This window comes from Streptomyces sp. NPDC002911, assembly GCF_053591835.1.
Genome location: NZ_JBSFUO010000006.1, coordinates 111,944 through 226,383, shown reverse-complemented (window position 1 = coordinate 226,383; position 114,440 = coordinate 111,944). Strand labels below are relative to the sequence as shown.

The window sequence follows — 114,440 nt, the reverse complement described above, 5'->3', positions numbered from 1 at the left end:
ACCTGCTGATGATGACGACCACAGCCCGACAGTCCCACGCGGCACTGACATCGCACCGGGGCGCAGGCCGGACGCTGATCAGCAGGGACGCCGTCGAGCACCGCACCACCCGTGTCTCGATCTGCCCGACGCAGCCTGACGCAGAAGCAGCTACGGCAATCAGGAGGGGGCAACTGCGTAGAGGTGGCGGACGGCTTCCCCGGAGTCGTCCCCGTCCGTGACAGCAACGCCGTCCTCGGCCCGACGCCAATCTTCCCCGCCGATGCCTGGACCCCGTTCACAGGCAAGTTGAAGCGAGACCGCCCCATTCGCCCCGGCACGTGAGCGGCGGTATCCGCACGCGTTGCCTGCGAGAGGCCTGGTGCACCCTGCGGCCCGAGCTGACGCCGAACTGCCCGGCCTCCGACCCGGCAAAGGGCCGGAGGCCGGGCAGTTCGGCGTACAGGGTGCGGGCCGGGGTCAGCTCTTGGCCGCGGCCGCCTCCGGCGAGACGGCCGCGTCGGCGGTCTCGCCCGGGGCAGCGGCAGAACGGCGGGCGGCAGGGATGAAGGCCGCGATCACCACGGCGACCAGGGCGACACCGCAGCCGAACATCAGGCCCGTACGGAAGCCGGCCTCGGAGGTGAAGGTGAAGCCGGCCGTCTCCGTGGTCATCTGGGCGAGGATCGCGCCGGTCACGGCGGCGCCGATCGATGTGCCGAGCGCGCGCATGAGGGTGTTGAACCCGTTGGCGGCGGCCGTCTCGGACACCGGGACCGAGCTCATGATCAGGGCAGGCATCGCACCGTAGGCGAGGCCTACGCCGCCGCTGCTGACCATGAGGAACAGCATCAGCCCCCAGGCGGAGCCCATCAGGAGAATCCCCAGTCCGTAGGCCGCGGCGATGACCAGCACACCGCAGATCAACGTGAACTTCGGGCCACGGGAGTCGGTGAGCTTTCCGCCGAGCGGGGAGACGATCATCATCGTGAGGCCGCCGGGAGCCATCCACAGGCCCGCGGCGAGCATCGACTGGCCCAGGCCGTAGCCGGTGGCCTCGGGGAACTGCAGCAACTGCGGCGCGATCAGCATGCCGGCGTACATGCCGAAGCCGACGAAGAGCGACGCGAGGTTGGTGATGAGCACGCGGGGACGGGCCGTGGTGCGCAGATCGACCAGCGGGTCCTTGGTCCGCAGTTCCCAGAACCCCCAGGCGAGGAGTACCACGACGGCGGCTACGAACAGGCCGACCGTCGTCGTCGAGGTCCAGCCCCAATCGGCGCCCTTGGAGACGGCGAGGAGCAGGCAGACCAGGCCGACGGCCAGGCCGAGGGCGCCGGGCACGTCGAATCGCTGCCCCCGGGCGCCGGCCGGGATGTCCGGGATCAGGAACCAGATCAAGGCGAAGACGATGAGGGCCAGCACGGCGGAGCCCCAGAACAGCACCCGCCAGTTCGCGTACTGGGCGACCGCCGAAGCGATCGGCAGACCGAGGGCACCGCCGATGCCGAGGGAGGCGCTGACCAGGGCGATGGAGGAGCTCATCTTCTCCTTCGGCACCACGTCACGCAGCAGAGCGATGCCGAGCGGCACCATGCCCATGCCCATCCCCTGCAGACCACGTCCGACGATCATGGGCACGACGGAGGACGCGAGCGCACACACCACCGACCCGGCGACCAGCGGCACCGCGCACACGAGCAGCATCCGGCGCTTGCCCAGCAGGTCGCCCAGCCGTCCGGAGACCGGCACGCACACCGCCGAGACCAGCAGGGTGACGGTGATCACCCAGGCGGCGTTGGAGGGCGTGGTGTCGAGGAGCTGCGGCAGCTCCGCGATGAGTGGAGTGACCAAGGTCTGCATGACCGACGCCACGGTGCCGGCGAAGGCGAGCGTGGCGATCACACCGCCTGATCTGACGGCCGGTTTGGGGGTGTCCATGAGGATGGAACTCCTGGGGTCGCTGCTGTCTCATCTGCCGAATGGCGTAGTGCATCGCACATGCCCAATGTGCCATACACGCCATGTGTCCGGTGCACACACTGGTAGGCGTGGACCGCCGTTCAGCCGACGCACGAGCGGACCGGTGCGGCAGCAGGAGGCCACAGACACGGCCGGACGGACGCCGGGGAGTGCGAGCAGATGCCGTTCGGGCGTCATGACCTCGCGTACCACCGGAGCGGACGTCACCAGTACACCCTCCCGGATCGAAGCGCCTGCCTCCTGCTGTGTCGCATCCGCGCCCAGGGGCCGATGTCCAACGGCGAGCACAGCGACGCCTCCACCCTCGACCGACCGTCAGACCGCCGCGGCGACACACGCCGGGCCGGCCGAGCGCATCGCCGACCCCGAGCATGGCCCGCATTCCCCGCACCGACAAGGGCGCCGGGCCTCTCGACGAAGAGCGCGAACGCGTCGTCGGCGCCCTGGAGCGGGTCATGAGCAAGTGCGGACGAGGCCATCCGCCTTCGCCGCCGGCCTCCGGCGCCGCGACAGAGGCATCGAGCCCCTCTCCGAGCGCCCCTGACCACGATCCGACCCCGGCCGGTCCGCCGCGGCGCGTACCTCAGTCCCCCGCCGGGCCCGCGACCGCACGCCCCGTCAGGGCCGCCAGCGAATGGCGTACGTGTGCCATGTGCGCCTGGACCTCCTCGCGGCTCTCCTCGTGCTCCCGCAGGACGCGCTCCGTCTCCCGCGCCACGCGCTCCTCCGCCATCCTGGCACCCGACAGCAGCTCCGCCGCCCGCGCCTCCGCGTCCTCCTGACCGTGCCGGGCCACTTCCTCCGTCTCCGCGAGCTCACGCTTCGCCACGGCGAGCAACTCCTCGCCCCGGGACATCAGTTCGGTCTCACGCTCCGCAGCCGCAGCCTCCGCGCCGGCGATCTCCGCATCCGCCGCCTTGCCCCGCTCGGCATGCTCCTGCTCCTGATGCGCCAGCACACCCGCCGTACGGCGACGCGTCTCGTCCATCTCCGCCTCCGCGGCCCCACGCACCTCGCCGGCCTCCTGGCGCGCCCCCTCCACCAGCGCCCCGGCGGCCTCCTGCGCCGTGGCCAGCGCCTTCTCCGCGTGCGCATCCGCCGCCGCCCGCACAGCCCCGGCCTGTTCACGCGCCGCCTCACGGGCTTCCCGGCCCGCCGCGTCGGCCACGTCCCACAGCGCCTGCGCCTCCTCCAGCGCCGCCCCCCGCGCCGCCTCCGCCTCGGCCTCCGCCAGAGCCAGAATCTGCCGCGCCCGCTCCCCCAGCGACTGATACGTCTGCGGCGCGAGCGAGGCCACCACCTCACCCAGCCGCGCCGACTCGCCCGCCAGCTCCTCGGCCAGCTCCGTCAGCCGGGACAGCCGCTCCTGTGCCCCGTCCCGCTCCGCCGACAGCGAGGCAACCACGCGGTCCACCTGCTCAGGACGGTAGCCACGCCCCCGTACACCGACAAAACCGTACGCGGACACCGGTCCACCACTCATCCCTGAAGCCCTCTTTCCCGCTCTCCGACTCCCCGACCAGAAGCAATACGCCAAGGATGCGGTAATTGGCCCGGAAGTCGGAATCGATCAGCTTCAATCAAGACCGAAGCAACACGCATCACAGAAACGCACACAAAAGGCGCCCGCCCCTCCACGGGACAAGCGCCTCTCGTACACAACAGATCAAACCCGATCGGACGGGATCACAGCAGCCCGTCCCACATCTGCTCCAGCAGAACCGACCACCAGCCCTCCGGCGACGCCAGCGCCGCCGGATCGACGGCCACCAACTGCGCCTGGAAATCGACCGTCCAACGGCCCGCCTGCTCCGGATTCAATCCGAACCGCAACCGCCACATCCGGCCCAGCAACGCCATGGACCGCACGAACTCGGGCAACCCCGTGTTCACGAACTGCGGCGGCACCGGCTGACCACCCGGACCGGCCTCCACCGGAACAGCAACGATGTTCGCCGTCCCGTACTGCACACAGATCGCGCGGCCGAAGTCCGAACCCATCACCAGATACGAACCCGCGTCCGACGCCGGCTGCACCTGACGCTGCGCCGCCAGCTCCGCCAGCGTCGGCACCACCGGATGCCCCGGCTGCGCCCAGAAGAACGGGCCGAAATCAGCGGGCAGACCCGCCCACACCAACGTCCGCGCCACCACCTCCGGCACACCCTGACGCGACACCGCCCGCTGATCGAAGCGCAGCACACCAGGACCGAACGCCCCGTGCAACTCCTCCGCCAGTGCCTCCGGAGGCACAGTCATGGCAGGCGGCATCTGCGGCAACGGCGCCCGCACGGGAGCCGGCCGCGCCGGACCGTCGGCGACCTGATGCAGCTCACCCTGATGTGTCAGCAGATGCTGCATGCCCTGCTGCCGGCTCGCGTGATCCGTACCGTACGGCGCCACACTCGTGATGCGGACCTGCGGCCAGGTCTCCCGGATCATCCGCGCGCAGTAACCACCCGGAAGCTCACACGACTCCAGCTCCGTATGCAGCTCTATGACCTGCTGCGGCGGCACGTTCATCGCCCGCAGCTCATGCAGCATCTGCCACTCCGGATGCGGAGTACCCGGCGCCGAACGCCGGATCAACTGCTGCTCGCTGCCGTCGGCCGCCCGGAAACGCAGCACCGCCTGGTACCCCGGACCGACCGTCGGCTGCCCAGCCGGCTGCTGCGGATAGCCGTACGCCCCGGGGGGCGGCGGAGTGTGCGGGCCCTGCCCATGCGTTCCGGGCGGGCCAGGAGGACCCGGAGGACCCGGCGGCTGCGGCGCAGCCGGGCCGACCCGCCCCGGCCCCGCCAGCATCGTCGCGGCATGGTGCACCCCGCCGCCCGGAGGCGGCGTCGCCCCCGGAGGAGGCCCGGGCGGGCCGGGAACACCGGGCGGCGGTGTGGAACCAGGAGGAGGCGGCGCACCCTGAGCACCCGGAGCACCCGGAGGGCCAGGAGGAGCAGGAGGGCCGGGCGGGCCCGGAGGACGCGGCGCGTTCGGGCCGCCGATGCTCGCGTCGGCGAACATCGTTGCGGCCTGATGCATCCCGCCACCCGGAGGCGGCGTGGAACCAGGAGGCCCGGGAGGAGCAGGCGGACCGGGAGGAGCAGGCGGCTGTGGCGCGCCCGGAGGCGGCGTCGCACCGGGAGCCGGCGCCGGTGTCCCCGGAGGGCCGAGCTGCGAGACGAGTTGCGTCGGAACGTAGCCGCCCGCGGGCGCACCCGGTGCACCCGGCCCCGAAGGCGGTGGAGTCGCCCCCGGCCGTACCCCCGGCGTACCAGGCGCCCCGGGCGGCGGCGGAGGCGTCGGACCCGCCCCCCGGGCACCCCGCGGCGGTACGACGGCCTTGCTCGTCGCCGCGTCCGCGATGTCTCCCGCTCCGGGCCCCGGAGCGGGAGCCATCGGAGCAGCGGGAGCGTGACGTGCGGCAGCAGGAGCCGGGGCAGGAGGCCCCGGAGGCGGCGCCTGCGGGTCCAGACCGGGAACGACAGCGGTCGGCGGCAGCTGACTGCCGCCCGACATCAGCGCCGTAGGCGCCTCCGCCGAAACCACCGGCGGCGGAGTCCCGTCATCGTCCGACCCCGAAAGCGGTGGCGCGAACACCGTCGCCGGCAGCGGCACCCCGCCCCCGTCACCACTCGCACTCGTGTCCGTACCCGCCCAAGGAGTCCCGCCGGCCGGCACCCCGTCGTCGACCGTCGGCTCGTGATCCCGCTGCCCACCGGCAGCCGGCCACCCCGCCCCCGAATCGGCAGGAGCCGGCCCAGAAACGGAAGGAGGAGAGGACGGAGCAGGAGGGGGCCCGGGAACGGTGGACGACGGCATCGAAGCCGAAGACGACGCCTCCGCACGCCCGTCCGGAATGCCCAGCTTGTCCGCCGCCTCCTGCAACCACTCCGGCGGAGTCAGCAGGAACGACGTCTGATTCAGATCAATGCGCCGCGGCGGCTCCGGGGCAGCCCGCACCTCCGCGGACGCCCCGTAATCCTCCTCGTACCGCCGTATCACCTCACCCACCGGCAGCCCCGGCCACAACGTGGCCTCACCGCTGTCCCGGGCGATCACCAACCGCTGACGGCCCCCGTCCGAGACGGGGCCCTCCGCACGGTCCTCGGCCCACACCACGAAACCCAGCTCGAACTCACGAACCCGGACCTCACGGTGCTGATACGCGGGCACGTCACCGTTGACCCACTCATCCGCCCGCTCCTGCGCCTGCGCGAACGTCACCACCGCGCTCACCCCTCCACCGGGACGGCCCGCGCGAAGCCACCGTCCACCATCAGGTTCGCCACCGTCTCCAGCTCCGGCGGATTACCCGCCAGCCGCTGCAGGAAAGCATCGAAATCCTCACCGCACGGCAGCAGAAGCCGGTCAACCCGCTCCTGCACGCTCCAGCCGTCCTGATCCCGCGCGTCGTCGTACGCGCAGAACCAGACCGACCCCACGCCGCCGCCCCGCACCTTCACCGCGAGAATCCCGCCCTGGACGAAACCCACGCCCAGGTAATCCTTCGTGAAGTGATCACGCAGACACTTGTTGACGTACACGAGGTCGTTCATGGCGGCTTCGTCGCGCACCGTGAAGAACGGCTGGTCCACCAGCAGACCCAGCTCCGCGTCCAACGCCGCACCCACCGGAGCCGACCCACCGGCCGCCTTGAGGAACGACCGGTACGCACCCGGAAGCCGGTACCCCAGATCTTCCTCCACACCCAGGATCTGCTGCTCACCCACCGCCACAGAACCCTTCGGCAGCCGGAAATGAGCAGGCCGCGTCTCCTGCAGCGGCCGCGTACCCCGACGGTTCTGATCCACCGAAGCAGTCGCCAGACCGCCGTGATGACGCAACAACGCCTTCACCTCGACCGGCACCAGCTCCATCCGCCGGCCACCCGCCACGTGATGCCACGTCCAGCCGTGCGGAGTCGCCACCGCGGGAATCGTGTCCCACAGCTCGTGCCCACTCGCCGCCAACGCCGCGTTCGCCGACACGTAATCCGTCAGCCGCAACTCGTCGACACCGAAACCCGGAGGAGGGTCCGCGATCTCCGCGGACGCACGCGCGTACGGCGAAAGCACCGGAAAGCCGTCCCCGTCCACGCGCACACCCCTGGGGTGGCGGGACGCCCGGACAGGATCCGGGAATTGCACGACCTGCCCGGCATAGGCCGCGTTCGGTGGCGCGGCTTGCTGCCCGAGCCGACCTGTCGTCATGGCGGTTGCCCCCTGCTGCGTCCGGTGTTCCGCACAGCCTATGCCGTGACGCAACAACGCCCCCCGCCCCGCACCCCACTCACCGAACGTCACCAACGCGTGACGGACACGCGACAAGCGAGCGACCGAGCCGCGACACGCAGACACGTTTCATCCACCCAGCTTCCCCACCACCCTGCATATTTGGCAGGCTGTCCCCCGCAACTCGGGGGATTGCAGGGGATTGCAGGGAGGGACACCAGCACCATGCACACAGCACAAACAGTCACATCCGGAGACCCGCGACTCAGTTGGAGCGCCACCGAGCCAAACCGCCCGCCCCAGCTCCACCACCGCCGCGACGGCATCCTGCCCGCCGTGGCCGCAGCCCTGTCCGTACGCGGGGAAACACTCACCTGCACCGCGGGCAAAGGCGACCAGCCACCCGTCCTCCACCCCCTCGTGCAGGACTTCCTCGACACCCTCACCAGCAACCAGCGCGAACGCTTCACCGGACGCTGCCCCGAAGCCATACTCCTGTCACGCCAGCTCACCGCTGCCGACGAGAGCCGCTCCAAACGCGCCCAGCGCAAACCCCTCACCAACGGTGAAGCCCGCCGTGCGCTTAAACACGCCCGCCTCACCGCCCGCCGCATCCGCGAGGACGGCGACCCCCTCCACGGCAGCTACGCACCCCCCTGCCGCTCCTGCACGGAGATGCTCGCCCACTTCGGCGTACGCCCCGTCGACCTCACCAGCGGTGCGGCGACCACCGCCCAGAAGGGCTGAGCACACCCCTCATGCGCGACGTACCCGGCCAGCAGAGCCGCACCTCCACCACCCGCTTCCCCGTCGCCGTGGACGCCGCACTCCGCGACGCCGGATGGCGACCTGGACGCTGGGACATCCGCCAGGCCGAGGAATGGGCCGACGCCCTCCGCTCCCACACCTCCCCTGGCGGGCACCAGCACGCCGTCTTCCCCGCAGCCGTCGAAGCCTGGGCCGAATTCGGCGGACTCCACCTCCGCCCCTCCGCACCCGGCCGGCAGATCGCCACCGCCACCGTGCACATCGACCCGCTCAGCGGACTCCACCTGGCACGCACACTCGGCGACCTCGGACGCGCCCTCGAATCCGAAGTCGCCCCCCTCGGCGAAGAAGGCGACAGCCAAGCGGTCCTCGCCATCGACAGCCAAGGACGCGTCTACTCCATCGACCACACCGGCGACTGGTACCTGGGCTCCGACATCGACCGCGCCCTCGAAACCCTCATGACCGGCATCCAGCCCGCCCGCCTCACCACCGGCTGATCCCCCTCACACCGCTCCACCGTCCGGCAGGACCGCCGACACCCGGAAACCCCCCACATCCGTCGGCCCTGTCACGAACACACCCCCCAGCCCCTGCACCCGCTCCCGCATCCCCACCAGACCGTTACCACCACTCGGCAGCCCCGCGTCCGCCGTCACACCGTCCGTCGGACCGTTCTCCACCTGCATGGCCACCTCCGCCCCCCGATGCGCCAACCGCACCCACGTCTTCGCACCCGCCGCATGCTTGTGCACGTTCGTCAACGCCTCCTGCACCACCCGGTACGCCGTCTGCTCCACCTCCGGCGCATAGGTGCGCAGTTCCCCCTCCACCGACAGCTCCACCGTCATCCCCGCCTCACGGGACTGCGCCACCAACGCCTCCACCTCACACAACCGCGGCCCGTCCTCGGCCACGGCCGCAGCAGCCGCAGCCGCCGCCCGCCCCACCGAGGCCAACGGCACCTGCCCCGCCCGCGGAGCCACCAGAGCGTCCCCACTCCGCAGCACCCCGAGCATCTCCCGCAGCTCCGTCAACGCCTGCCGGCCCATGTCCCCCACCAGCGCCGCGTTACGCACCGCCTTCGCCGGATCCTTCGGAGCCACCGCCTGCAACGCCGCCGCGTGCACCACCATCAGACTCACCCGGTGCGCGACCACGTCATGCATCTCCCGGGCGATCCGGCCCCGCTCCTCCGTACGCGCCCATTCGGCCCGCTCCTCCGCCCGGTCCGCCAGCAGCGACAACTCCCGCTCCAGCGAATCCGCACGCTCCCGCAGGCTCTCCATCAGCCTGCGCCTGGCCCCGATGTAGAGGCCGAAGAACACCGAGGGCGCCGTCAGCCCCAGCGACATGAAGAGCGACACCACCGGGACGTACCAGAACGGCCCGAATTCGGCGTGCTCACTCATGCTCTGCCGCAGCCGCACGTACGACACGATGAACGTGCCCACGAGCGTCATCCCCGTCAGCACGACCGTGATCCTGCGCGGCACCTCGGAAGCCGCCAGGGTGTACAGCCCGACGATCCCCATCAGGAAACCCATCTCGGCCGGGGTCGTCGCTATGGAGACCAGCACCACGGCGATCGGCCACCGCCTGCGCAGGACCAGCACCGAACCCGCCAGCAACCCGAAGAGCACCCCGAGCGGCACCGGCAGCCCGTTGTCCCCGGCGAACGCCACCCCCTCCAGCGCACACTCCAGCGCCGAAACCAGCGCCAGCCCCACGTCCAGGGCGACACCCCGCCGCCGCTCCCACCACCAGTAGCCGCGGGTGGTCGGTCCCGCCGCTTCCCGGTCTGCCCCCATTGCGGTCATGGCGTCCAGCCTACGGGCGGACGCATCTCTTTTTCGGGAGACTCCATCAGCACAGAAAGCGACTGGTCGTACCGCAAACATACGTAGATCACACAATCCGGTGAACCGAGCCCTCTTGCGACCCGGACGTCCGCATCAGCGACAGCGATCCCGACTCTCGAGAAGCACAGCCCCATCACCGCGCGAAAGAACACGAACGAGGCATATCGCGGCCGCCTGTCGACCTGCGTCAGCAAGAGCGCCGAGCTCCGCCGTCGCGCGGAAGGCGCTCGGTACGGCATAGTGTTGGGTGCCAATCGAGCGGAATGAAGTAATGTCCGCTTTATTCCCCCATGGTGTAATTGGCAGCACAGTAGCTTTTGGTGCTATTTGTCCGGGTTCAAGTCCTGGTGGGGGAGCTGTACGCGCGGGCCCCGACCTCACGGTCGGGGCCCGCGCTCGTTTCGGGCATAAACGCCCCCGGTATCCTGCGGATGTCCACCACCCGAAGCCGAAGGGCACATCCGTGAGCGCCAACAGCCCGGCAGCCGTCGTCGTCCTCGCAGCGGGTGAGGGCACCCGCATGAAGTCGAAGACCCCCAAGGTCCTGCACGAGATCTCCGGCCGCTCGCTCGTCGGACATGTCGTCGCCGCCTCCCGCGAGCTCGACCCCGAGCACCTCGTCGTCGTGGTCGGCCACGCCGGCGAGCAGGTCACCGCACACCTCTCCGCCGGGGGCACCCCCGTACGGACGGCCTACCAGGCCGAGCAGAACGGCACCGGCCACGCGGTCCGGACGGGCCTGGAGGAGCTCGGCGGCACCGTCGACGGCACCGTGATCGTCGTCTGCGGGGACACCCCGCTGCTCTCCGGCGAGACCCTCTCCGCCCTCGCCACGACCCACGCCGCCGACGCGAACGCCGTCACCGTGCTGACCGCCGAGGTCCCGGACTCGACCGGCTACGGCCGGATCGTCCGAGACGCGGCCACCGGAGCGGTCACCGGGATCGTCGAGCACAAGGACGCCACCGTCGCGCAGCGCGCCATCCGCGAGATCAACTCCGGGGTCTTCGCGTTCGACGGCCGACTGCTCGGCGACGCGCTCGGCAAGGTGCGTACGGACAACAGCCAGGGCGAGGAGTACCTCACCGATGTGCTGTCGATCCTGCGCGAGGCCGGGCACCGGGTGGGCGCCTCGGTAGCCGGCGACCACCGGGAGATCCTGGGTATCAACAACCGGCTCCAGCTGGCCGAGGCCCGCCGCCTGTTCAACGAGCGGCTCCTCCGGCGAGCGATGCTGGCGGGCGTGACGGTCGTGGACCCGGCGTCGACGCTGATCGACGCGACGGTGACGTACGAGCGTGACGCGGTCGTGCACCCGGGAACCCAGCTGCTGGGCTCGACGCACCTCGCGGAAGACGCCGAGGTGGGTCCGAACTCGCGGTTGAAGGACACGGTCGTGCACGCGGGCGCCCGGGTGGACAACACGGTTTCGGACAGCGCCGTGGTGGGCCCCGGCGCGTCCGTGGGGCCCTTCGCGTATCTCCGGCCGGGGACCAGGCTGGGCGCGAAGTCCAAGGCGGGTACGTACGTCGAGATGAAGAACGCGACGATCGGCGAGGGCACGAAGGTGCCGCACCTGAGTTACGTCGGGGACGCGACGATCGGTGACCACACCAACATCGGTGCGGCGAGCGTGTTCGTGAACTACGACGGGGTGGCCAAGCACCACACGACGATCGGGTCGCACTGCCGGACCGGGTCGGACAATATGTTTGTGGCGCCTGTCACGGTCGGGGACGGCGTTTACACCGCTGCCGGTTCGGTCATCACCAAGGACGTACCTGCCGGTTCACTGGCCGTGGCCCGGGGCCAGCAGCGGAATATCGAGGGCTGGGTGGCTCGGAAGCGTCCTGGCAGCGCGGCTGCGCAGGCGGCTCAGGCCGCTGTGCAGGAGCCCGACGGCGAAAGCTGACCGGAAACAGGCGCGCCGGACTCGGCGTACCGTGATAGATGCTCACCCATTTCGGCTGGCTCGTCGCACATCGGGACACATGCGCGCGGTGCCAGATACACGTCTGAGGAGACTGTGCTGTGACCGGGATCAAGACGACCGGCGAGAAGAAGCTGATGCTCTTCTCCGGCCGCGCCCACCCCGAGCTGGCCGAGGAGGTCGCACATCAACTGGGTGTCGGTCTCGTGCCGACGAAGGCCTTCGATTTCGCCAACGGGGAGATCTACGTACGTTTCCAGGAGTCCGCTCGCGGCGCCGACTGCTTCCTGATCCAGAGCCACACGGCTCCGATCAACAAGTGGATCATGGAGCAGCTGATCATGCTGGACGCGCTGAAGCGCGCGTCGGCGCGGTCGATCACGGTGATCGTGCCGTTCTACGGGTATGCCCGTCAGGACAAGAAGCACCGTGGTCGTGAGCCGATCTCCGCGCGTATGGTCGCAGACCTGATGAAGACGGCGGGCGCGGACCGCATCCTCACCGTCGATCTGCACACCGACCAGATCCAGGGCTTCTTCGACGGCCCGGTGGACCACCTGTTCGCGCTGCCGATCCTGGCCGACTACGTCGGTGCGAAGGTCGACCGCTCGAAGCTGACGATCGTCTCTCCGGACGCCGGCCGGGTGCGCGTCGCCGACCGCTGGTGCGACCGTCTGGACGCCCCGCTGGCGATCGTTCACAAGCGCCGCGACAAGGACGTCCCGAACCAGGTCAGTGTCCACGAGGTCGTGGGCAACGTCGAGGGCCGGGTCTGCGTCCTGGTCGACGACATGATCGACACGGGTGGCACCATCTGCGCGGCCGCGGACGCCCTCTTCGCGCACGGTGCCGAAGACGTCATAGTGACGGCGACCCACGGTGTCCTCTCGGGCCCCGCCGCGGACCGTCTGAAGAACTCCAAGGTCAGCGAGTTCGTCTTCACGGACACCCTGCCGACACCGGGTGAGCTGGAGATCGACAAGATCACGGTTCTCTCGATCGCCCCGACCATCGCACGCGCCGTGCGGGAGGTCTTCGAGGACGGTTCGGTGACGAGTCTCTTCGAGGAGCAGGGCGACTGACCGCCTGCGGACCGCCTGCGGGTGATCCACTTTGGGTGCGGCCTCCCCGCCGGGTAGACTGGACAAGTTGCTCGGCGAGGGAGGCCGTTCTCGTGCGCAGGCACGGGGCCGGTGGTCCGTTATCGACGCGCTCTTCGTAGCAGGCCTGTCGTGGGCCGGGTGACCATCGGTTTTTCGTCACCTTACGAGGAGTGCAGCATGGCTGAGATCAAGCTCGACGCAACGGTCCGTACGGAGTTCGGCAAGGGCGCTGCCCGTCGTACCCGCCGTGCCAACCTGGTTCCCGGGGTCGTCTACGGCCACGGTGCTGAGCCGGTGCACATCAACCTGCCGGGCCACGACCTGCTTCTCGCCCTGCGTACCGCCAACGTCCTGATCGGCCTCGAGATCGACGGCAAGGACGCCCTGGTGATCCCGAAGGCCGTGCAGCGCAACGCGATCAAGGGCAACATCGAGCACGTCGACCTCCTCACCGTGAAGCGCGGCGAGAAGGTCGAGGTCGAGATCGCGGTGCACGTCGAGGGCGAGCTGGCCCCGGGCGGCAACCTCCTCGAGTACGTGCAGAACACCCTGCTCGTCGAGGCCGAGGCCACCCACATCCCGGAGTCCGTCACGGTCTCGATCGCGGGTCTGGACGCCGGTGACTCGATCCTGGCCAAGGACGTCCCGCTGCCCTCCGGCTCCGTGCTCGCCGGTGACGAGGACGCCGTCGTGCTCCAGGTCGTCTCCGCGCAGGTCGAGGAGGCCCCCGCCGAGGAGGCTTCCGCCGAGGCCTGATCCTCGCCCCACCTGCTTCACTGACGGGGTGGCGGTTCCCTTCCGGGGAATCCGCCACCCCGTTTCCCTGTCACCACTGGTTCGTACGCGAGGAGACCGAGCGCAGATGTCCGACGTCACCGACCCCTGGCTGATCGTGGGCCTCGGCAATCCCGGCCCTGATCACGCGGCGAACCGGCACAACGTCGGGTTCATGGTCGCCGACCTCCTGGCAGAGCGGATCGGAGGGAAGTTCAAGCGGGCGCAGAAGGCGCAGGCACAGGTGCTGGAGGGGCGGATCGGCCCGCCCGGACCTGGGAGCCGGCGGGTGGTGCTGGCGAAGCCGATGTCGTACATGAATCTGTCCGGTGGGCCCGTCACGGCCTTGCGTGACTTCTACAAGGTGCCCCTGGATCACATCGTGGCGGTGCATGACGAGCTGGACATCGATTTCGGCATGCTGCGGCTGAAGTCAGGCGGTGGCGACAACGGGCACAACGGGTTGAAGTCGATGACGAAGGCGATGGGTCCGGACTATCACCGGGTGCGGTTCGGGATCGGCCGGCCGCCGGGGCGGATGCAGGTCGCGGACTTCGTGCTGAAGGATTTCTCGGGTACGGAGCGCAAGGAGCTTGCGTACCTGGTCGACCGGGCGGCGGATTCGGTGGAGTCGCTGCTGGCGGACGGGCTGGAGCGGGCCCAGTCCTCGTACAACTCCTGACATTCCTGCTGCTTTCTGGGCCATTTCCGGCCACAGGTTGACCGAGGGCAGGACTCTGCCCAAGGATCGGCCCCCATGAAACGGAGTTCGTCCCACCGGCTGCTGGCCCATGGCCGTATGTTCGCCGCGGGCTGTGTCGTCCTGTTGCTGCTGGTCGCGGGCGTGTGGTCGTCGTGGAACAGCGCGCATCACATCGTTCTTGCCAAGGGCCGTGAGCACGGGACGATGGCGGTGACGACGTGCGGTGAGGACGTGTGCACGGGGTCGTTCGCGGCCGACGCGGAGTCGCGGGACCGGTCCGCCGTGACGATCCAGCGGTCCGTGGCGGTGAAGAAGGGGGCCCGTTTCCCCGTCGTGTTGAAGCCCGGCACCGGTGAGGTCGTACGTACCGGAACGCCGGGCTTCCTGCATGCCTGGGTGCCGTTGGGTGGTGCGCTGGTGCTGGCCGCGCTGCTGATCGGCGGCGGCATGCGGCTGACCCGGACGGCGTGGGGTGCGGGGATCGCGGGTGCGGTCCTGCTGACGGCGACGTTCGTCGCCCTCTGACGGGACCGCACCCGGTCACTCCGGTACGGGTCAGCCGGTGTTACGGAGTCCGGCGGCGACGCCGTTGACGGTCAGCAGCAGGGCGCGGGCGAGCAGCGGGTCGGCTTCCTCGCCGCGCTCGGCCGCCTGACGCTGGCGGGAGAGCAGGGACACCTGGAGGTAGGAGATCGGGTCCAGGTAGGCGTCACGGATGGCGAAGGTCTGCTGCAGCACCGGGTTGGTGCCGAGGAGTTCCTTGCCGCCGGTGACCTTGAGGACTTCCTGCACGGTGAGCGCGTGCTCGGCCTGGATGACGTCGAAGACGTGCTTGAGCTCGTCGGGGACGAGAGTGTCGACGTAGTGCCGGGCGATGCGCAGGTCGGTCTTGGCGAGGGTCATCTCGACGTTGGAGAGGAAGTTCTGGAAGAAGTGCCACTGTCCGTGCATTTCTTCCAGCACGGTGTCGAGACCGGCTTCGCGCAGTGCCTTGAGGCCGGAGCCGACGCCGAACCAGCCGGGGACGATCTGGCGTGACTGGGTCCAGCCGAAGACCCACGGGATGGCGCGCAGGCCGTCGAGCGAGACGCCCGAGCCGGGGCGGCGGGAGGGCCGCGAGCCCAGGTGCAGGTCGGCGAGCTGGTCCACCGGGGTGGAGGCGAGGAAGTACGTCGGCAGGTCGGGGTCCTCGACCAGCTTGCGGTAGGCCGCGTGGGCGGCGTCCGAGACGGTGTCCATGGCCGCGTCCCAGCGGGCCAGTGCCTCGTCGGACTGTCGGGGTGCCGTGTGCAGGGCGGAGGCCTGGAGGGTGGCCGCGACGGTCAGCTCCAGGTTCTCCCGTGCCAGCGCCGGGATGAGGTACTTGTCGGAGATGACCTCCCCCTGCTCGGTCACCTTGATCTCGCCTTCGAGCGTTCCCCACGGCTGGGCGAGGATCGCGTCGTGGGAGGGGCCGCCGCCTCGGCCGACGGTGCCGCCGCGGCCGTGGAAGAGGCGCAGGCGCACACCGTAGCGGTGGGCCACGTCCCGGAGCCGGCGCTGGGCTCGGTGGATCTCCCACTGGGAGGTGGTGATGCCGCCGAACTTGGAGGAGTCGGAGTATCCGAGCATGACCTCCTGGACGTCGCCGCGGAGTGAGACGAGGCGGCGGTAGGAGGGGTCGGCGAGCATTTCGTCGAGGATGACGTCGGCCGCGCGGAGCTCGTCGGTGGTCTCGAGGAGCGGGACGATGCCGATCTTGGCCCAGCCGCCGTGGAGGTCGACGAGTCCGGCTTCGCGGGCGAGGACGGCTGCGGCGAAGACGTCGTCGGCGCCCTGGCACATCGAGATGATGTAGGACTCGATGACTTCGGGGCCGAAACGTTCGAAGGCCTGCTTGATGGTGTGGAAGACACCGAGGGTCTTCTCGCCGGCGGCGTCGAGAGGGGCCGGGGTGGGGGCGAGGGGACGGCGGGAGCGGAGTTCCTTGGCGAGGAGCTTCTGCCGGTAGTCGCGGGGCATGTCGGCGTAGCGCCAGGACTCCTCGCCGAGGCGGTCGAAGAGCTGGCCGAGGGCGTGGTGGTGGGCGTCGGCGTGTTCGCGGACGTCCATGGTGGCGAGCTGGAGGCCGAACGCGGAGAGCGTGCGGATGGTGCGGTCCATACGGCCGTCGGCGAAGAGTCCGCCGCGGTGCTCGCGCAGGGAGGCCTGGATCAGGGCCAGGTCGGCGATGAGCTCGGCGGTGCCGAGGTAGTCGCAGCCGGGGCGGTGAGGGGTGCCGGTGGCGAGGCGCTCGCGGGTGTTGACGAGCTTCTGGCGGATGCAGGTGGCCTTGAGCCGGTAGGGCTCTTCGGCGTTCAGCCGCTTGTAGCGGGGGCTGATCTCCGGCAGTCGCTCCAGGTCGGTCTGGAGGGAGGTGAGGAGCTCGTCGGTGGCTCCGGTGTAGCGGATGGAGTTGGAGAGGAGTCCGCGCAGGTAGTCGACGAGTTCGAGGGCGTCGGTGATGCCGTGCTCGTGCTGGAGGATGAGCACGTCCCAGGTGACGGCGGGCGTCACGTTGGGGTTGCCGTCGCGGTCTCCGCCGATCCAGGTGCCGAAAGTGAGGGGCCGGGTGCCGGCGGGGAGTTCGACGCCGACGCGTTCCAGTTCGGCGGCGAGGTCCTCGAGGACGTCGCCGACGGCGTTGGCGTGGAGTTCGTCGAGGTAGTAGATGGCGTTGCGGGCTTCGTCGGCGGGCTCGGGGCGCACGACGCGGAGCTCGTCGGTCTGCCAGATGAGGTCGATGTTCTCGGCGAGCCGGAGGTCGTGGCGCCGGCGGTCGGCCTCGATGACGGGGGTTTCGAGCAGCTCGGCGATGCGGCGGAGCTTGTTGAGCACGGAGCGCCGTGCGGCTTCCGTGGGGTGCGCGGTGAAGACGGGCCGTACGTTGAGGTTCTTGACCGTCTCGCGCAGGTGTTCGGGGTCGGCGTCCTTGAGGCGGTCGGCGGTGCGGGCGAGGAGCCCGCCTTCGGCGGCCCGGCGGTCGCGCATCTCGTGGGCGCGGTGGACCTGCTCGGTGACGTTGGCGAGGTGGAAGTAGGTGGAGAAGGCGCGCACGAGCTGTGCGGCGGTCTCCAGGTCCGTGTCGCCGAGGAGCTCGGCCGCTGCCTCGCCGTCGGTGCGGGTCAGGGCGCGGACTCGTTCGACGAGGTCGAGGAGGTCCTGGCCTTCCTGGCGTACGAGGGTCTCGCCCAGCAGGTCGCCGAGGCGGCGGATGTCGGCCCGCAGTTCGGTGTTGGCGGCAGGGGTCTGGTCGGCACTGCTCACAGTGTGCGGCTCCTTGCAGTGGTTGAGCACGTCTGTCAGGGGGGCCGGGGCGCTCGCGGTGCTGACGGGTCACCCCGGATGTGCAGAGTGCGGACCGCGCTGTCCGACGCTCCCAGGATAGGTGTCCGGGGGTTCGGCGTGCTCGTTGCCCTGCGGGGTGGTCCGGATCCGGGGTAGGCGGGGGGTACGGGCCCCGTCGCGGCGGGGCTGCGGCGGCGGCGCGCGCGTGCCGCGGCCTTCTTCGCTGTCATACTTACGTTGCCGTAGGTTACGGAAGCGTAGCCCGCTCATACCGTCATATTTCCTCACCTCACAGGGGACTCCCCAATGCCCACAAGCCCCGATGTGATCGACGACGGCCTGCCGCCGACGGCAGGCGACCCCGCAACCCCCTCCGCCACGCTCGGCGGCGACAAGAAACGTTCGGTCGAACAGGTCGCGCTGCTGCTGTTCATCGTGGTGCCGTTCGCGGCCCTGGTCGCGGCTGTGCCGCTGGCCTGGGGCCGTGGTGTCAGCTGGCTCGACCTGGGCCTGCTGGTCGCCATGTACTACTGGGGCTGCCACGGCGTGACGATCGGATTCCACCGCTACTTCACGCACGGCTCGTTCAAGGCGAAGCGTCCGCTCCGTGTCGCCCTGGCCGTCGCCGGCTCCATGGCGGTGGAGGGTCCGCTGGTGCGCTGGGTGGCCGACCACCGCAAGCACCACCGGTTCTCCGACGCCGAGGGCGACCCTCATTCGCCGTGGCGGTTCGGTGACGACCTTCCGGCGCTGCTGAAGGGCCTGTGGTGGGCCCACATCGGCTGGATGTTCAACGAGGAGCAGACGCCGCAGCAGAAGTACGCCCCGGACCTGGTCAGAGACCCGGCGATGCGAGCGATCTCGCGTCACTTCCTCAGCTTCACGATCCTCTCGCTGGCGATTCCGCCGCTGGTCGGCGGCCTGGTCACCCTGTCGTGGTGGGGTGCGTTCACCGCCTTCTTCTGGGGTTCGCTGGTCCGTGTCGCACTGCTGCACCACGTGACGTGGTCGATCAACTCGATCTGTCACGCGGTCGGCAAGCGGCCCTTCAAGTCCCGCGACAGGTCCGGGAACGTGTGGTGGCTGGCGGTGCTCTCGTGCGGCGAGTCCTGGCACAACCTGCACCATGCGGACCCGACGAGTGCGCGGCACGGAGTGATGAGGGGGCAGATCGATTCCAGCGCCCGGCTGATCCGCTGGTTCGAGAAGCTGGGCTGGGCCCACGACGTGCGGTGGCCCGATGCCACGCGTATCGCCTCCCGGCGCAAGCCTCCGGCCGCCGACCCTGCATGATTGACGACGTGGCGACCGACGGAAGCACCAGCGGCGAGAAGAGCACGCCTGCCCCCACGCGACGGGCTCGGCGGGTCCGGATGACGGGCAAGGAGCGCCGCGAGCAACTCCTGGACATCGGCCGCGCCCTGTTCGCCGACAAGGGCTTCGAGGGCACCTCGGTGGAGGAGATCGCGGCGCGCGCCGGGGTCTCCAAGCCGGTGGTGTACGAGCACTTCGGCGGCAAGGAGGGTCTGTACGCCGTGGTGGTCGACCGTGAGATGCGCCAGTTGCTGGACCTGGTGACGGGGGCGCTCACGGCGGGTCATCCGCGTGAGCTGCTGGAACAGGCGGCGTTCGCGCTGCTCGACTACATCGAGACGTATACGGACGGTTTCCGGATCCTGGTCCGTGACTCCCCGGTCGCCCAGTCCACGGGCACCTTCGCGTCGCTGATCAGCGACATCGCGACGCAGGTCGAGGACATCCTGGGCCTGGAGTTCAAGGCCCGGGGCTTCGACCCGAAGCTGGCCCCGCTGTACGCGCAGGCCCTGGTCGGGATGGTGGCGCTGACCGGCCAGTGGTGGCTGGACGTGCGAAAGCCGAAGAAGGCCGAGGTCGCGGCCCATCTGGTGAATCTGGCGTGGCACGGGCTGGAGAACCTGGAGTCGAAGCCGCGGCTGATAGGCCACCGGAAGAGCTGATCCCTGCCGCGGTGCGCGCGTGATCACTCGTTGTGATGACGGAGCCGCGAACCGGACCTTACTGTGGTGGGGCAGGACCAGAATCCCGTCCATGGGAGGAACCATGACCGCCGAGCCGATCACCGGGCACAGCAGCGGCTGGCCGGCGCCCCCGCAGGACGGATACACCGTAGACGACCTGTTCACGCTGCCCGATCTCCCGCCGCACACGGAATTGCTCGACGGGAGCCTGGTCTTGGTGGGTCCGCAGCGAGATTTCCACAGCACGATCATCGACCTTCTGACGGCCGGGCTCCGCCGCAGCGCGCCGCCCGAGCTGAAGGCACGCCGTGAAATGACCGTGGTCCTCGACCGGCGCAACGCCCCCGAGCCGGATGTCTGCGTCGTCCGGGCGGAAGCGGTCACCGGGCGGGAGCTCACCCGTTTCGAGGCGGCGGACATGGTTCTCGCCGTCGAGGTGGTCTCACCCGACTCCGAGGCCCGGGACCGCGAGACCAAGCCACACAAGTACGCCATCGCAGGAATCGAGCACTTCTGGCTGGTCGAGATGACCGGCACCGACCGGCACCCGGTGGTGCGGGTCTACGAGCTGGATCCGGTGACGAAGGCGTACGCGCTGACGGGCATCCATCACGACCGGCTCAAGACGGGTGTGCCGTTCCCCGTCGACCTCGACATCTCGGCGGAAGCCCTCGACGCGCTGTGACGCCCCGCCGGGACGTTCACCCCGCGGTCATGGTGACGGCGAAGATCCTGCGGAACGGGAAGACCGTGCCGTGCGGGCCGGCCGGGTAGGCGGTGCGCAGCAGGTCCCGGTATTCGGTGAGGAAGGCCTCCTGGGCCTCCGGGTCCTCGGCGAGGGCGTCGAGGAGGGGGGCGGAGGCCGGTGCCCTTGACCCAGTCGAGGACGGGGTCCTCGCCCTGGAGCAGGTGCAGGTAGGTGCTCTCCCATACGTCGACGGTGCGACCGGGCGCGGTGAGGTGTTCCAGGTAGTCGGCGGGCGTGTGCACGGCGTCGCCGTGGCGCAGGAGGCCGCCGAGGCGGTCGTGCCAGCGGGAGGATCCGGCGAGTTCACGCATGAGGGTGTGGCTGGGGGCGTCGAAGTTGCCGGGGACCTGGAAGGCGAGGGTGCCGCCGGGGGCGAGGGCGCCCAGCCACTGGGGGAAACGGGCGGTGTGGCCGGGGACCCATTGGAGCAGGGCATTGGAGACGATGAGGTCGTACGTCTCGGTGGGTGCCCAGGTGGTGGCGTCGGCTTCGGTGAAGTCGAGGAGAGGTCCGGCGTGGGCGCGGGCGCGTTCGAGCATCCGGGGGGAGCTGTCGTAGCCGGTGATGCGGGCGCCGGGCCAGCGGGCCGCGAGGAGGGTGGTGGCGTTGCCCGCGCCGCAGCCGAGGTCGGCGATCCGGGGTGCGGGTTCGTGCGGCAGGGGTCCGGTCCGGGCCAGGAGGTCGTGGAAGGGGCGGGTGCGGTGGTCCGCGTGGCGGAGGTATTGCCGAGGATCCCAGGTGGGTGCTGTCATGCGGTCAGGATCACCAGCAGGTCTCTCGATGTCAAGACACTTGAATTCAAGAGACTTCATGTCGAGGGACCCTCTACACTGATCGACATGGAGGACGAGGTCGACCGACTGGTCGCTGCATGGCGCCGCGAGCGCCCCGACCTCGACGTGGAACCACTCGAGGTCCTGAGCCGCGTCTCCCGCCTGGCCAGGCATCTGGACCGGGCCCGCAGAATCGCCTTCGCGGAGCACGAGCTGGAGCCCTGGGAATTCGACGTCCTGACGTCCCTGCGCCGCGCCGGTTCCCCGTACCAGCTCTCCCCCGGCCAGCTCCTCACCCAGACCCTGGTCACCTCGGGCACGATGACGAACCGCATCGACCGGCTGACCAAGAAGAACCTGGTGGAGCGGCTGCCCGACCCGAGCGACCGCCGTGGTGTCCTGGTCCGGCTGACCGACCTGGGCCGCGACAAGGCCGACCAGTCGCTGGCCGGGCTGCTCGACCAGGAGCGGGCCATCCTGGGCGAGCTCTCCCGTCAGCAGCGGTCCGAACTCGCCGGGCTGCTACGCCAGCTGACCGCCCCGTTCGACAACGTCCCCGGTTAGCTCGACCGGTCCCACCCCTGCCCGCCGGGCCAGCGCCACGGCCGCCAGGGTCGAGTGCACACCCAGCTTCCCCAGCACGTTCTGCATATGGGTACGCACCGTGTGCGGGGACAGGAAGAGCCGCTCCGCGACCGCCTTGCGGCCCAGGCCCGCCACCATGCAGCGCAACACCTCGCGCTCGCGCGGCGTCAGCGACTCGACGAGCTGCTCGCTCTCGGTGCGGTGCTTGCGGGCCGCGGTCAGCTCCCGCAGGACCCCGGTCAGCAGGGCGGCCGGCAGATGCGTCTCGTCACGCAGCACGCCCCGTATGACCGTCAGCAGCCTCTGCAGTGAACAGTCCTTGGCGACCCAGCCCGACGCCCCGGCCTGCAGGGCCGTCGCGGCCCGGCGCGGGTCGTCCATCTCGGCGAGTACCACCGTGCGCATGTGCGGATGCCCCGCACGCACCCCGGCCACCAGCGAGATGCCGTCCACCGGAGCGCTGTCGGATGCGCCGTCCGGTGCGCCGCGCGGCGCGGGAACGGTCCGGCCGCCGCCCGGGGCGAGAACGCCCAGTTCGGCGTCGACCAGCATCACGTCGTAGCGGCGCCCCTCGGCGTTCGCGCGCTCCAGACACCGCAGCGCGGCGGGGCCACTGCCCGCAGCGGACACGTCGACGTCCGGTTCGGCGGCGAGAGCCGCCGCCAGGGACTCGGCAAAGATGCGGTGGTCGTCGACCACCAGAACCCGGATACGAGCCACAGACACCCCCATGCTGTGTGAGCTCCTGGGGCGCCCGTTCATGGCCGGCCCCGGCGGGGACGGGCCACGGCGGACGCGACGCCCGGAGCTCCGGTGAACCGCCAGCGCACGGCCGCCGCCGTGTGCCGGCCGCCACCCGCTCCGGGCGTCGTATCCGACTGTCTCGTCCCCTGAAACGGCACCGGCCCCCACCGGTGCTGAGCATCAGCGTACGGCGGGCGGTGTGCGCCGGAAGGCTATTCGCAGAACTGACCACCCGAGGTGTTTAGGGTGTTGTACATGTTCCGTCTTGAGACCGAAGTGGACAAGGAACGTCGTATTCTGCTGGGCCGTCGGCTGCACGACGAGAACTGGGACGGATCACCGGAGCTGCGCGCCCTGCACTTGACCTCCGCCGAACACGAAGTCCCGCTGGAGGTCTGGCTCCTGGACGACAGCGGAGAGCTGGCGGGCGGGCTGAGCGGGCGGACCTGGGCCTACTGGCTCCACGTGGACCTGCTCTGGGTGGACACCCCCCACCGCGGCCTCGGCCTCGGCGCGCGGCTGCTCGCCGAGGCCGAACGTCTCGCCCACGACGACCGGGCCTGTACCCGCTCCCGGCTCGAGACCTGGGATTTCCAGGCCCCGGACTTCTACCGGAAGCAGGGGTACGAGGTGGTCGGCGAGGTAGCGGACTACCCGCCCGGCGTCGCGGAGTTCATCCTGGTCAAGCGGCTGGAGCGACCCGCCGGGCCCCCGCCGAAGGAACCGCGGGGAAGATTCCAGGGGTGGCGTGACCGGCGGAGGTGAAGGCTTCCGAAACGGCCTTGGCGACGGTGTCCGCCATCGCTTCCTCCACCAGCACGATCGCCGAGCCGCCGAAGCCGCCTCCCGTCATCCTGGCCCCGAGCGCCCCGGCGGTGTTCGCCGTGGAGACCACGAGGTCCAGCTCCGGGCACGAGACCCGCAGGTCGTCGCGGAGCGAGAGGTGCCCCTGGTTGAGGACCGGGCCCGCCGCGCGCACCTCACCCGCGTCGAGCAGCGAAATGATCTGCTCCACCCGGTGGTTGTCACTCACCACATGGCGGACGTAGCGCACGACCGACTCGTCCTCGCCCGCCGCCGCGAGGGTCTCCAGTGCGGCGCCCAGGCCCTCGTACGGAAGGTCGCGGAGGTTGGGGACACCGAGTGCCCGGGCGCCCGCCTCGCAGCCGGCCCGGCGCTCCGCGTACGCGCCGTCGCCCAGGGAGTGCTTGACCCGGGTGTCGACGACGAGCAGCTGCAGCCCGTGCGCGGGCAGGTCGAAGGGGACCTGGCGCTGGCTGAGGTCGCGGGTGTCGAGGTACAGCGCGTGGCCCTCGGCGCAGCAGGCGGAGGCCATCTGGTCCATGACGCCGCAGGGCACGCCGACGAACAGGTTCTCGGCCCGCTGGCCGAGCACGGCGATCTCCGGTGCGCTCAGGCCCAGTGCGAAGAGGTCGTTCAGGGCGAGCGCGGTGACGACTTCGAGGGCGGCGGACGAGGAGAGTCCGGCGCCCACCGGCACGGTGGAGGTGAGCTGGATGTCCGCCCCGGTGACCGGGTGACCGGCCTCGCGGAGCGCCCAGACGACACCGGCCGGGTAGGCGGCCCAGCCGTGGCCGGAGTGCGGGACCAGCTCGTCGACGCGCAGGGAGACCACGCCGCCCGGTACGTCGGTGGAATGCAGGCGCAGCTGTCCGTCGGTGCGGCGGGCGACGGCCGCGCGGGCTTGGTGCGGGAGGGCCAGCGGCATGACGAAGCCGTCGTTGAAGTCGGTGTACTCACCGATCAGGTTCACTCGTCCGGGTGCTGCCCAGATCCCCTCGGGGGCGGTCCCGTAGAGCTCGGTGAAGGAGACGGTCAGGTCGGTGTTGTCGGTCATGGTGCCGTGGGGTCCTCTCGGCGGGCGAACGTCCACGCGTCGGCGACGATGGCGGCCAGGTCGGCGCGGGACGGCTGCCAGCCGAGCCTCTCCCTGGCGGTGGCGGCGGAGGCGACGAGGACGGCCGGGTCGCCGCCGCGCCGGGGTGCGGCGGTCTCGGGGACCGGGTGGCCGGTGACCTGGCGGACGGTCTCGATGACTTCGCGTACGGAGAAGCCGTTGCCGTTGCCGAGGTTGCAGATGAGGTGTTCGCCCGCGGTGGCCGCTTCGAGGGCCAGCAGGTGGGCCTCGGCGAGGTCGGCGACGTGGATGTAGTCGCGTACGCAGGTGCCGTCCGGGGTCGGGTAGTCGTCGCCGTACACGGAGATCGACTCCCGCCGGCCGAGCGCGACCTGGAGGACCAGCGGGATGAGGTGCGACTCGGGGCTGTGGCGCTCGCCGCAGCTGCCGTAGGCGCCGGCGACGTTGAAGTAGCGCAGGGAGACGGCGGCCAGGCCGTGGGCGGTCGCCTCGCCGCTGATCATGTGGTCGACGGCGAGCTTGGAGGCGCCGTACGGGCTGGTGGGCGCGGTGGGGTCGGTCTCCGTGATGGGGCTGGAGACCGGCTCCCCGTAGGTCGCCGCGGTGGAGGAGAAGACGAGGGTGCGCACCCCCGCCTCACGCATGGCGGCGAGGAGGGCGGTGGTGCCGCCGACGTTGTTGACCCAGTACTTCTCGGGGTCGACGACGGACTCGCCCACCTGGGAGTATGCGGCGAAGTGCAGCACTCCGTCGTAGGAGGGGTCCAGCCACTTGGCGGCGTCCTGAATGCGGCCCTCGATGAACTCGGCGCCCGCGGGGACGCCCTCGCGGAAGCCCGTCGACAGGTCGTCGAGGACGGTCACGGTGTGGCCGGCCTCCAGCAGGTGTGCGGCGACGACACCGCCCACGTATCCCGCGCCGCCCGTCACCAGGTACTTCTTGCCGGTGTTGCTCACTCGCTCGCTACCTCTCGCAGTCGCTGGGCCGCGGCCTCCGGCGGCACGTCGTTGATGAACACGCCCATGCCGGACTCGGAGCCCGCGAGGAACTTCAGCTTGCCAGTGGTCCGCCTGATGGTGAAAAGCTCGAGGTGCAGCCCGAACTCCTCACGGCCGGGGACCCTGAACGGGGCCTGGTGCCAGGCCGAGATGTACGGGGTCGGCGGCTCGCCGGGGCCGAAGATCCGGTCGAATCGCCTCAAGAGTTCCAGATAGATCTGTGGGAACTCCGTGCGGGCTCCCTCGTCGAGCTCCCGCAGGTCGGGAACGCGGCGGCGCGGGTGGAGGTGGACCTCGTAGGGCCAGTGCGCGGCGTACGGCACGAAGGCGACCCAGTGCTCGCCCTCCAGGACGACACGGTCGCCGTCGGCGAGCTCGCGGGCGACGACGTCGTCGAAGAGGTTGCGGCCGGTCTCGGCGCGGTGGGTCTGCGCCGAGCGCATCATCAGCTCGGTGCGAGGCGTGACGAAGGGGTAGCCGTAGATCTGCCCGTGGGGGTGGCCGAGGGTGACGCCGATCTCGGCGCCCCGGTTCTCGAAGCAGAACACCTGGGTGACCTGCGGGAGCTCGGCGAGGTCGGCCGTGCGGTCGGTCCATGCCTCCAGGACCAGGGCGGCCTGGTCGTCGGTGAGGCCGGCGAAGGACACGTCGTGGTCGGAGGTGAAACAGACGACCTCGCAGCGGCCGGAGTCACCGGCGAGGGAGGGGAAACGGTTCTCGAAGACGGCGACGTCGTAGGTGGCGTCGGGGATCTCGCTGAGCCGTCCCTCGCGCGAGGGGCAGAGCGGGCATTCGTCAGCCGGCGGGTGGTACGTACGCCCCTGCCGGTGCGAGGCGATGGCCACCGAGTCGCCGAGCAGCGGGTCGTGGCGGATCTCCGAGTCCCCCTCGGACGCGGAGACGGCATCCAGCGGCCGCAGGTCGACGGCGCCGCGGACGGTGTCGTCCGCGGCGTCGTAGTAGATCAGCTCGCGGCCGTCGGCGAGGGTCGTAACCGTCTTCTTCACCAGGCTCCTCCATGTAACGCCCTCTAAACAGAACCGAACATAACTAATCACAAGTCAACATCATCGTCAATGCCGATGCCCCCGGGATGCTGCGCAAGGGGGCGGCCGGACCTGAACATGTCCACACGCACGATCACGAGCGAACAAAGAACGAACAGGAGACGATCTTCGGCGGGAGGTGCACCGGCGGATGCACGTGGTCGTTCTCGCCGTCGAACTCCCGGCATGTCGTACCGACACCACGTGCGCGTGGAGGGCTAAGGGACCGCCATGGCCAGTACGTGTGTCACGACATTCGGCAGTCGCCGGGTTGACGGTCGGACGGGGCGCCGGACAGGCCGGAGAGCTGACCGGTACGCCGTAGCCGACCGGCATCCCGTGAGGGCCGGACCGTCACGCGAGGCCGTCCGGCCCCTGCGGCGTTCCCGAAGCCGCCCGGTCGAGCAGTCCCGTACGGGCCGCGAGTGCGGCTGCCTCCAGCCGGGAACCGACGCCGAGCTTCATCAGCACCCGCTGCACATGCGTGCGCGCGGTGCTCGGCGCGATCGCCATACCGGCCGCGATCAGCCGGGTGTCCTCACCCTCGGCGACCCGCACCAGCACCTCGACCTCGCGCGGGGTCAGCATCCGCAGCAGCCGCTGCCCCTCGTCGTCCGGCTGGACCGCCGGATGCAGCATCTCGGCGAAGGCGCCTCGCAGCAGCTGCGGGGCGACCGCGGCCTCTCCCGCACGGGCCTTGATCATGGCGCGCTCGACGCCCTCGATGCGTTCGTCGTGGCGGACGTAACCGGCCGCGCCGGCGGCGAAGGCCGCGGCGATCCCGCGCGGGCTCGGCACCGGGCCGAGCACCACCACGGCGACCTGCGGGCGCTCCCGTCCGATCCGTATGATCGGGTCGAACGCCCCGGGTGCGGCGGGCGCCGCCGTGCCGAACAGGCAGACCTCCGGCGTCCTGCTGACGACCAGTTCTGCGGCCCCGGACGTCGGCGCGGCTGCCGCGAGCACCCTGTGCCCCCGCAGTTTGAGCGCCGAGGCGAGTGCCTCGGCGAGCAGGCGGTGGTCATCGACCACCATGAGCCGCACGCCCATCGAGATAGCCCCCATGTGTGCAGCGCCGTACCGCTGCGTAACCCTGAACAGGCCCCCCGGCCCCTCTGACCCGGCAAGTTACACGCTTGTTCGACGCGGCGCGCCCCCTACTGGTCAGAAGCCCCCCAGAATGCCGAATTCTGAGTCATTCGGGGCTACTTGCCCGTCGGAAAACGATCGACCCTGCCGGTCTGATGATCAACCGGCAGGGCCGTCGCTGCCGGCCCAGGAATGGGCCGGGCGGGTCAGACGGTGTTGAAGGACACCGCGAGATACTGCTTGTCGTCCAGCGAACTGGACTTTCTGGGCTCACTGACCATCTTCTCGGAGATGAACAGCCGCCCCTTCTCGTAGATGAACTCGGAGTATGCGGCGGAGAAGCTGGTCTCCGCGTCACGGACCGCCTCGTCGTCCGGGTTGACCATCAGCACGGTCTCCTCGAAGGAGGAGCCGTTGACGGAGACGATCTGGCCACCCTTGTCGTACGGCGGCTGCTTGTACGCGATGACGTTGGAGCCGTCCATGCGCAGCGGGGTGAGCGTGTAGCGGTCACCCGCCTCCGCCTTGCCTCCGACGAGCTTGCCGGTGGTGAGGTCGAAGGCGACGATCTCGTTGGTGTCGCCGTACTCGCCGCCGCCCTCGTGCTCCTCCGTCGGCACATAGAGCCTGTTGTTGCCGACGGCCAGGGAGCTGCACTGCTCGACCTCGGTGGAGCCGCATTCCCCGGCGTACTTGTCCGCGTCGGCCGAGATCCGGACGATGAGCTTGCCGGTGGCCGCGTCGATGGAGAAGAAGTCCGAGATGCTGCTGCCGTCGCCGGCGGTGTCGCCGACGTCGGCCGCGACGACGAGCGGCTTGGTGGAGACGATGGCCGCGTACTCGACGCCGGCCGGCATGGTGTACGAGGAGAGCGGTGCGCCGGTGGCCGGGTTCAGCGCCTGGACGGTCAGCTGCGGATCGTCGTAGCTGCCGCACTTGCGGACCACCGCGAGGGCGTCGCCGCCGCCGTAGCCCACGTCGTAGCAACGGTTGGCGTCGGCCTTCGGCTTCCAGAGCTCGGCGCCGTCCGCGAGGTTGAAGGCGGCGCCGCCGCCGGTTCCGCCCGCGGCGACCGTCGTGCCGCTGAGCGTGACCTCGCCGAACCTGACGGGCTCGTCACCGCTGGCGGCGGAGGTGACGGACTTGCTCCACATGAGCTTGCCGGTGGCCAGGTCGAGCGCGCCGATCTGGGTGCAGGAGGGGTACTTGTCCGCAGCGCTCGGCTTGCCTTCAGCGAAGGCGATGGCCGTCTTGTAGTCCTTGCTCATGTGCCGGGACGCGGCGCAGAGCTGACCGTTCAGCGGGATCGACCAGAGCTTGGTGCCCTTGGCCAGGTCGTAGCCGACGATCTCGTACACGCCGGTCTTCACGTACGCCTTGTCCGTGACCCAGGAGCCTTCGACGGCCGTGGTGTCGGTGACCTTCGGGTGCGGGAGCTGGAAGCCGACCTTGGACTTGGTGTCGGCCGGAGCCTTCTCGGCGCCGCCGCCCAGGCCCGCGTCTTCGCCGCCCTTACCGTCGCCGCCGCTGGTTCCGGCCGAGGACGCCTCGTCCTGCTTGCCGTCGTCGTCACTGCCGCTGGACGCGTAGAAGACTCCGCCGCCGATGATCAGCACCACGGCGACGGCCGCGGCGACGATGATCTGCATCTGGGTGGTGAACTTCTTGCCGCCGCCCGGCTGGGGGCCGGGGTACTGCGGCTGCATGGGTGCGGTCGGGTAGCCGTACCCCTGCTGCGGAGCCATGCCGGGCGGCGGCGCCTGCGGGAAACCGTAGCCGGGCTGAGCGGGCGGCTGCTGCCCGGACGGCGGCGCCTGCGGAAAGCCGTAGCCGGGCTGAGCGGGCGGCTGCTGCCCGGGCGGCGGCGCCTGCGGGAAACCGTAGCCGGGCTGAGCGGGCGGCTGCTGCCCGGGCGGCGGCGCCTGCGGAAAGCCGTAGCCGGGCTGAGCGGGCGGCTGCTGCCCGGGCGGCGGCGCCTGCGGAAAGCCGTAGCCGCCGGCGGGCGGGGTGGTCGGCGCGGCCGGCGGCTGCTTGCCGAACGGATCGGCGGGCGGCGGGGTGGGCGGGCCGAATCCGCCGGGAGGCGGGTCCTGCGGGGCGCCGAATCCGCCCTGGGGCGGTTCGTTGGGCGGCTGGGTCATGGCGTACGTACCTCTACGGGGTCTGAGAAGAAGGGGCGGCGGTTACCGTCGTCTGCCGTCACTTACCGAAGGCCATCATGGTCGTCTGCTCTTTTTCCGCCTCGTCGTTGGTCGCGCTGACGCGGTTGCTGACGACGAAGGAACGGCCGCCCGCGTAGGCGATCGTGGACGAGAAGAAGTTCTCGATCCCGGTCGTCGAGTCCGGGTGCTGCAGCACCACCTTCGGCGCGCCTCCGGTGGGCGCGATCGTCGCGATCGCCCCGCCCTTGTCGTACGAGGGCTCCAGGTAGACCAGGACGTTGCCGCCTTCCATGCGCAGCGGCTTCATGGTGCGCTCGGCGGGGGCCGCGGCCTTCCACTTGGACTTGCCGGTGTTCAGGTCGAACGCGATGACCTTGTTGGTGCGGGCGGAGCCGCTGGTGTCGTCCTCGGTCATCATGTAGAAAGTGTCGGCGTCGGCGGCGAGGCCCTCGCAGCCTTCCAGCTGCCCGCCGAAGATCACGAAGCCGCCTCCGCAGTCGACGGCGGGGTTGTCCCCCTTGTCACTGACCAGCTGGGAGCGGAGCGTTCCGTTCTCCTTGAGCGCGAGGATGCCCCACTTCTTCTCCTCCGGCTGGGTCAGCGAGACGACGAGAGGGCTCACCGAGTAGACCTTGTCGACCTCCCAGCCGAGCTTGGGCTGGTACGTCCACTTGGCCTTCCCGGTGGTCGGGTCCATCTCCTGGATCTGGTGCTGCGGGGCGTCCCCGTAGTCGGTGGGGCAACGGGTCGCCGCGATCAGCTTGGGGCCGCCGGCGAAGGCGAACGGCTTGCAGTCGGCCGACGGGGTGCCGAACAGCTCCTTGCCGTCGCTGACCCGGTAGGCGTTGGAGTTGCTCGTGCGGCCGACAGCCACGGTGTCACCGCTGATAGCGAGACCGATGTCGGACAGCAGGTCGAAGTTGCCGCTCTTCTTGATCTCCTTCTTCCAGCCGGCCTTGCCGGTGTTGAGGTCGATCATCTGCAGCTCGGAGCATGTGGCCTTGTCCGTGGTGCCGTTCTTCACACCGATGACGATCTTGCCGTCGGCCGTGGCCGTTCCGGGTGCCGCGCACATGTCGACGGGCAGCGGAAGGGTCCACTTCGGCTTGCCGTCGGTCACCGAGTAGCCGACGACCGAGCGGTACATGCCCTTGACGAGCGTGTCCCCGACGATCCACGGGCCGTAGACGTCCGCGCCGTTGCGCGGCAGGTCGATGTCGTTCGTCGTCAGCCAGAGGACCTTCGCCTCGCCGTCCTTGCGCCCGGCGTTCAGGTCGTCGTCGGCCTCGCGTCCGTCGCCCTTGCCGTCACCCTGGTCGACGGTGGGCGAGGCGCTCGGATCGGCAGCGCCGTCACTGGACTTGGCGACGGGCTTCTTCTCGTCGTCGCCACTGCTCGTGGCGAGGAAGATGCCGCCGCCGACGACGAGGAGCACAGCGAGCGCCGCACCGATGATGACCGCGGGCTTGCCCTTGAAGGGGCCGCCGCCGGAGCCGCCGGGCGCGGGCGCGCCGGGGTACTGCTGCTGCGGGTAGCCGTAGCCGGGCTGCTGGCCGTACGGGCCGGGCTGCTGGCCGTACGGCCCGGCGGGAGCGCCGTACGGGCCGGGCTGTTGGCCGTACCCCCCAGCGGGGGCGCCGTACGGGCCGGGCTGCTGGGCGTACGGCCCGGGGGCCGCCTGGCCGGGGGCCTGGGGATAGCCGTAGCCGGGCTGCGCCCCGGGGGCCTGCGGGTAGCCGTAACCCGGCTGCGCGGGGGGAGGCGTCTGCGGCGCTCCCGGGGCCGGCGTCTGCGGGGGCACGGGCGGCATCTGCGGTGGAGCCGCAGGTGGCGACTGCGGCTGGGGTGACTGCGGCTGGGGTGACTGAGGAGTGCCCTGCGGCTCCTGCGGAGCCCCGAAGCCCCCCTGCGGCGGTTGCTGGCTGGGCGGCTGAGTCATCAGCACGTCCCCCTTCGTGCGGTCCGGTGCCCGGTCCGGTCTCCCCCGCGATTCCGCTGGGCTCAGAGGATCAGGTGCGAGAAATCTCTGAATTCCCCCCGGAAAGGAGCGAATCGGGCATGGGTTCCGCGGCGTTACGACAGTCGAGCGGGGCTTCTTTGTACCACCCGCCCACCTGGGGCACCGGTTCGGTCCAACCCCTGTTCCCAAGGGAGAACCGGGCCGTGATGCCGTCGTTACGCGCCCGGCGTTCCCCTGCGGGGCCCCCTCCCCCCGACGCTCCGTCAACTCCGTTCCACAGGCGCGGCCTTCACGTTCTGCGCCGCCGGGGCGGGCCACTTCACCGAGGCGCGCGCCCGCTCACTCTCCGAAGGCCATCATGGTCTTCATGTCCGCCTCGGCGTCGTCGTCCTCGGCGGTACCGACCAGCGGCAGGGTGAGGAGGGAACGGCCGTCCGCGTAGTCGACCTCGGCCGCGGTCATGCCGGCCTCGATCGCGGCCGTCGACGCCGGATGGGTCAGCACCGTCCGCGGGGCCCCTCCGGTGGGCGCGAGCGTGGCGATCTCGCCTCCCCGCGTCTCGGTGGCCGCCACGTACAGCAGCAGCTTCCCGTCCTCCATGCGCAGCGGCTCCATCCGGCGTCCCAGCGGGGCGTCGGCCGTCCACTTCTGCTCGCCGGTGTTCAGGTCGAAGGCGACGATCCGGTTGTCGACGTCGAATTCGACGTGCTTCCGCTTGGTCGACACATAGAAGGTGTCCTCGTCCGCCGCGACCCCTTCGCAGTCGTCCCGGTTGCGGGTCACCACCAGATAGCCCCCGCACCTCACCTCGTAGTCGGCGAACCCGAGATCGACGTCCCGGGTGCCCAGTTCGATGTGTGACCGGAGGGTGCCGTTGTCCCGCAGGGCGAGGAGCCGCCACTCGTCGCCCTTCAGCACCGACACGACGAACGGACTGACGGAGTGGACCTGGTCGACGAACCAGTCCTTCTCGATCGTGTACGCCCACTTCTTCCTCCCGGACGCGGGGTCGAACTCCTGGACCTGGTTGCCGTCCTCGCAGTTCGCGACCGCCATCATCCGGGCACCGCTGAGGAACGCGTAGGACCGGCACTCCCGCGGCTGCGTGGCGAACAGCTCCTGCCCGTCACTCACCCGGTAGGTGTGGACGTGGCCGGGGCGCGCGTACGTCACCGTGCCGCCGTTCGCCGCCATGACGACCCGCTTCTCGACCTCGGCGACGGGGACCTTCGGGAAGGTCTTCCTCCAGCCGGTCTCGCCCGTCCGCAGGTCGATCATCTGCAGAACGGTGCAGTCCGTGCCGTTGTCGGACTCCTTCGCCTCGACGGCTACCACGATCCTGCCGTCGTCGGTCGGACGGGTGGGGGCCGCGCAGATGTCGTCCGGCAGCTTCACGCTCCACAGCTGCTTGCCGTCGGCCGCCGAGTAGCCCGACACGGTGCGGTACATGCCCTTGGCGACGACGTCTCCGGCCTCCCAGGGCCCGTAGACGCCCATGGCCTTTCCGGGGAGGTCGGTGCCCAGGCTCTGTAGCCACCGGACCTTCGCCTCACCCGGTTCACGCCGGGCGTCGAGCTGCGCCGCGAGTTCCGCGTCGCTCAGCTTGTCGCCGTTGCCGTCGCCCTGTTCCGCCGCGGGCGAGGCGCCCGACGCGTCGCCGGCGACCGGCTTCTTCCCGTCGTCGCCGCTGAGGGCGAACCAGGCGCCGCCACCGGCGATCAGGGCAAGGGCGAGCGCGGCGCGGACCACCATGCCGGTCCTGCCGTTGAAGCGGCCACCGCCACCGGGCCCGGCCGGCCCGCCCGGTGCCTGAGCCGTCACCGTCGACGGCTGGGGCGGAAAGCCGAAACCGCCCTGCGCCGACTGCCCGTACGGCCCGGGCTGCTGCCCGTACGGCCCCGGCTGCTGTCCGTACGGCCCCGGCTGCGCGGCGTACGGCCCCGGTACCGGGACCGGCCCCGGGGTTCCCGGCGGCGGGTCGTACGGTGCCCCGAAGCCTTCCTGCGGTTGCGGGCCGGAAGGCTGAGTCATCGACGGTGTCCCCTCGTACGGTTATAGCTCCGCAGGGTCACGTCAACCCGAGCGGCGCCTACTTTCTACCACCCGCCCGGGCACCGCCTACGGTCCGGACCTGGCCGCCCCTCAGGCCTGCTCAGGCCTCCTCGGCCAGCTCCAGCCAGCGCATCTCCAGCACATCCCGTTCCGCGACCAGTTCACGCAGCTCGGCGTCGAGCTCGGCGACCTTCTCGAAGTCGGTGGCGTTGTCGGCGATCTGCGCGTGCAGCGTCGTCTCCCTGGTCGACATCTTGTCGAGCTGCCGTTCCACCTTCTGGAGCTCCTTCTTCGCGGCACGCGCGGCCTGCGGCGAGACGGCCTCGGCCGGTGCTGCCTTGGGCGCCGAGGACCCCGCGGCGGAGGCGGGCGTGGCCGTCTCCTCCATGCGCTGCCTGCGCTCGATGTACTCGTCGATGCCACGCGGCAGCATCCGCAGCGCCTGATCGCCGAGGAGCGCCATCACCCGGTCCGTGGTCCGCTCGACGAAGAACCGGTCGTGGGAGATCACGATCATCGAGCCGGGCCAGCCGTCGAGGAGGTCCTCCAGCTGGGTCAGGGTCTCGATGTCCAGGTCGTTGGTGGGCTCGTCGAGGAAGAGGACGTTCGGCTCGTCCATCAGCAGACGCAGGATCTGCAGCCGCCGGCGCTCACCGCCGGACAGGTCACCGACGGGCGTCCACTGCTTCTCCTTGGCGAAGCCGAACTGCTCGCAGAGCTGACCGGCGGTCATCTCGCGTCCCTTGCCGAGGTCGACCCGGTCGCGCACCTGCTGGACGGCTTCGAGCACGCGCAGGCCGGGGTTGAGCTCCGCGACCTCCTGCGAGAGATAGGCGAGCTTCACCGTCCTGCCGACGACGATCTTCCCGGCGGCGGGCTGTACGTCGCCCTGGCTGCGGCACGCCTCGGTGAGCGCCCGCAGCAGCGAGGTCTTACCCGCGCCGTTGACGCCGACCAGGCCGATGCGGTCACCGGGGCCGAGCTGCCAGGTGAGGTGGGTGAGCAGGGTCTTGGGTCCGGCCTGGACGGTCACGTCCTCCAGGTCGAAGACGGTCTTGCCGAGCCGGGCGTTGGCGAACTTCATCAGCTCGCTGGTGTCGCGCGGGGGCGGCACATCGGCGATCAGCTCGTTGGCCGCCTCGATGCGGTAGCGGGGCTTGGACGTACGCGCGGGAGCGCCGCGCCGCAGCCATGCCAGCTCCTTGCGCATCAGGTTCTGCCGCTTGGACTCCTCGGTCGCGGCGATCCGCTCCCGCTCGGCCCGCGCGAAGACGTAGTCGCTGTAGCCGCCTTCGTACTCGTGGACGGCGCCCCGCTGGACGTCCCACATGCGGGTGCAGACCTGGTCCAGGAACCACCGGTCGTGGGTGACGCAGACGAGCGCGGAGCGCCTGGTCCGCAGATGTCCGGCCAGCCAGGAGATGCCCTCGACGTCGAGGTGGTTGGTGGGCTCGTCGAGCACGATCAGGTCCTGCTCGGCGATGAGCAGCTTCGCCAGCGCGATCCGGCGCCGCTCGCCGCCGGAGAGCGGGGCGATGACGGTGTCCAGGCCGTGCTCGAAACCGGGGAGGGCGAGGCCGCCGAAGAGCCCGGTCAGCACATCACGGATCTTGGCGCTGCCGGCCCACTCGTGGTCCTCGAGATCGCCGATCACCTCGTGCCGGATGGTGGCCGTCGGGTCCAGCGAGTCGTGCTGGGTGAGGACGCCGAGGCGCAGCCCACCGTTGTGGGTGACCCGGCCGGTGTCCGCCTCCTCCAGCTTGGCGAGCATCCGGATGAGCGTCGTCTTGCCGTCGCCGTTGCGGCCGACGACGCCGATCCGGTCGCCCTCGGACACCCCGAGGGATACACCGTCGAGCAGGGCACGGGTGCCGTACACCTTGCTGACCTGCTCGACATTGACCAGATTGACGGCCATTTCACTCCTGCCTCGGGGATCCCTGCGTCGGGGACCGCTCGACGTCCCAGAGTAGTCGCCGCGCGGGGTGCGATAGCGTGCGGCGATCGATCATGGGGAGTAACCCCAGGTCGGAGCGGTTCGGAACATCTCTGGGGTGGGGACTTCATGATGCGCTACGGGATACGGACTCTGTTTCCGGCGGTCCTGGCGGCGGCGGTGCTGTCCGGCTGTGCGTCGCCGTCCGACGGCGGTACGGACACGGATGCGGGCCCGGGCAAGAACGGGGACAGCGCCCCCGCGGCGGCAGCGGCGAGCGCGTCGCCGCAGAAGGGCGCCACGCTCGGCGGGAAGGGCTCCGCCTGCGAGCTGCCGGTGACCTTCGAGCTGACGGCGGACTGGAAGCCGCAGGCCGTGGACGTGGATCCCGGTTCCGAGCTCGCGGCAGCGGGGCAGCAGGGCTCAGCCACGATGGTCTGCGAGATCGATGCCAAGCCGGCCGGGAACATCGGCTACCTCCGGGTCTGGCGGGGCAAGGGTTCCGGCACGGCCCCGCGTGCGGCTCTGGAGGACTTCGTGAACGGCGACCCGAACGCGTCCAAGGCCTCGTACAAGGAGACCGAGGCGGGGCCGGTGGCAGCCGCGGAGGTCACCTACACGGTGGACGTCGAACTGCTGGACGAGCAGAAGACGGAGCGGGCCTTCGCCGTCGCCACCCCGGACGGCCCGGTCGTGGTGCACCTGGGCGGGCCGGACTCCGGCGAGCACAAGGCGATGCTCCCGGCGTACGAGCTGGCGAAGAAGAGCCTGAAGCTGCGCTGACGGGCATGATGTCCACAGCTACCGGTCGCGCCGGATCAGCGCGGAACACGGACTCGCCCACCGCGTGATCGAAGACCCGCCCTTGCCGCACCCCGGCAATGCAGGTACGTATCGCCTCGTGCCGGTGGTACCGGCCGTCAGACGACGACGGTGGCGCCCGCCGCCGGTGACGCCGCCACCCGCGCGCTGCGGCAGGTGCCGGACGCCAGCAGGGCGTCCGCCACCTGCCGCGCCGACTCCTCGTCCGCGACCAGGAACGCGGTGGTCGGCCCTGACCCCGAGACCAGTGCGGCCAGGGCGCCCGCAGCGGTGCCCGCCGCGAGGGTGCCGGCCAGCGAGGGACGCAGGGAGAGGGCGGCGGCCTGGAGGTCGTTGCCGAGGGCGCCCGCGAGCGCGGTGGTGTCGCCCTTGCGCAGGGCCGTCAGGAGTGTGGGGGAGGCGGTCGGCCCGGGCACCCGCGTGCCGGCGGTGAGCCGGTCGAACTCGCCGTACACCGCGGGGGTGGAGAGCCCGCCGTCGGCGACGGCGAAGACCCAGTGGAAGGTGCCGCCGACCTCGACGGGGGTCAGCTGCTCACCGCGGCCGACCCCGAGGGCGGCCCCGCCGATCAGGCTGAACGGCACGTCGCTGCCCAGCTCGGCGCAGATCTGCAGGAGTTCCTCCTGGCTCGCGCCGGTGGCCCACAGGGCGTCGCAGGCCAGCAGGGCGGCGGCGCCGTCGGCACTGCCGCCCGCCATGCCGCCGGCGACGGGGATGTCCTTGGCGATGTGTATGTGCACATCCGGGGCGAGGCCGTGCCGGGCCGCCAGGGCGATCGCTGCGCGGGCCGCCAGGTTGGTGGCGTCCAGCGGGACCTGTCCGGCGTCCGGGCCGGAGCAGGTGACGCGCAGGGCGGCGGCGGGGGTGACGGTGACCTCGTCGTACAGGCCGACGGCGAGGAAGACGTTGGCCAGGTCGTGGAAGCCGTCGGGGCGGGGGGCGCCCACCGCGAGCTGCACGTTGACTTTGGCGGGTACGCGGACGGTGACGCTGCGGGTCATGCGGAGGGCTCCGGCTTGTTCTCGGCGATGGCGGCGAACTCCTCGACGGTGAGCGCCTCGCCCCGGGCCTGCGGTGAGATCCCCGCGGCGGTCAGGGCGGCTTCGGCGGCGGGCGCCGAGCCGGCCCAGCCCGCCAGGGCGGCACGCAGCGTCTTGCGGCGCTGGGCGAACGCGGCGTCCACGACGGCGAAGACCTCGGTCCTGCTCGCGGTGGTCCGGATCGGTTCCGTCCGCCGGACCAGGGACACCAGCCCCGAGTCGACGTTGGGCGCGGGCCAGAACACGGTGCGGCCGATCGACCCGGCACGCTTGACGTCGGCGTACCAGTTGGCCTTGACCGAGGGCACGCCGTAGACCTTGTTGCCGGGCCGGGCGGCCAGCCGGTCAGCGACTTCGGCCTGCACCATCACGAGCGTCCGCTCGATGGTGGGGAAGCGCTCCAGCATGGTGAGCAGGACCGGCACAGCGACGTTGTACGGCAGGTTGGCGACGAGCGCGGTCGGCGCCGGGCCGGGCAGCTCGGTGACCAGCATCGCGTCGGAGTGGACCAGGGCGAAGCGGTCGGCGCGCCCCGGCAGCCGGGCGGCAACCGTGGCCGGCAGGGCGCCCGCGAGCACGTCGTCGATCTCCACGGCGACGACCCAATCGGCCGCCTCCAGCAGGGCCAGGGTCAGCGAGCCCAGGCCGGGCCCGACCTCGACCACCACGTCATCGGGCCGTACCTCGGCGGTCCGCACGATCCGGCGGACCGTGTTGGCGTCGATGACGAAGTTCTGACCGCGCTGCTTGGTGGGGCGTACGCCCAGCGCTGCGGCCAGCTCGCGGATGTCTGCGGGGCCCAGGAGGGCGTCGGGCTCTGTGATGCTCACCCGTTAAGCCTACGGCCGCCACGGGGCCCGGGGAGCTCCGCCCGGCACAGGCCCGAAGCCGCGTGCCTCCCGGAGGACGACGACCTCGTCGCCGTCCTCCAGCGCGGTGGCGGGACCGGGGACGACGATGTCGCGGGTGCCGACCGTGACGCCCTCGGCCTCGAGGAGCTCCCCGACGTCGTCCGCGAAGGTGTACAGGGTGCGCGACGCCCCGTCGACGCTGACGCGGACGGCCTTGTCCTGGGCGAGGAACCCGCCGGTGCCGCCGGCCAGAACGGCGAGGATCAGGGCCCGGTGGACGAGCTGACGCAGGGCCTCCGGGCCGCTCCGCAGCCGCCGCCGGGCCGCCCGGTGTCCGGCGGTCTCCGTCCGCGCGGCCGCCTGGCGGGGCACCAGCGGGGTGTCCAGGACGGTCGGGTCATGGACGGGCGGGCGGCCCGGCCACAGTCCGGCGACGATCGTCCGTTGCTCGTGGAGGGAGCGCTGCGGCGGTACCGGGGCGGCGGGGACCCGCGCCGGGGCCTGCCTCGTATGCCGACTGCCGCGCGCTGCACGGTGACTGCCCTGCGAATGGCCCACGTCGCTCCAGAGACTCCGGCTGCCGACCCCGATGCGCGGGCACGATAGCCGAGGTCTCGTCACCGTACAAAGCTGTGCGACTACCCAGAGTGCCGACCGGGCTCCCTCGCGGCCCTCAGAAGTCGAACGCCCGCGCGGTGTTGTCGTAGAGGGCGGCGGCCAGGCTGTCCTCGTCGGTGCCCCGCACCTCGGCCATGGCACGGAGCGTGACCGGAATCAGGTAGGGCGCGTTGGGCCGTCCGCGGTAGGGGGCGGGGGTGAGGAAGGGGGCGTCCGTCTCTACGAGCACGAGCTCGGCGGGGGCGACGGCCAGCGCGTCGCGCAGCGGCTGCGCGTTCTTGAAGGTGACGTTGCCCGCGAAGGACATGAAGTACCCGGCCGCCGCGCAGATCCGGGCCATGTCGGCGTCCCCGGAGTAGCAGTGGAAGACGGTCCGCTCCGGCGCACCGGCGTCGGCGAGGATGCGCAGCACGTCCGCGTGCGCCTCACGGTCATGGATGACCAGGGCCTTGCCGTGTCGCTTGGCGATCTCGATGTGCGCCCGGAAGGACTCCTCCTGGGCAGCCATGCCCTCAGGGCCCGTACGGAAGTAGTCGAGGCCGGTCTCGCCGACCGCGCGTACGTGGCCGAGGGCGGCCAGCGCGTCGATCTCGGCGAGCGCCTCGTCGAGCGCCGCCTTCCCGCCCGGCTCCCGCGCCTCCTGGCGTGACCAGCTGTCCGGGTCCCCGTGCACGATGCGCGGCGCCTCGTTGGGATGCAGGGCGACGGATGCGTGCACGGACGCGTGCGCGGCGGCGGTCTCGGCGGCCCGGTGCGAGCCCTTCACGTCGCAGCCCACCTGGACGACGACGGTCACATTGACGGCCGCGGCCCGGGCGAGGCCCTCCTCGACGGTTCCGTCCTGCATGTCCAGGTGGGTGTGCGAATCGGCGACCGGAACTCTGAGGGGTTCGGGCAGTGGCGGGGCGTCGGTACGGCTCATGCCGACGACTCTACGAGGCCCTGAGCCCTAGCTCAGCGCCGGTGGAAAGGATGCAGCAGATCCGACAGCTGCCAGTGCCGTGGCCCGGGGCCGGGCGTCGGGACGGCGGTGGCCACGGCCATGTCCCCACGGGCCTCGTCCACGCCCGTCACATCCGGTCGTACGGCCTCCTGGGGCCGGAGCAGCTGCTGGACGGTGGAGACCCGGCCGGCGCGCATGATCCGGACCACGTGGCCGCCGCAGTTCGTGCACGTCGGGGTGGACAGCGGCGAGGGCACGCGCCTCCCGTCCGCCTTGTACACCACGAACGCGTTGCCCGAGCCGTCGACGTGGTGCTCTATCGCGTAGGCCTGTTCCCAGCCGTGCCCACACCTCATACAGGCGAAGGCGTACGCCTCGTGCACGGTGGTTGCTGCGCTCTCACTCATGCCTGCTCCTCTTGTCCGTGGACAAGCACTCCGGACAAGCACTCCGGATGGTGCGTTCCACCCTCAAGTGGACGCCTTCACCGGCGGCAAAGCACCAGGCCTGCCGAGTGTTGGGACGCTTTTGGCCGTTCCATGGCTTAGGAAGCCCGGCACGCGACCCGGGCTTTACCTTCAGGTTAGTCCTTTGCCCTGTTCCTGGCCGGTCCGAGCCGCGTTCTTTGCCGCGACCACCGCATCGAACACCTCGCGCTTGGGCAGCCCCGCCTCGGTGGCGACCGCCGCGATGGCCTCCTTGCGCCGCTCCCCCGCCTCTTCGCGCACCTGCACCCTGCGTACCAGCTCCGCAGCGTCCAGGCCTTCGTTCCCGGAGGCCGTGGCGCCCTCGACCACGACGGTGATCTCGCCCCGCACGCCTTCGGCCGCCCAGACCGCCAGCTCGCCCAGCGGGCCGCGCTTCACTTCCTCGTACGTCTTGGTCAGTTCCCGGCACACGGCGGCCCTGCGGTCCGCTCCGAAGACCTCGGCCATCGCGGCCAGGGTGTCGTCCAGCCGGTGCGGGGCCTCGAAGAAGACCATCGTGCGGCGCTCGCCCGCGACCTCGCGGAGCTTCCCGAGCCGCTCCCCCGCCTTGCGCGGCAGGAAGCCCTCGAAGCAGAAGCGGTCCACGGGCAGGGCGGACAGCGCGAGCGCGGTCAGCACGGCCGAGGGGCCCGGTACGGCGGTCACCTTGATGCCCTGCTCCACGGCCGCGGCGACAAGACGGTAGCCGGGGTCGGAGACGGACGGCATCCCGGCATCGGTGACGAGCAGGACGCGCGCCCCGCCGGCCAGCGCCTCGACGAGTTCGGGCGTCCGCGCAGACTCGTTGCCCTCGAAATAGGACACGACACGCCCCGTCGTGTGGATGCCCAGCGCCTGGGTGAGCCGGCGCAGCCGGCGGGTGTCCTCGGCGGCCACGACATCGGCCGTCTCCAGCTCGGCGGCGAGCCGTGGCGGGGCGTCCGCCACGTCGCCGATGGGGGTCCCTGCGAGTACGAGCGTTCCAGTCGTTCCAGTCACATCGCCATCCTCCCAGCACGGGCGGCACCACTCGCACAGATGCGTTCCCTACGATGGCGCGGTGACGAGTACTGCGCCCGAAGCCCAGCAGGGCCACGACGCCGGGGATCACACCGGCGACCAGCCGCCTTCCTGGCAACAGCGGCTGCGCCGCTTCGGCCATTCCCCACGGCCGGAAACCGGGCTGCGCGAGCGCCTGGAACCCCCGTACACCCGCCCCGGACGCCAGTTCTGGGACGTGCTCGCCGTGCCGCCGACCCTGGCGAACCACCTGGTTCGCTGGTCGGCGTGGGGCGGGCCGCTCCTGGTCGCCCTGGTGGCCGGGGTGCTGCGGTTCTGGAACCTGGGCAGCCCGAAGGCGGTGATATTCGACGAGACGTACTACGCCAAGGACGCCTGGGCCCTGATCAACCAGGGCTACGAGGGTTCCTGGCCCAAGGACGTCGACAAGCTGATCCTCAACGACCCGTCCTCGGTGGACATCCCGGTCGAGCCCGGCTACGTCGTGCATCCGCCGGTCGGCAAGTGGATCATCGGCGTCGGCGAGCAGATCTTCGGCTTCACCCCTTTCGGCTGGCGCTTCATGGTGGCGCTGCTCGGCACGATCTCGGTCCTGATGCTGTGCCGGATCGGCCGCCGGCTGTTCCGCTCCACGTTCCTGGGCTGCCTCGCGGGCACGTTGCTGGCCGTGGACGGGCTGCACTTCGTGATGAGCCGCACCGCACTGCTCGACCTGGTGCTGATGTTCTTCGTGCTCGCGGCCTTCGGCTGCTTCCTCATCGACCGTGACTGGTCCCGCCGCAAGCTGGCCGCGGCGCTCCCGGTCGACGAGGAGGGGCTCCTGCGCCCGGACGCCCGCATCGCCGAAACCCTCCGCACCGGGTGGCGCCCGTGGCGGATCGCGGCCGGTCTGCTGCTCGGCCTGGCCTTCGCGACGAAGTGGAACGGGCTCTACATCCTGGCCGCGTTCGGTGTGATGGCGGTGCTCTGGGACGTCGGCGCGAGGCGCACGGCGGGCGCGGTGCAGCCGTACCGTGCGGTGGTCCTCAAGGACCTGCTGCCCGCGTTCGTCTCCACGGTGCCGGTCGCGATCGGCACCTACGTCGTCTCGTGGACCGGCTGGATCGTCACGGACAAGGGCTACTACCGCGACTGGGCGGCCACCGAGGGCAAGGGCGGCAACTGGACCTGGCTCCCGGACTGGCTGCGCAGCCTGTGGCACTACGAGAACCAGGTCTACGACTTCCACGTCGGCCTGACCTCCGGCCACACCTACGAGTCCAACCCGTGGAGCTGGATCGTGCTGGGCCGCCCCGTCTCGTACTTCTACGAGGAGAAGACGGGATGCCTCGAATCCGGGACCGGCAAGTGCGCCCGTGAGGTCCTGGCGCTCGGCACCCCGCTGCTCTGGTGGGCTGCGTGCGGGGCGCTGCTGTACGTGCTGTGGCGCTGGGCCTTCCGCCGCGACTGGCGGGCGGGTGCGATCGCGTGCGGGGTGGCGGCGGGCTGGGTGCCCTGGTTCTTCTACCAGGAGCGGACGATCTTCCTCTTCTACGCGGTCGTGTTCGTTCCCTTCCTGTGCCTGGCGGTCACGATGATGATCGGCGCCCTGCTGGGCCCGGCGGCCGGCACGGGCACCAAGCACCGCCTCGGTATGGACACCGCGGACCCCATGGGCGAGCGCAGACGCACGCTGGGCGCGATCGCGGCGGGTGTCCTGGTGCTGCTGATCGTCTGGAACTTCATCTACTTCTGGCCGATCTACACGGGCACGTCCATCCCGGACGACTCCTGGCGCGACCGGATGTGGCTGGACACCTGGGTGTAGCGACGTACGACTACGTCGTGGGGCCCCCGGTGTTCCGGATCATCTGCTGGAGCACCTTCAGGACGGTGACGTAGTCGGCGTCCTCGACGTCCTGGTGGATGCGGGCGCGGATTGCCGGGGTGTGCTGCTGGAGGCCGACACGGGCCTCTTCTCCCGCCTCGGTGATCCACAGCCGCCCCTCGTCGTCGCGGGTGAGCCAGCCGCGCTCCAGCAGGGCCTCCGACTCGGTCTTCAGGTCGTCCTCGGGCCTGAGGTAGGAGCTCATCGCCCGCCGCAGTTCGGGGACGGTCATCCCGTCGCCGTCGGGCGAGAGGTCGTCCTTCGACAGGTTGCGCAGCAGCCAGAGCTGAGGCTGGGTGAAGCCCAGTTCGGCCTGCCGGGCACGGGTGAACGCGATGAGGGCCTCGTAGGCCACTCCGGTCCAGTAGGCGGCCGGCTGCGCGGCGAGTTCGGCGTCGGAAAGGTGTGTCGTCATGTGCGGTGCTCCCTACGGACGTTGGCCGGTACGAGCAACGTAGGACCTCAAGTCGAGTTGAGATCAAGCCGAGAGCGGACGCATGGCGGGAAGCGCCCTCTCACCGTGCATCGCGGTCCGGTAACAACCGCCTCAGGGTTCACCGGTGTCCCGTAAGGTGCCAGAGGAAAACTCTCTTGAACGCGTTCAAGGGAACTCCTGGGGAGGGGGACTGCACAGATGCGCAGTGGAGCGAAGGTCGCCGTGATCGGCGGAGTGTTCGTGCTCGTGGCCGGAGGACTCGGTTACGGCGCCTACGAAGTGCTGCTCGACGGGGACGAGGCCGGGGCCACCGAGACCGCCTCGGCGTCCGACGAGGTGAAGACCGGACCGCCTGGCGAAGAGGAGATCCAGGAGACCGCCAAGGCATTCCTCGCGGCGTGGGCGTCCGGCGACGCGTCGGCAGCCGCCCTGCTCACGAACAACGAGACCGTCGCCGAGCCCCTGCTGACCGGTTACGCGGACGAGGCCCACGTCACGAAGGCGGTGATCACGCCGGGTACCGCCGTCGGCGCGAAGGTGCCGTACACGGTGAAGGCGACGGTGTCCTACGAGGGGAAGACCAAGCCCTGGTCGTATTCCTCCGAGCTGACCGTGGTGCGCGGCCTGACGACCGGCAAGGCCCTTGTCGACTGGCAGCCCACGGTGATCCACCCGCAGCTGACCGAGGGAACGGCGCTGAAGACCGGCGAATCCTCGGCGGCGGCGATCGAGGCCGTCGACCACAACGGCAAGGTGCTCGACAAGGAGACCTACCCGTCGCTCGGGCCGATCCTGGACAGCCTGCGCGAGAAGTACGGCGACAGCACCGGCGGCTCCCCGGGCATCGAGACCTGGATCGAGCCCGCGGACGAGCAGCTTCCGGACACCACGCTGCTGACGCTCGCCAAGGGCAAGCCCGGCAAGCTGCAGACCACGCTCGACGCGGATGCCCAGGCGGCGGCCGAGACGGCGGTCAAGCAGTTCAGTGGTGCGTCGGTGGTCGCCGTGCAGCCGTCCACGGGTTCCATCCGCGCCGTCGCCAACAACCCGGCGACCGGCTTCAACGCGGCGATGCAGGGCGTACAGGCGCCCGGCTCCACACTGAAGATCATGACCGCCGCGATGCTCCTGGAGAAGGGCCTGGTCACGGCGAACGGCCCGGCGGAGTGCCCCAAGGAAGTCCTCTACCAAGGGCGCACGTTCCACAACCTGGACCACTTCGAGCTTCCCGGCTCCAGCAGCTTCACCACCAGCTTCGCCCGCTCCTGCAACACGGCCTTCATCAAGAAGATCGACGAGGTGGACGACGACGCCGCGCTCGCCAAGGAGGCCCGCGACGTCTTCGGGATCGGCCTCGACTGGAAGACCGGCATCACCTCCGTCGACGGCAAGGTGCCCGAGGAGGCCGGCGGCGAGGCTGCGGCCCAGTACATAGGCCAGGGCACCGTCCAGATGAACGCGCTGAACATCGCGTCCATCACGGCGACCGCCCGCACCGGAACGTTCCGTCAGCCGGTCATCGTCCCGCAGTCCCTGGACGACCGGCAGCTCGCCACCGCCTCGCGCTCGCTGTCGCAGAACGTCACCCGGCAGCTGAACGACATGATGCGGGCCACCGCCTCCTGGGGCACCGGCAAGGCGGCCATGACCTCGGTCGGCGGAGACAAGGGCGCCAAGACGGGCTCGGCCGAGGTCGACGGACAGGCCACGTCCAACAGCTGGTTCACCGGCTTCAGCGACGACCTCGCGGCGGCGGCGGTCGTCCAGTCCGGCGGCCACGGCGGCGACGCGGCGGGCCCGGTGGTGGCGGCGGTGCTGCGCGCGGGTTCGTAGGGGATCGCGGCGTCGGAGGCGGATCACGCCTCCGACACCCTGAAAACGCTGTGGTCCACACCCGACCGTTCAGTAGCGTGCGGGGTATGAGCACTCGCGACACCACCTCCGCCACGACCTCGTCCGACGCCCATCCCCGGTTCGCCGAGGCCCTCCGCGAACTGGGCCTCGACGTCGGCGTAACCCGGTTCCCCGACGCCGTCCGCACGGCGGTCGAGGCCGCCGCGGCGGTCGGGTGCGAACTCAGCCAGATCGTCAAGTCCCTGATCTTCGAGGCGGACGGCGTGCCGGTCCTGGTCCTGATGGACGGTTCGTCCCGGGTGGACGTGGAGCGCGTGCGGGCCGAACTCGGCGCCGACAAGGTCAAGCGTGCGGGAGCCGACGTGGTCCGGGAGACCACCGGATACGCGATCGGCGGCGTACCGCCCTTCGGACACCGTACGAGGACCCGGGTGCTGGCGGACCGGAGGCTGCTCGGCCACACAGTGGTCTGGGCGGCAGCGGGCACCCCGCACACGGTCTTCCCGCTCGACCCGGAGAGCCTGATCTCGCACGCCGGCGGGTCCGTGGTGGACGTACGTGAGCGGACCGCTTGACCCCCGCTGGTGCGCTCCGGTCGCCGCGCTCCGCGAGTCCTCCGCCACCGCCCGCGACCAGTTGGGCCCGGGCACCTATCCGTGGTCGACGGACGGGCTGGACACGCCGTCCGTGCTCGTCTCGCGCGTGACGATTCCCTCGGCGGCCGTCCAGTCCACCATCCGCTCGGCGAGCGGCCCGGCCGAGCCGGCGAGCGGTGGCCGCCCCGACGCCCTGGCCCGCGCCGGTGAGGAGCGTGGCCCACCCGTGGAGGCGAGGAGGAGTCATAGCGCCGAACGTACTGCCCGGACCAGGGCCTGGGCACGGGGATCGGCGGTGACTCCCTTCTGCAGACCGTTCGTCACATAGCCGAGTGCGATGCCCGATTCGGGGTCGGCGAAGCCCAGCGAACCCCCGCGGCCGGGGTGCCCGAACGACCCGGCGCCGAGGAGCGGCGCGGACGGACCGTGCAGCATGTAGCCGAGGCCGAAACGGGTGCTGACGACCAGCACCCGGTCCGGGCCCGCGGACTCCTCGGTGCGGGCCAGGGTGAGGGTGGCGGGCGCGAACAGGCGATGGCCGTCGACCTCGCCGATCATCGCGGCGTAGCAGCGGGCCAGCCCACGCGCGGTGGCGACGCCGTTGGACGCGGGGAGTTCCGCCGCGCGGTAGGCCGGGGCGTTCTCGTCGGGGAAGGGGTCGATCGCCCCGAAGGCGCGGCGGGTGAGGGAGGCCGGGTCGTTGTAGGCATCGATGACGGAGCGCTTGGGGCGCATGCGCAGGGCGCCGCTGTTCTCCGCCGCCGGGGGTTCGACGGGGCCGATCCGTCCGATCCGGTGCGCCTCGTCGTCCGGCAGCCCGAACCAGAAGTCCAGGCCGAGCGGCCGGGCGATCTCCTCGGCGATCCAGCGGCCGATGGTCCGCCCGGTGACCCTGCGCACCAGTTCGCCGACGAGCCAGCTGTAGGTCTGAGCGTGGTACCCGTGGTCGGTTCCTGGGTCCCACTGGGGCCGTTGGGCGGCGACGGCCTGCGGCCCCGACACCCCGTCGGCGGCCTCCTCGGGCGTCAGCGTCGCGTCGAGGGCGGCCAGCCCGGCGCGATGGGCGAGGAGGTGGCGTACGAGGACGCGTTCCTTGCCGTTCGCCTTGAACTCCGGCCAGTACGTGCCGACGGGGGCGTCCAGGTCCACCTGCCCGCGCTGGTGCAGCAGCAGCGGTACGGCGGCGGCGATGCCCTTTCCGGCCGAGCGGACGGTCTGCACGGTGTCCACGGCCCAGGGTTCGGTGCCGTCGACATCGCGCGTACCGGCCCACAGGTCCACGACCTTCCGGCCGTGGTGGTAGAGGGCCACGGCCGCTCCCCGCTCCCCGCGCTGTTCGAAGTTACGGACGAAAGCGTCCCGTACCGCCTCGAATCCCGGTGTCACCGTGCCCCGTACATCCACGCCTGCTCCCGCGCTCCCGCTCATCCCCCCATGGTGCATCGCGCGGCAGGGGGAACGGGTGCCGGGTCACCTTCTGTTCACGCACGCGGTACGGACACGGAACGCGGGTCGAAGCCGAAGGGCAGCTCCAGCCGGTGCCTGCGCATGAGCACGCCGTCGCACAGCAGGTCCTGTGTACGGTCGTCGGCGGCGATCACCCCGTCGCTGAGGATGACGGCTCGCGGGCACAGTTCGAGGGCGTACGGCAGGTCGTGGGTGACCATCAGCACCGTGACGTCCAGGGAGCGCAGGATGTCGGCGAGTTCACGGCGGGAGGCGGGGTCCAGGTTGGAGGAGGGCTCGTCCAGGACGAGGATCTCCGGCTCCATGGCGAGGACGGTGGCGACGGCGACCCGGCGGCGCTGACCGAAGGAGAGATGGTGCGGGGGCCGCGCCGCGTACTCCTCCATACCGACCCGCTTGAGCGCGTCCATGACCCGCTCCTCCAGCTCGGGGCCGCGCATTCCGGCCGCCGCAGGACCGAAGGCGACGTCCTCGCGGACGGTCGGCATGAAGAGCTGGTCGTCGGGGTCCTGGAAGACGATGCCGACCCGGCGGCGGATCTCGGCGAGGTGGCGTTTCTCGACGGGCAGCCCGGCGACCCGGACGCTGCCCGCCCCCGCGTCGAGGATGCCGTTGAGGTGGAGGACGAGAGTGGTCTTGCCCGCGCCGTTGGGGCCGAGGAGCGCCACGCGTTCGCCCCGGGCGACGGTCAGGTCGACGCCGAAGAGGGCTTGGTGGCCGTCGGGGTAGGCGTAAGCGAGGCCGCTGACCTCGAGAGACGGCGCGGGGGCGGTGGGCAGGCTCATACGGTCCATCCCAGCAGACAGACGACGAGGGCGAGCACGGGGAGTACCGCGGCGTGCGCCCACTGGGTGCGGGAGGCGGTCACGTCGTCGATCACCGGCAGGGTGCCGGTGTAGCCGCGGCTGACCATCGCGAGGTGGACACGTTCGCCGCGTTCGTAGGACCGGATGAAGAGGGCCCCGGCCGTCTTGGCGAGGGCGCCCCAGTGCCGTACGCCGCCGGCCTCGAACCCGCGGGAGCGGCGGGCGATCGACATCCGGCGCAGCTCGTCGGTGATGACATCGCCGTAGCGGATCATGAAGGACGCGATCTGGACGAGCATCGGGGGCAGTCTGAGCCGCTGGAGCCCGAGCAGCAGGGAGCGCAGCTCGGTGGTCGTCGCCAGGATCACCGAGGCGGCGACGCCGAGGGTGCCTTTCGCGAGTACGTTCCAGGCGCCCCAGAGGCCGGGGACGCTGACGGAGATGCCGAGCAGCTCGGTCTGTTCGCCGGGCACGACGAAGGGCATGAGCAGCGCGAACGCGACGAACGGCACCTCGATGGCCAGCCGCTTCAGCAGGAACCCCGCGGAGATCCCGGCCACCGCGGCGACGGCGGCGAGCAGCACCGCGTACAGCGCGAAGGCCCAGACGGCCTCGCGCGGGGTGGAGACGACGACCACGACGAAGCAGAGGACGGCGGCGAGCTTGCAGTGCGGGGGCAGGGCGTGGACGGGGGAGCGCCCGTGCCGGTAGAGCTTGTGGGCGTGGCCGGCGCCCATCAGACGGACCCGGTGGTGCGGGGAGCGGGTTCCTCCGGCGTACGGCGTCGGCGTACGGCCCAGAACACTCCGCTGCCGACGGCGACGGTGACGCCGACGCCGATCACTCCGGCGAGGCCTCCGGAGACACGGGCGTTGCCGATGTCCTTGACGCCGTAGTCGGCGAGGGGGGAGTCGGCCGCACCGTGTTCCCGGACCTTCTCGTCGATGCCCTTGTCGGCGGCGACCTTCTCCAGGCCGTCGGGGCTCGCGGAGGCGTAGAAGGAGACGACGCCCGCGAGGACGAGCGTGGCGGCCAGGCCTGCGGCCCAGACCTTGCGCGTGGAGCGGGCGGCGGGGGCGGGCGAAGCGGCCGGTGCGGCCGGTGCGTCGATGAGTTCGCCGTCGACCCGGAGCTTGAGCGGGGCGGCGAGTGACCGGGCGCCGTGCACCAGGTCGGGACGCACCGCGATCACGGCGCCGACGGTCAGCGCGGTGATGGCCGCCTCCCCGATGCCGATCAGGACATGGACGCCGGCCATCGCCGTGAGGACCTTGCCGATGGGTACGTCGGTGGTGCCGCCGATCGCGTAGATCAGGGTGAACGCGACGGCGGCGGCCGGTACGGAGACCAGGGCGGCCACGAAGGCCGCGACGGTCGCCGAGCGGCGGGTGCGGGGCAGCACACGGGTCAGCCCTCGGAAGATCGCGTAGGCGACGACGGTGGTGACGATCCCCATCACGGTGATGTTCACGCCGAGCGCGGTGAGACCGCCGTCGGCGAAGAGGATGCCCTGCATCAGCAGGACGACCGCTATGCAGAGCAGCCCTGTGTACGGACCGACCAGGATCGCCGCCAGCGCCCCGCCCAGGAGGTGGCCGCTGGTGCCCGCCGCGACCGGGAAGTTGAGCATCTGCACGGCGAAGATGAACGCGGCGACGAGCCCGGCAAGCGGGGCCGTCCGCTCTCCCCCGAGTTCACGCCGGGCACCGCGGAGACCGACGGCGACCGCACCGGCGGCGACGACACCTGCGACGGCGGAAACAGGTGCGTCGATGAAACCGTCGGGTACATGCATGGATGGCTCCGCTTCGGGCGTTGCTGTTGGCGGGGTCGGGAAACGCTCCACTATAGGGCCCTGTTGCACATAGTTCGCAAGAGCGCAGAGATGCCAACCAACCCATGCCCCGAAATGCCTAAATGGGAGCATATGGGACATTGGGGGGAGAGATTTCACACAGGAGGAGCCGGCCATGTCCCTCGCGATCCAAGAACACGCCCGCGCCCGGCTCATCACCGACGGCCCCGACCCCCGTCCGGTCCCCGTCGAACTGCGCTACGACCCGGAGAAGCCGCAGACCGTCCGTGTCCGGCTCCCCGGAGGTGCCGAGTGGGCCTTCGGCCTCGACCTCCTGGAGCGCGGACTGCGCTCCCCCGCCACCCGCGGCAACATATCGATATGGCCGTGCGGCCGGGCCCAGCTGGTCCTGGAACTGCACGCGACGGACGGAGTCGCCGTGTTCCAGTTCGACAACGCACCCCTCATCCGTTTCCTGTCGCGGATTCTCGCGAGGACGGCGAAGCGCCCGCCGGCAACCACCGCCACCGCCACCGCCACCGCCACCGCCGGCAGCACCTGAACGGAGCAGAGAGCCCTCGTGCCGCGTGCCCGAGGGCTCTGTCGCCCCGGCCCCGGTCCCCACAGGTGACGGCCGTCATGATCACCGCGGCTGCCGTGACCACCCGGGCCCCGTGCCGGAATCCGGTGACGATCGCCTGGGCTTGCGCCTCCCCGTGTACGTACGCCTCAGGCATCCGGCTGACCAGGAAGACCTCGTGGTCCTTCGCGAGACCGAAGGCCGCGACGACCGGGAGCAGGGAGACCGGCCAGCACCTCCGCAACGGCGCACCCTTGAGTCCCCTGCTGAGCGAAACGAGACAGTTTCGTTTGTGTCCTGCACCACAAGTTGCCGCGGGCCCTTCACACGGAAAGCATTGGAGGGTGAGTGACGACGTCGCGTATCTCCGTTTCCCGCACCTCCACAAGGACTTGCTCTGCTTCGCGGCGGAGGACGACCTCTGGGTCTCCCCTCTCGCCCCGGCGGGGCAGCGGCCCGGCCGGGCGTGGCGGCTGACTGTCGACCGGACCAGGGTCGGTCATCCGCGCTTCTCGCCCGACGGCAGCCGTATCGCCTACACGACCTGGCGCACGCTCGATCCAGAGATCCACCTCGCCCCCGTCGACGGCGGCCCCGCCCGCAGACTCACCTACTGGGGCTCCACCGACGCCCGGGTCTGCGGCTGGAGTCCCGACCCCGGGGACGCGTCCCAGATCCTCGCCGTCTCCTCGCACAACCAGCCGTTCTCGTACTTCTCCTGGGCGTACAGCGTCCCCACCGACGGCAGCCCCGGCGGCAAGCTCCCCTGGGGGCCCGTCTCCGACATCGCCGTCGCCGACATCGACGGTGAACGCCGCACCCTGCTGCTCACCGGAAAGCCACCGCACGAGCCGGCCGCATGGAAGCGGTACCGGGGCGGGGCCACCGGCCGGCTGTGGCTGCACGGAGAGCGACTGCTGCCGGACATCGGCGGGCATCTGGACGCACCGATGTTCGTGGGGCGCCGGATCGCCTTCCTCTCCGACCACGAGGGCGTCGGCAATCTGTACTCCTGCCTGATGGACGGCACCGATCTCCGCCGGCACACGGACCACGACGCCTTCTACGCCCGGCACGCCTCCAGCGACGGCCGCAGAGTGGTCTACCAGTGCGGCGGCGATCTGTGGCTGGTCGAGGATCTGGAGCTGCCGGACGCGACGCCCCGGAAGCTGGAGGTGCGGCTCGGGGGGCCCCGGACGGGCCGGCGTACGTACCAGGTACCGGCGTCCAGCCATGTCGACTCGCTGGCCGTCGACGAGACGGGCCGCGCGAGCGCCGTCTCCGTGCGCGGCAGCCTGTACTGGCTCACCCACCGTGACGGCCCCGCCCGTACGATCGCCGGCACCCCGGGGGTGCGGGTCCGGCTGCCGGTGATGCTCGGCAGCAGCGGCCAGGTCGCCTATGTCACCGACGCGGAGGGCGACGACGCGATCGAGATCGCCTCCCTCCCCCGGGCCAGCGGCGACCGCCCGCCCCGCCGGCTGGCCGCCGGGCAGCTGGGCAGGGTCCACGAGATCGTCTCCGACCCGGAGGGCGAGCGGCTGGCCATCGCGTCGAACGACGGCCGTCTGCTGCTCCTGGACGCGGCGGAGGAACAGGAGCCCCTGGGCCTGGACGGGGACTCCCCGGAGGCGGCAGGGGCGGAATCCGCCGTCCCGCCGGAGCCCTCCGGGGCGGCCGAGGCCGTCGCCCCGCCGAGGACCGTCGCCCCGCTGGGTGTCCTCGCCGGGCCGGATACCGACGACGGCGGCGTCCACGAGCTCATCCGCTCCGTGAACGGCCCGGTCGGCGATATGGCGTTCTCCCCGGACGGCCACTGGCTGACCTGGTCCCACCCCGGCGTCGGCCGGGCGCTGCGGCAGATCAAGCTGGCCCGGATCACCGGCCCCGACGCCCCGGTGATAGTCGATGTCACCAACGGCCGTTTCGAGGACGAGAACCCCGTCTTCACGGGCGACGGCCGCTATCTCGCCTTCCTCTCCTGGCGCGGGTTCGACCCCGTGTACGACGTCCACACCGGCGACCTCTCCTTCCCCCTGGGCTGCCGCCCGTATCTGGTCCCCCTCACCTCGGCCACTCCCTCCCCCTTCGCCCTGCTCCCGGACGGCAGGCCCGCGGCGGGCGGCCTGGACCCGGTGGACATCCCCGAAGGCACGGTCGAGGGGCCGACGGTCATGGTGGAGTTCGAGGGTCTGGAGAACAGGGTGACCCCGTTCCCGGTCTCCGCGTCGAAGTACTCGGCGCTCCATCCGGTCAGCGGCGGCGGCCTCGTCTGGCTGCGCTGGCCGATCTCCGGCGCGCTGGGCGAGACGTTCGCCAACCCGGCGGACATGTCGGGCCGGCCCACACTGGAGCACTTCAACATCACCAAGGCCCGCAGGACCGAACTGGTCGGCCACCTCGACTGGTTCGCGGTGAGCGGGGACGCGACCCGGCTGGTCGTCATGGACGACGGCGAACTGCGCGCCGTACCGTCCAACGAGCCCGGCGACAACGACACGACGGTCTTCCTCGACCTGCGCCGCATCCTGCACGACGTCGACCCGGCGGCCGAATGGCGCCAGGCGTACGGGGAGGCGGGGCGCATCATCCGGTCCTACTTCTGGGAACCGGACATGTGCGGGATCGACTGGAACGGCGTACTGGAGCAGTACCGCCCGCTGGTCGAACGGATCGCTTCCCCGGACGAGTTCGCCGATCTGCTGCGCGAGGTGCTCGGTGAGCTGGGCACCTCCCACGCGTACGTCTCGCCCGCCCGCCGCAACGAGGGCCCTCCGCACTACCAGCGTGCGATCGGGATGCTGGGCGCCAACCTCGTGTGCCGGGACGGCGACTGGATGGTGCGGCGCATCCTGCCGGGCGACTCCTCCGACTCCAAGGCCCGTTCGCCGCTCGCCGGTACGGGGATCCGGGAGGGGGCCGTCCTCACTCATGTCGACGGCCGGCCAGTCGACCCGGTCGCGGGGCCGTACCCGCTGCTGACGGCGGCGGGCGGCACCACGGTGGAGCTCACGTTCCGCCCGGCCGTGGGCGAGTGCGGGGCCCGGTCCCGGCGTATCGCCATCGCCCCCCTGATCGACGAACGGCCACTGCGCTACCAGGACTGGGTGGCCAAACGCCGGGAAGTCGTACGGGAGTTGAGTCATGGCAAGTGCGGATATCTGCACATCCCCGACATGGGGGGATCCGGATGGGCCCAGTTCAACCGGGACCTGCGGCTCGAGGTGTCGCGCCCGGCACTGATCGTGGACGTACGGGGCAACGCGGGCGGCCACATCAGCGAGCTGGTCGTCGAGAAGCTCACCCGCACGATCCTCGGCTGGGACCTGACCCGCAACGCCCAGGCGGTCAGTTACGCGTCCAACGCACCCCGGGGGCCGGTCGTCGCCCTCGCCGACGAGGCGACGTCCTCCGACGGGGACATGATCACGGCGGCGTTCAGGCTGCTGAAGCTGGGGCCGGTGGTGGGCCAGCGCACCTGGGGGGGCGTGGTCGGCATGACCGGGCGGCACCGGCTCGGTGACGGCACGGTGATCACGGTGCCGATGAACGCGGCCTGGTTCGACACGTACGGCTGGTCCGTCGAGAACCACGGGGTCGAACCCGACCTGGAGGCGCTGCGCACCCCGCTGGACTGGGCGGAGGGCCGCCACGCGGTGCTGGACGACGCGGTGAGGGTGGCCCTGGACCTCCTGGCCGCCCACCCGGCGACCACACCCCCCACATACGAAACGGCCCCGAACCTACGGCGGCCCCCACTCCCCCCGAGGTAAACGGCCCTGACCACATCGAACCCGTCCGCCACATGAATCCCGGTCCAGCCGGATCAAGCCTCTCCGGCGATCGAGGAGCGGGATCCGGGGCGGAGCCCCGAAGACCCGCACCGCGCACACGCACCCCGCACTTCGCACCCGCACAAGAAGGGGCGTACCCGGAACCCGGGGACGCCCCTTCCGACCGCAGACGCTCAGCCGCACCGCACGTCAGCGCTCGAAGCGCTCACGCGCCTCGTCCGTCACGCCCGGCGCGCGGTCCCGCGCGCCGGGCCGACGGTCCGACGCCTGGTCCGGGTCGCGGTCCGGACGGCCGGCGGAACGCTCACGCGCCTCGTCCCGCTTGCCGCCCGCCTTCTTCTGCTCGGCCTGATCGGCAAGCTCCTGCGCCTTGTCCTTGAACTGGTCTGCGATGCCCATGCCGTTCACTCCAATGTGGGTGCGTGGGGGGTGGCCCCGGTGGGACCTCGCTCAGACTTACACACCCGGACATTCGCCGCATTTCGATCATCCGCGCGGGGCTCGCGCCTCTCTGTCCGCCTGCCCGCCGGCCCCCACGAGCCCCTTGCTGACACCGTCCAGCCGCGACCCGAAGCGCTTCATCTCGCGCTGCCCGACGGCCCCTATGACCGCCGGGAGATACCCCCGGATCGACTGCATCCCACGCAGCCACCGCTGGGCGTACACATGGGGGGAACGCCGTTCGATCCCGGCCACGATCCGGTCGACCGCCGGGCCCAGCGGGTACGTGCGGTTCGCCGGCCACGGCAGCCGCTGCCGCAACTCCCGCATGACGTCGTCCTGGTCGGCCCCGCGCACCATGTCCGTATCGGTCCAGGACAGATAGCCGACCCCGACCTTCACGCCGCGGTGGCTGACCTCTCCGCGCAGGCAGTGCGCGAACGCCTCCACGCCCGACTTGGACGCGCAGTAGGCGCTCATCATCGGCGCCGGTGTGATCGCCGCCAGCGACGCTATCTGAAGGAAGTAGCCTCGGCTCTCCATCAGCACCGGCAGGAACGCCCGCGCCGTCACCGCGCCGCCTATCAGGTTCACTTCGATGACCCGCCGCCACGCCTCCGGGTCGGAGTCCACGAGCGGGCCACCGGTGGCGACGCCTGCGTTCGCGACGACGACGTCGATCTTGCCGAAGCGTGCCTTGACCTCCTCGGCGACCCGGCCCATCGCCTCGTGGTCGGTGACGTCCGCGTACCAGTGGTCGCTCTCCGAGTGCAGACGCTCCGAGACCTTCTTCAGCTCGTCCGGCTCCAGGCCGACCAGCGCCACCGTGGCACCCCGCGCCGACAGCTTGCGCGCCAGCAGCTCGCCCACCCCGCGCGCCGCGCCCGTGACGACGACGACCTGTCCTGCCAGACTCCGCCTGCCGCTCATGCGACCTCCTCCTCCCGCACGGCGTCCACCGCGCTGCCCGCACCTTCCACAGTGACGTACGAGGCCACCAGCTCGCGCAGCTTCGCCGTGACCGCCTCGGGTGCCTCGACCGGCGTCATGTGGCCCATGCCCGCCAGCTCGGTGAGCCCGAGGCTCTGCGGCAGCGCCGCCTCGATGGCCCGCGCGTGCACGGGCGGCGTCAGCCGGTCCTCCGCGCCCGCGATCACCGCGGCCGGCAGACGCAGCTCCCGCAGACGTGCCTCGAGGTCGAGCTCCGCGAGTACGTGCCCCCAGGCGACGCGCGCCCCGCGAGGACACGCGTGCACGATCCTGGCACAGGCGTCGACCCTGTCCGGGGCCGAGCCACGGCCCATCGTCGCGTATTTGAGGATTTTCTTGGAAATGGCCGTGACCGGCCCGAGTGGCGCGCGCGCCCCGAGGACCGCCGCCGTCATCCGGGTGCGGAGGGCTCCTGCCCGAAGCGGCAGCACCAGCGACTCGGCCGTCAGTCGCGAGCTGCCGGTGCTGCACAGCAGCACGGCCGCCCCGTGCTCCCGCAGAGCGTCGCGGCCTGCCGCCGCCATCAGCGTCATCCCGCCCATGGAGTGTCCGCCGAGCACGGCCTTCTGCCCCGGCGCGAGCGTGGCCTTCAGCACCGCCTCCAGGTCGTCGGCCAGTGCCCGGGTGCTGTATCCGCCGGGGCCGGCCTCGGGTGAACGGCCGTGACCCCGCTGGTCGTAGACGACGACCCGGTGGTCCACCGCGAGGTCACGCACCTGGGCGTCCCAGAAGCGGGTGTTGCAGGTCCATCCGTGCGCCAGGACCACCGCGGGGGCGTCCTCGGGGCCGTGCAGTTCGACGTGGACGCGCGCGCCGTCGGCGGAGACGACGCTCAGTTCGCGTACGGGCACCGGCGGGGTGTGGGCCGTCTGCGTCGGTCGGCTCATCGTGCGGCCTCCTCGGTCACGGCCTGCGCCGCGGAGTGGGTGACGGGGGGACGGATGACGTCGTACTCGCCCAGGTCGACCGAGCGGGTGGCCCGCCGGAACTCAGCCGTCGTGCCCGGCCAGACCGTGGTGTTGCGCCCGTTGGCGTCGAGGTACCAGCTGGTGCAGCCGCCGGTGTTCCAGACGGTCCGCTGCATGCGGTCCTGGACCCGCCGGTTCCAGTCGCCGACGGCGGCGGGCCTCGCGTCGAGTGCGGCGCGCCCGCCCAGGACGTCCAGCTGGCGCATGAAGTCGGCCATGTAGTTCAGCTGGGACTCGATCATCAGGATCATGGAGGAGTTACCGAGCCCCGTGTTGGGGCCGATGATCGTCATCCAGTTGGGGAATCCGGCCGCCGTCGCACCCCGCAGCGCCTGCGTCTCGTCCTTCCAGGACTCGGCGAGGGTGATGCCGTCCGCGCCGACGACCCGGGTGGCGATCGGCATGTCCGTCACGTGGAAGCCGGTGCCGAGGATGATCACGTCGGCCTCGGTCTCCGTACCGTCCGCCCCGACCAGGGTGGACCCCCGAACCTCGGACAGCCCGGAGGCGACCACGTCCACATTCGGCTGCGCGAGCGCCGGGTAATAGGCGTTGGAGAGCAGGATGCGCTTGCAGCCGATGCGGTACGAGGGAGTCAGCTTGGCCCGCAGCGCCGGGTCCTTGATCGCCCGCGCCATGTTCGACTTGGCTATGGACTCCACGAGCCCGAGCTGGTTGGGGTGCTTGGTGAAAGCGCCCACCTGCAACTCCCGGATGCTCCACAGGAGTCCGCGCCGCGCGGTGGCCGTGAACGGCAGCCTGCGGTGCAGCCACTTCTCGGCCCCGCTGATGGCGCGGTCCATGCGGGGCATCACCCACGGCGGGGTGCGCTGGAAGAGGGTGAGACGGCCGGCCCTGGGCTGGATCTCCGGGACGACCTGGATCGCGGAGGCGCCGGTGCCGATCACCGCGACGCGCTTGCCGTTCAGGTCGTAGCCGTGGTCCCACCGGGCGGAGTGGAAGACCTTGCCGGGGAATTCGGCGAGCCCCGGGATGTCCGGCAGCTTGGGGTCGGACAGCGGTCCGGTGGCGGAGACGACCGCGTCGGCGGTGAGAGTGGCGCCGTTCGCCGTCTCGATCACCCAGTGCAGCTCGTCGTTGTCCCAGCGCATGACCGAGACTTCGTGGTTCAGCCTGATGTGCGGGCGCAGACCGAAGGTGTCGGCGACGTGCTCCAGGTAGGCGCGGATGTGCTGCTGTCCCGAGAAGGTGCGCGGCCAGTCGGGGTTGGGCGCGAAAGAGAACGAGTACAGGTGGGACGGTACGTCGCAGGCGCAGCCCGGGTAGCTGTTGTCCCGCCAGGTTCCGCCGACGGCGCCGGCCCGTTCGAGGACCAGGAAGTCGGTGATGCCTTCGCGGCGGAGCCGGACAGCGGCCCCGAGGCCCCCGAATCCGGATCCGATCACCGCCACTCGTACGTGCTCGTGCTGGGCCATGCTGCCGCCTCCCCGCGGTACGTGCCACGACTCTGCCAGCAATCACTGGCATTGTTGGGAGAGTAGAGCAGCTCCGTACCGATGGGTAGGGGGCGGAGCAAGGAAAGTTACCGGCGGTACAACATAGGGTGCGGGTGTGGCTGACGGACGCGAGCACCGTGAATACCGCATGGAGGAGCTGGCCGTGGAGGCCGGTATCACCGTGCGCACCCTGCGCTTCTACCGGGAGCGCGGCCTGATCCAGCCACCCCGCCGCGAGGGCCGCATCGCCTGGTACGACGACCACCACCTGGCCCGGCTGCGCACCATCACCGGCCTGCTGGAGCGGGGCCACACCCTCAACGGCATCGCCGACCTCGCCAGCACCTTCGACAGCGGCCGCGATGTCGCCGAGGTGCTGGGCCTGGGCGAACCGACCGCGGAGACCCCGGTCCGGCTCACCCCGGAGCAGCTCGCCGACTACTTCCAGGACCAGGCCACGGCGGAGAACCTCGCCGCGGCCATGGAGCTGGGCTATCTCGGCGTCGACGGCGACGAGATCGTCCACATCAGCCGCCGCCTGCTGGAGGCGTCGTCCGAGCTGGTGCGGGCCGGGGTCCCGCTCGATGCCGTACTCGCCTCGGGCCGCCAGGTCCGCGAGCATGCCGACGCCCTCGCCGACCTCTTCGTACGCGTCCTGCGCACCCACACCGCGCGCACCGAGCCGGAGCAACTGCGCTCGCTCGCCCAGGCGGTGGTGGACGCCGAGCTCTCCATGGCCCTGGGCCGGCGGTTGCGCGAGGACGACTAGAGCCCTCCGTCCGGAACGGGCCCGCAGCCTCACCCCTGGGGCCCGGCCGCCTGCTCCGCCGCCACGATGCGCTCGACCGCCGCCGTCACCAGCTGTTCCCGCTCCACGTCCGTGAAGACGTCCGGCAGGGTGAGCTGCTCGACGATCAGCCAGTTCAGAGCCAGGATGAGCAACTTGACGGCCATGGCGTCACCTGGGAGGCCGGAGGCCTCGTGGTAGGCGACGTTGGCGTCGACGTCGCTTCGACACCGTCGTCATGGGCCTCGGTGCCTATCGGCCTGGCTTCGACCACGGGTTCCCCAGCCCGTACGCACACCTGCGCCAGTACGTGGTCTCCAGCACGCTCGAGCCCGACGTCGATCCGGCCGTCACCGTCGTCCCGGGTGGCCCACTCGCACTCGTCCGCGAACTCAAGCGAGAGGAGGACACCGGCCTGGACGTATGACTCTGCGGCGGCGGCAAGCTACGGGCAGCAGGTCAGTGGCGCCCAGTTCGCCACCGCTCTCGAGATCCGCAACCGGATCGCCCGAAGCCTGGCGCGCTACTTCGACACTCACGACCTACCGCTCACCCCGACCGCGCCGGAGCTTTCCTCGCCCTTGGGCACTCATGCGGAGGGTGTGGAGGCACTGGACGGCCTTGGCTGGCTTCGCCGCCTCTTTGACCTCTCGCCTTTCAGCGCGGCGTTCAATGTGGCGGGCACGCCCGCCATGTCCGTACCTGTGACTGCCGAGGCGGAGACGGGGCTCCCGATCGGTACGCGGTCGCCCCGGCACCTCACCGAGCGAGATCCAGCTCCGACCACGGCACGACGAAGACCCGCCCTCCGCGAACTTCCGCGGAGCGGCACTAGCGTTCGTAGGTGACCGTCACCGGCGCGTGGTCGCTCCACCGCTCACCGTGCGTGGCGGCGCGCTCCACCCATGCCTTCACGGCACGGCCGGCGAGGCCGGGGGTCGCCACCTGATAGTCGATGCGCCAGCCGGCGTCGTTGTCGAAGGCCCGGCCGCGGTAGGACCACCAGGAGTACGGCCCCTCCTCGTCCGGGTGCAGAGCGCGGACCACGTCCACGTACGCCGCCTCGTCGAACACCCGGGTCAGCCACTCCCGCTCCTCGGGGAGGAAGCCGGAGTTCTTCTTGTTGGACTTCCAGTTCTTGAGGTCCGCCTCACGGTGGGCGATGTTCCAGTCACCGCACACGACCACCTCGCGCCCCTCCGCCGCCGCCCGCTCCTTCAGCCCCCGGAGATACGGGAGGAAGGCCGCCATGAAGCGCTCCTTCTCCTCCTGCCTCTCCGTACCGACCTCACCGGAGGGCAGGTACAGACTGGCGACCGTCACACCCGGGAGGTCCACCTCGGCGTAGCGGCCGGCGGTGTCGAATTCCTCGCCCCCCGGTACGCCGAACCCGCCGAACCCGATCTGGACGCGCTCCGGCGCGTGCCGCGTGTAGACGGCGACCCCCGCCCGCCCCTTGGCCGCGGCCGGGGCGTACACGACGTGCCAGCCCTCGGGCTCACGCACCTCTTCGGGGAGCTGCTGCGCTTCGGCGCGGACTTCCTGGAGGCAGATCACATCGGCCTCGGTCCGACCCAGCCACTCGACGAAGCCCTTCTTCGCGGCGGCACGGAGCCCGTTCACGTTCACGGTGGTAACAGTCAGCATCCCGGTACAGTACCTACGAACACGTTGCGCATACATGTACCATAACTCGCATGAATATCCAGCCCCGGCCTTTCGACCACCCTGACGCCGTGAAACTCAACGACCTGGTGCAGCTCGAATACGCCGAGCGCTACGGCGACGAGGGTGACGTCACACCGCTCGACGCCACCATGTTCGATCCGCCTCGCGGGCTGTACCTGCTCGCCTACGACGAGCAGGACCGCCCCCTGGCCACCGGCGGCTGGCGAAGCCAGGACCGGAACGCCGAGGGCTACTCCGACGGCGACGCCGAGATCAAGCGGATGTTCGTGATCGCCGAAGGCCGCGGCCGTGGCCTCGCACGCCGCATCCTCGCCGCCCTGGAGGCCGACGCCCGTGCGGCCGGACGCACCCGCATGGTCCTGGAGACGGGCGACAAGCAGCCCGAGGCGATCGCGCTGTACACGTCGAACGGCTACAGGCCCTGCGCGAAGTTCGGCCACTACCGCATGTACGACAGCAGCATCTGCATGGCCAAGCCGCTGGAGCTGCCCTCTCGTTAGACGGCACTCCAAGAGGCCCCGGCCGACGGACTCGTATCCTGCAGCGGCCTTACGGAGCTCGGCCGACACCGCCACGCTTTCGGGCGCCGAGATACTTCGACAGGTTACCGACACGAATTCGCCAGCGCTCCGGCCGGGGAGACGAGTTCCGGAATGGCAAGGCCCACACCTCGGCCGAACCTCCCCCATTGCACGGCGACTGGGCTGTGGACACGAGCCGCGCGCGGGGTCCGGACACGCTGGGCGACGGCTGCGGCGGGCGCGACGACGGGTACCCTGCCCCTGATCCTCTTCACATGCTGATCGGCCCGGCGGTGCTGCCGGCGATCGGCGGGCTCGGGGGCCTGCTGGACCGGCCCCGGGCAGGGCGGCTGTCGGTGGCGGCCGTCGGGCTGCCCCTGCTGGCAGTTCCGCAGATCGGCCTGATCGGACTCTCCCTGTTCAAGCCGCTGTACGTGGACCGGTACATACTCTTCGGCCTGCTCGGTCCGGCGCTACTGATCGGTGTGGTCATCGGCACGGCGGTGCGAGGGGTCGCCCAGCGGTTACCGAAAGCGTCGACGTGGGTCCTCCCCGCGGCGGTCGCCGTCGCGACGGTCGCGCTGTTGCCGCAGTCGCTGGTTAAGAGGTCCCAGGCGAGCCGGGTGGACGACGTCCTCGCGGCTGCCGCACAGATACGGCAGCTGAAGCAGGACGGAGACGGGGTGCTGTTCATACCCCCGCCACGACGGGACACCAAGCTGGTATCCCCCGACGCCTTCACCGGCCTGCTGGACATCGCCCTGGCGGAGACGCCCGAGGAGTCCGGGACGCTGAAGGGCGTGGAGGCGAGCTCCGCACGGGTCCGGACGGCGATGCTCGCCCAGCGACGGATCGTCCTGGTCACGGACGCGACGCGAGTGGCGAGGCCGACAAGGGGAGAGCGGGACCGGACGAAGATCGAGGTGCTGAACGAGTACTTCACTCCGGTCTCCGACGCACAGGTCCGCGGCCGGCGAGTGACGGTGTACGAGCAGCTCGTGCCTGCTCCGTGACCCGCGCCGGCACGGGGTGGCTGCGGACTCTCGGCCGTTCTCAGGGGACCCGCGCCACCCCGACGTAGAACCCGCTCCGCTCGTACACCGGTGCGAACTCGTCCCGGTACCACTCCGGCGCCGTGACCAGCCCCGGCTCCACGAGCTCCAGCCCCTCGAAGAAGGGCTCGACCTCCTCACGCGTACGCATGCGCAGCGCGATGGCGCCCTCCCTGTACGCGGATTCCGTCTCCTGTTTGAGCTCCGGGTGCTGATCGGCGGTTCCGTGCGACAACACCAGGTAGCTCCCCGAAGGCAGCGCCCCGACCAGCGTGCGGGTGATGCCGTACGGATCCTGATCGTCCGGCAGGAAGTGCATCAGGGCGATGAGGGACAGCGCGACGGGCCTCCCGAAGTCCAGCGACCGCGCCGCCTGTTCGAGGATCGCCTCGGGCTCCCGCACATCCGCGTGGATGTATTCGGTCGCGCCCTCGGGACGGCTCACCAGCAGCGCTTCCGCATGCCGCAACACGACGGGGTCGTTGTCGGCATAGACGATCCTGGCCCGCGGGGTGACGTCCTGGACGATCTGATGGAGGTTCGGCGCAGTGGGGATACCGGTACCGATGTCCAGGAACTGATCGACCCCCTGCCCGGCGAGCCAGGCGGAGGCCCGGTGCATGAACGCCCGGTTCCGCGCCGCATTGGCCCGCGCCTCGGCGGGCAGCTTCTCCGCGACCTCCTGATCGACCGGGTAGTTGTCCTTCCCTCCGAGCAGCCAGTCGTAGACCCGTGCCGGGTGCGGCTTGCTGGTGTCGATGCGGGAACTGGGTATACCGGCTGTCACAGTGCGCCCTCCATACGGAACCACTAACAGGCAACCCCGCACCTGACCTGAGCGGCCGTCAACAGCGGTCACCAAAAGGGCGGGTGAGCGAGGACGTCCCAGGTTACCGGGTGGTCACACCGGCGGAGAGGCCCCGCCCGCGCGGAGGCGGCTCCGGGGCCCGCCGGTCACTCCTGTACGCCCGCCGGCTCCACGGCCCTGCGGCGCAGGGAGAGGCCGGCCGCCACGACCGACGAGATCACGGCGAGCACCGCGCAGGCACCCACGGTCCACCGAGCGCCGCCCACGGGACCTCGACAACTGCCGGGCCGTGCTTCACCACCCTTTCCGGGTGGCCCTTCAGCTCCAGCAGGTTCAGGCCGCCAGCCACAGCGATCAGCAGATCACACTCGTCGACCCGCCCTGAAGCACCGGGAACTCTGGCAGCGCAGCGGATCCGCTGTCCCCCTGTCGGTGCACCCCGCGCAGGTTTTCTCAGGCTGCCCGGCCCCGCGCCCTCGACCGCACCCTAGTGGGTATGAACCACCAGGTCCGGTCCGCTCGCAGCGCTGGTCCCGCTGCCTCGGCGGTCAGCCGACCGGCGACCTTCGGCACCCCGGCCGCCACCACAACCGCGCGCTTTCCACCGACGTGAAGACGGCGCCGACCCATCCCCGTAGGCACTGCCGTCGCACCGACATGCAGCTACTTCGACGCTGCCAAATCGCCGCGGGCATGCGCAAGAAGCGCCGCCAGGCCATGACCACACAAGATCGAAGGCAGTCGCACTTCGCTACTCCAGGACACCAAAGAGCCCCTACCGACTTTCCCCGGTAGGGGCTCTGAGCTGCGGTGGGGTGTTCACGAGTGGGTCTGACCAGTAGCGGAGAAGCAGCCTGAAGATCACTTCCCAGATCGTCAGAGATCGTTTCCCAGCCAACAGCCTCGCTGAGAAAGCTGTCGACCTCCATTAGCTGGTGACGTCATCGGTGTCCCGGTCCTCGACGCGATCTGATTCTCCCAGGGCGGGGGCTGCTACCTGTGTCCGCCCGCGGCTACCAAGGAGGCAGCCGACCGCGGCGGTGGCCGCTGCGGCCCCGGCAACGAGTAGCAGGACGCGGTAGTCCACGAGCACAAGCAGACCCGCTCCGGCAGCCAGGGCAACGGCGTTGGGGGCGTAGAGGAGGGTGTTGGCGGTGGCCGCCACTCTGCCCAGGAGAGTGTCCGGGGACTCGCGCTGGACGGCCGTCAGAGCTGCGATCAGCACGCAGGGCGGCCCCGCGCCGATCATCGCGCTGGCAAGCAGGACAACTGGCACCGAGGGGATGACGCGCAGGGCGACGCCCAGCGCGAAAAGCATGATGCCGGCTGCGGCGAAGACTCGTTCGGGCATCCGCCGAAGCAGAGCACCGGCGAACAGCCCGATGGCTACCGAGCCGATGCCCTGCACGGCGTAGAGGACCCCGGCGAAGGCGGGCGGACGGTGAAGACCAGCATCGACCACCGCATAGACCGACGCTCCGTTCAGCCCGGCCACGCCCATAGTTGCGGCCCCGGCCAGCACCAGCCGCCACAGAACCGGGTGGTGTCGCAGATAGCGGATTCCCTCGGCGGCCTGGGCGCTCCATCGTTGGGCTTGAGCCGGGCGGGGCGCGGGTTCTGACACGCGTATGAGGGCGAAAGCTATCGCGGCAAGCACGAAGGTGACCGCGTCCAGCAGGGCCACTGCTGTGCCGCCGAACTGGACGAATAGAAGCGCGCCCAGAAGCGGGGCGACGAGTTTCATGCCCTCGTTCGCCGTCATCCGAAGGCCGTTGAAGTCGCCGCGTAGTGTTTCCGGTACAGCGGTCGTTACCAGTGCGGCCTCCGCCGCATCCAGCAGTACCGAGCTGGTGCCGTACACGATCAGTACAGCAAACAGAATCCAGATCTGGTCGCTGGAACGTACGGCGAGAAGCGGCAGCAGTACCGCGGCCATGCCGAGATTGGTCCAGATCAGCAATGGACGCCGGCGCGCCCGGTCAGCCAGTGTGCCGATCAGCGGGCCGAACAGAATGGGCGCCCATACGCAGAAGGTCGTCAGGGCAGCCAGACTGTCCGACCCGGTGAGCGACTTGGTCCACACACCGGCTGCCAGGGCCATAGCAGAGCTACCGAAGCCCGAGACCACCACACCGCTCAGGTAGAACACCACATTGCGGTCGCGTAAGACCCGCCCTCCGCCCCAGCCCATCCCCTTGCCCCTTCCACCGCCACGAAGACCCAGGCGCACCCCCACCCGGCGTACGGAAAGCATTCTGCCCGCAAGCACCAGGGCGGAGGCAGGTCGTGCCCGTGGCGGAGCCTTTGACCGAGCATGAGGCCGGCTGTGGTGGGCGGGAGTTGTCTATCTGCGGTTCGCTGCGGGCTCAAGGCGATCGCGGGCGGTCGATTGGGGGCATCTGCGGTCACCTTCTGCGATCTTGCTATGGCCGCCCCTACGTTTGGCTGGGGCTCGGAGTGCCATCGAGCTCGGGGATCGGCAAGCGAAGGCGGGGCCGGGATGACGCCACTGTTCGAGCGTCTGGATCAGGAAGAGACGGTTGTTCGTGGCGAGTTGGCCGCGCTGCGCGAGAAGGTCGCGGTGGCCGAGGAGCGGCTGGCTCACCTGACGATCACGCGCGAGACGCTGCTGTCCCTGGGCGGCGAGGACTGCGTCAACCAGGATGACGCCACGCAGCAGGCTCCGGAGAGGCGCGCAGTCGAGCCGATGCCGAATGACCTTGCCCCTGATCCCCAACCTGCCGATGCGGAAGTACCTGCCGGTGGGCCGGCCTCGGTCGGCCCGTTGGAGTGGGAAGTGGCGCGAGAGCGGATGTTGGTGCTGCTGGCGGGAGCGGGTCGGGCGATGAAGGTGCAGGACATCGCTGCGGCGATCGGCGAGGACGTCTCGGCCATGTCGAAGGGGCGGCGGGTGGAGACGACCAGGTCCCGGCTGAAGCGTCTGGCGAAGGAGGGCCGCGTGGCTGAAGGTCCAACTGCCTGGTTCACGATCTCTCCTGTCGACGCCGGTAAACCGCGGCAGGAGGATCCTCGGGAGTGAACCGGGGCCGCGAGCGCGCGGCAGGAGAGGTTGGCACCGCCGAGGGATTACCCGTCGACTCGGCGGTGCCGGGTGCGTGAGCGCCGTCTGACAGGTGGCTCCCGCGTTTTCGAGGGTAGTTGAGGCAGTCTCCTCTCGATGCGCGGAGCCACGAACTTCGTCATGCCCGGTCGCTGTTAGGCGTCTTTGGGCGTGGATCGAGGCTCAATGCGTTCTCTTTCGATCGATGTTGGTGCTGGCCGGCCACAGGGTGGTGCCGGTGAAGTGGGCGAGGCGGGCAACGGTGGCCACGTCCGGCCAGGACCGTCCCGCAACGAGGTCGGCAATGGCCTGCCTGTTCACTCCAGAGCCGACGGCGGTCGCGCGCAGGCTCAGGCCCTGGTCGTTCAGGACCAGGGCGAGAGTGCGTGCGATGAGGCGGACCGCTTCGGCGGCCACGTCGGCGCTCGGCTGCTCGGGCCAGGCTTTCGGATCGTCGGTCAGCTCCCGGGGGGAGCGTGCGCGGGCGCGTCCGCCGACCATGCGCGCACCATCCTGTCCGTTGAAGTTGATCAGCTGTGGAATGGCTGCTTGTCCAGCCGGTATGTATGGACCGTGGTCCTTGATCCCGCTACGTCCGTGAAGATCACTCGCTATCGGCCCAGGAAGGCTCCACCTGCCTGGGCCGAGGTCGCTCCGCTGGTGCGGTCGGTCGTTGCCGCAGCTGTGACGGCCGTTCCCTATGACGTGGAGCGGGTGCTGCATGTGGTCGGCAGGCTAGCGTTGTGGGCCGAGGCGGCAGGCCTCGAACGATCCGCGGACGCATGGTTGCGCAATGAGGTGATCGACGCGTTCGTGCTCTCGCGGGTGGGGGAGATCGAGGGATCGTCGGTACGGACGTACCGGACGTGGCTTCTGCGCGTCCGTGATGCCCTCGCCTGGAGTGAGCGCGGGGAAGCGCCCCCGGCACGGATGCACGCGGACGCAAGCCCGCATCAGCCTTACTGCGCGGCCGAGTTGGCGGGGCTGCGGCACTGGGCCACTCGTCTGCCCCGTCAGCAGAGGACCGACGCGCTCGCGTTGCTGGGGCTGGGTGCCGGTCTGGGGCTGATGCCGAAGGAGGTGGCGGCCAGCCGAGGTCTCGATCTGTGCCGTCCGAGCCGGGGCGGACCGCTGCTGCACCGGGGCGTCGAGCGGCTGGTCCCGCTGGTGGCCAGGGCTGCCTGGGACACGGTTCTGGGGGAGCTGGCAGAAACGGCGGGCGGCGGCTACCTGTTCCGGCCGAAGCGGACCGTCGAGTACGCGAAGAACCTGATCGGCTCCTGGTCCCTGATCCACCGGCCTCCGCAGGAGCTGCCCACAGTGTCGGTCGGCCGGCTGCGGGCGACGTGGATCGTTGAGCTGATGCGCGCGCATATCGATCACCAGCTGATCGCCCAGGCGGCCGGGCTCTCTTCCGCCGCGTCTCTGGCCCGCTGGCAGCACCTGGTCCCACCCGTGGACGAGCTGACTGCGGCCAGGCTCTTGCGAGGCCCGGAGGCGAGGTGACTAAACCCCGGGCCTGGCGAAGCCCGGAGAAGATCAAGCAGTGCCGGCCTCGACCGGTCACCGACGCGCCCATGGAGATCCCTGACTCCAAGGTCGGACAACTCGATGCGCTCCTGCGCGAGTGCGGAGTCCTCCATCTGATCAACACCGAGCTGGGAAATCGGCCAGGCCCGAAAGGGCTCCCGGTGCGGACCGTGCTGGTGGGATTGTTGCTGTCCCTGCACTATCACCAGAGCGCCAGCCTCGCGGTTGTCTCCCGGGTGCTCCTCGATGAGCTTCGGGCCCCTGCGCGCTCCTGGCTCGGCGTTCCGGAGGGCAGTCGTGTCGATGACCACGCCAGGATCGCGTTCTCCCGTCGTATCTACCGTTCCTTCGACCGGCTGACCACAGTCCTCGACCCTCATCGCTGCGACCGGCGCAGCCGCCTGCCGGCCGAAGAGGCGAGAACTGTCGCTGCCGCCTGGGAAGATGCGGACGTCGAGCGCACGCGTCGGCGGGAGCTGTTGCAGGAGATCAGTGACCGTCTGGTGCTGGTCACCGTCCGCGCCGCCCACCGCCGGGGCCTGCTCAAGGGCTGGCGGGGCGATATCGGCGCCGACACCACTCCGGTTCCTGCCTGGCACCAGCCGCCCCGCGAACGGCGGGGCCTCGCATCCGTCGAGCTCACCGCCGGCTGGCACTACTGCGGGGGCGCTGAGGAAGGAATCTTCGGACACTCCGCCAGTCTTCTGGTCGCTGCCAGCCGACGACATCGCGCTGGTCACCCGCAGGCCGGTGAGCGCGTCAGCCGCCACCCGCAACTGGCGCTCGGCCTTGTCCTGGACACCCCGGGCAAGCGCGTCGGCCCGAATGCGGTCCACTCCCTGGCCCAGCTTGCCCCGTTCGGCTTCCCGACAGGGCTGCTGGCCGCCGACCGGGCCTACACCGACCAGATCACCGAGCATTTCGCCCAGCCGGTCCGCACCCTGGGCTACCAACTGGTTCTCGACTACAAACAGCAACACCGAGGCATCCAGGGCACCCACCAAGGCGCCCTTCTCGTTGACGGATCCCTCGCCTGCCCCGCCATGCCGCACGCACTGGCCCACGCGACCACGGGGCTCAACGACAAGGCCGTACGCGACCTCGATGACGGCACCGAGCTCAGCGAGCGGATCGCGAGCCGGGAACCGTACTACCTCAAGCTCAAAGAGACCGCCGACGAGCGGGGCGCGATCAGGCTCCAGTGCCCGGCCAGCGGACCCTCGCCCGCCGTGGTGTGTCCCCGCTTCAACCAAGTCCACCGCGTCCCAGCACCACGGCCGGCCGTGGTCGACCTCACCGACAAGCGGGCCACCGCCGCACACACTGCGGCCAAACCCACCGTCCCGATCCCTCAAGGTGAACGGCTGCGGCTCCTGCCCCAGGACGAGCTGCCGCGGATCTGCCAGAAGCCCACGATCACCGTCCGCCCCGGCGCCCTCGGCAAGCTCGACAAATTCCGCCAGGACCGGCACTACCTCCATCCCACCTGGCAGGACGCCTACCGGCCCGAGCGAGCGAACATCGAAGGACTCAACGGAAGGGCCAAGAGCCACGGCATCGACATCTCCGACCCCACGAAGCGACTCGCCCACGGACGGGTCGCGCAGACCATCCTGCTCGCGCTGATGATCTGCAGCATCAACCTGCACATCCTCTTCAGCTGGGACCAGACCACCCGAACACAAACGACCGGCACCTCCCACGGAGTCACCGCGTTCGCTGGATCGGCATCCACGCCCCCCGCCGCGGCCGGGCTGCCGCCGCCCACAGGGCCGGAGTTCCGCGAGACCATCTGAGACCCCAGCACCACACGCCGGGATCACGCACGCCCGCGTACAGCCTAGAAACGCCTCACGCACCCGAACCACCCCGAAAGATCAGGTCGACGACCGCCAGGCACCCGCCTCCGGCACCGATCGCGTTCGGATAGCTCCTCGAACAGACCCCGGAAACGCCAAGATCCCGCCCGATCAATCAGATCGGACGGGATCTTGTGAACTCTTCCTGAGCTAACTCAAGAACAGTCGGCGGTGGACCTGTGGGGATTTGAACCCCAGACCCCCTCGATGCGAACGAGGTGCGCTACCAGACTGCGCCACAGGCCCTTGCAACGAGTGAAACTCTAGCACCCTCGTCGGGGTGCTCGGAAATCCGTATCCCGGCAGGTCACCGAGTCGGGTTCGCCGGCAGTCTCACTCGTTGGCCGCGCGCGGCCGGTCCTCGTCGTCGTACTGGTCGAAGAGGGGCGTCCGGCCTCGGTCACGGGTGCGGCGGGGCGCGTTGCCGCGGCGGCGGGGGGCCGGGTCGGCAGCGGGCGCGGCGGACTCCGCGACATCGTGGGTGCCCGTGCGGGTGGGCTCGGCCGGGCTGGAGCGGGCCGCGCTCCAGGTCTCCGGGTCGCCGACCTCCACCCTGCCCGTAGCGCGCGGGGCGACGGGGGCGGTGACGTAGGTCGGCAGGGGGACCGGGACCGGCTCCCAGCTGTCGCCCTGGGCCGGCCCGCGCTCACGCTGCTGGTCGACCCACTCCGCGTGGTCCGTCTGCTCGACGAGAGCGCGTCTGCCCGCTTCCTGCGGCGAGACCGTGGGTGCGGGCGCGGGCACCCCTCCGGGCTCCTCGTCGGGCTCGGCCGGGGCCGAGGGCGCGGGCTGGTGCCTGCGGGGGCGGTTCTCGCGCAGCCGCTGCGCGGCCACCTCGGCACGGCGCCGGTCCATGGTGAAGACGAAGCGACGGCGCTCCTGGGTGCGCAGATGCACGATGTACGTGCTCAGCAGCACGGCCGGCACGGCCGGTGCCCACAGGAACCGCAGTCCGCCCACTGCCGCGACGACCGCGCCGAGCGTGAACGCCACGAACAGGAGCGTGGTGGTACGCCGTCGGCGCGCCAAGACCTGCAAGCGCCGTCGGCGCTCGCGCTCCGACTCCGCACCGGACGGCCGTCGGCTCTCCCGCCGGGCGGGCACCGGGCGGGCTGCCCGCTCCTGCGGACGCTCCTGGTCCGGACGGGCGGTCACGGGGTCGGTCAACCGCGCTTCCGTATGTGCCGGAGGCGCGGAAAAGGCCCGGACGTCGACGGACCTCAATCGGTCCGTGACGGCATCCGGGTCGACGTCGCCAGGCGCCTGCTCGGCATCCCGCTCCCGCAGCTCCTTGGCGTAACGGCGCTCCATGGCCGCCCGTCCGGACAGCAGCCGGATGGCGGTGCTGAAGCGTTCCGTCGGACGGGCTTCGTTGAGCTCGTCCTGCCTGCGGAGCCACATCGGCACCAAGTAGGCGGCCCAGGCCCCGACGATGACTGCGTAGATGAGGCCGCTGCTGCTCACGCTCACACCGTAGAGGGGTTTGCACGGCAGCATCCGCCAATTGGCCCGGTGTGTCGCACGATCAGGCTGATATCGCGGACTTTTTTGCGCTCGTTCGGGCCGGCAGCGGCCGAAAGTGAGGCTGATTACATTCAGAGAGCGATCAAATTCGAACACTTATTTTATTTATCCGGGAGGCCGCGGCGATCCCGACGTACCCGGCCGCATCCTGTGCCAACGCCGCAGCAGCCCGTCGGGCACCTCCTCCGCGGTGAGGGCGAAGATCAGATGGTCCCGCCACGCACCGTCGATGTGGAGATAACGTGGACGAAGTCCTTCCGCGCGGAATCCGAGTTTCTCCACGACCCTTCGGCTGGGGCCGTTCTCGGGGCGAATGCACACCTCGATCCGGTGCAGTCCGACCGTACGGAAACAGTGGTCGACGGCGAGCGCCACCGCGGTCGGCATGACGCCACGGCCCGCCACGCTCCGGTCGACCCAGTAACCGACGTGGCCCGAGCACATCGAGCCCCAGGTGATGCCCGCCACCGTCAACTGGCCGACGAGCCGGCCCTCGTACTCGATGGCGAACGGCAGCATCCGGCCGGCGTTCGCCTCGGCCCGCAGATGGCGGATCATCTGACGGTAGGTGGGGCGCTGGGCCACCGGGCCGCCGGGGGCAGGCGGCGGGACAGTCGCCTCCCAGGGGCGCAGCCAGTCACGGTTACGCCGGTTGACCTCGCGCCACATGCTCTGGTCGCGCAGCTTTATCGGGCGGAGGGTGACGGCGCCGTCGGTGAGGATCACCGGCCAGGTCCGGACGTTCAGCTCGGGCTCCCCGGTCGGGGGTGGTCTCCGCCGCGCAGTTGGTCGACGGCGTGCACCAGAAGCCCGCTCAGGACCGTGAGTCCGTCGCGTACGCCACCGGTCGAGCCGGGCAGGTTCACGATGAGGGTGCGGTCCGCGATGCCCGCGAGGCCACGGGAGAGCGCGGCGGTGGGGACCTTGTCCCGGCCCTCGGCCCGGATCGCCTCGGCGATGCCCGGGATCTCCCGGTCCAGGACGCGGCGGGTGGCCTCGGGGGTGCGGTCGGTGGGTGAGATGCCCGTACCGCCGGTGGTGACGATCACGTCGTAGCCGGCGGCCGCTCCGGCCCGCAGGGCAGCCTCCACCGGATCGCCGTCGGGCACGACCTGCGGGCCCTCGACGGTGAATCCGAGACCGGCGAGGGCCTCCGCGATGACGGGGCCGCCCTTGTCGGCGTACACACCGGCGGAAGCACGGTTGGACGCGGTCACGACGAGCGCGCGGTATCCGCCGTTGGCGGGGGAGCTGCCGGGCGCGGTCATGCGTCCGCCCCCTCCGGTGCGGGGCGCCGGTAGTCGCCGGACGTGCCGCCGGATTTCGCCTCGACGCGCACGTCCGTGATCACGGCGCTCTTGTCGACCGCCTTGATCATGTCGATCACCGTGAGGGCGGCGACCGACACGGCGGTCAGGGCCTCCATCTCGACTCCCGTACGGTCCGTGGTCTTCACGGTGGCCGTGATCTCCACCGCGTCGTCGGCGACGCTCAGGTCGACCTTCACACCGGAGACGGCGAGCGGGTGGCAGAGCGGAATCAGGTCCGGGGTGCGCTTGGCCCCCATGATCCCGGCGATGCGCGCGGTGGCCAGGGCGTCGCCCTTGGGGACACCCTCGCCCCTGAGGAGTTCGACGACACGCGGTGATACGAGGACCCGGCCGCTCGCCCGGGCGACACGTGCCGTGACGTCCTTCTCGGACACGTCGACCATGCGGGCGGCACCCGCCTCGTCGATGTGCGTCAGCCTGTGTTGCGTACTCAACTCACTCCGCCTAGCGGTAGGGCGCCGGATGCCCGCCCGCCCCGCGCCGAGGCGCGGACCGAGGGGCCCGGGGGTTCCCCCGGTAAGGCACAGCGCCAGATACCGTACCGCCACAGCGCCCGAGTCAGCGGAGGAGGATCACCTCGGCCTCCGCGCCGGGCTCGGCGCAGGTGACGTCCTCGGGCAGCACGATCAGCGCGTCCGCCTGGGCGAGGGCCGCGATCAGATGCGATCCGGGCCCCCCGACGGGAGTCACGGTGCCCGCCTCGGCGTCGTAGGTCCCGCGCAGGAACTGGCGTTTTCCGGACGGCGAGGCGAGCGCCTCCTCGGTGCTGAGCGTGGCCCGCACCTTCGGACGGTGGACGTCCTGAAGACCCATCAGTGTCAGGATCGCCGGCCGGACGAACAGCTCGAAGGAGACGTACGAGGAGACCGGATTGCCGGGCAGCGCCATCAGCGGCGTGTGATCGGGGCCGATCGAACCGAAGCCCTGCGGCTTGCCCGGCTGCATGGCGAGCTTACGGAAGTCGACGCCGCCGCCCTCGGCGCCGACGGACTCGTCGCCCACGGAGGACAGGGCCTCCTTGACCACGTCGTACGCACCGACGCTCACGCCACCCGTGGTGACGACGATGTCGGCGCGGATCAGCTGGTCCTCGATCGTGGTCCGCAGCGTCTCGGCGTCGTCGGCGACCGCGGGGACGCGATAGGCGATGGCCCCGGCGTCCCGGGCGGCGGCCGTCAGAGCGAAGCTGTTCGAGTCGTAGATCCGGCCGCCTGTCAGCTCCTCGCCCGGCTGCGCCAGCTCGCTGCCGGTCGACAGGACCACCACGCGCGGACGGGGCCGCACCCGCACCGTCGAACGGCCGATCGCGGCGAGCAGGCCGATCTGCGGCGGCCCGACGACCGCACCCGCGCGCAGCGCCATGTCACCGGGCTGCACATCGCTGCCCCTGGCCCGGACATGGGCGCGCGGCTTGACCGGACGGTGGATGCGAACCTCGCCGCTCGCCCCCTCCGGGGCGTCGCTGTGGGCCCGCATAGCGGCAGCGGGTCCGCCGCCCGTGCCGCCGTCGGTCCACTCGACCGGAACGACCGCCTCGGCGCCCGCGGGCAGCGGAGCACCGGTCATGATGCGGGCGGCCTCGCCCGGGCCGACGGACCGGCCGTCGGCCAGGCCTCCGTCGCCCGCGGCGACGTCGCCGACGACGGTGAGGACTGCGGGGAACTCCTCGCTGGCGCCCTCGACATCCGAGATCCGGACGGCGTATCCGTCCATCGAGCTGTTGTCGAAGGGCGGCAGGGCGACCTCCACCACGACGTCCTCGACCAGGACACAGCCCTGGGCGTCGAGCAGTTGCAGCTCGATGGGTTCGAGCGGCTGCACCGCGGCGAGGATGTCGTCCAGGTGTTCGTCCACCGACCAGATCGTGCTGCTCAAGCTGTTACAACTCCTCGGTGACGTAACTGCGCAGCCAGGCCCGGAAGTCCGGGCCCAGGTCTTCACGTTCGCACGCGAGCCTGACAATGGCACGCAGATAGTCGCCGCGGTCGCCGGTGTCATAGCGGCGTCCCTTGAAGACGACCCCGTGCACCGGGCCGCCGATCGTCTCGTCCTCGGCCAGTAGCTGGAGGGCGTCGGTGAGCTGGATCTCGCCACCGCGGCCGGGCGCGGTCCTGCGCAGTATGCCGAAGATGGCGGGATCCAGGACATAGCGGCCGATGACGGCGAGATTGCTGGGCGCCTCGCTCGGCTCGGGCTTCTCGACGAGCCCGGTGACCCGGACGACGTCACTGTCTGCGGTCACCTCGGTGGCCGCGCAGCCGTACATGTGGATCTGCGCGGGATCGACCTCCATCAACGCGACGACGCTGCCGCCCTCGCGCTCCTGGATCTCGACCATCCGGGCGAGAAGGAGGTCGCGCGGGTCGATGAGGTCGTCGCCGAGAAGGACGGCGAACGGCTGGTCGCCGACGTGCGGCGCGGCACAGAGGACGGCGTGGCCGAGGCCGCGCGGGTCCCCCTGGCGTACGTAGTGCATGGTGGCCAGGTCGCTGGACTCCTGAACCTTGGAGAGCCGTTCGGCGTCTCCCTTGCGGGTCAGCGCGGACTCCAACTCGTAGTTCCGGTCGAAGTGGTCCTCCAGGGGACGCTTGTTGCGACCGGTGATCATCAGCACGTCGGAGAGTCCCGCGGCGACCGCTTCCTCGACGACATACTGGATGGCGGGCTTGTCGACGACAGGCAGCATCTCTTTGGGAGTGGCCTTGGTGGCCGGCAGGAACCGGGTGCCGAGACCTGCAGCTGGAATGACAGCTTTGCTGATCCTGGGGCGCGACTGAGTCATGCGCAGAACTGTAACCGGTGCCTATGAGCGGAAGATGAGTGTCCGGTTAACTTCGTTCTCGTACATCCACATAAAAGAACTATGTGAGCACCTGTTGAATGATGACATGTCAGGAAAGGCGGCGATGCGACGTAGCCTGCTCGCCGCGCGACGGCTCCTCTCCATGGAAGACGTCGGTAGGGCCGCCGCGGTTCTCGCCTCGTCCGCCTCGGATCTCCCCGAGCTGACCGGCGCCCGCACCGTGGCGGCTTATGTGTCCGTGGGGCGCGAGCCGGGAACCCACGCGCTCCTGGACGCTCTACGGGCGCGGGGCGTACGCGTTCTGCTGCCGGTGCTCCTGGCGGACAACGACCTGGACTGGGCGGTGTTCGAGGGTGCGGAGCACCTCGTGCCCGCCGGCCGGGGCCTGCTGGAGCCGGACGGCACGCGCCTCGGGCCGGAGGCGGTCCTCGACGCGGACGCGGTTCTGCTGCCCGGGCTCGCCGTGGACGAGCGCGGGATGCGTCTGGGACGCGGCGGGGGCAGCTACGACCGGGTGCTGGACCGGCTCGCGTCGGCCGGGGCGCACCCGGCCCTGGTCGTCCTGCTGTACGACGACGAGGTGGTCGCGCGGGTTCCCGAGGAACCGCACGACCACCCCGTGGATGCCGTGATCACGCCTGCCGGAGCACGGCGCTTCCCGCCCGGGGGCAGTAGGGCTAGGGTTTCTTGAGCGTCAGGGTGTCGACCGTGGACCGGTCCACGGCGTTCTCCTCGAAGGACCAGTCGAGCAGGTCGCCCTCGACCCACTTGTCCGTCTGATCGGTGTAGTGCGCGCTGAACGCGTGCCCGGACGCCCCGGTGAGGTTGATCCACCGGGACTTGTCCCAGTCCCCCACGTTGACGACCATCCGCATCGACGGGACCCAGATGACCTCGTAGCCGCCCGCCGCGTTCCAGCCGGAGGCGTTGACCGCCGCCTCGCCGCCGCCGAGGTCCCAGGGGCCCCGGTTGAGCGCCCGCTGCAGAAGATCCGGGCCGTCGGTGCCGAGCGTCTGGTTGCGCAGGGTCAGCTGGTGCAGCCGGCCCCAGCTCCAGGTGGTCATGTCCTTGCCCAGCTCGGCGGTCAGCTCCCAGCGCGCGTCCTTCATGGCACGGGCGAAGAGCTCGTCACGGCTGTCGATGGCCTCTTCGCGCCCCTGGGCAGGGACCTTCCACCACTGGTTGTCCTGGTCGTCCAGGATGCTCTCGACCACCTCGTACCAGCGGTCGCCGCCGTCCGGCTGCGCCGCTTCCGGGGCGCGCTGTCCGCATTCCCGTACGAGCTTGTCCTGCTCGTCCACCGGTCCGGTGCCGGCGACCGGTTCCACATAGATGCAGTCGCCCTTGGCCCGCATCTCCTTGGGGAGCTTGTTGCCGAAGGCCAGCTTGAGGATGTTGCGCCAGACGCCGTTGAAGTACGCGGCGGCGGCCGAATCGGGCTCCTGGGTGTAGTCCCAGCCCTCCAGCAGCTTCTGGGCCTCACGGACGTCCTTGTCCGAGATGCCGATCTTCTTCAGTTCGGGCACCAGCTTCGCCGCGATCGCGCTCTGGTTGTCCATCTGCATCGTCTGCATGTCGTCGGTGGAGATCTTCTCGCCGCCGTCGATCTTCTTCTTGATCAGGTCGTTGATCCGCTGACTGCGGGCGCCGTAGCCCCAGTCCTTCGTGAGCATGTGCTCGTAACCGTCACCGATGACCGCCTGGTTGGCGGTGACGATGTAGCCCCGGTCCGGGTTGTACTCGTACGGCAGCTCGTCGAACGGGACGGGGTCCTCTTCCCAGCCGTACTCGGCGGACCAGCCGGGGCTCGGCAGCGTGCCGTCACCCTTGAGCCGGACAGGGATCCTGCCGGGCGCCTGGTAGCCGATGTTGCCCTCGGTGTCGGCGTAGATGAGGTTCTGGGACGGCACCTCGAAGTGCTCGGCCGCCTTCCGGAAGCTCGTGAAGTTTTTGGCCCGGTTGAGCTCGAACACCGCGTCCATGGACTTGCCGGGCTCCAGCGCCGTCCACTTCAGGGAGACCCCGTAGCCGTCACCGCGGTCGGGTGCGGAGGTGGTGACGGGAGCCTTCTTGCCGACCTTCTCCAGCTCGCCGTCGCGGTCGGAGACCAGCGGGCCGTTGTTGGTCTCGCGGACGGTGATCTTTCTGGTCCTGCCTCCCGCGACCTTGATGGTCTCCTCGCGGGTGACGAAGGGCTCGGTCTTGCCGTCGTACTGGTAGCCGTCGGCGGAGACCTTCTCCAGGAAGAGGTCGGTGACGTCGGCTCCGAGGTTCGTGAAACCCCATGCGATGTCCTGGTTGTGACCGATTATCACGCCGGGCATCCCGGAGAACGTGTAGCCGGCCGTGTCGTACCGGCACGACTCGGAGAGCTGACGGCAGTGCAGCCCCATCTGGTACCAGAGCGAGGGGAGCTGGGGCGCCAGGTGCGGGTCGTTGGCCAGCAGCGGTTTGCCGGTCGTCGTGTGGTCGCGGGAGACGACCCATGAGTTGGATCCGATGCCGTTGCCGTTGGGGCCGAGCAGCGCCGGGATCTCGTCCAGGGTGTCACTGAGTGCGGAGAGCTGGGTGTTCAAGCCCTCGGTCGCGCCCTCGACGGTCTCGGAGCCGATGCTGTCCGACGGCTCGGCGTCCGGGTCGAACTTCCCGGTGAGCTGGGAGATCCCGCCCTGGTCGACGATCGGCTCGTTCTTCTCGTACGGGTAGTCCGGGTAGAGATCCTTGATCTGCTTCTCGTTGAGCCTGCTGGTCATCAGCGAGCGGTCGATCTCGTCCTGCATGTTGCCGCGCAGGTCCCAGGCCATCGCCTTCAGCCAGGCGACCGAGTCGACCGGGGTCCACTCGGTGGGCTTGTAGTCGTTGGTCAGGCCGAGCGCCGCGTACTCGACGGAGATGTCCTTGCCGTCCCTGCCGTCCAGATACGCGTTCACCCCCTCCGCGTACGCCTGGAGGTTCTTCTTGGTGTCCTTGTCCAGGACCTCGTCGTACTCCTTCTGCGCGACCTTGCGCCAGCCGAGCGTGCGCAGGAAGGAGTCGGTCTCGACCTGGCCGGCGCCGAACATCTCGGAGAGGCGTCCGGACGTCATGTGACGGCGTACGTCCATCTCCCAGAAGCGGTCCTGGGCCTGGACGAAGCCCTGGGCGCGGAAGAGGTCGCTGTCGGTGTCCGCGTAGATCTGCGGGATCCCGTAGTCGTCGCGTTTGACGTCGACGTCGCCGGAAAGACCCTTGAGTTCGATCGAGCCGGTGGTCTGCGGGTACGAGGCCCGGACCGTGGAAACGGACCAGTACGCGCCGTATCCGACACCCGCGACAAGCGCCAGCACCAGGACGATCACGAACAGGCGGGCGCGTCGCCCCTTCTTCCTGCCGGTCTTCTTCGCATCGGAAGACCCGGAAGGGGCGGTTGTGTTGGCGGGCATCGCTGTCCTTCGAGGGGCAGGGTGGTCCTGGGAGTGCAGGAGCAACCATAGGCGCCCCGCCGAAGCCACTCGGACGCGGTATGGGGATGCAACCATTTGCGCCCCGGTTCGCACGGACACTCGAAGGCGTCAAGAAAACGTTAAAGATTAGGTAAGGTAACGAAGTACTTGCCGCCGGAAGCCGATCCGGAAGGCGTACGCAGGGAAGGAACGGACCCTGACTGTCCACGCGCTCAACGAACTTCTGCTCGTCTGCTCGGTCGTCCTGCTGGTCGCCGTGGCGGCCGTCCGCATCTCGTCCCGCAGCGGGCTCCCCAGCCTGCTCCTGTACCTCGGCATCGGGATCGCCATGGGGCAGGACGGCATTTTCGACGTCAAGTTCGACAATGCCGAGTTGACCCAGGTGATCGGCTACGCCGCCCTGGTCGTCATCCTGGCCGAAGGCGGACTGGGCACGAAGTGGAAAGAAGTGAAACCCGCACTGCCCGCGGCGGCCGTCCTGTCGACCGTCGGCGTAGGCATCAGCGTGGGCGTCACCGCGAGCGCGGCGCACTACCTCGTCGGCCTGGACTGGCGACAGGCCCTGATCATCGGCGCCGTCGTCTCGTCCACCGACGCCGCCGCTGTCTTCTCCGTCCTGCGCAAGGTCCCCCTCCCCTCCCGGATCACCGGTGTCCTGGAGGCCGAATCCGGCTTCAACGACGCCCCCGTGGTCATCCTGGTGGTCGCGTTCTCCGCTGTCGGCCCCGTGGAGCACTGGTACCTGCTGGTCGGCGAGATAGCACTGGAGCTGACCATCGGCGCGGCCATCGGCCTCGCGGTGGGCTGGCTCGGCTCTCTCGGGATCCGCCACGTGGCACTGCCCGCCTCCGGGCTCTACCCGATCGCCGTGATGGCCATCGCGGTGTCCGCGTACGCGGCGGGCGCCATGGCCCACGGCAGCGGGTTCCTGGCCGTCTACCTGGCCGCGATGGTCCTCGGCAACTCCAAGCTTCCGCACTGGCCGGCCACCCGGGGCTTCGCCGACGGACTCGGCTGGCTGGCGCAGATCGGCATGTTCGTCCTGCTCGGACTGCTGGTCACCCCGCACGACCTGATCGACGACTTCTGGCCCGCCGTGGTCGTGGGACTGGTCCTCACCGCAGTCGCCCGGCCGTTGTCGGTCTTTCTCAGCCTCGCGCCGTTCCGCCTGCCCAAACGCGAGATGGCGTTGATGTCCTGGGCCGGGCTGCGCGGTGCCGTCCCCATCATCCTGGCGACGATCCCCATGGTGTCCGGCATCGAGGGCAGCACCCGGGTCTTCAACATCGTCTTCGTGCTCGTCATCGTCTACACGCTGATCCAGGGACCGACGCTGCCCTGGCTGGCGAAGGCCCTGAAGATCTCCGACGACCGGTCGGAGACGTCGGACCTCGGCATCGAGTCGGCCCCCCTGGAACGGCTGCGCGGCCATCTGCTGTCCGTCGCGATCCCCGGCACGTCCAAGATGCACGGCGTGGAGGTGGCGGAACTCCGGCTGCCCGCCGGAGCCGCGGTCACCCTCGTCGTACGGGACGACAAGAGCTTCGTCCCCGCGCCGTCGACCGTGCTGCGCCACGGGGACGAGCTACTGGTCGTCGCGACCGATCCGGTGCGCGACGCCACGGAGGCACGGCTACGAGCGGTCGGCGAGGGCGGCAAGCTGGCCGGCTGGCTGGGCACGGGCGGGGCGGAACGACGAAGCGCCGGGACGGCGAACCTCCCGCACGTCGCAAGACTGGCCAAGAAGCTGGGCAAGAGCTCCGACGCCCGTCCGGGAGACAGGACGGGCGGCAGACGAACCCACCACTGAGCGGAGGCGGCGCACGAGCGACCGCGCACATCCGCAGGTGCACCAGGGCCGGAACCTGTAAGATGAAGGACTCAATCTCCTGATCCACTCGATGTGAATCTGATCGACCAACTCTGCCTGATGCAGAGCTGGCGCGACCGTATGGCGGTCGTGGCGTCCTTTCGCCTCTGTCGTGGCGTCTTTCGCCTCTGGAGCGAGCGCCCGGCATCTACCGCAGTCCCGCGCGAAGAGGACAGCTCTCGGCAGCTCCCGCCCGGCCCCCGCACCCCGGTGCGGGACGCCCCGGGAGCACGGCCACCAGGCGGCAGAAAGGCATGGACCGTGGCGTCCACGGTCTCCGACCGCCCCGGTTACGGGCAGTTGCTGCGCACCCCGGGTGCGTGGACCTTCCTCCTCCCGGGCTTCGCGGCCCGGCAGCCCTTCGCGATGCTGACCATCGGCATCGTGCTCCTGGTCCAGCACACCACCGGCTCGTACGGCAGTGCGGGCGCCGTGGCCGCCTTCTCCGGCGTCTCCATGGCCCTGTTCGCGCCGCAGAGCGGCAGGCTCGCCGACCGGTTCGGCCAGCGCGCCGTGCTCCTGCCCGGCGTCCTGCTGCACGCCGCCTCCGTATGCGCCCTCACGGCGCTGGCCCTGGCGGACGCTCCCCTGTGGGCGCTGGCCTTGGCCGCGGTGCCCACAGGCGCCTCCGTCCCGCAGATCGGGCCGATGGTGCGGGCCCGATGGGCCTCCCGGCTCGGCTCCGCCCCGGGACGCCCGGCCTCCCCGCTGATGACCACGGCCGCCGCCTTCGAGTCCGTGACGGACGAATTCACCTTCGTCGTCGGACCCGTGCTCGCGACGGCGCTGTGCACCGGCGTGCACCCGGCGGCCGGACTGATCGCCGAGGCCGCTCTGACGCTCGTCGGCGGCCTCCTGTTCGCTGCCCGGCGCGGCACCCAGCCCGCCACCCGGAGCGCCGCGACCGCCGCCGAGCCGCACCGCTCGGCACTCTCCGTACCGGGCGTCCGCGTCCTCGCGATCACCTTCCTGGGCATCGGCGCCGTCTTCGGCGGCATGCAGGTGTCCCTGACCGCCTTCTCCGAGGAGATCGGCCGGCCGGGCGTGAACGGACTCCTGTACGGGGTCTTCGCCGCCGGCAACATGCTGGCCGGTATCGCCTGCGGGGCCATCGCCTGGAAGAGCAGCCCGCGCCGTCGGCTGATCGTCGGGTACGTGGCCCTGACATTGACCGCGTCCGGGCTCTGGGCCGTGCACTCCGTACCGCTGCTGGCAGGACTGGGCCTGCTGGTCGGGCTCTGCATCGCTCCCGCCCTGATCAGCGGCTACACCCTGGTCGACGCGTTGGTACCGCCATCCGCGAGGACCGAGGCCTTCACCTGGCTCACGGGCGCCGTGGCACTCGGCCAGGCGGCCGCCGTCACGGTGGCCGGACAGCTCGCGGACACCCATGGCGCGAGCACCGGTTTCGTGGTCCCTCTGGCCGGTACGGCGCTGGCGCTGGCGACCCTGCTGGCCCTGCGTTCACGGCTGACACCGCAGCCCCAGGGCCGGACGGTGGCACGTGGGATCGGTCACCGCGAGCCGCTCACGGTGGACTGATCGCTCGGAATACGTCAGTATGGAGCGTCGTTAGCACTCATTGAGTGAGAGTGCCAGGAGGAGCAAGTGCCGACTTATCAGTACCAGTGCACCGAATGCGGCGAGGGCCTCGAAGCGGTGCAGAAGTTCACCGATGACGCTCTGACCGTGTGCCCGAACTGCGAGGGACGCCTGAAGAAGGTGTTCTCGGCCGTCGGCATCGTCTTCAAGGGATCCGGCTTCTACCGGAACGACAGCCGTGGCTCCTCGTCGAGCAGCACGCCGGCCACGTCGTCGTCCAAGGCGTCCGACTCGTCCGCCGGGTCGTCCTCGTCGGAGGCGAAGTCGGAGGCGAAGTCGGAGGCGAAGTCGGAGGCGAAGCCGGCTGCTTCGGCTGCGTCCTCTGCTTCTTCGGCGTCTTCCACGTCGTCGAGCAGTACGTCGGCCGCCTGAGGCCACCCGCGTACGCCACACGTTTCACCCGGACCCCGCTGATCGACTCAGCGGGGTCCGGGTCGTGCGTGGCCCCGTTAGTGTGACCGCATGGCGAACGCAGAAACGGTTACAGCGGAAATCGGTGTCATCGGCGGATCGGGCTTCTACTCCTTCCTTGAGGACGTGACCGAGGTCCGAGTGGACACCCCGTACGGGGCACCGAGCGACTCCCTCTTCCTGGGTGAGCTCGCGGGCCGACGGGTGGCTTTCCTCCCCCGCCACGGCCGCGGCCACCATCTCCCGCCGCACCGGATCAACTACCGCGCCAACCTGTGGGCCCTGCGTTCCGTCGGCGTACGGCAGGTGCTCGGACCGTGCGCGGTCGGCGGCCTGCGTCCGGAGTACGGACCCGGCACCCTGCTCGTACCGGACCAGATGGTCGACCGCACCAAGGCCCGCACGCAGACGTTCTACGACGGTGAGCCCCGAACCGACGGGGCCGAACCGAACGTGGTGCACCTCGGCTTCGCCGACCCGTACTGCCCCGAAGGACGCAAGGCGGCCCTGGCGGCGGCGCGCGGACGTGACTGGGAACCGGTGGACGGCGGAACCCTGGTCGTGGTCGAGGGCCCGCGCTTCTCGACCCGGGCGGAGTCGCGCTGGCACGCGGCGATGGGCTGGTCGGTCGTCGGGATGACGGGCCACCCGGAAGCGGTACTCGCGCGTGAACTGAACCTCTGCTATACGGCGCTGACTCTGGTGACCGACCTCGACGCGGGGGCCGAGGCAGGCGAGGGCGTCAACCACACGGAGGTGCTGGAGGTGTTCGCGGCCAACGTGGACCGGCTGCGGTCGGTGCTCTTCGACGCGGTGGCCGCACTGCCCGCGCACGAGGACCGCGACTGCGTCTGCGCGCACGCGCTGGACGGGATCGACACGGGGATCAAGCTGCCGTAGCCCGCACCTCGGGGCCTTGAGCTCGCGGCCTGCCTCCGCCCGCCCCCGCCTCCGACTCGTACGGGTGGCCGGGTTTCTCACATCGTGTGGGTTGTCCACAGGGCGGAGCGGAATCTCCGCGGTGGGTGGATCGTGAGGGGAGTCCGGCGGGAATCCCGCGGGGCTCCCTTCACGGCAGGTGGTGTCAGCCATGTCCTCTTCGGTGCCCGATACACGTCCCGCCCCTCCCGCACCCTGCGGGGTCCCGCACTTCGGGCCCCTGCGTGTGCGGGGCGGCGGCGGGCGACGACTCCGGCGTGCGCTGCGCGGACAGCGCCGGGCGCTGGCCGCGGGGTTCGCGCTGGCCTCCGCCGTGATCGCGGTGTCGGGGCCGGGCGGGGAGAGAGGGGCGGCCGCCCTTCCCGGGGGCGCACCACCAGGGCCCGAGCAGCGGGCCGTTCGCCTGGTGTCCGCTCCGGTGCGGATCGCTGACGCTGCGACGGTCGGGCTGCTGCGGCCGGGTGACCGTGTCGATGTGATCGCCGCGGTCGACGGGGACGCCGAGGCCAAGGTGGTGGTCCGCGACGCACGGGTGGCGGAGGTTCCGCGCCGGGCGGGCGGCGGGGAGGGGCTGTTCCCGGAGGCCGACGGCGGGGCGGGCGCGGGGAGCGGCGCCCTGGTGGTCCTGTCCGTGGAGCGGGACACCGCGGCGGCCCTGGCGGGGGCCGGCGCCTCGGGGCGGCTCGCAGTGGCGGTGTCCCATGCCGAATAGAACTGCTATCGCGTCAACGCACGCGATGAACTGCCCCGCCACATACGGCCGCCCAGGCGGCGAAGGAGGACGTGCGGGAGCGGCTGGAGGTGTTGACGGAGATCCGGGACGCACTGGCCGTCCAGCGGGGCCAGGGGTGGTCAGCCGCGCAGTCGGCCGGAACCCTCACCAAGAACTGGCGTCAGATGTGGTGGGGCGGCTTCTCGTCGAGGAAGTGCGCCAGGTCGGCCGCGCCGCCGGCCGGAGCCCGCTCGCCCCATCCCTGATCCGTGTCGTCCGAGGACTGCCGGTCCATCGGATCGTCGAAGATCAGAGCCGGCGGCTTGGGCCTGGACTCCTGCGGCGGCCGCTGCGACTGCTGCGGCTTCGATTCTCGCGGTCCGGGGGTGGGGGCGGTACTCATACGTCCAGAGTACGGCCGGGCTCAGCGATCCTTCGGATCGAGCAGCCACAGCTACAGCACGACGAGAAAGGGCAGACGGTGGCGCACAGGGGGCGAGCCCGCAGGCGGTGCGGTCGTAGCACAGGTCGCACGTCATCCATAACTTCGCCCGCAGGTCGATCTACGGAACACCGAAGGGGCACCTCGGGAAGGAGGTCGGCCTTCTGACCGTGTTCGCGGCCCCCTGGCGTTTCCCTGGCCGGTGTGATCGTGTCACAGAGGTGCCCCGCGCTCCGAGGGCCCGCGAGGCGCGACCGCTCCCCGGTCGCCGTCTGTACGTTCGCCCAGACACGGCACCACCGCACCTACGAGGAGCTGAACTCGCCCATGACCGAAGAACTGCCCGCCCCGGGCCCGATGGACGCGCTGACGGATGTGGCCGGGATCCGCGTCGGGCACGCCCGGGTGCCGGGCCGGGGCGCCCTGAGCGGGACCACCGTCATCCTGGCCCCCGAGGGCGGAGCCGTGGCGGCCGTCGATGTGCGCGGAGGCGGCCCCGGCACCAGGGAGACGGACGCGCTCGATCCGCGCAACCTGGTGCAGCGAATAGACGCGGTCGTCCTCACCGGCGGCAGCGCGTACGGGCTCGACGCCGCGTCCGGCGTGATGGCCTGGCTGGAGGAGCAGGGGCGTGGCGTCCGGGTCGGGCCGGACCCTTCACAGGTGGTGCCGGTGGTGCCGGCGGCCTGCCTCTTCGATCTGGGCCGGGGCGGTGACTGGCGGGCTCGCCCCGACGCGTCGACCGGCCGTGCCGCCGTGGAGGCGGCCGCCGCTTCCGAGCCGGACGCACGGGTCGCGGAGGGCACGGTGGGTGCCGGTACGGGGGCGGTGGCCGGGCAGCTCAAGGGCGGCGTCGGTACGGCCAGCGTGCGCCTGTCCTCCGGGACGACGGTTGCCGCACTGGCCGTCGTCAACGCGGCGGGTTCCGTCGTCGATCCGCGGACCGGGGTGCTGTACGGGGAGTACGGCGCGGGAGATCCGCCTGTGCACCCAGCGCCCTCGGTGCACGCAGCCGCGCGCAGGCGGCTGGCGGAGATCAGCGCGCGGGAGGGCGGCGCACACGGGAGCGGCGTCTTCAACACCACGCTCGCCGTCGTCGCCACCGACACCGCCCTCACCCGCGCCCAGGCCCAGAAGCTCGCGGGCACGGCACACGACGGGCTGGCGCGCGCCGTCCGGCCGGTCCACCTGCTCAGCGACGGGGACACCGTCTTCGCCCTCTCCACCAGCCGGCTGCCGTTGCCTCCGGAGCCCACCGCCGCGCTCAACGACATCCTGGCGGCGGGGGCCGACGCTCTGGCCCGCGCCATCGTGAAGGCCGTCGGAGCAGCCCGGGGTGCCGACGGCCCAGGGGGGACGTTCCCCTCGTACAGCGAGCTCTACTGCACATCCTGAGGAGGCCGGAAACCTCTTACGCAATGTCTCGAACACGTTGGGAACTTTCTGCGTGCACGGTACGTTTTTTGCGAACCCCGGTCACGATGTCGGACCCAGGGACTACGTTATGCACGCATCAGGTAACACGCGGCGACGGCCTGGAGACAGCACCTTGAGCGATCCGTACGAGACAACCGAGCAGCACCTCGAGCGACTCCTGCGATGCGCCCTCAACTCCTTCGACCTCTCCGATGCCACGGTCGACCGGCTAGGGACGGCACTGGCGCACAGCAGCGCCCTGCACTCGTCCCACCACAGTGCCGTCCTGCACCGCGAGACCTACCGGCACAGCTACCTCCTCTCCGACGGCACCACGCTCACCCTGTGGGAGCTGGTGCACGGCGGCGGCAGGGACGCCCCGGCCCCCTTCCGACACGAGCTGTACGACGACGAGGGCGACGCGCAGATCGCCGCCGCGCGTCTCGTCGGCAGCTTCTGGGACACCCCCGCCCTCGGTGACGACAGCGTGCGGGAGGACCTGGAGGCGTTCACCCTGCTCCTGAGCGTCCCCCCGGCCCCCCTGCCCCGCATGTACGCCCCGGACAATTCGGCGGACCACGCCCGCCGTGTACTCCGTCGCGCGGAGAACGGCGACAGGCCGGGCGCCGGGACGGCCGGGCGGCTCCGGGCGGCGTTCGCCCACCACATCACCCAGGTCTTCGGCCGCCAGTACCGTGTCGGCGGGCGCGACGCCGGTTTCACGCTCTACGAGCACGCCTTCCTCCTCCTGGACGGCAGCGAGACAAGCCTCTGGGAGGTCGAGCACACGGCCACGCCCGACGGACGCCACATGTGCGAGGTCTACGACGACGAGCAGAGCGCACGCCTGGCCATGGAGAACCGCACCCGGATCTGCTGACCGTCACCGGCGCCGTACGCACAACGTCCGGCGGGCACGGCCCGGAAGTTCCAGGGCCGTGCCCGCCGGGCGCCGGTGGCGGTCCGCAGCGACCGCCGACCGTTCAAGTAGTCAGCGCGGGCTCCTTCGAGAGCACGTCGCCCTGAGCCTGGGCGGGCGACAGGTCGTCCTCGCCACCCTCCAGATGCACCTGGGGCCTGGCGGGCAGGGCGAACATCACGATGAAGATCACCGCGAGTACCCCGGCCACCCACCACAGCGACTGCTGGAACGCGTCCACGAACGCCACTCCCCTCGCTTCCGGCGCCAGATGGTCGCTGATCGAGCCGAAGAAGACGACCGAGACGAGGCCGAGTCCCAGCGCCGTGCCCATCTGCTGCACGGTGTTGATCAGCCCGGAAGCCGATCCGGAGTGCTCCTTCGGCACCCCCGAGAGCACCGCGTCCGTCAGTGGAGCCACGATCAGCCCCATGCCCACGCCCATGACCACCAGCGGGAGTGCCATCTGCCAGGGGCTGATGTCCAGTCCGTAGCGCCCGGCCTCCCAGATGTAGAGCAGCAGCCCGGCGATCATCAGCAGCGCCCCGGCCTGCAGCACCTTGCGGCCGAAGCGGGGCACCAGCTTCTGTACGGAGACCCCGGCGGCACACGAGACGGCGATCGAGAACGGGATCCCCGTCGAACCGGCCCGCAGGGCGCTCCAGCCCAGCCCCATCTGCAGGTAGAGGGTCCAGACCAGGAAGAAGATGCCGAGGGCGACACCGAAGGTCAGCTGCACCGCGGTGCCCGCCGCGAAGCTCTTGACCCGGAACAGCGACAGTTCGATCAGCGGCGAGCCGTCCCTGCTCGCCTTCCGGCGCTCGAACACCACGAGCGCCGCGAACACCAGCAGACTGGCGGCCATCGACGCATGGCCCCACAGCGGCCAGCCCAGCTCGCGTCCCCGGGTCAGCGGGTAGAGCAGCATGAGGAGGCCGAGCGTCACCAGGGCCACGCCGGCCAGGTCCAGCCGGAGTGCCTTCGGTGCCTTGGACTCGCTGATGAATTTGTGCCCCAGCACCAGTCCGGCGATGCCGACCGGCAGGTTGATCAGGAAGATCGGCCGCCACTCGAGACCGAAGAAGTTCCACTCGGTGAGCAGGGCGCCCAGCAGGGGCCCGGACACCGCGCCCAGCCCCACGATCGCGCCGAAGAGCCCGAAGACCTTGCCGCGTTCGTGCGCCGGGAAGGTGGCGTGCACGATCGACAGCACCTGCGGCACCATCAGCGCGGCCATACCGCCCTGCAGGATGCGCGAGGCGACCAGCATCTCCGGATTCACGGCGAAGCCGCAGAGGGCTGAGGCGATCGTGAAGCCGCCGATGCCCAGCAGGAAAAGCCGCTTGCGGCCGTAGATGTCACCGAGCCTGCCGCCGGTGATCAGACCGGCAGCGAACGCCAGCGCGTATCCGGCGGTGATCCACTGGATCGACGTGAAGGAGGCGCCCGTATCCCGCGTGATGCTCGGGATGGCGATGTTGACGATCGTGACGTCGACCAGGTCCATGAAGGCCGCGGTCATCACGATCGCGAGCGCGCACCAGCGACGTCGGTCCGCCGGGTCTGTCGGGTGCGACGTGGCCGACCTTGTGGACGCCGTGCGGACGGCTGCCGTGGCCGGCAGGGATTCGGAAGAAGGCATGGGAAGAAGGTAGAGGCCTTACAGGTCAGGTAATGACCTAATGGGCGGCCATCCTGTACCCCATGACCGACACCCCGGCACGACTGCTGAATCTGCTGTCGCTCCTCCAGACACCGCGCGAGTGGCCGGGCAGCGAGCTGGCCGCGCGGCTCGATGTCACCCCGCGCACCATCCGCCGCGACATCGACCGGCTGCGCGACCTCGGTTATCCGGTCGAGGCGACGCGCGGCTCGATCGGCGGCTACCGCCTGGTCGCGGGCACCGCCATGCCCCCGCTCCTGCTGGACGACGAGGAGGCGGTGGCCATCGCGGTGGGGCTGCGGGCCGGAGCCGGGCATGCCATCGAAGGCGTCGACGAGGCGTCCGTACGGGCCCTGGCCAAGCTGGAGCAGGTCCTGCCGTCACGGCTGCGGCACCGGGTCTCCTCCCTGCAGAACGCCACGGTCCCTCTCACCCGCGGCGACGGCGCGACCATCGATCCGCGAACGCTCACGATGATCGCCTCGGCCGTCACCGCGCGCGAACGGCTTCGCTTCGGCTACCGGGCGAGGGACGGTGCGGCGTCGAATCGGCAGGCCGAGCCGTACAGGCTGGTGAGCACCGGCAGCCGCTGGTATCTCGTCGCGTACGACCTCGACCGCGAGGACTGGCGCACCTTCCGGGTGGACCGGGTGAGCGAGCCGTTCGCCACCGGATCCCGGTTCACCCCGCGCGAGCTGCCCACCGGCAGCGGGGACGCGGCGCAGTTCTTCGCCCGGTCGATGGCGCGTACGCAGCCCGAGCTGCGCATCGATGTGACGTTCGAGGCGTCGGCCGGTGCCGTGGCGGCCCGGCTGCCCGCGGAGCTCGGCGCGCTGGAGCCGAGCGGCGAACACCGCTGCCGGCTGCGCACGAGCTCCCGGAGCTCGCTGGAGTGGGTGGCCCTGCGGCTCGCCCTGGTGGACTGCGAGTTCGTGGCGCACGGCCCGCCGGAGCTGGTGGAACACCTCGGCGCCCTGGGCGCGCGCCTCTCCCGCGCCGCGTCACCCCGCCCGGCAGCGGGGCCGGCATGAACAACCGGCGGGCGTGACCAGGCGGGACGTGCACCTGCGGGACCGGACGCGCACAAGCGGCGGACATGAATGAGCCCCGGCGCCGGGGGGGGTGGGCGCCGGGACTCAGCTCAGGGGACCGGAAGGAGACCGGTCGTCGGGCCGGTGCGAACCGGCTTGATGGGAGATTACGGGTTATCGGCTCACGCCGCAGCGTCAAAGCCCGTGTCGTGAGCCATTCGCTTCAATTCGAGCAATGCGTGCTTCTCGATCTGGCGGATCCGCTCCCGCGTCAGACCGTGCTGCTTGCCCACCTCGGTGAGGGTCCGCTCACGGCCGTCCTCGATCCCGTAACGCATCTTGATGATGGAGGCGGTGCGGTTGTCGAGCTTGCCGATCAGGCCCTCGAGCTCCTCGCTGCGCAGCAGCGTCATCACGGACTGCTCGGGCGACACGGCGGAGGTGTCCTCCAGCAGGTCCCCGAACTGCGTATCGCCGTCATCGTCCACGGACATGTTCAGGCTGACCGGGTCACGCGCCCAGTCCAGAACGTTGCCGACACGCTCGGCGTTGGAGTCGAGCTCGGCGGCGATCTCCGCGTGCTCCGGGTCCCGCCCGTGCTCACGGTTGAATTCGCGCTGCACGCGCCGGATCCTGCCGAGCTCCTCCACGAGGTGGACGGGAAGCCGGATCGTTCGGGACTGGTCGGCGATGGAACGGGTGATGGCCTGCCGGATCCACCACGTGGCGTACGTCGAGAACTTGAAGCCCTTGGCGTAGTCGAACTTCTCGACCGCGCGAACCAGGCCCGCGTTCCCCTCCTGGATCAGGTCGAGCAGGGGCAGACCCGCCCTCGGGTAGCGCCTGGCCACGGCAACGACGAGCCGGAGGTTGGAACGGATGAATATGTCCTTGGCGCGCTCGCTCTCGGCGACCAGCGCCTCCAGCTCCTCACGCTTCGCTCCGCCGGCTTCGCTCTCCACCACTCCGTCGAGGATCTGCTCGGCGAAGACGCCCGCCTCGATCGTCTGGGAGAGCTCGACCTCCTTGGCGGCGTCGAGCAGCGGTGTGCGGGCGATCTCGTCCAGGTACATGCCGACCAGGTCGCGATCGGCGATCTCCCCGCCCACGGCGCGAACACTGCTTGCCCGGTTGGTCCCGCCGGTGCTGGCGGACGAACGACGGGCGACGGCACGGGTTGCCATGCGTGCTCCCTTGCTGAGTAGGTCGCGACACCCTCCCGGGTGCCCTGCATCCGATGGAAACAACGACTGGAATCCGGACAGAATTCCCACGACGCCCATTGGCTTTCGAGATCATGCAGTACCCTGTCCGGCCCCAGAAGAGGACAGATACCGCAGATACCCGCAGAAGTGCAGGTCAGGCCCGGAGTGGAGGCCCGGATTGCGGGCACCCACGGACATCTGCCGCCATGACGCCCTCGATGCCGCGCTCACATTCGACACGGCCGCCTTCACTCCGCAGGAACGTCTGCCGTGCTTGCGCTCCCACCCGGAAGACGGCCCCCACGGACTGCTGGTTGCTTCGGACCCGCATACCCTGCACAACACGCCGCATGTCCTCGGCCATGCCACCGCAGCCCATACCGCCCTATGGCGGCTACGCCGCGATCCGCGCAGCCGAACGAGCCTCGGTCCGACTGCACGGCACCTTCGCCCTCCGCCCGTCTGCACGCACACGGGGGTGGGCCGGAAGTCCAGCCGGTACCGGGACGCGTCCTGCTGGTACGAGAAGGCGCTGCTCAGCCGAACTGGAGCGAGCGCTTCGCCAGACCCAGCCAGAAGCCGTCGATGACGCTGCGCCCCTGATCGAGCTCGCCCTCGGCCGCCCCGAGGGTGACGAAAAGCGGCGCGAAGTGCTCGGTGCGGGGATGGGCCAGCCTGCCCGCGGGCGAGGCGTGCTCGAAGTCCAGCAGGGAATCGATGTCCTGCGCCTGGAGCGCCCGGCGCCCCCAGTCGTCGAACTCCGCGGACCAGCCGGGGGTGCCGCCGCCGGGGTGCCGCAGCGCCGCCAGGTTGTGCGTGAAGAAGCCGCTTCCGATGATCAGCACCCCCTCGTCGCGCAACGGTGCGAGCTTGCGCCCGATGGCCATCAGCTTCTGCGGGTCGAGCGTCGGCATCGAGATCTGGAGAACGGGGATGTCGGCAGCGGGAAACATCTCGACGAGCGGCACGTACGCCCCATGGTCGAGGCCGCGGTCGGGGATGTCCTGGACCGGCGTCCCGGCGCCGCGGAGCAGCTTGCGGACGTCGTCGGCGAGCCGTGGGGCCCCGGGGGCGGCGTACCGCACCTGGTAGTAGTGCTCGGGAAAGCCCCAGAAGTCGTAGACCAGCGGCACGGCCTCGGTGGCCCCGAGGGCGAGCGGGGCCTCCTCCCAGTGCGCGGAGACCATCAGGACCGCCTTGGGGCGCGGCAACCCGGCCGACCAGGCGGCCAGCTCTCCGGGCCAGACCGGGTCATCGGCGAGCGGCGGGGCGCCGTGTGAGAGGTAGAGAGCGGGCATGCGCTCCGCGGTGACTGTCATGACACTCCCATTCCTCTGCCGATCAGGGTATGTGTGTTCCCTACAGGTACCGGGAACGAACTACAGCGCGAGCTCCGGGGATTCGGCAGGTCGGTTTTGCGGGACCAGGTCTTTGAACCTTCAAGTTCAAACTACCGGAGACCTTAGCTCTATCTAGTTCAACTTTCAAGAAAAGGTCGTACAGTGGAGTACATGACCACGACATCCCCCGGCGGGCCCCGGTGGCTCACCGACGAAGAGCAGAGCGTGTGGCGCGCCTATCTCCACGCCACCACGCTCATGGAGGACCACCTCGACCGCCAGTTGCAGCGCGACGCCGGCATGCCGCACATCTACTACGGACTGCTCGTCCAGCTCTCGCAGGCTCCTCGCCGGCAGAAGCGCATGACCCAGCTCGCCAAGGACGCCAAGATCACCCGCTCCCGTCTCTCGCACGCCGTGGCACGACTGGAGAAGAACGGCTGGGTCCGCCGCGAGGAGTGCCCGTCGGACAAACGCGGCCAGAACGCGATCCTCACCGACGAGGGATACATGATGCTGAGCCGGTCCGCGCCGGGGCATGTCGAAGCCGTGCGACAGGCGATGTTCGACCGGCTCAGCCCCCAGCAGGTGCAGAGCCTCGGCGAGATCATGCAGGTCATCGCCACGGGCCTGCAGCCGGAGGGTACGGACGCGGATCTGCCCTGGCTCCGCTGAGCGGAGCCAGGGCAGACCGGCGGCTCGGCGCCTCGCTCAGTGCGCGACGACCGGGATCCTGAACTCTTCCCCGGCTCCGTCCGAGAGACTCCCCGAGCTGTCGGCCGCGCCGGTACCCGTACCCGGGCGCCCGGTGTTGATCATGGCCACCGCGATCGCCGAGGCGGCGACCAGGATGCCGACCGCCCACCAGATGGCGCTGGAGAAGCCGGTGACCATGGCCTGCAGCTCGAGCAGCTTCGGGTCGCTCGCACCGGCCGCGTGATCGGCGATGTACGCGGTGGTGGCACCGGCGGCGATGGTGTTGAGCAGGGCCGTACCGATGGCGCCGCCGACCTGCTGCGAGGTGTTCACCATCGCGGAGGCCACCCCCGCGTCACGCGGTTCGATGCCGTGCGTGGCGAGCGACATGGCCGGCATGAACGCCGTACCCATACCCAGGCCGAGCAGCAACTGGCCCGGCAGGATGACGGCCGAGTAGGAGGTGTTGATGTCCAGCTGGGTCAGCAGCAGCATGCCGATGGCCGCCACCAGGAACCCGGGGCCCATCAGCAGCCTCGGCGGGACCCGGGTCATCAGCCGGGCACCGATCTGTGTCGAACCGGTGATCATGCCGACGATCATCGGCATGAACGCGAAGCCGGTCTTGACCGGCGAGTAGCCCTGGACCACCTGCAGGTAGTACGTCAGGAAGAGGAAGAGCCCGAACATCCCGATGACGGCGAGTCCGAGCGAGAGGTAGACCCCTCCACGGTTGCGTTCGGTCAGGACGCGCAGCGGCAGCAGCGGCGACTTCACGCGCGACTCGGTGACGACGAAGGCCACCAGCAGCACCACGGCCGCGACGAACATGCCGATGGTCAGCGAGTCCGACCAGCCGGCAGACTCGGCGCGGGTGAAGCCGTACACCAGCGCGACCAGGCCCAGCGTGGACAGGGCGACGCCGGGGATGTCGAGCGGCGAACGGTTACGGCTGCCGGCCGGCTCACGGATGACGAAGTAGGCACCGGCGGCGGCGATGATCGCGAACGGGATGTTGACGAAGAAGGTCCAGCGCCAGTTCAGGTACTCGGTCAGGAATCCGCCCAGGATCAGGCCGACCGCGCCACCACCACCGGCGATGGCGCCGTATATACCGAACGCCTTGGCCCGCTCCTTGGCGTCCGTGAACATCACGGCGAGCAGGGAGAGGGCCGCCGGGGCGAGCAGTGCGCCGAAGACACCCTGCAGGGCCCGGGAGCCGAACATCATCGCCTCGCCCTGGGCCGCGCCGCCGAGCGCGGAGGCCGCGGCGAAGCCGAGCAGACCCACGACGAAGGTGCGCTTACGGCCCCAGAGGTCGGCGATGCGTCCGCCGAAGAGCAGGAGTCCGCCGAAGGCGAGAGCGTAGGCCGTGATGACCCACTGCTTGTTGCCCTCGGAAATGCCCAGGTCGGTCTGGGCCGAGGGCAGGGCGATGTTCACGATCGTCGCGTCGAGCACGACCATCAGCTGGGCGAGGGCGATGAAGGCCAGCGCTTTCCAGCGACTGGGATCCGGAAGGGTTCCGGCTGTTTTCGACATGGGAGTAGCCACCTAAGGGCACGAAGAGTTACGGAGTCGGCGTACGGGCCGCGAACGGACCCGCGCACGAACTCGAAAAAGGGCGAGCGGTACCAGGGCCGGACCTGCGCGTCAGGTCCGGCCGGGCTTCATAGGGCTGATGTGGGCCGCTGAGGGGCTGAGAGTCGGTTCTCCTGTGCGCGGGCGTCAGCGCCCGCCGCGAAGGTCCTCCAAGGTCGCCGCCGATCCGGGCAGTTCGGAGCGAGCCGGGAATTCCAGACCGTCCAGAAAGAGCTGCAGATGGCGGTGGGTGAACCGGTCGATGTCCGGGCAGGCGACGCCGGGCAGCGGCCGGGTGAGCTGGGAGAGGGCGACGAGCACGTCACCGACGGCGATGTCGGTGCGCAGCCTCCCTGCGGTCATGGCACGCTCCACGAGCCCCTCGACGGCCTCTTCGAGGCGGCGGCGCTCGGTGAGCAGTTCGGGGTGGGCGTTGTCGAAGCCGCCGGACAGCATCGGGCACAGGGCGCCGATCCGTTCGTCGGCCGCCGCGTGCACGAAGCGGCTGAGCGCGGCGAAGGGGTCGGACTCGGCCGCGACGGCCTCCTCCACCCGGTCGATGGTCCGTGAGGTGACGGCGAGGACGACCTCATGGATCAAGGCAGCCCGGTCGGGGAAGTTCCGGTAGAGCGTGGCGTTGCCGACCCCGGCCCGTCGTGCGACCTCGTCGAGCGGCACATCCGGCCCGAACTCGACGAACATCTCACGCGCGGCCGTCACGATCCGCTCCCTGTTGCGCAGCGCGTCCGCCCGCGGACGGGGCATGTGGCGCCGTACAGCACAGGAGGCGGGCTGGGCGACGGATTCCACAGCCACGGCCCTTCCCTTCGATGTGTGCGGCGACCCTCCGGCGCAACCGGGGGCCGTGTCCCCGTTTCGCGAGGACACAAGTTCAAACGGGGAAAGTGTCCCCGGTTATTTCCCGCCCAAAGGTGACCTGAGTCACATGCCGTATTCCGGCAACAACCCTCCATCGGCGCACCCAGCGAGCGGTCCCCCACGACCGGGATGAGGCTGATCGCCAGAGCGCAGCCAGGGCCGGCCGGCTGCCGCGGACCCCGAAGGCGCCGCCCCATGCAGCAGCCCCGCCACCGGATACGCGAATGCCGCCGCCCCCTCGCGCTCGCCGGAGCGACGGCCCTGCTCATCTCGACGATGGCGTCGGCCAGCTCCCCCCTCCCCGTCCTCGGCCGCGCGGCCGCCGGGCCGGTCGCCGCACCGCGCGGAACCGGCCTCGTGCCGTGCCGAATACCCACCGCCATGGGCGTACAGATGTCGGAGGGCATGCCGACACTGCCCGGATACGCACGCTCCACCGGCCGGATCAAAGCCCTCAACCTCATGATCGACTTCTCGGACGCGCGGGCGACGGAACCGGCCGTGGACCGGCTCGCGGAATTCTTCCCGCAGACGTCCGACTGGTTCCGCACCAGCTCCTACGGCCGGCTCACCTACGAACCCGAAGCGCCGGTGAAGGACTGGCTGCGCATGCCGCTGCCGTTCGCGGAGTACGGCATAGAGCGCGGCTCACCGTACGAACCGGGCTACCACAAGTTCGTCAAGGACCTCGTGGCTGTCGCCGATCCGAAGGTCGACTTCTCGGCGTACGACCTGATCAACGTGCTGGTCACCCCGAACGCCGGCCCTTCCGCGCTTGACACCGTCCTGTCGGTGACCTTCTCCGGCAACGACGATGCCCCGACCGCCGACGGCATCCCGCTCGCCAACACGTCCTTCGTCTACAGCCGCCAGGACGACGGCTCGGGCTCCTACGCGGAGAACGGCTACCGGGTCCTGCCCCACGAGAACGGCCATGTCTTCGGGCTGCCCGACCTCTACACGATGGAGGGCGGCGGCTCCGTGGGGCACTGGGACATCATGTCCGAGGACTGGGGGGCCAACAACGACCTCCTGGGCTGGCACAAGTGGAAGCTCGGCTGGCTGGACGACGATCAGGTCAGCTGCGCCGCCATGCCCGGCACCAGCGAACACGTCCTCGGACCGCTGGCCACGACGGGCGGCCCGAAACTGGCCTTCGTACCGATGAGCGCGCAGTCCGGCTACGCCGTGGAGGTACGGACCGCGAAGGGGAACGACGAAGCGGTCTGCCGGCCCGGCGCCCTCATCTACAAGGTGAGCTCCGACGTGGACACCGGCCAGGGCCCGGTCTCCGTCGAGGACAGCACCGAGGACAGCGGCGGCTGCACCCGGCGGCCGAACGTCCACGCCGAGCTCTCCGACGCCCCGTTCGAACCGGGTGAGACGTTCACCGACCGGGCCAACGGCATACGCATATCAGTGACGGAGAAGGACCCCTACGGAAACTACCGGGTCCGCATCACCCGGCCGTGAACCCGGTTCCCCGCGCGGATCACCCGGCCGTGAGCCCTGGGCCCCCGCTCTCGCGCGCGTACTCCTGCACAGCGTCGCGCAGTTCCCGCTTGAGGACCTTACCCGTGGCGTTACGCGGCAGCGGCTCCCGTGTGACCAGCACATGGGCCGGGACCTTGAACCCTGCCAGACTCCGGCCCACGTGGGCCCGCAGCCCGTCCGCCGTGACGCCGGAGCCCTCGCCCACCCGCACGACCGCCGCGACCTCCTCGCCCAGCACCGGATGCGGAACGCCGAGCACCGCCGCGTCCTCGACGTCGGGATGGTCGTGCAGAGCGGCCTCGACCTCCACGCAGTACACGTTCTCGCCGCCCCGGATCACCAGGTCCTTGATCCGGTCGACGACGGCCACCCGTCCGTCCCGGACGACGGCGATATCCCCCGTACGGAACCACCCTCCGGTGAACGCCTCGGCCGTCGCCGCCTCGTCGCGCCAGTAGCCACGCACCAGGGACTGCCCGCGCAGCCACAGCTCGCCGGCCTCGCCCTCCGGGAGCGCCTCGCCCGCAGGACCGGCGATGCTCACCTCGGTGACCGGCGTCGGAGTGCCGACGGAGTCCGGGTGCGCCCGGTACGCGGCGCCGAAGTTGGCCAGCACCCCGCCGCTGGTCTCGGTCAGGCCGTAACCGTTGCGGGGTTCGATCCGCTCCCCGTACCGGGCTGTGAGCCGGGCGACCAGGCCCGGCGGAGCCGCCGCACCGCCGGTGCTCAGCCCCTTCAGGCTCTCCAGACCGTCGCCCGCGCGGTCCGCCGCCGCGAGCAGCTGGAGCGCGTTTGCCGGAACGCCCGCGTAGTGGGTGGCTCCGTGCCGGCGGATCAGCCGGAGGGCCTCGGCGGCGTCCCACCTGGGCATCAGGACGAGGGAGCCGCCCGAAGCCATCGCGGCGTACAGGCTGGTGAAGGCGGCGACATGGAAGAACGGGAACGTCATCAGGGTGACCGGCGGCGGCCCCTGCCCCGGGATGACTCCACGGCCCAGTGCCGAGACCGCCGCCTGGTAGCGCGGGTTGAGGGCCGCGCCCGCCTGCGCGAGGTGGGTGGCCACGGCGCCCTTGGGCCGCCCGGTGGTGCCGGAGGTGTAGATGATCGTGGAGTCGTCCTCGGGCCGGATCTCCACGGCGGGGGGTGCGGCCAGGGGATCGGGCTCGGGAAGGTCCGCGTACCGCTCGGCTGCCACCCCGGCCGGCAGCTCCCCCTCGCCGTGGAAGACGACGAAGCGCGCCCCTGCTTTCCGGCCCCAGCCCGCGACCTTCGGCAGCTGCTCCGTGTCGACCAGCAGCACCTTCGGCTCACAGTCGTCGAGGGCGTAGGCGAACTCCCCTTCGGTCCACCAGGTGTTGAACGGGACGGCGACGAGACCGGCCAGCTGGGCCGCCCAGAACGCGATCTGCCACTCAGGGTGATTACGCATCGCCACCGCCGCCCGATCACCGCAGCGCAGCCCGTACGTATCGGTGAAACGCCGAGCCAAGGCGGACGCCGCAGCGAAGAACTCCGCGTACGTACACGTCCGTTCACCCGAGATCAGGAACGGCTGATCCCCGAAGGCCCAGGTGGTCTCCACGAACTCGTGGAGCGTACGGGGCCCGTTCGCGTAGACGAGCGGACCCTGCTCGCTTCGCACCACGGCGAACGGAGCACCCGGGGCGCTGAGCGCCTCCTCGCTCCTGGCACGAGCCGCGGCCTGATCACCGACGGGACCGGAGGACGGGGCGGGCGTGGGGTCGGTGTGCGGCACGAACGACCTCTCCAAGCGCTGTCTCAGCTGTCCGGCGACGCTATGCCCGCACCCCGCCCCCGTCAAGAATCCGCAGCCCCGCCCCATCAGGCCTTGCTCTCGCCCCCCGGAAGCTCCCTCATCGAGTCGACGACCGCTCGCTCCGTGATGGCCGTGTGTCCGGTCACCGTGCCGGCCATGACCCCTTCCGTGTCACGCATCCGTCCGGGCTATGGCGATGACGCCCGGAATCTTCGCAGCGGCGTGGGGGTGCAGAGGACGCCCCCCGACGACGAGGCGCAGCCGACCAAGTGGACGTTCAGCGTCGGGGGCCCCGGACTCGAGGCCGATCTCACGGTCTCCCTGACCTCCGACAGCTGACCGGCTCGGCATCCCCCATATGCCCCGCTCCACGCGACAGCACCTCCCGTGTCCGCGAGTGTTTCGGACATGCGCGAAAACCAGCAGTACGAGCGGTACATCGGCGGCAGTCCGGAGGCCGAGCGTCTGATCTTCGAGCGGCTCGCCGCCGACCTGCTGCGCGTGCAGCTGAAGGCGAAGAAGCGCAGCGGCTCCGCCGCCCTCCAGCGGACGTTCCACGCCAAGGCAGTCCTCGGCGTGGAGAACGCCCGGCTGAGGTTCCACGACGACCTGCCCGCCGAACTGAGCTCGGGTTTCGCCAGGCCCGGAGCCGATTATCCGGTCACGGTCCGGCTGTCCAACGCAGGCGGTGTCCGCCAGCCCGACCACGCACCCGACCTGCGGGGTGCGGCGCTGCGCGTCGAAGTCGGTCCCGACGAGATCCACGATCTGCTGATGACGAACTTCCCGGTCTCGCATGCCCGCGACGCGCGCGAGTTCGTCCTTTTCGCGAAGGCCATGTCAGGCGCGGACACCCGGCTCCGCAAGGCGTTCGCGTTCTTCGTGAAGCTGCCCCTGTCCGTCGGCTGGTCCACGGCGACGCGTATGCGACGCAACGTTTCGGCTGGGGCCCGGCGTCCGGTGCGGAGCCTGGCACTGGAGACGTACTGGAGCCGTGGCGCGATCCTGTGGGGCGATGCCGGACCGGTGCGCTATCAGCTGCGCCCCGCCGCCGGCGCCCCCGAGGCCCCGGATCCGTCCCGCACCGACCCCGACTACCTGCGCCATGAGCTCGCGCGTCGGCTGCATCGGGCGGACATCGTCCTCGACGTGTGCGTACAGCGCTACAAGGACGGCAGACGCACGCCCATCGAGGACGGCGCCGTCGAGTGGCGGGAAGAGGATGCGCCCGCCGTGCCGGTGGCCACCCTGACGATCCCGCGCCAGGAGCTGGACACCGCCGCGGCACGTGCCGTCGGCTCACGCATCGACCAGCTGGCGTTCAACCCGTGGAACACCACCGGCGCCTTCCGCCCCCTGGGCAACCTCAACCGGGCACGCAAGGCGGCGTACGAGGCGAACAGCGCCCACCGCCTGGGCCTGCGCTTCGTCACGGTCGAACCGCGGCGCAACACCCTGCTCGGCTACCCGCTGCGAGCCTTCTTCCACGCCGTCAACCGCGTCGTCCCGTGGCACCGGCTGCCCACCGGGCCCGGATTGCTCAACCTCATGGCGTTCCGGCAGATGCTGCGCCGTCACAACCTCATCGACACCGAACCCCACGAGGCCCCGCCCGCCGCCCGGCCCGCACCGGTCCCGGTCGACGAGGACGTGCGGACCCGGCGCAGCTACGACGGCTCCTGGAACGACCTCTCCGCACCGGCGATGGGCGCCGTCGGCGCCACCTTCGGCCGCAACATGCCGCCGGTCCACCGGCCGGACCTGTTCGACACGCCCAACCCGGTCACCGTCAGCAAAAACCTGCTGCACCGCGACGGGTTCATTGCCGCGACGTCCCTGAACATCCTGGCGGCCGCGTGGATCCAGTTCCAGGTGCACGACTGGGTCGACCACAAGCGCCACCCCGTCGGCGAGAAGTCGGTCGAGGTGCCCCTGCCTCCCGGCATGACCTGGCACAACACCCCCAGCGGTCCACCGGAGAAGGTGATGCGCTTCGCCGAGAACGAGGCCCTGTACCAGCCCGGCGGCGGACAGCCGCCGACCTTCGCCAGTGCCGTCTCGCACTGGTGGGACGGCTCGGAGATCTACGGCGGCACCGCCTCGGTCGCGAAGTCCCTGCGCGAGCCCGACGGCCGCGCCGAACTGCGGCTGGAGGAGGGGCACCTCCCGCTCGGCAACGGCCTTCCGGTCACCGGCTTCCGCGACAGCTGGTGGCTCGGCCTCAGCGCGATGACGACCTTGTTCGCCCGTGAGCACAACGCCGTCTGCCGGGCGCTGCGCGACGAGTATCCGCACATGGACGAGGACCGCATCCACCACACGGCACGCCTCGTCGTGGCGGCGCTGATCGCCAAGATCCACACGGTCGAGTGGACGCCGGCGATCCTCGCCACCAAGGCGATCGACATCGCTCTGAAGACCAACTGGCAGGGCCCGCCCAAGACCTGGCTCGACCAACTGGGCACCTGGCTGTTCGAGGCGCACGACCTCGGCGGAATTCCCCGCACTCTGCCCGACCACCACGGTGCGCCGTACTCCCTCACGGAGGAGTTCACCACCGTCTACCGGCTGCACCCGCTCATCCCGGACGACTACGAGATCGTCGACCACAGGTTCGGCCACCGCCTCGACACCCTGACGTTCAACGACATCCAGGGCGCCGCCACGGAGCCGCTCATCCGCAAGACCGGTCTGGCGGACACGCTGTACTCCCTGGGCATCGCCCATCCCGGGGCGATCACCCTGAACAACTTCCCCCGCTCCCTGCAGACGTTCGAGCGCGACGGAGAGGTAATCGACCTGTCGGTCGTCGACCTGGTGCGCACCCGGCGCCGTGGCGTCCCGCGCTACAACGACTTCCTGGCAGGCCTGCACAAGCCGCGCATCCGGCGGTTCGAGGACCTCTCCTCCGACCCGGAGACGGCCGCCCGGCTGAAGGACGTGTACCGCTCGGTCGACGAGATCGACACCATGGTGGGGCTCTTCGCCGAGAACCCGCCCACCGGCTTCGGATTCAGCGACACCGCCTTCCGCGTCTTCATCCTGATGGCCAGCCGCCGCCTGCAGAGCGACCGCTTCCTCACCGTCGACTTCAGGCCCGAGGTCTACACCCCGCTGGGCATGGACTGGATCGAGCGCAGTGGCATGACGAGCGTCATCCAGCGGCACTGCCCCGAGCTGGCGAGCCTCCTGCCGCGCACGGCCAGCGCGTTCGCGCCGTGGCGTGCCGTCCAGCCCGTGCGCAACCACGGCGACGCGGACCACGACTGACCGGGAGAAGGAATGTCGGTACAGCAGCGAGCCACGCACACCGGCCTCGAAGACCTCCTGGCCCGGCCCCTGTGGGAGAGCGTCTTCCGGCGGCGCACCCACCGGGTCAGCAGGGGCGCGTCCGTCGCGGCCAGGTCGATGAGCTATGAATCCCCCCACGAGCCGCAGCCCCTGGGCGAGCTGGAGGAGGCCGTACTCATCGCCCTCACCGGATGCTCCGGCCTCAGCATGCCCGACCGGCCTTTCGAGGACCCGCGCGACCACAAGCCCGTCATGGCCAAGCCGAACCTGAACATGGTGGGGCGTACGGCGGGCAGCCCCGACAACGCCCAGGGCACCCACTTCTTCATGATCAACGACAGCGGGACGTACTACCTGAGGAAGCTGCCCCCGTCGCCCGGGGCGGGATTCGACCCCGACACACTGCTCGAACGGGCCGGCCGGGCGAAGGTGAAGGTGCTGGACCGCCGCCTGGACGTGGCCGAGGGCATGCGCGACTTCCCCGCCTACCTCGACTCCAACCGCTTCCTGTCCAACCTCGCGGGCACCACGGTCTTCCTTCCGGTCGTCGACCTCTCCCACCAGTACATCAACGCGCTGATGTACCTGCTGACCCAGCCCGACGGAGCCCGGCCCACGTTCGTCGACGACCGCAACCTCTACCGCCCGGCCGGGGTGCGCAAGTGGGTGCGCAACGGCTTCCTCAACCCCGACCTCAAGCTGCCGCTCGGCGCCCTGGGGCCGATGCGCACCCAGGTGGAAGCCGACCTGCTGCTGCAGAACATGATGCTGGTCGCCGACGCCATGGGACTCGGCGCCTGGATCCACGCGTCGATCAACCCCCAGATCATGCTGGGCGACCCGAAGTTCTCCCGTACCTACGGCCGCATGCTCGGCTTCGACTTCGTCACCCCGCGCTTCAAGCCCGCCGACCTCCTGCGCTGGCAGGTGCCGCTGCCGAAGTACGCGACCCTGCGCGCCCACCCGGTGGGACTGCGGGCCGCCGGCGAACACCTCATCAAAGGCGCCTGCCCGCCCAACTACCCCTCGATGGAAGCCGCCGTGGACGCGGTGGTGCAGAGCAAGTTCGGCAAGGGCGGCATCTACGAGGACACCGATGTCTTCAGCCGCATCTACAAGGACGGGTACGCGCCCCGCTACCTCGAAGAGGCGGGTGCGTACGACCAGCGGGTGATCGATTGCGCACGCGACGTCTGCGTGTACATCCACGCCACCCACGGGCGCTTCCCGGCCCACACCGACGCCATCCACGTGCCCGGCATCTGGCTGCAGACGCACCACGTCGAAACCGAGTACTACGAGCGGTTCTTCCGGAACGGCCTGACCGACGCCCACCACGCCCACGCCGCACGCTGGAAGGAGTAGCCGACACACGTGGTCCCCGGAAGCACGCACCGAAGAAAGCGCCTAGCAGGTGGGGCTGGAATTCCAGAACCCCGACTTCGCGATGTACGCGAAGGCCTGCGGTGCCGACGGCTACCACATGGAGACGCTCGACGAGATCGAGGCCGCGTTCCGGGCCGCCCTCACCACGAACAGATGGACCGTGATCGACGTCAAGATCACCCGACGGGCGCTGCCCCACTCCAGCACATCACCGGAAGGCGTCGTCCCCGGCATGTGGGAGGCGCTCGAGGACCGGCTCCGCCAGGACGGACGGGCCGCGCGATGAGGGAGAAAGTGATGAGAGTCTACGAGGCCATCGTCAAGGGGCTGGAAGGCGTCGGCGTGCGGGCCGCGTTCGGCGGCGCGGGGGAGAACGCCGCCGGTCTGATGCTGGCGCTGAAGCATTCCCGGCAGATCCGGCCGATTATCGCGCGGCACGAGCAGGCGGCGTCCTTCATGGCCTGCGGCTACGCCATGTACACCAACCGGCTGGGCTTCTGCTTCGCGACCGCCGGGCCCGGCGCGTTCAACCTGTTCTCCGGGCTGGCGGTGGCGATGTCCGACTCCTACCCGGTCCTCGCCGTCTCCGGGTACGCGTCACGGGAGTGGCAGGGATGGGGGTCGCTCAACGAAACGTCGGGCTTGAACCGCACGCCGGACTCCCGGGCGATGTTCGCGGCCACCACCAAGAAGTCCTTCCTGCTCACCGACGCTGACGACACCTGCGACGTCCTCGAGGAAGCGGTCGACATCGCCTTCGAGGGTCGGCCCGGGCCCGTACACATCCACGTCCCCGAGGACCTCACCCACCCTGGTGTCGAGGTCACGAACTTCCGGCCGATCCGGCTCGACGTCGCCCCGGTCCTGCCCGACCCGGCGCGCGTGGACGAGATCGCGTCGGTGCTGGCCGACGCCCTGGCCCAGCGGAAACGGATCGTGGCCCTTGCCGGCTTCGGCGCGATCCGCAGCGGGGCGGGACCGCAGGTCAAGCGACTGATCGAGCGGTTCCAGATCCCCTTGCTCACCACGCTGGACGGCAAGGGCATCGTGTCCGAGGGACATCCGCTCGCCGTGGGCGTCTTCGCGGACAGCGGCCACTCCAGTGCCTGGAAGGCCTTCCGCGAGGCCGACATCGTGCTGTGCATCGGGAACTCCCTCAACCAGCACGCGACGTTCAACTACCGCGAGGAGCTGTTCAAGGACAAGCTCCTCATCCACGTGAACATCTCCGAGACGGAGTTTCACAAGGCATACCCGCCCGACCACGCGTTGCTGAGCGACGCCCGCCCGGCGGTGGAGGCCCTCGTCGACGCGCTGGAGACGAAGGTGCCCGGCGATGTGCCGGCGGCCGACGTCACGGGCCGGGACTACGAGGCCCGGCACATCACCCACCTCACCGGGAAGATCCACCCCGGTCAGCTCGCGCAGTCGATCGGCCGGATGCTGCCGCCGCACGCCGTCCTCCTCGCCGACGCGGGCGCCCATCTGGCCTGGCTCGGCTACTACGTCGAGCTGGAGGAGGGACAGAACTTCCGCAAGGTCGGCTCCTTCGGGCCGATGGCCGGGCACGTCAACGGCGCCATCGGCCTGAAGGTCGCGCTCCCGGAACGGACCGTCGTCGTCGGCTGCGGCGACGGCTGTTACTCCCTGGCCGGGTTCGAGCTGATGACCGCCGTCGAGAACGACATCCCCGTCATCTGGGTCATCTTCGACGACGAGGAGTTCAAGCTGATCAAACTCTTCCAGCTCGCCACCTACCGGGAGAGCGCCCTGGTCGAGTTCCAGAACCCGGATTTCGCGGCGTACGCGCGCGCGTGCGGCGCCGACGGCTACCGTGTGGAGACGCTCGACGAGTTCGAGGATGCCTTCCGCACGGCCATCGCCTCCGGCCGGCCCACCGTCATCGACGCAAAGATCACCCGCTGGGCCATCCCCCACTACAGCCCCTCACCCGACGGCGTGATCGACGCCCTCGTGGAAGCCGTCGAAAAACGCCTCCGCGACTGATCGACCGCGCCCCGGCACCGTCTCACCCAGGCCCCCCGGCCGGCACGGGCGGCGTCCGCGCCCTCCGTTTGCGCACCGACTACCCGGCCGAACACCGGCCGGGCCGGCGCCACCCTCGTCGCCAGCGACGCAACCTGCAGGTTGAGCGGGCCCTGGCGCACGGCATGTTCTGCGAAACCAGCAAAGGATCCAGCCGCGTCCGCCTCGAGCGCCAGCAGATCCTCCACGGCGACGCCAACGCCGCAAGACCTCCCTCCGGGCACCCGAACACGAGACGGTCGACAAGACCACCGGCCAAATCCGCCGGCGCCGCGTGGACGAAGACGCCGGCATCTGCATCGAAGGCGGCGGCAAGCAGGTCTACGGCAACAAGTTCCTCACCACCGCCGTACGCCTGACCGACACCCTCACAGCCGCGTGATCCTCGCCCTCTACGTCGCCGAGGGCAGAGTGTGCGAGCGCCGCTTCATCAACGGCAACGAGACGCTCTACACGCCTCTACCCGTCGAAGAGCTCGAGTGCCGTGACGGAAAGAACAGCACCCGCTTCCACCACCGCATCGCCATCCCCTGCCCCACCAAGACACACCAGCTCCGGATCCGCGTCGACGAGACCGACGAGGACAGGCAGGCCGACCCGAAACGAAGAAGCAGCGCTTCAACCGCACCGAGCATCTCCGCCAGGTACCCCCCAGCACCCCCCGCCGGCCGTCGACCGCAGCCTGAAAGGCTTCCGCCAGGACAGCGAGTCCATCCACTCCCGCTTCGACCAGGACAATCCCCATGAGCTACGCCTGGCTGAACAACTCGATCACCCGAGCACTCAACGCACTCCCCTCCCGACACCCTCCGCAGGCCACCCCACCCCAGCACCCGGCCCAAGCACCCGGCCCCCGTACATCGAGCACGCCACCCGCTACACTGGCGTCGGCGAGCAGACCCTCACAGGTCGATCACCAACCTGTCCAAAACATGTCAGGAATCGGCTCCGTGCGTTGCGTCGTTTCAGACACATTTTGTACAGATCCCGGCCTTCGTAGCTCAGGGGATAGAGCACCGCTCTCCTAAAGCGGGTGTCGCAGGTTCGAATCCTGCCGGGGGCACAACGCGTCACGGCGCTGACCTGAGGTTTCTCCCCCAGGGCGCTCTGTTCGGCCTCGGACTCCTCGTCCGGGGCCGTTTGCGTGAGCGGACGGGGAGTCTCGCCCCGATCCGTCCCCACGGATCAGCATCATCCGGCACCGAGTCGTCGGTCTCATCGGGCTCGGAACCCGCCCCGGGCCGGGCCTCCTCGGCAGTGGCGCGCGCTCGCGGCACGAGCCGGGCCGCAGCCTCGGCAATCGCCAGATCCGCCTCGGGAAGCAGGCTCGTGTACGTGTCCGACGTGATGGTGATCGAAGAGTGGCCGAGCACCCCCGGATTTGCTTCAGGCCGGCACCTGCCGCATGCGCCAGGGGCGCGGCACGGCCGTGTCGGAGTCGAGGGCGATGGTGCGCGCTCCGGCGTCCGGTCTTGGGATCGTCCTCGTACACCTCCCAGCCGTTGGCACGTTCGCCTGTCCTGACGAGCCTGGAAAACCCCGCCGGAAACGTGGAATTCGGCGCCCACCCGACGCGACAGCCGGGCCACTGGCCTACCCACACGCCCCAACACCGCCACTACGGACGAAGAAGAGCCCGTCAGCAGACCGACGGGCTCCCGCGAAAGAACGAGGCAGTGGCAGCCGGTTTTCCACAGGCGGGCGCAGCGGCGTAAGGGTCTCGTCAAGGACGCACCAAGGGCCGTAAGGAATGTGTCAACGGAAGGCACAAGCACTCGTTCTGGGGCTTTGCTCAAGGTGTCCGAGTGTCCAAATCTCACCTAGGAGCACACGATGGCCGACGTGGCCTTCGTCGTCACCACGATCGCGGTCTTCGCGCTGGTGGCTCTTGTGGCCAGAGGGGTGTCCAAGCTATGACCGCCGAAAACGTCGTCGGCCTGGTCGTGGCCGTTGCTCTGCTGGGCTACCTCGTCCTCTCCCTTCTTTATCCAGAGAGGTTCTGAGCCCGATATGAGCCCCGTCCTCGCTGGTGTGCTCCAGGTACTCGCGCTCGTCTTGGCGCTGGGTCTGGCGTACCGCCCGCTCGGTGACTACATGGCCGGCGTCTATTCCTCTCCCAAGCATTTGCGGTTGGAGAAGTGGATCTACAAGGTAATCGGCGCCGATCCGAACACGGAGATGCGCTGGCCCGCGTATCTGCGTGGTGTCCTAGCCTTCTCCGCCGCGAGCGTCCTTTTCCTCTATCTGCTGCAGCGACTCCAGGGCTCCCTGCCCGGTTCGCTCGGCTTCTCCTCTATCGACCCCGACCAGGCGTTCAACACGGCGGCCTCGTTCGTCGCCAACACGAACTGGCAGTCGTACTACGGCGAGCAGGCCATGGGCCACGTCGTGCAGACCGGCGGCCTCGCGGTGCAGAACTTCGTCTCGGCCGCCGTCGGTATCGCCGTCGCCGTGGCCCTGGTACGTGGCTTCGCCCGGTCCCGCACGGGTGAGCTCGGCAACTTCTGGTCCGATCTGGTGCGCGGCACGGTGCGGATCCTGATGCCGATATCCGTGATCGGGGCCCTCGTACTGGTGGCGACCGGTGCGATCCAGAACTTCTCCGGCATCCATGAGGTCGGCCAGTTCATGGGCGGCACCCAGGAGTGGAACGGGGGTGCGGTCGCCTCACAGGAGGTGATCAAGGAACTGGGTACGAACGGTGGCGGGTACTTCAACGCCAACTCGGCCCATCCTTTCGAGAACCCCAACGGGCTCTCGAACCTCTTCGAGATCTTCCTGATCCTCGTCATCCCGTTCGCCCTGACCCGCACGTTCGGCCGAATGGTCGGCTCCCTGAAGCAGGGCTACGCGATTCTGGCGACCATGGGGGTCATCTGGCTCGGATTCACCGCGCTGATGATGTGGACCGAATTCGCGCACCCTGGACCCGCGTTCGACATTGCCGGCGGGGCGATGGAAGGGAAAGAGACCCGGTTCGGAATCGGCGGCTCGTCCATCTTCGCGGTCGCCACCACACTGACATCGACCGGTGCGGTGAACTCGTTCCATTCCTCGTTCACGGGCTTCGGCGGCGGCATCACGATGCTCGGCATGCAATTGGGTGAGATCGCTCCCGGTGGTACCGGTTCAGGTCTTTACGGGATGCTGATCATGGCGAACATCGCAGTGTTCATTGCCGGTCTGATGGTGGGCCGCACGCCGGAATACCTGGGCAAGAAGATCGGCACCCGCGAAATCAAGCTCGCGGCCTGTTACATCCTGATCACGCCGGCCCTGGTGCTGTGCTTCACCGGGGCTGCGATGGCTATGCCCACTCCTGCCAATTCGATGACGAACACCGGGGCGCACGGCTTCTCGGAGATCCTTTACGCCTATACCTCGGGCGCCAACAACAACGGTTCGGCCTTCGGCGGGCTCAACGCGGACACCCAATGGTTCAACACCACCATCGGACTCGCGATGCTGCTGGGCCGGTTCCTGCCCATGGCCTTCGTCCTCGCCCTGGCCGGTTCACTCGGCGAGCAGAAGCCCGTACCGGCGACGGCAGGGACTCTGGGTACGCACAAGCCGCTCTTCAGCGGGCTGCTCGTCGGCACGATCCTGATCATCACCGGCCTGACCTACTTCCCGGCCCTCGCGCTGGGGCCGCTGGCCGAGGGGCTGGCGTCATGACCAATCGTCCGAAGCAAGAGGACTCGATGTCCACAGTCAACTGTTCCCGGGCACCGCACCAGGACGCGCCCACAGGTCACCAGGGCGCGGGACGCGTCGGCGGGGGCCTGTTCGATCCCACACAGCTGCTCACGTCCTTCCCCGACGCGGTACGCAAGCTCGACCCCCGGGTGATGGTCAAATCCCCCGTGATGTTCGTGGTGCTGGTCGGTTCGGTGCTCACCACCGTGCTCGCGGCGCTGGATCCGACCGACTGGTTCGGCTGGGCCATCACGGTCTGGCTGTGGCTGACGACTATCTTCGGCAATCTGGCGGAGGCGGTCGCCGAGGGCCGCGGCAAAGCACAGGCCGACACCCTGCGCAAGGCGAAGACCGACACCGTCGCCCGCCGGGTCATCGGCACGAACGACGAGCGGGTGCCCGGCGCCGAGCTGCGCATCGGCGATCTGGTCGTCTGCGAGGCCGGTGACGTCATCCCCGGTGACGGGGATGTCGTGGAGGGCGTGGCCTCGGTCGACGAGTCCGCGATCACAGGCGAGTCCGCACCCGTGATCCGCGAGTCGGGCGGTGACCGCTCGGCGGTGACCGGCGGGACGAAAGTGCTCTCCGACCGGATCGTCGTCAAGATCACCACCAAGCCGGGTGAGACGTTCATCGACCGGATGATCGCCCTGGTCGAGGGCGCCGCCCGGCAGAAGACGCCCAACGAGATCGCCCTGAACATCCTCCTGGCATCCCTCACCATCGTGTTCCTGCTCGCCGTCATCACCCTGCAGCCCTTCGCGATCTACGCCGGCAGCGAGCAGTCCATGATCGTGCTGGCCGCACTGCTGGTCTGCCTGATCCCAACCACCATCGGGGCCCTGCTCTCCGCGATCGGTATCGCCGGTATGGACCGACTGGTCCAGCGCAACGTGCTTGCCATGTCGGGGCGTGCCGTCGAGGCGGCAGGGGATGTGTCTACGCTGCTGCTCGACAAGACCGGCACCATCACCCTCGGCAACCGGCAGGCGGCCGAGTTCCTTCCGGTCCCGGGCACGAACGAGGGCGAACTGGCGGACGCCGCCCAGCTCTCCTCACTGGCCGACGAGACGCCCGAGGGTCGTTCGATCGTCGTCCTGGCAAAGGAGACATACGGGCTGCGCGAACGGCACCAGGGCGAGCTGTCCGGTGCCGAGTGGGTTGCCTTCACCGCCCGGACCCGCATGTCGGGAGTCGACCTCACCGAGAACGGCGCCTCGCGCAGAATTCGTAAGGGCGCGTCGGGATCGGTGCTCACCTGGGTCCGTGACCAGGGCGTTGCGGTCTCCGAGGACGCCGGGCGGCTGGCCGACACGATCTCCGAGGCCGGCGGTACGCCGCTCCTGATAGCCGTTCACGATGACCGAGGGGCGCGGGTCCTGGGTGTCGTCCACCTCAAGGACGTTGTCAAGGAGGGCATGCGCGAGCGGTTCGACGAGCTGCGCCGGATGGGCATCCGTACGGTCATGATCACCGGCGACAACCCGCTGACCGCGAAGGCCATCGCCGAAGAGGCCGGCGTCGACGACTTCCTCGCCGAGGCCACCCCAGAGGACAAGATGGCCCTCATCGAGCGGGAGCAGGCCGGCGGCAAGCTCGTCGCGATGACCGGCGACGGCACGAACGACGCCCCGGCACTCGCCCAGGCCGACGTCGGCGTGGCCATGAACACCGGGACCTCGGCTGCCAAGGAGGCCGGGAACATGGTGGACCTGGACTCCGACCCGACCAAGCTGATCGAGATCGTCGAGATCGGCAAACAGCTCCTCATCACCCGCGGCGCACTGACGACGTTCTCCATCGCCAACGACGTCGCGAAGTACTTCGCGATCATCCCCGCCATGTTCGCCGTGGTCTACCCGGGCCTGGACAAGCTCAACATCATGGACTTGTCCTCGCCTCGGTCCGCGATCCTTTCCGCCGTGATCTTCAACGCGCTGATCATCGTCGCACTGGTGCCACTCGCCCTGAAGGGCGTGCGCTACCGGCCCAGCGGCGCCGACTCGATACTCCGGCGCAACCTGGGGATCTACGGACTCGGCGGGCTGGTCGCCCCGTTCATCGGCATCAAGATCATCGACCTGATCATCTCCCTCATCCCCGGAATCGGCTGACCCGCCATGAACACCTCTCTGCAGAACTCCGCACGGCTCTTCGGGGCTGGGCTGCGCGCCCTGCTCGTCCTGACCTTGGTATGCGGCGTCATCTACCCGCTCGCCGTCACCGGTCTCGCCCAGGGCCTCATGCCCGGCCGCGCGAACGGCTCCGAGATCACGGCGAACGGCAAGGTCGTCGGCTCCGAACTCATCGGCCAGCGTTACGACCTCCCCCTCAAGAAGGGCCAGGAGCCCCCGGCCCCGGACCTCAAGTGGTTCCAGCCCCGCCCCTCCAACGGCCTCGGCACCAACAGCGTCAACACCCAGTACGAGCTGATCCTCTCCGGTGCGACCAACCGCTCCGGCGACAACAAGGAACTCATCGACTGGGTCACCACCGCCAAGGCCGCCGTCGTCAAGGACAACTCCGTCCCCCGCCATCCCGTCGCCCCTTCCCAGGTACCGGCCGACGCCGTCACCTCCTCGGGCTCCGGCCTCGACCCCGACATCTCCCCCGACTACGCACAACTCCAAGTCCGCCGCGTCGCCGAACGCAACCGCCTCGACACCGCACAGGTCGAGAAGCTCGTCGACCAGCACACCGACGGCCGCATCCTCGGCTTCGTCGGCGAGCCCCGTGTCAACGTCCTCCAGCTCAACATCGCACTCAAAGCCCTCGTCGAGCAGTGATCGGGTTTTGTTGGGACCGGACCCGGAAGCGATCCACCTTCCGGAGATCGCGCCCGCAGCACTCCACGCCGATACCGCGGCATCAGTCCTCCAGCCGGGAAGGAACGACGTGGACCGCCGGAACTTCATCCTCGCCTCCAGCGGATACGCCCCTCAGCCTGAGCGACATGGACAACATCACCCGCCGGACCACGACCGCCTCTCCCGGCGCCGTCCGCGTCGGCAGGGGCGAGGTGGCAGCCGTGCGCCACATGGTGAAGGCTCTCGGCGACTCGGCGTCCGAACTCGGCGGCGGCCACGCGCGCCACGGGGCGGGAGCCGATGATGACGGCGTCGCGTATCTCGCTCACGCCATGGCCTCCGGAGCGATTTCCCTGATCAGGCCCTCGACCAGTTCCTTGATCTCGTCGCGGATGGGGCGGACGGCTTCCACGCCCTGACCGGCCGGGTCGTCGAGCTTCCAGTCGAGGTAGCGCTTGCCGGGGAAGACGGGGCAGGCGTCGCCGCAGCCCATGGTGATGCACACGTCGGACTCGCGGACCGCGTCGACGGTGAGGATCTTCGGGGTCTCGGCCGAGATATCGATGCCGACCTCGGCCATCGCTTCGACGGCGGCGGGGTTGACGGCGCCGCCGGGGTTCGAGCCGGCGGAGCGGACCTCGACGCGGTTCCCGGCCAGATGAGCCAGCCAGGCGGCGGCCATCTGGGAGCGGCCGGCGTTGTGCACACAGACGAACAGGACGGACGGCTTGCCGGAGGATTCGGCCATGATGATCGCTCTCTCTCGTCGCACGGCGGGACCAACCGCCAATGACTTCAGCCCCCGCTGGTATCAGCGAGCAATGATGTGAAAGTATCAGTGCATGCTGACTTCAGTCGATCCTGATCTGATCCGGGTGCTGGGCGATCCGCTCCGCTTCCAGATCGTGACCCTGCTGGCGCGCGAGACGCTCTGCACGACGCATCTGGTCGAGGAGACCGGCGCGAAGCAGACCAACCTGTCCAACCACATGAAGGTTCTGCGCGAGGCCGGACTGGTGGAGACCGAGCCGTGTGGCCGCTTCACCTACTACAAGCTGCGCCCCGAGATCCTCGCCGGTCTCTCCGAGCAGTTCGCGGCGCTCGCCGAGTCCGCTCGCACCGCTTCCGAGAACAAGAGGGCCTGCCCGTGACCTCCGCCGAGCCCACCACCGTCACCTCAGGCACTTCGCCGGAGGCCGGAGCGGACGACTCGATCGTCAAGAAACTCTCCGTTCTCGACCGCTACCTCGCGGTGTGGATCCTGATCGCCATGGCCGTCGGTCTCGGCCTGGGGCGCCTCGTCCCGGGCATGAACGACGCGCTGGCGAAGATCGAGGTCGGCGGCATCTCCCTGCCGATCGCGATCGGCCTGCTCGTGATGATGTATCCGGTGCTGGCCAAGGTCCGCTACGACAAGCTCGACCGCGTGACCAGCGACCGCAAGCTGATGGTGTCCTCGCTGGTCATCAACTGGGTCGCCGGCCCCGCGGTCATGTTCGCCCTCGCATGGATCTTCCTGCCCGACCTGCCCGAGTACCGCACCGGCCTGATCATCGTCGGCCTCGCCCGCTGCATCGCCATGGTCATCATCTGGAACGACCTCGCCTGCGGCGACCGCGAAGCCGCAGCCGTCCTCGTCGCCTTGAACTCCGTGTTCCAGGTCATCATGTTCGGTGTGCTGGGCTGGTTCTACCTGGACCTGCTGCCGCAGTGGCTGGGCCTGGGCGACGGACAGGGCCTCGACGTCCCCGTGTGGCACATCGCACTGAACGTCGTCGTCTTCCTCGGCATCCCACTCCTGGCCGGGTTCCTCACCCGCCGCATCGGTGAGAAGAAGATGGGCCGCCAGTCCTACGAGGCGAAGTTCCTGCCGAAGATCGGCCCCTGGGCGTTGTACGGGCTGCTGTTCACGATCGTCATCCTGTTCGCACTCCAGGGAAAGACGATCACCTCGCAACCCCTGGACGTCGTACGCATCGCCCTCCCCTTGCTGGTGTACTTCGCGATCATGTTCGTCGGCTCCTTCCTCCTCGGCAAGGGCCTCGGCCTCGCCTACGACCGCACGAGCACCCTCGCGTTCACCGCGGCGGGCAACAACTTCGAACTGGCCATCGCGGTTGCCATCGCCACCTTCGGCGTCACCTCCGGCCAGGCGCTGTCCGGTGTGGTCGGTCCGCTGATCGAGGTACCCGTCCTGATCGGGCTCGTGTACGTCGCGCTGGCCTGGCGCAGGAAGTTCGCCCCCGCAGCCCTCACCACATCAGGAGGAGAATCCTGATGCACTGCTCTGCCTCGACCGCCGCACCGCAGGGACAAACAGCCTCACCACCGGCATCTGCCAGGGATGCGGAGCCGGGTCCGCGCGGTACACGCCCGCATCGCACCCCGGAGTGTGCGGCTCGGCAGCCCGCC

At 70.1% G+C, this 114,440-nt stretch carries 98 protein-coding genes, 3 tRNA genes and 5 pseudogenes; 51 read left to right on the top strand and 55 right to left on the bottom strand.

Going from position 1 to position 114,440, the window contains the following annotated elements:
• Positions 1-111: 111 nt before the first annotated feature.
• Positions 112-324, top strand: coding sequence for a DUF397 domain-containing protein (locus ACWD04_RS12505; RefSeq protein ID WP_451130942.1), 213 nt, complete (start codon positions 112-114; stop codon positions 322-324).
• Positions 325-459: 135 nt separating this feature from the next.
• Here ACWD04_RS12505 and ACWD04_RS12500 read toward each other — a convergent pair whose 3' ends face one another.
• The 4 genes from ACWD04_RS12500 to ACWD04_RS12485 form a co-directional block, all read right to left on the bottom strand.
• Positions 460-1,920, bottom strand: a complete 1,461-nt coding sequence (locus ACWD04_RS12500; RefSeq protein WP_451130940.1) for an MFS transporter — start codon at positions 1,918-1,920, stop codon at positions 460-462.
• 625 nt (positions 1,921-2,545) lie between these two features.
• Complete coding sequence (locus ACWD04_RS12495) at positions 2,546-3,445, bottom strand: cellulose-binding protein (protein ID WP_451130938.1); 900 nt, start codon at positions 3,443-3,445, stop codon at positions 2,546-2,548.
• 203 nt (positions 3,446-3,648) lie between these two features.
• Positions 3,649-6,195: an SUKH-4 family immunity protein gene (locus ACWD04_RS12490; RefSeq protein WP_451130937.1), complete on the bottom strand. Its 2,547-nt coding sequence runs from the start codon at positions 6,193-6,195 to the stop codon at positions 3,649-3,651.
• Positions 6,192-7,169, bottom strand: coding sequence for an SMI1/KNR4 family protein (locus ACWD04_RS12485; protein ID WP_451130935.1), 978 nt, complete (start codon positions 7,167-7,169; stop codon positions 6,192-6,194). The genes ACWD04_RS12490 and ACWD04_RS12485 overlap by 4 nt, the downstream gene beginning before the upstream one ends.
• 246 nt (positions 7,170-7,415) lie before the next feature.
• Between ACWD04_RS12485 and ACWD04_RS12480 the strand changes: the two genes are divergently transcribed.
• Together ACWD04_RS12480 and ACWD04_RS12475 are read left to right on the top strand one after the other, a co-directional pair.
• Positions 7,416-7,937 (top strand): YwqJ-related putative deaminase, encoded by a 522-nt coding sequence (locus ACWD04_RS12480; RefSeq protein WP_451130933.1) that lies wholly within the window; start codon positions 7,416-7,418, stop codon positions 7,935-7,937.
• 11 nt (positions 7,938-7,948) lie between these two features.
• Positions 7,949-8,458, top strand: coding sequence for an SUKH-3 domain-containing protein (locus ACWD04_RS12475; protein WP_451130931.1), 510 nt, complete (start codon positions 7,949-7,951; stop codon positions 8,456-8,458).
• 6 nt (positions 8,459-8,464) lie between these two features.
• On the opposite strand, the gene ACWD04_RS12470 is transcribed toward ACWD04_RS12475, so the two are convergent.
• Complete coding sequence (locus tag ACWD04_RS12470; protein WP_451130929.1) at positions 8,465-9,778, bottom strand: sensor histidine kinase; 1,314 nt, start codon at positions 9,776-9,778, stop codon at positions 8,465-8,467.
• 326 nt (positions 9,779-10,104) lie between these two features.
• On the opposite strand from ACWD04_RS12470, the gene ACWD04_RS12465 reads away from it, so the two are divergent.
• The 6 genes from ACWD04_RS12465 (at position 10,105) to ACWD04_RS12440 (ending at position 14,855) form a co-directional block, all read left to right on the top strand.
• Positions 10,105-10,176 (top strand) — tRNA-Gln (locus ACWD04_RS12465).
• A 107-nt stretch (positions 10,177-10,283) separates the two neighbouring features.
• Entirely contained in the window at positions 10,284-11,732 is a 1,449-nt protein-coding gene (glmU, locus tag ACWD04_RS12460; RefSeq protein WP_451130927.1) for a bifunctional UDP-N-acetylglucosamine diphosphorylase/glucosamine-1-phosphate N-acetyltransferase GlmU, read from the top strand.
• A gap of 119 nt (positions 11,733-11,851) precedes the next feature.
• The gene (locus ACWD04_RS12455; RefSeq protein WP_358679018.1) at positions 11,852-12,832 is read left to right on the top strand and encodes a ribose-phosphate diphosphokinase; all 981 of its coding nucleotides are present in this window, start codon (positions 11,852-11,854) and stop codon (positions 12,830-12,832) included.
• Between the two features lie 198 nt (positions 12,833-13,030).
• The gene (locus ACWD04_RS12450) at positions 13,031-13,609 is read left to right on the top strand and encodes a 50S ribosomal protein L25/general stress protein Ctc (RefSeq protein ID WP_451130925.1); all 579 of its coding nucleotides are present in this window, start codon (positions 13,031-13,033) and stop codon (positions 13,607-13,609) included.
• A gap of 106 nt (positions 13,610-13,715) precedes the next feature.
• Entirely contained in the window at positions 13,716-14,309 is a 594-nt protein-coding gene (gene pth / locus ACWD04_RS12445; RefSeq protein WP_451130923.1) for an aminoacyl-tRNA hydrolase, read from the top strand.
• Positions 14,310-14,384: 75 nt separating this feature from the next.
• Positions 14,385-14,855, top strand: a complete 471-nt coding sequence (locus ACWD04_RS12440; RefSeq protein WP_451130921.1) for a hypothetical protein — start codon at positions 14,385-14,387, stop codon at positions 14,853-14,855.
• A 30-nt stretch (positions 14,856-14,885) separates the two neighbouring features.
• Here ACWD04_RS12440 and ppc read toward each other — a convergent pair whose 3' ends face one another.
• The gene (gene ppc / locus ACWD04_RS12435) at positions 14,886-17,615 is read right to left on the bottom strand and encodes a phosphoenolpyruvate carboxylase (RefSeq protein WP_451130919.1); all 2,730 of its coding nucleotides are present in this window, start codon (positions 17,613-17,615) and stop codon (positions 14,886-14,888) included.
• A 327-nt stretch (positions 17,616-17,942) separates the two neighbouring features.
• Between ppc and ACWD04_RS12430 the strand changes: the two genes are divergently transcribed.
• From ACWD04_RS12430 to ACWD04_RS12420, 3 genes are all read left to right on the top strand, one after another.
• Positions 17,943-18,929 (top strand): acyl-CoA desaturase, encoded by a 987-nt coding sequence (locus tag ACWD04_RS12430; protein ID WP_451130917.1) that lies wholly within the window; start codon positions 17,943-17,945, stop codon positions 18,927-18,929.
• Complete coding sequence (locus ACWD04_RS12425) at positions 18,926-19,612, top strand: TetR family transcriptional regulator (protein WP_387384270.1); 687 nt, start codon at positions 18,926-18,928, stop codon at positions 19,610-19,612. The genes ACWD04_RS12430 and ACWD04_RS12425 overlap by 4 nt, the downstream gene beginning before the upstream one ends.
• A 103-nt stretch (positions 19,613-19,715) precedes the next feature.
• Positions 19,716-20,318: a Uma2 family endonuclease gene (locus tag ACWD04_RS12420; protein WP_451131132.1), complete on the top strand. Its 603-nt coding sequence runs from the start codon at positions 19,716-19,718 to the stop codon at positions 20,316-20,318.
• Between the two features lie 16 nt (positions 20,319-20,334).
• Here ACWD04_RS12420 and ACWD04_RS12415 read toward each other — a convergent pair.
• Positions 20,335-21,133, bottom strand: a pseudogene (locus ACWD04_RS12415) (trans-aconitate 2-methyltransferase).
• 87 nt (positions 21,134-21,220) lie between these two features.
• On the opposite strand from ACWD04_RS12415, the gene ACWD04_RS12410 reads away from it, so the two are divergent.
• Complete coding sequence (locus ACWD04_RS12410) at positions 21,221-21,718, top strand: MarR family winged helix-turn-helix transcriptional regulator (RefSeq protein ID WP_451130914.1); 498 nt, start codon at positions 21,221-21,223, stop codon at positions 21,716-21,718.
• Here the strand turns inward: ACWD04_RS12410 and ACWD04_RS12405 are convergent.
• Positions 21,677-22,471, bottom strand: coding sequence for a LuxR C-terminal-related transcriptional regulator (locus tag ACWD04_RS12405; RefSeq protein ID WP_451130912.1), 795 nt, complete (start codon positions 22,469-22,471; stop codon positions 21,677-21,679). The two genes, ACWD04_RS12410 and ACWD04_RS12405, sit on opposite strands and share 42 nt — an antisense overlap.
• 267 nt (positions 22,472-22,738) lie before the next feature.
• Between ACWD04_RS12405 and ACWD04_RS12400 the strand changes: the two are divergent.
• Positions 22,739-23,176, top strand: a pseudogene (locus ACWD04_RS12400) (GNAT family N-acetyltransferase); the annotation flags it as partial.
• Here the strand turns inward: ACWD04_RS12400 and galK are convergent.
• From galK to ACWD04_RS12360, 8 genes are all read right to left on the bottom strand, one after another.
• Entirely contained in the window at positions 23,166-24,341 is a 1,176-nt protein-coding gene (gene galK, locus ACWD04_RS12395) for a galactokinase (protein ID WP_451130910.1), read from the bottom strand. The pseudogene ACWD04_RS12400 and the gene galK overlap by 11 nt on opposite strands.
• Positions 24,338-25,318: a UDP-glucose 4-epimerase GalE gene (galE, locus tag ACWD04_RS12390; RefSeq protein WP_451130908.1), complete on the bottom strand. Its 981-nt coding sequence runs from the start codon at positions 25,316-25,318 to the stop codon at positions 24,338-24,340. Before galE ends, galK begins: the two co-directional genes overlap by 4 nt.
• Positions 25,315-26,367: a galactose-1-phosphate uridylyltransferase gene (galT, locus tag ACWD04_RS12385; protein ID WP_451130906.1), complete on the bottom strand. Its 1,053-nt coding sequence runs from the start codon at positions 26,365-26,367 to the stop codon at positions 25,315-25,317. Before galT ends, galE begins: the two co-directional genes overlap by 4 nt.
• A 393-nt stretch (positions 26,368-26,760) precedes the next feature.
• Complete coding sequence (locus ACWD04_RS12380; protein WP_451131130.1) at positions 26,761-27,456, bottom strand: response regulator transcription factor; 696 nt, start codon at positions 27,454-27,456, stop codon at positions 26,761-26,763.
• Between the two features lie 245 nt (positions 27,457-27,701).
• A complete protein-coding gene (locus ACWD04_RS12375) occupies positions 27,702-29,636 on the bottom strand; it encodes an outer membrane protein assembly factor BamB family protein (RefSeq protein ID WP_451130904.1) in 1,935 nt (644 codons plus the stop codon).
• Between the two features lie 58 nt (positions 29,637-29,694).
• Complete coding sequence (locus ACWD04_RS12370; protein WP_451130902.1) at positions 29,695-31,596, bottom strand: outer membrane protein assembly factor BamB family protein; 1,902 nt, start codon at positions 31,594-31,596, stop codon at positions 29,695-29,697.
• A 360-nt stretch (positions 31,597-31,956) separates the two neighbouring features.
• Positions 31,957-33,648: an outer membrane protein assembly factor BamB family protein gene (locus ACWD04_RS12365; RefSeq protein WP_451130900.1), complete on the bottom strand. Its 1,692-nt coding sequence runs from the start codon at positions 33,646-33,648 to the stop codon at positions 31,957-31,959.
• A 121-nt stretch (positions 33,649-33,769) separates the two neighbouring features.
• Positions 33,770-35,587, bottom strand: a complete 1,818-nt coding sequence (locus ACWD04_RS12360) for an ABC-F family ATP-binding cassette domain-containing protein (protein WP_451130898.1) — start codon at positions 35,585-35,587, stop codon at positions 33,770-33,772.
• A 147-nt stretch (positions 35,588-35,734) separates the two neighbouring features.
• Here ACWD04_RS12360 and ACWD04_RS12355 point away from each other — a divergent pair, with 147 nt between their 5' ends.
• Positions 35,735-36,388, top strand: coding sequence for a lipoprotein (locus ACWD04_RS12355; RefSeq protein WP_451130896.1), 654 nt, complete (start codon positions 35,735-35,737; stop codon positions 36,386-36,388).
• 137 nt (positions 36,389-36,525) lie between these two features.
• Here ACWD04_RS12355 and ACWD04_RS12350 read toward each other — a convergent pair whose 3' ends face one another.
• From ACWD04_RS12350 to rsmI, 6 genes are all read right to left on the bottom strand, one after another.
• Positions 36,526-37,428, bottom strand: a complete 903-nt coding sequence (locus ACWD04_RS12350; RefSeq protein WP_451130894.1) for a 4-(cytidine 5'-diphospho)-2-C-methyl-D-erythritol kinase — start codon at positions 37,426-37,428, stop codon at positions 36,526-36,528.
• On the bottom strand, positions 37,425-38,297 hold the full coding sequence (gene rsmA / locus ACWD04_RS12345) for a 16S rRNA (adenine(1518)-N(6)/adenine(1519)-N(6))-dimethyltransferase RsmA (protein WP_451130892.1): 873 nt from the start codon (positions 38,295-38,297) through the stop codon (positions 37,425-37,427). The genes ACWD04_RS12350 and rsmA overlap by 4 nt, the downstream gene beginning before the upstream one ends.
• A 9-nt stretch (positions 38,298-38,306) precedes the next feature.
• Entirely contained in the window at positions 38,307-38,876 is a 570-nt protein-coding gene (locus ACWD04_RS12340; RefSeq protein ID WP_451130890.1) for a ubiquitin-like domain-containing protein, read from the bottom strand.
• A 115-nt stretch (positions 38,877-38,991) separates the two neighbouring features.
• Complete coding sequence (locus ACWD04_RS12335) at positions 38,992-39,858, bottom strand: TatD family hydrolase (protein ID WP_451130888.1); 867 nt, start codon at positions 39,856-39,858, stop codon at positions 38,992-38,994.
• A 32-nt stretch (positions 39,859-39,890) separates the two neighbouring features.
• Positions 39,891-40,286 (bottom strand): hypothetical protein, encoded by a 396-nt coding sequence (locus tag ACWD04_RS12330; protein WP_451130886.1) that lies wholly within the window; start codon positions 40,284-40,286, stop codon positions 39,891-39,893.
• Between the two features lie 171 nt (positions 40,287-40,457).
• Complete coding sequence (gene rsmI, locus ACWD04_RS12325) at positions 40,458-41,345, bottom strand: 16S rRNA (cytidine(1402)-2'-O)-methyltransferase (protein WP_451130884.1); 888 nt, start codon at positions 41,343-41,345, stop codon at positions 40,458-40,460.
• 61 nt (positions 41,346-41,406) lie between these two features.
• Between rsmI and ACWD04_RS12320 the strand changes: the two genes are divergently transcribed.
• Entirely contained in the window at positions 41,407-43,173 is a 1,767-nt protein-coding gene (locus ACWD04_RS12320) for a dolichyl-phosphate-mannose--protein mannosyltransferase (protein ID WP_451130882.1), read from the top strand.
• Positions 43,174-43,183: 10 nt separating this feature from the next.
• Here the strand turns inward: ACWD04_RS12320 and ACWD04_RS12315 are convergent, their stop codons facing one another.
• Complete coding sequence (locus ACWD04_RS12315) at positions 43,184-43,648, bottom strand: MarR family transcriptional regulator (protein ID WP_451130880.1); 465 nt, start codon at positions 43,646-43,648, stop codon at positions 43,184-43,186.
• Between the two features lie 219 nt (positions 43,649-43,867).
• On the opposite strand from ACWD04_RS12315, the gene ACWD04_RS12310 reads away from it, so the two are divergent.
• A complete protein-coding gene (locus tag ACWD04_RS12310) occupies positions 43,868-45,502 on the top strand; it encodes a penicillin-binding transpeptidase domain-containing protein (RefSeq protein ID WP_451130878.1) in 1,635 nt (544 codons plus the stop codon).
• Positions 45,503-45,588: 86 nt separating this feature from the next.
• On the top strand, positions 45,589-46,098 hold the full coding sequence (locus tag ACWD04_RS12305; RefSeq protein WP_451130876.1) for a YbaK/EbsC family protein: 510 nt from the start codon (positions 45,589-45,591) through the stop codon (positions 46,096-46,098).
• A 264-nt stretch (positions 46,099-46,362) separates the two neighbouring features.
• Here ACWD04_RS12305 and ACWD04_RS12300 read toward each other — a convergent pair whose 3' ends face one another.
• The 4 genes from ACWD04_RS12300 to ACWD04_RS12285 all read right to left on the bottom strand — a co-directional run bounded on the left by ACWD04_RS12300 (position 46,363) and on the right by ACWD04_RS12285 (position 50,187).
• Positions 46,363-47,523: a serine hydrolase domain-containing protein gene (locus tag ACWD04_RS12300; RefSeq protein ID WP_451131128.1), complete on the bottom strand. Its 1,161-nt coding sequence runs from the start codon at positions 47,521-47,523 to the stop codon at positions 46,363-46,365.
• A 77-nt stretch (positions 47,524-47,600) separates the two neighbouring features.
• Positions 47,601-48,371, bottom strand: coding sequence for an energy-coupling factor ABC transporter ATP-binding protein (locus ACWD04_RS12295; RefSeq protein ID WP_451130874.1), 771 nt, complete (start codon positions 48,369-48,371; stop codon positions 47,601-47,603).
• On the bottom strand, positions 48,368-49,129 hold the full coding sequence (gene cbiQ, locus ACWD04_RS12290; protein ID WP_451130872.1) for a cobalt ECF transporter T component CbiQ: 762 nt from the start codon (positions 49,127-49,129) through the stop codon (positions 48,368-48,370). The genes ACWD04_RS12295 and cbiQ overlap by 4 nt, the downstream gene beginning before the upstream one ends.
• Positions 49,129-50,187, bottom strand: coding sequence for an energy-coupling factor ABC transporter permease (locus ACWD04_RS12285; protein ID WP_451130870.1), 1,059 nt, complete (start codon positions 50,185-50,187; stop codon positions 49,129-49,131). Before ACWD04_RS12285 ends, cbiQ begins: the two co-directional genes overlap by 1 nt.
• Positions 50,188-50,362: 175 nt before the next feature.
• Here ACWD04_RS12285 and ACWD04_RS12280 point away from each other — a divergent pair, with 175 nt between their 5' ends.
• Entirely contained in the window at positions 50,363-50,749 is a 387-nt protein-coding gene (locus tag ACWD04_RS12280) for an SsgA family sporulation/cell division regulator (RefSeq protein ID WP_451130868.1), read from the top strand.
• Here ACWD04_RS12280 and ACWD04_RS12275 read toward each other — a convergent pair.
• Entirely contained in the window at positions 50,652-51,011 is a 360-nt protein-coding gene (locus ACWD04_RS12275) for an MMPL family transporter (protein ID WP_451130866.1), read from the bottom strand. The genes ACWD04_RS12280 and ACWD04_RS12275 overlap by 98 nt on opposite strands.
• 100 nt (positions 51,012-51,111) lie before the next feature.
• Between ACWD04_RS12275 and ACWD04_RS12270 the strand changes: the two genes are divergently transcribed.
• Positions 51,112-54,540: a S41 family peptidase gene (locus tag ACWD04_RS12270; protein WP_451130864.1), complete on the top strand. Its 3,429-nt coding sequence runs from the start codon at positions 51,112-51,114 to the stop codon at positions 54,538-54,540.
• Positions 54,541-54,750: 210 nt separating this feature from the next.
• On the opposite strand, the gene ACWD04_RS12265 is transcribed toward ACWD04_RS12270, so the two are convergent.
• From ACWD04_RS12265 to ACWD04_RS12250, 4 genes are all read right to left on the bottom strand, one after another.
• Positions 54,751-54,960 (bottom strand): hypothetical protein, encoded by a 210-nt coding sequence (locus tag ACWD04_RS12265; protein WP_451130862.1) that lies wholly within the window; start codon positions 54,958-54,960, stop codon positions 54,751-54,753.
• 87 nt (positions 54,961-55,047) lie between these two features.
• Complete coding sequence (locus ACWD04_RS12260; RefSeq protein WP_451130860.1) at positions 55,048-55,932, bottom strand: SDR family oxidoreductase; 885 nt, start codon at positions 55,930-55,932, stop codon at positions 55,048-55,050.
• Positions 55,929-56,879, bottom strand: coding sequence for an alpha/beta fold hydrolase (locus ACWD04_RS12255; RefSeq protein ID WP_451130858.1), 951 nt, complete (start codon positions 56,877-56,879; stop codon positions 55,929-55,931). Before ACWD04_RS12255 ends, ACWD04_RS12260 begins: the two co-directional genes overlap by 4 nt.
• Positions 56,876-58,396, bottom strand: coding sequence for a flavin-containing monooxygenase (locus ACWD04_RS12250; protein ID WP_451130856.1), 1,521 nt, complete (start codon positions 58,394-58,396; stop codon positions 56,876-56,878). The genes ACWD04_RS12255 and ACWD04_RS12250 overlap by 4 nt, the downstream gene beginning before the upstream one ends.
• Before the next feature lie 169 nt (positions 58,397-58,565).
• Between ACWD04_RS12250 and ACWD04_RS12245 the strand changes: the two genes are divergently transcribed.
• The gene (locus ACWD04_RS12245) at positions 58,566-59,186 is read left to right on the top strand and encodes a MerR family transcriptional regulator (RefSeq protein ID WP_451131126.1); all 621 of its coding nucleotides are present in this window, start codon (positions 58,566-58,568) and stop codon (positions 59,184-59,186) included.
• Positions 59,187-59,215: 29 nt separating this feature from the next.
• On the opposite strand, the pseudogene ACWD04_RS12240 reads toward ACWD04_RS12245, so the two are convergent.
• Positions 59,216-59,437 (bottom strand): annotated as a pseudogene (locus ACWD04_RS12240) (TetR/AcrR family transcriptional regulator); the annotation flags it as partial.
• Between the two features lie 5 nt (positions 59,438-59,442).
• Between ACWD04_RS12240 and ACWD04_RS12235 the strand changes: the two are divergent.
• On the top strand, positions 59,443-59,631 hold the full coding sequence (locus ACWD04_RS12235) for a hypothetical protein (RefSeq protein ID WP_451130854.1): 189 nt from the start codon (positions 59,443-59,445) through the stop codon (positions 59,629-59,631).
• Positions 59,632-59,638: 7 nt separating this feature from the next.
• Positions 59,639-59,944 (top strand): annotated as a pseudogene (locus tag ACWD04_RS12230) (amidase family protein); the annotation flags it as partial.
• A gap of 91 nt (positions 59,945-60,035) precedes the next feature.
• Here the strand turns inward: ACWD04_RS12230 and ACWD04_RS12225 are convergent.
• Positions 60,036-60,851, bottom strand: coding sequence for an exodeoxyribonuclease III (locus ACWD04_RS12225; RefSeq protein ID WP_451130852.1), 816 nt, complete (start codon positions 60,849-60,851; stop codon positions 60,036-60,038).
• 50 nt (positions 60,852-60,901) lie between these two features.
• Between ACWD04_RS12225 and ACWD04_RS12220 the strand changes: the two genes are divergently transcribed.
• Together ACWD04_RS12220 and ACWD04_RS12215 are read left to right on the top strand one after the other, a co-directional pair.
• A complete protein-coding gene (locus ACWD04_RS12220; RefSeq protein ID WP_451130850.1) occupies positions 60,902-61,393 on the top strand; it encodes a GNAT family N-acetyltransferase in 492 nt (163 codons plus the stop codon).
• Positions 61,394-61,689: 296 nt separating this feature from the next.
• Positions 61,690-62,427: a hypothetical protein gene (locus ACWD04_RS12215; protein WP_451130848.1), complete on the top strand. Its 738-nt coding sequence runs from the start codon at positions 61,690-61,692 to the stop codon at positions 62,425-62,427.
• A gap of 40 nt (positions 62,428-62,467) precedes the next feature.
• On the opposite strand, the gene ACWD04_RS12210 is transcribed toward ACWD04_RS12215, so the two are convergent.
• Together ACWD04_RS12210 and ACWD04_RS12205 are read right to left on the bottom strand one after the other, a co-directional pair.
• The gene (locus tag ACWD04_RS12210) at positions 62,468-63,253 is read right to left on the bottom strand and encodes an SAM-dependent methyltransferase (RefSeq protein ID WP_451130846.1); all 786 of its coding nucleotides are present in this window, start codon (positions 63,251-63,253) and stop codon (positions 62,468-62,470) included.
• Between the two features lie 949 nt (positions 63,254-64,202).
• Positions 64,203-65,465, bottom strand: coding sequence for an MFS transporter (locus ACWD04_RS12205; protein ID WP_451130844.1), 1,263 nt, complete (start codon positions 65,463-65,465; stop codon positions 64,203-64,205).
• 309 nt (positions 65,466-65,774) lie between these two features.
• Here ACWD04_RS12205 and ACWD04_RS12200 point away from each other — a divergent pair, with 309 nt between their 5' ends.
• The gene (locus ACWD04_RS12200; RefSeq protein ID WP_451130842.1) at positions 65,775-66,314 is read left to right on the top strand and encodes a hypothetical protein; all 540 of its coding nucleotides are present in this window, start codon (positions 65,775-65,777) and stop codon (positions 66,312-66,314) included.
• Positions 66,315-66,518: 204 nt separating this feature from the next.
• On the opposite strand, the gene ACWD04_RS12195 is transcribed toward ACWD04_RS12200, so the two are convergent.
• On the bottom strand, positions 66,519-66,836 hold the full coding sequence (locus tag ACWD04_RS12195; RefSeq protein WP_451130840.1) for a helix-turn-helix domain-containing protein: 318 nt from the start codon (positions 66,834-66,836) through the stop codon (positions 66,519-66,521).
• Between the two features lie 96 nt (positions 66,837-66,932).
• On the opposite strand from ACWD04_RS12195, the gene ACWD04_RS12190 reads away from it, so the two are divergent.
• Positions 66,933-67,841 carry a hypothetical protein gene (locus tag ACWD04_RS12190; RefSeq protein ID WP_451130838.1) on the top strand — a complete coding sequence of 303 codons (909 nt, stop codon included), beginning with the start codon at positions 66,933-66,935 and terminating at the stop codon, positions 67,839-67,841.
• Positions 67,842-67,912: 71 nt separating this feature from the next.
• The gene (locus tag ACWD04_RS12185; protein WP_451130836.1) at positions 67,913-69,661 is read left to right on the top strand and encodes a hypothetical protein; all 1,749 of its coding nucleotides are present in this window, start codon (positions 67,913-67,915) and stop codon (positions 69,659-69,661) included.
• Positions 69,662-69,896: 235 nt separating this feature from the next.
• Here ACWD04_RS12185 and ACWD04_RS12180 read toward each other — a convergent pair.
• The 7 genes from ACWD04_RS12180 to galU all read right to left on the bottom strand — a co-directional run bounded on the left by ACWD04_RS12180 (position 69,897) and on the right by galU (position 75,361).
• Positions 69,897-69,970, bottom strand: a tRNA-Ala gene (locus ACWD04_RS12180).
• A gap of 87 nt (positions 69,971-70,057) precedes the next feature.
• Positions 70,058-71,188: a divisome protein SepX/GlpR gene (gene sepX / locus ACWD04_RS12175; protein WP_451130834.1), complete on the bottom strand. Its 1,131-nt coding sequence runs from the start codon at positions 71,186-71,188 to the stop codon at positions 70,058-70,060.
• Between the two features lie 165 nt (positions 71,189-71,353).
• Positions 71,354-71,974 carry a GNAT family N-acetyltransferase gene (locus ACWD04_RS12170; RefSeq protein ID WP_451130832.1) on the bottom strand — a complete coding sequence of 207 codons (621 nt, stop codon included), beginning with the start codon at positions 71,972-71,974 and terminating at the stop codon, positions 71,354-71,356.
• A gap of 17 nt (positions 71,975-71,991) precedes the next feature.
• The gene (locus ACWD04_RS12165) at positions 71,992-72,516 is read right to left on the bottom strand and encodes a MogA/MoaB family molybdenum cofactor biosynthesis protein (RefSeq protein ID WP_451130830.1); all 525 of its coding nucleotides are present in this window, start codon (positions 72,514-72,516) and stop codon (positions 71,992-71,994) included.
• On the bottom strand, positions 72,513-73,013 hold the full coding sequence (gene moaC, locus ACWD04_RS12160) for a cyclic pyranopterin monophosphate synthase MoaC (RefSeq protein WP_451130828.1): 501 nt from the start codon (positions 73,011-73,013) through the stop codon (positions 72,513-72,515). The genes ACWD04_RS12165 and moaC overlap by 4 nt, the downstream gene beginning before the upstream one ends.
• A gap of 124 nt (positions 73,014-73,137) precedes the next feature.
• Positions 73,138-74,454 (bottom strand): molybdotransferase-like divisome protein Glp, encoded by a 1,317-nt coding sequence (gene glp / locus ACWD04_RS12155; protein ID WP_451130826.1) that lies wholly within the window; start codon positions 74,452-74,454, stop codon positions 73,138-73,140.
• A 4-nt stretch (positions 74,455-74,458) separates the two neighbouring features.
• Entirely contained in the window at positions 74,459-75,361 is a 903-nt protein-coding gene (galU, locus tag ACWD04_RS12150) for a UTP--glucose-1-phosphate uridylyltransferase GalU (RefSeq protein WP_451130824.1), read from the bottom strand.
• A 94-nt stretch (positions 75,362-75,455) separates the two neighbouring features.
• Between galU and ACWD04_RS12145 the strand changes: the two genes are divergently transcribed.
• Positions 75,456-76,073: a 5-formyltetrahydrofolate cyclo-ligase gene (locus tag ACWD04_RS12145; RefSeq protein WP_451130822.1), complete on the top strand. Its 618-nt coding sequence runs from the start codon at positions 75,456-75,458 to the stop codon at positions 76,071-76,073.
• On the opposite strand, the gene ACWD04_RS12140 is transcribed toward ACWD04_RS12145, so the two are convergent.
• On the bottom strand, positions 76,060-78,804 hold the full coding sequence (locus tag ACWD04_RS12140) for a penicillin acylase family protein (RefSeq protein ID WP_451130820.1): 2,745 nt from the start codon (positions 78,802-78,804) through the stop codon (positions 76,060-76,062). The genes ACWD04_RS12145 and ACWD04_RS12140 overlap by 14 nt on opposite strands.
• A gap of 277 nt (positions 78,805-79,081) precedes the next feature.
• Here ACWD04_RS12140 and ACWD04_RS12135 point away from each other — a divergent pair, with 277 nt between their 5' ends.
• The 5 genes from ACWD04_RS12135 (at position 79,082) to ACWD04_RS12115 (ending at position 84,359) form a co-directional block, all read left to right on the top strand.
• Complete coding sequence (locus tag ACWD04_RS12135; protein ID WP_451130818.1) at positions 79,082-80,635, top strand: potassium/proton antiporter; 1,554 nt, start codon at positions 79,082-79,084, stop codon at positions 80,633-80,635.
• 321 nt (positions 80,636-80,956) lie between these two features.
• Positions 80,957-82,237: an MFS transporter gene (locus ACWD04_RS12130; RefSeq protein WP_451130816.1), complete on the top strand. Its 1,281-nt coding sequence runs from the start codon at positions 80,957-80,959 to the stop codon at positions 82,235-82,237.
• 66 nt (positions 82,238-82,303) lie between these two features.
• A complete protein-coding gene (locus ACWD04_RS12125; protein ID WP_451130814.1) occupies positions 82,304-82,669 on the top strand; it encodes an FmdB family zinc ribbon protein in 366 nt (121 codons plus the stop codon).
• A 90-nt stretch (positions 82,670-82,759) separates the two neighbouring features.
• Entirely contained in the window at positions 82,760-83,608 is an 849-nt protein-coding gene (locus ACWD04_RS12120; protein WP_451130812.1) for an S-methyl-5'-thioadenosine phosphorylase, read from the top strand.
• Positions 83,609-83,798: 190 nt separating this feature from the next.
• A complete protein-coding gene (locus ACWD04_RS12115) occupies positions 83,799-84,359 on the top strand; it encodes an RcpC/CpaB family pilus assembly protein (RefSeq protein ID WP_451130810.1) in 561 nt (186 codons plus the stop codon).
• A gap of 181 nt (positions 84,360-84,540) precedes the next feature.
• Here ACWD04_RS12115 and ACWD04_RS12110 read toward each other — a convergent pair whose 3' ends face one another.
• Together ACWD04_RS12110 and ACWD04_RS12105 are read right to left on the bottom strand one after the other, a co-directional pair.
• Positions 84,541-84,762, bottom strand: coding sequence for a hypothetical protein (locus ACWD04_RS12110; protein ID WP_451130808.1), 222 nt, complete (start codon positions 84,760-84,762; stop codon positions 84,541-84,543).
• A gap of 68 nt (positions 84,763-84,830) precedes the next feature.
• A pseudogene (locus ACWD04_RS12105) lies at positions 84,831-84,985 on the bottom strand (4Fe-4S dicluster domain-containing protein); the annotation flags it as partial.
• A 143-nt stretch (positions 84,986-85,128) separates the two neighbouring features.
• Here ACWD04_RS12105 and ACWD04_RS12100 point away from each other — a divergent pair.
• Positions 85,129-86,196 carry a P1 family peptidase gene (locus ACWD04_RS12100; protein ID WP_451130806.1) on the top strand — a complete coding sequence of 356 codons (1,068 nt, stop codon included), beginning with the start codon at positions 85,129-85,131 and terminating at the stop codon, positions 86,194-86,196.
• A gap of 154 nt (positions 86,197-86,350) precedes the next feature.
• The gene (locus ACWD04_RS12095) at positions 86,351-87,097 is read left to right on the top strand and encodes a DUF6227 family protein (RefSeq protein ID WP_451130804.1); all 747 of its coding nucleotides are present in this window, start codon (positions 86,351-86,353) and stop codon (positions 87,095-87,097) included.
• Between the two features lie 103 nt (positions 87,098-87,200).
• Here ACWD04_RS12095 and ACWD04_RS12090 read toward each other — a convergent pair whose 3' ends face one another.
• Positions 87,201-88,778: an MFS transporter gene (locus ACWD04_RS12090; RefSeq protein ID WP_451130802.1), complete on the bottom strand. Its 1,578-nt coding sequence runs from the start codon at positions 88,776-88,778 to the stop codon at positions 87,201-87,203.
• A gap of 62 nt (positions 88,779-88,840) precedes the next feature.
• Here ACWD04_RS12090 and ACWD04_RS12085 point away from each other — a divergent pair, with 62 nt between their 5' ends.
• Complete coding sequence (locus ACWD04_RS12085) at positions 88,841-89,830, top strand: helix-turn-helix transcriptional regulator (RefSeq protein WP_451130800.1); 990 nt, start codon at positions 88,841-88,843, stop codon at positions 89,828-89,830.
• 182 nt (positions 89,831-90,012) lie between these two features.
• Here ACWD04_RS12085 and ACWD04_RS12080 read toward each other — a convergent pair whose 3' ends face one another.
• Both ACWD04_RS12080 and ACWD04_RS12075 read right to left on the bottom strand, forming a co-directional pair.
• Positions 90,013-91,014 carry a sigma-70 family RNA polymerase sigma factor gene (locus ACWD04_RS12080; protein ID WP_451130798.1) on the bottom strand — a complete coding sequence of 334 codons (1,002 nt, stop codon included), beginning with the start codon at positions 91,012-91,014 and terminating at the stop codon, positions 90,013-90,015.
• A gap of 557 nt (positions 91,015-91,571) precedes the next feature.
• Entirely contained in the window at positions 91,572-92,354 is a 783-nt protein-coding gene (locus tag ACWD04_RS12075) for a dioxygenase family protein (protein ID WP_451130796.1), read from the bottom strand.
• A 183-nt stretch (positions 92,355-92,537) separates the two neighbouring features.
• Between ACWD04_RS12075 and ACWD04_RS12070 the strand changes: the two genes are divergently transcribed.
• The gene (locus ACWD04_RS12070) at positions 92,538-93,050 is read left to right on the top strand and encodes a MarR family winged helix-turn-helix transcriptional regulator (protein WP_451130794.1); all 513 of its coding nucleotides are present in this window, start codon (positions 92,538-92,540) and stop codon (positions 93,048-93,050) included.
• 36 nt (positions 93,051-93,086) lie between these two features.
• On the opposite strand, the gene ACWD04_RS12065 is transcribed toward ACWD04_RS12070, so the two are convergent.
• Together ACWD04_RS12065 and ACWD04_RS12060 are read right to left on the bottom strand one after the other, a co-directional pair.
• Complete coding sequence (locus ACWD04_RS12065) at positions 93,087-94,613, bottom strand: MFS transporter (RefSeq protein ID WP_451130792.1); 1,527 nt, start codon at positions 94,611-94,613, stop codon at positions 93,087-93,089.
• 186 nt (positions 94,614-94,799) lie between these two features.
• Positions 94,800-95,417 carry a TetR/AcrR family transcriptional regulator gene (locus ACWD04_RS12060; RefSeq protein ID WP_451131124.1) on the bottom strand — a complete coding sequence of 206 codons (618 nt, stop codon included), beginning with the start codon at positions 95,415-95,417 and terminating at the stop codon, positions 94,800-94,802.
• A gap of 309 nt (positions 95,418-95,726) precedes the next feature.
• Between ACWD04_RS12060 and ACWD04_RS12055 the strand changes: the two genes are divergently transcribed.
• Complete coding sequence (locus tag ACWD04_RS12055) at positions 95,727-97,004, top strand: M6 family metalloprotease domain-containing protein (protein ID WP_451130790.1); 1,278 nt, start codon at positions 95,727-95,729, stop codon at positions 97,002-97,004.
• A gap of 19 nt (positions 97,005-97,023) precedes the next feature.
• On the opposite strand, the gene ACWD04_RS12050 is transcribed toward ACWD04_RS12055, so the two are convergent.
• Positions 97,024-98,781 carry a class I adenylate-forming enzyme family protein gene (locus tag ACWD04_RS12050; protein ID WP_451130788.1) on the bottom strand — a complete coding sequence of 586 codons (1,758 nt, stop codon included), beginning with the start codon at positions 98,779-98,781 and terminating at the stop codon, positions 97,024-97,026.
• 177 nt (positions 98,782-98,958) lie between these two features.
• Between ACWD04_RS12050 and ACWD04_RS12045 the strand changes: the two genes are divergently transcribed.
• The 10 genes from ACWD04_RS12045 (at position 98,959) to ACWD04_RS12000 (ending at position 112,007) form a co-directional block, all read left to right on the top strand.
• Positions 98,959-99,141, top strand: a complete 183-nt coding sequence (locus ACWD04_RS12045) for a hypothetical protein (protein ID WP_451130786.1) — start codon at positions 98,959-98,961, stop codon at positions 99,139-99,141.
• A gap of 69 nt (positions 99,142-99,210) precedes the next feature.
• Positions 99,211-102,072, top strand: coding sequence for a peroxidase family protein (locus tag ACWD04_RS12040; RefSeq protein WP_451130784.1), 2,862 nt, complete (start codon positions 99,211-99,213; stop codon positions 102,070-102,072).
• A 12-nt stretch (positions 102,073-102,084) separates the two neighbouring features.
• Complete coding sequence (locus ACWD04_RS12035; protein WP_451130782.1) at positions 102,085-103,458, top strand: hypothetical protein; 1,374 nt, start codon at positions 102,085-102,087, stop codon at positions 103,456-103,458.
• A gap of 49 nt (positions 103,459-103,507) precedes the next feature.
• Complete coding sequence (locus ACWD04_RS12030; protein ID WP_451130780.1) at positions 103,508-103,765, top strand: thiamine pyrophosphate-dependent enzyme; 258 nt, start codon at positions 103,508-103,510, stop codon at positions 103,763-103,765.
• A gap of 11 nt (positions 103,766-103,776) precedes the next feature.
• Positions 103,777-105,486, top strand: coding sequence for a thiamine pyrophosphate-binding protein (locus ACWD04_RS12025; protein WP_451130778.1), 1,710 nt, complete (start codon positions 103,777-103,779; stop codon positions 105,484-105,486).
• Between the two features lie 1,029 nt (positions 105,487-106,515).
• Positions 106,516-106,588: transfer RNA gene (locus ACWD04_RS12020), tRNA-Arg, on the top strand.
• A gap of 850 nt (positions 106,589-107,438) precedes the next feature.
• Positions 107,439-107,528 carry a K(+)-transporting ATPase subunit F gene (kdpF, locus tag ACWD04_RS12015; protein WP_451130776.1) on the top strand — a complete coding sequence of 30 codons (90 nt, stop codon included), beginning with the start codon at positions 107,439-107,441 and terminating at the stop codon, positions 107,526-107,528.
• A gap of 7 nt (positions 107,529-107,535) precedes the next feature.
• Positions 107,536-109,200, top strand: coding sequence for a potassium-transporting ATPase subunit KdpA (kdpA, locus tag ACWD04_RS12010; RefSeq protein WP_451130774.1), 1,665 nt, complete (start codon positions 107,536-107,538; stop codon positions 109,198-109,200).
• A gap of 26 nt (positions 109,201-109,226) precedes the next feature.
• Positions 109,227-111,335, top strand: coding sequence for a potassium-transporting ATPase subunit KdpB (gene kdpB, locus ACWD04_RS12005; protein WP_451131122.1), 2,109 nt, complete (start codon positions 109,227-109,229; stop codon positions 111,333-111,335).
• Between the two features lie 6 nt (positions 111,336-111,341).
• Complete coding sequence (locus tag ACWD04_RS12000; protein WP_451130772.1) at positions 111,342-112,007, top strand: potassium-transporting ATPase subunit C; 666 nt, start codon at positions 111,342-111,344, stop codon at positions 112,005-112,007.
• A 125-nt stretch (positions 112,008-112,132) separates the two neighbouring features.
• Here ACWD04_RS12000 and ACWD04_RS11995 read toward each other — a convergent pair whose 3' ends face one another.
• The gene (locus tag ACWD04_RS11995) at positions 112,133-112,357 is read right to left on the bottom strand and encodes a hypothetical protein (RefSeq protein ID WP_451130770.1); all 225 of its coding nucleotides are present in this window, start codon (positions 112,355-112,357) and stop codon (positions 112,133-112,135) included.
• Positions 112,354-112,776 carry an arsenate reductase ArsC gene (locus tag ACWD04_RS11990; protein WP_451130768.1) on the bottom strand — a complete coding sequence of 141 codons (423 nt, stop codon included), beginning with the start codon at positions 112,774-112,776 and terminating at the stop codon, positions 112,354-112,356. The genes ACWD04_RS11995 and ACWD04_RS11990 overlap by 4 nt, the downstream gene beginning before the upstream one ends.
• A gap of 94 nt (positions 112,777-112,870) precedes the next feature.
• On the opposite strand from ACWD04_RS11990, the gene ACWD04_RS11985 reads away from it, so the two are divergent.
• Positions 112,871-113,179 carry an ArsR/SmtB family transcription factor gene (locus tag ACWD04_RS11985; RefSeq protein WP_451130766.1) on the top strand — a complete coding sequence of 103 codons (309 nt, stop codon included), beginning with the start codon at positions 112,871-112,873 and terminating at the stop codon, positions 113,177-113,179.
• Complete coding sequence (gene arsB / locus ACWD04_RS11980; protein WP_451130764.1) at positions 113,176-114,306, top strand: ACR3 family arsenite efflux transporter; 1,131 nt, start codon at positions 113,176-113,178, stop codon at positions 114,304-114,306. The genes ACWD04_RS11985 and arsB overlap by 4 nt, the downstream gene beginning before the upstream one ends.
• Positions 114,307-114,440 lie beyond the last annotated feature (134 nt).

What these genes read in the sequence shown, in the direction of transcription:
- ACWD04_RS12500 (WP_451130940.1), bottom strand. Translation starts at nt 1,920, where the DNA reads ATGGACACCCCCAAACCGGCCGTCAGATCAGGCGGTGTGATCGCCACG.
- ACWD04_RS12495 (WP_451130938.1), bottom strand. Translation starts at nt 3,445, where the DNA reads ATGAGTGGTGGACCGGTGTCCGCGTACGGTTTTGTCGGTGTACGGGGG.
- ACWD04_RS12485 (WP_451130935.1), bottom strand. Translation starts at nt 7,169, where the DNA reads ATGACGACAGGTCGGCTCGGGCAGCAAGCCGCGCCACCGAACGCGGCC.
- ACWD04_RS12480 (WP_451130933.1), top strand. Translation starts at nt 7,416, where the DNA reads ATGCACACAGCACAAACAGTCACATCCGGAGACCCGCGACTCAGTTGG.
- ACWD04_RS12475 (WP_451130931.1), top strand. Translation starts at nt 7,949, where the DNA reads ATGCGCGACGTACCCGGCCAGCAGAGCCGCACCTCCACCACCCGCTTC.
- ACWD04_RS12470 (WP_451130929.1), bottom strand. Translation starts at nt 9,778, where the DNA reads ATGACCGCAATGGGGGCAGACCGGGAAGCGGCGGGACCGACCACCCGC.
- ACWD04_RS12450 (WP_451130925.1), top strand. Translation starts at nt 13,031, where the DNA reads ATGGCTGAGATCAAGCTCGACGCAACGGTCCGTACGGAGTTCGGCAAG.
- pth (WP_451130923.1), top strand. Translation starts at nt 13,716, where the DNA reads ATGTCCGACGTCACCGACCCCTGGCTGATCGTGGGCCTCGGCAATCCC.
- ACWD04_RS12440 (WP_451130921.1), top strand. Translation starts at nt 14,385, where the DNA reads ATGAAACGGAGTTCGTCCCACCGGCTGCTGGCCCATGGCCGTATGTTC.
- ACWD04_RS12430 (WP_451130917.1), top strand. Translation starts at nt 17,943, where the DNA reads ATGCCCACAAGCCCCGATGTGATCGACGACGGCCTGCCGCCGACGGCA.
- ACWD04_RS12425 (WP_387384270.1), top strand. Translation starts at nt 18,926, where the DNA reads ATGATTGACGACGTGGCGACCGACGGAAGCACCAGCGGCGAGAAGAGC.
- ACWD04_RS12420 (WP_451131132.1), top strand. Translation starts at nt 19,716, where the DNA reads ATGACCGCCGAGCCGATCACCGGGCACAGCAGCGGCTGGCCGGCGCCC.
- ACWD04_RS12410 (WP_451130914.1), top strand. Translation starts at nt 21,221, where the DNA reads ATGGAGGACGAGGTCGACCGACTGGTCGCTGCATGGCGCCGCGAGCGC.
- ACWD04_RS12405 (WP_451130912.1), bottom strand. Translation starts at nt 22,471, where the DNA reads ATGGGGGTGTCTGTGGCTCGTATCCGGGTTCTGGTGGTCGACGACCAC.
- galK (WP_451130910.1), bottom strand. Translation starts at nt 24,341, where the DNA reads ATGACCGACAACACCGACCTGACCGTCTCCTTCACCGAGCTCTACGGG.
- ACWD04_RS12380 (WP_451131130.1), bottom strand. Translation starts at nt 27,456, where the DNA reads ATGGGCGTGCGGCTCATGGTGGTCGATGACCACCGCCTGCTCGCCGAG.
- ACWD04_RS12375 (WP_451130904.1), bottom strand. Translation starts at nt 29,636, where the DNA reads ATGACCCAGCCGCCCAACGAACCGCCCCAGGGCGGATTCGGCGCCCCG.
- ACWD04_RS12370 (WP_451130902.1), bottom strand. Translation starts at nt 31,596, where the DNA reads ATGACTCAGCCGCCCAGCCAGCAACCGCCGCAGGGGGGCTTCGGGGCT.
- ACWD04_RS12365 (WP_451130900.1), bottom strand. Translation starts at nt 33,648, where the DNA reads ATGACTCAGCCTTCCGGCCCGCAACCGCAGGAAGGCTTCGGGGCACCG.
- ACWD04_RS12360 (WP_451130898.1), bottom strand. Translation starts at nt 35,587, where the DNA reads ATGGCCGTCAATCTGGTCAATGTCGAGCAGGTCAGCAAGGTGTACGGC.
- ACWD04_RS12355 (WP_451130896.1), top strand. Translation starts at nt 35,735, where the DNA reads ATGATGCGCTACGGGATACGGACTCTGTTTCCGGCGGTCCTGGCGGCG.
- ACWD04_RS12350 (WP_451130894.1), bottom strand. Translation starts at nt 37,428, where the DNA reads ATGACCCGCAGCGTCACCGTCCGCGTACCCGCCAAAGTCAACGTGCAG.
- ACWD04_RS12335 (WP_451130888.1), bottom strand. Translation starts at nt 39,858, where the DNA reads ATGAGCCGTACCGACGCCCCGCCACTGCCCGAACCCCTCAGAGTTCCG.
- ACWD04_RS12330 (WP_451130886.1), bottom strand. Translation starts at nt 40,286, where the DNA reads ATGAGTGAGAGCGCAGCAACCACCGTGCACGAGGCGTACGCCTTCGCC.
- ACWD04_RS12315 (WP_451130880.1), bottom strand. Translation starts at nt 43,648, where the DNA reads ATGACGACACACCTTTCCGACGCCGAACTCGCCGCGCAGCCGGCCGCC.
- ACWD04_RS12310 (WP_451130878.1), top strand. Translation starts at nt 43,868, where the DNA reads ATGCGCAGTGGAGCGAAGGTCGCCGTGATCGGCGGAGTGTTCGTGCTC.
- ACWD04_RS12305 (WP_451130876.1), top strand. Translation starts at nt 45,589, where the DNA reads ATGAGCACTCGCGACACCACCTCCGCCACGACCTCGTCCGACGCCCAT.
- ACWD04_RS12295 (WP_451130874.1), bottom strand. Translation starts at nt 48,371, where the DNA reads ATGAGCCTGCCCACCGCCCCCGCGCCGTCTCTCGAGGTCAGCGGCCTC.
- cbiQ (WP_451130872.1), bottom strand. Translation starts at nt 49,129, where the DNA reads ATGGGCGCCGGCCACGCCCACAAGCTCTACCGGCACGGGCGCTCCCCC.
- ACWD04_RS12285 (WP_451130870.1), bottom strand. Translation starts at nt 50,187, where the DNA reads ATGCATGTACCCGACGGTTTCATCGACGCACCTGTTTCCGCCGTCGCA.
- ACWD04_RS12280 (WP_451130868.1), top strand. Translation starts at nt 50,363, where the DNA reads ATGTCCCTCGCGATCCAAGAACACGCCCGCGCCCGGCTCATCACCGAC.
- ACWD04_RS12265 (WP_451130862.1), bottom strand. Translation starts at nt 54,960, where the DNA reads ATGGGCATCGCAGACCAGTTCAAGGACAAGGCGCAGGAGCTTGCCGAT.
- ACWD04_RS12260 (WP_451130860.1), bottom strand. Translation starts at nt 55,932, where the DNA reads ATGAGCGGCAGGCGGAGTCTGGCAGGACAGGTCGTCGTCGTCACGGGC.
- ACWD04_RS12255 (WP_451130858.1), bottom strand. Translation starts at nt 56,879, where the DNA reads ATGAGCCGACCGACGCAGACGGCCCACACCCCGCCGGTGCCCGTACGC.
- ACWD04_RS12250 (WP_451130856.1), bottom strand. Translation starts at nt 58,396, where the DNA reads ATGGCCCAGCACGAGCACGTACGAGTGGCGGTGATCGGATCCGGATTC.
- ACWD04_RS12245 (WP_451131126.1), top strand. Translation starts at nt 58,566, where the DNA reads ATGGAGGAGCTGGCCGTGGAGGCCGGTATCACCGTGCGCACCCTGCGC.
- ACWD04_RS12235 (WP_451130854.1), top strand. Translation starts at nt 59,443, where the DNA reads ATGGGCCTCGGTGCCTATCGGCCTGGCTTCGACCACGGGTTCCCCAGC.
- ACWD04_RS12225 (WP_451130852.1), bottom strand. Translation starts at nt 60,851, where the DNA reads ATGCTGACTGTTACCACCGTGAACGTGAACGGGCTCCGTGCCGCCGCG.
- ACWD04_RS12220 (WP_451130850.1), top strand. Translation starts at nt 60,902, where the DNA reads ATGAATATCCAGCCCCGGCCTTTCGACCACCCTGACGCCGTGAAACTC.
- ACWD04_RS12215 (WP_451130848.1), top strand. Translation starts at nt 61,690, where the DNA reads ATGCTGATCGGCCCGGCGGTGCTGCCGGCGATCGGCGGGCTCGGGGGC.
- ACWD04_RS12205 (WP_451130844.1), bottom strand. Translation starts at nt 65,465, where the DNA reads ATGGGCTGGGGCGGAGGGCGGGTCTTACGCGACCGCAATGTGGTGTTC.
- ACWD04_RS12200 (WP_451130842.1), top strand. Translation starts at nt 65,775, where the DNA reads ATGACGCCACTGTTCGAGCGTCTGGATCAGGAAGAGACGGTTGTTCGT.
- ACWD04_RS12195 (WP_451130840.1), bottom strand. Translation starts at nt 66,836, where the DNA reads ATGGTCGGCGGACGCGCCCGCGCACGCTCCCCCCGGGAGCTGACCGAC.
- ACWD04_RS12185 (WP_451130836.1), top strand. Translation starts at nt 67,913, where the DNA reads ATGGAGATCCCTGACTCCAAGGTCGGACAACTCGATGCGCTCCTGCGC.
- ACWD04_RS12165 (WP_451130830.1), bottom strand. Translation starts at nt 72,516, where the DNA reads ATGACCGCGCCCGGCAGCTCCCCCGCCAACGGCGGATACCGCGCGCTC.
- galU (WP_451130824.1), bottom strand. Translation starts at nt 75,361, where the DNA reads ATGACTCAGTCGCGCCCCAGGATCAGCAAAGCTGTCATTCCAGCTGCA.
- ACWD04_RS12140 (WP_451130820.1), bottom strand. Translation starts at nt 78,804, where the DNA reads ATGCCCGCCAACACAACCGCCCCTTCCGGGTCTTCCGATGCGAAGAAG.
- ACWD04_RS12120 (WP_451130812.1), top strand. Translation starts at nt 82,760, where the DNA reads ATGGCGAACGCAGAAACGGTTACAGCGGAAATCGGTGTCATCGGCGGA.
- ACWD04_RS12115 (WP_451130810.1), top strand. Translation starts at nt 83,799, where the DNA reads ATGTCCTCTTCGGTGCCCGATACACGTCCCGCCCCTCCCGCACCCTGC.
- ACWD04_RS12110 (WP_451130808.1), bottom strand. Translation starts at nt 84,762, where the DNA reads ATGAGTACCGCCCCCACCCCCGGACCGCGAGAATCGAAGCCGCAGCAG.
- ACWD04_RS12100 (WP_451130806.1), top strand. Translation starts at nt 85,129, where the DNA reads ATGACCGAAGAACTGCCCGCCCCGGGCCCGATGGACGCGCTGACGGAT.
- ACWD04_RS12090 (WP_451130802.1), bottom strand. Translation starts at nt 88,778, where the DNA reads ATGCCTTCTTCCGAATCCCTGCCGGCCACGGCAGCCGTCCGCACGGCG.
- ACWD04_RS12085 (WP_451130800.1), top strand. Translation starts at nt 88,841, where the DNA reads ATGACCGACACCCCGGCACGACTGCTGAATCTGCTGTCGCTCCTCCAG.
- ACWD04_RS12080 (WP_451130798.1), bottom strand. Translation starts at nt 91,014, where the DNA reads ATGGCAACCCGTGCCGTCGCCCGTCGTTCGTCCGCCAGCACCGGCGGG.
- ACWD04_RS12075 (WP_451130796.1), bottom strand. Translation starts at nt 92,354, where the DNA reads ATGACAGTCACCGCGGAGCGCATGCCCGCTCTCTACCTCTCACACGGC.
- ACWD04_RS12065 (WP_451130792.1), bottom strand. Translation starts at nt 94,613, where the DNA reads ATGTCGAAAACAGCCGGAACCCTTCCGGATCCCAGTCGCTGGAAAGCG.
- ACWD04_RS12060 (WP_451131124.1), bottom strand. Translation starts at nt 95,417, where the DNA reads ATGCCCCGTCCGCGGGCGGACGCGCTGCGCAACAGGGAGCGGATCGTG.
- ACWD04_RS12055 (WP_451130790.1), top strand. Translation starts at nt 95,727, where the DNA reads ATGCAGCAGCCCCGCCACCGGATACGCGAATGCCGCCGCCCCCTCGCG.
- ACWD04_RS12045 (WP_451130786.1), top strand. Translation starts at nt 98,959, where the DNA reads ATGACCCCTTCCGTGTCACGCATCCGTCCGGGCTATGGCGATGACGCC.
- ACWD04_RS12040 (WP_451130784.1), top strand. Translation starts at nt 99,211, where the DNA reads ATGCGCGAAAACCAGCAGTACGAGCGGTACATCGGCGGCAGTCCGGAG.
- ACWD04_RS12035 (WP_451130782.1), top strand. Translation starts at nt 102,085, where the DNA reads ATGTCGGTACAGCAGCGAGCCACGCACACCGGCCTCGAAGACCTCCTG.
- ACWD04_RS12025 (WP_451130778.1), top strand. Translation starts at nt 103,777, where the DNA reads ATGAGAGTCTACGAGGCCATCGTCAAGGGGCTGGAAGGCGTCGGCGTG.
- kdpF (WP_451130776.1), top strand. Translation starts at nt 107,439, where the DNA reads ATGACCGCCGAAAACGTCGTCGGCCTGGTCGTGGCCGTTGCTCTGCTG.
- kdpA (WP_451130774.1), top strand. Translation starts at nt 107,536, where the DNA reads ATGAGCCCCGTCCTCGCTGGTGTGCTCCAGGTACTCGCGCTCGTCTTG.
- kdpB (WP_451131122.1), top strand. Translation starts at nt 109,227, where the DNA reads ATGTCCACAGTCAACTGTTCCCGGGCACCGCACCAGGACGCGCCCACA.
- ACWD04_RS12000 (WP_451130772.1), top strand. Translation starts at nt 111,342, where the DNA reads ATGAACACCTCTCTGCAGAACTCCGCACGGCTCTTCGGGGCTGGGCTG.
- ACWD04_RS11990 (WP_451130768.1), bottom strand. Translation starts at nt 112,776, where the DNA reads ATGGCCGAATCCTCCGGCAAGCCGTCCGTCCTGTTCGTCTGTGTGCAC.
- ACWD04_RS11985 (WP_451130766.1), top strand. Translation starts at nt 112,871, where the DNA reads ATGCTGACTTCAGTCGATCCTGATCTGATCCGGGTGCTGGGCGATCCG.